General features: G+C 55.0%; 97 protein-coding genes, 2 tRNA genes and 1 other RNA gene (2 of these 100 running past the window's edge). 59 read left to right on the forward strand and 41 right to left on the reverse strand.

Going from position 1 to position 115,343, the window contains the following annotated elements; translation table 11 throughout:
* The 7 genes from TH2_RS15300 to TH2_RS15330 all read left to right on the forward strand — a co-directional run.
* Window positions 1-260: the 3' portion of a carboxylate-amine ligase gene (locus TH2_RS15300; RefSeq protein ID WP_008891343.1), read on the forward strand. 910 nt of this gene lie to the left of the window's left edge; the window shows 260 of its 1,170 coding nt (coding positions 911-1,170); the start codon falls outside the window, past its left edge; the stop codon is at window positions 258-260.
* Between the two features lie 378 nt (window positions 261-638).
* The gene (locus TH2_RS15305) at window positions 639-884 is read left to right on the forward strand and encodes a DUF2312 domain-containing protein (protein WP_007090950.1); all 246 of its coding nucleotides are present in this window, start codon (window positions 639-641) and stop codon (window positions 882-884) included.
* Window positions 885-962: 78 nt separating this feature from the next.
* The gene (locus tag TH2_RS15310) at window positions 963-1,340 is read left to right on the forward strand and encodes an MmcB family DNA repair protein (RefSeq protein WP_008891344.1); all 378 of its coding nucleotides are present in this window, start codon (window positions 963-965) and stop codon (window positions 1,338-1,340) included.
* A gap of 448 nt (window positions 1,341-1,788) precedes the next feature.
* A complete protein-coding gene (locus tag TH2_RS15315; protein ID WP_157194152.1) occupies window positions 1,789-2,142 on the forward strand; it encodes a hypothetical protein in 354 nt (117 codons plus the stop codon).
* Window positions 2,143-2,178: 36 nt separating this feature from the next.
* A complete protein-coding gene (locus tag TH2_RS15320; protein ID WP_008891346.1) occupies window positions 2,179-3,879 on the forward strand; it encodes a methyl-accepting chemotaxis protein in 1,701 nt (566 codons plus the stop codon).
* Window positions 3,880-3,958: 79 nt separating this feature from the next.
* A complete protein-coding gene (locus TH2_RS15325) occupies window positions 3,959-4,429 on the forward strand; it encodes a cache domain-containing protein (RefSeq protein WP_008891347.1) in 471 nt (156 codons plus the stop codon).
* 403 nt (window positions 4,430-4,832) lie between these two features.
* Window positions 4,833-6,011 (forward strand): patatin-like phospholipase family protein, encoded by a 1,179-nt coding sequence (locus tag TH2_RS15330; protein ID WP_040824236.1) that lies wholly within the window; start codon window positions 4,833-4,835, stop codon window positions 6,009-6,011.
* Window positions 6,012-6,056: 45 nt separating this feature from the next.
* Here TH2_RS15330 and TH2_RS15335 read toward each other — a convergent pair whose 3' ends face one another.
* Window positions 6,057-9,542: an indolepyruvate ferredoxin oxidoreductase family protein gene (locus TH2_RS15335; RefSeq protein ID WP_008891349.1), complete on the reverse strand. Its 3,486-nt coding sequence runs from the start codon at window positions 9,540-9,542 to the stop codon at window positions 6,057-6,059.
* A 392-nt stretch (window positions 9,543-9,934) separates the two neighbouring features.
* Between TH2_RS15335 and TH2_RS15340 the strand changes: the two genes are divergently transcribed.
* The 5 genes from TH2_RS15340 (at window position 9,935) to TH2_RS15360 (ending at window position 15,831) form a co-directional block, all read left to right on the forward strand.
* Window positions 9,935-10,381 carry a VOC family protein gene (locus TH2_RS15340; RefSeq protein WP_008891350.1) on the forward strand — a complete coding sequence of 149 codons (447 nt, stop codon included), beginning with the start codon at window positions 9,935-9,937 and terminating at the stop codon, window positions 10,379-10,381.
* A 159-nt stretch (window positions 10,382-10,540) separates the two neighbouring features.
* On the forward strand, window positions 10,541-11,194 hold the full coding sequence (locus TH2_RS15345; RefSeq protein ID WP_008891351.1) for a Crp/Fnr family transcriptional regulator: 654 nt from the start codon (window positions 10,541-10,543) through the stop codon (window positions 11,192-11,194).
* Between the two features lie 222 nt (window positions 11,195-11,416).
* Window positions 11,417-12,301 carry an MBL fold metallo-hydrolase gene (locus tag TH2_RS15350; protein ID WP_008891352.1) on the forward strand — a complete coding sequence of 295 codons (885 nt, stop codon included), beginning with the start codon at window positions 11,417-11,419 and terminating at the stop codon, window positions 12,299-12,301.
* Window positions 12,302-12,325: 24 nt separating this feature from the next.
* Window positions 12,326-13,999 carry a bifunctional protein tyrosine phosphatase family protein/NAD(P)/FAD-dependent oxidoreductase gene (locus TH2_RS15355; protein ID WP_008891353.1) on the forward strand — a complete coding sequence of 558 codons (1,674 nt, stop codon included), beginning with the start codon at window positions 12,326-12,328 and terminating at the stop codon, window positions 13,997-13,999.
* 65 nt (window positions 14,000-14,064) lie between these two features.
* Entirely contained in the window at window positions 14,065-15,831 is a 1,767-nt protein-coding gene (locus TH2_RS15360; protein WP_008891354.1) for a SulP family inorganic anion transporter, read from the forward strand.
* Window positions 15,832-15,859: 28 nt separating this feature from the next.
* On the opposite strand, the gene TH2_RS15365 is transcribed toward TH2_RS15360, so the two are convergent.
* Entirely contained in the window at window positions 15,860-17,050 is a 1,191-nt protein-coding gene (locus tag TH2_RS15365; RefSeq protein ID WP_008891355.1) for a benzoate/H(+) symporter BenE family transporter, read from the reverse strand.
* Window positions 17,051-17,365: 315 nt separating this feature from the next.
* Between TH2_RS15365 and TH2_RS15370 the strand changes: the two genes are divergently transcribed.
* Entirely contained in the window at window positions 17,366-18,019 is a 654-nt protein-coding gene (locus TH2_RS15370) for a peroxiredoxin (protein ID WP_008891356.1), read from the forward strand.
* Window positions 18,020-18,149: 130 nt separating this feature from the next.
* Here TH2_RS15370 and TH2_RS15375 read toward each other — a convergent pair whose 3' ends face one another.
* The 11 genes from TH2_RS15375 to tkt all read right to left on the reverse strand — a co-directional run bounded on the left by TH2_RS15375 (window position 18,150) and on the right by tkt (window position 29,422).
* The gene (locus tag TH2_RS15375; protein ID WP_008891357.1) at window positions 18,150-18,722 is read right to left on the reverse strand and encodes a hypothetical protein; all 573 of its coding nucleotides are present in this window, start codon (window positions 18,720-18,722) and stop codon (window positions 18,150-18,152) included.
* A 145-nt stretch (window positions 18,723-18,867) separates the two neighbouring features.
* Entirely contained in the window at window positions 18,868-20,031 is a 1,164-nt protein-coding gene (locus TH2_RS15380; protein ID WP_008891358.1) for a peptidoglycan -binding protein, read from the reverse strand.
* 4 nt (window positions 20,032-20,035) lie between these two features.
* On the reverse strand, window positions 20,036-21,220 hold the full coding sequence (locus tag TH2_RS15385) for a hypothetical protein (protein ID WP_008891359.1): 1,185 nt from the start codon (window positions 21,218-21,220) through the stop codon (window positions 20,036-20,038).
* A 12-nt stretch (window positions 21,221-21,232) separates the two neighbouring features.
* Window positions 21,233-22,447, reverse strand: coding sequence for an OmpA family protein (locus TH2_RS15390; protein WP_008891360.1), 1,215 nt, complete (start codon window positions 22,445-22,447; stop codon window positions 21,233-21,235).
* A 267-nt stretch (window positions 22,448-22,714) separates the two neighbouring features.
* Window positions 22,715-23,524 (reverse strand): inositol monophosphatase family protein, encoded by an 810-nt coding sequence (locus TH2_RS15395; protein ID WP_008891361.1) that lies wholly within the window; start codon window positions 23,522-23,524, stop codon window positions 22,715-22,717.
* A gap of 53 nt (window positions 23,525-23,577) precedes the next feature.
* Window positions 23,578-24,144 (reverse strand): elongation factor P, encoded by a 567-nt coding sequence (gene efp, locus TH2_RS15400; protein WP_008891362.1) that lies wholly within the window; start codon window positions 24,142-24,144, stop codon window positions 23,578-23,580.
* A gap of 166 nt (window positions 24,145-24,310) precedes the next feature.
* Window positions 24,311-24,952, reverse strand: coding sequence for a thiamine phosphate synthase (thiE, locus tag TH2_RS15405; RefSeq protein ID WP_008891363.1), 642 nt, complete (start codon window positions 24,950-24,952; stop codon window positions 24,311-24,313).
* Window positions 24,953-25,015: 63 nt separating this feature from the next.
* A complete protein-coding gene (locus TH2_RS15410; protein WP_008891364.1) occupies window positions 25,016-25,465 on the reverse strand; it encodes a hypothetical protein in 450 nt (149 codons plus the stop codon).
* Between the two features lie 11 nt (window positions 25,466-25,476).
* Window positions 25,477-26,199, reverse strand: coding sequence for a polyamine aminopropyltransferase (locus TH2_RS15415; RefSeq protein WP_008891365.1), 723 nt, complete (start codon window positions 26,197-26,199; stop codon window positions 25,477-25,479).
* A gap of 119 nt (window positions 26,200-26,318) precedes the next feature.
* Window positions 26,319-27,326 carry a type I glyceraldehyde-3-phosphate dehydrogenase gene (gene gap, locus TH2_RS15420; RefSeq protein WP_008891366.1) on the reverse strand — a complete coding sequence of 336 codons (1,008 nt, stop codon included), beginning with the start codon at window positions 27,324-27,326 and terminating at the stop codon, window positions 26,319-26,321.
* A gap of 113 nt (window positions 27,327-27,439) precedes the next feature.
* Complete coding sequence (tkt, locus tag TH2_RS15425; RefSeq protein ID WP_008891367.1) at window positions 27,440-29,422, reverse strand: transketolase; 1,983 nt, start codon at window positions 29,420-29,422, stop codon at window positions 27,440-27,442.
* 676 nt (window positions 29,423-30,098) lie between these two features.
* On the opposite strand from tkt, the gene TH2_RS15440 reads away from it, so the two are divergent.
* From TH2_RS15440 to TH2_RS15450, 4 genes are all read left to right on the forward strand, one after another.
* A complete protein-coding gene (locus tag TH2_RS15440; RefSeq protein ID WP_008891368.1) occupies window positions 30,099-30,365 on the forward strand; it encodes a hypothetical protein in 267 nt (88 codons plus the stop codon).
* Between the two features lie 3 nt (window positions 30,366-30,368).
* The gene (locus TH2_RS15445) at window positions 30,369-30,710 is read left to right on the forward strand and encodes a cell division protein ZapA (protein WP_008891369.1); all 342 of its coding nucleotides are present in this window, start codon (window positions 30,369-30,371) and stop codon (window positions 30,708-30,710) included.
* A gap of 144 nt (window positions 30,711-30,854) precedes the next feature.
* Window positions 30,855-31,015, forward strand: a non-coding RNA gene (gene ssrS / locus TH2_RS20795) — 6S RNA.
* A gap of 112 nt (window positions 31,016-31,127) precedes the next feature.
* Window positions 31,128-31,943: a TIGR00282 family metallophosphoesterase gene (locus TH2_RS15450; RefSeq protein WP_008891370.1), complete on the forward strand. Its 816-nt coding sequence runs from the start codon at window positions 31,128-31,130 to the stop codon at window positions 31,941-31,943.
* Window positions 31,944-32,024: 81 nt separating this feature from the next.
* On the opposite strand, the gene TH2_RS20600 is transcribed toward TH2_RS15450, so the two are convergent.
* Entirely contained in the window at window positions 32,025-34,262 is a 2,238-nt protein-coding gene (locus TH2_RS20600) for a methyl-accepting chemotaxis protein (RefSeq protein WP_008891371.1), read from the reverse strand.
* 371 nt (window positions 34,263-34,633) lie between these two features.
* Window positions 34,634-36,886, reverse strand: a complete 2,253-nt coding sequence (locus TH2_RS20605; RefSeq protein WP_338010119.1) for a HAMP domain-containing methyl-accepting chemotaxis protein — start codon at window positions 36,884-36,886, stop codon at window positions 34,634-34,636.
* Window positions 36,887-37,291: 405 nt separating this feature from the next.
* Between TH2_RS20605 and TH2_RS15465 the strand changes: the two genes are divergently transcribed.
* The 15 genes from TH2_RS15465 to TH2_RS15535 all read left to right on the forward strand — a co-directional run bounded on the left by TH2_RS15465 (window position 37,292) and on the right by TH2_RS15535 (window position 51,919).
* Window positions 37,292-38,038 carry a YebC/PmpR family DNA-binding transcriptional regulator gene (locus TH2_RS15465; RefSeq protein WP_008891373.1) on the forward strand — a complete coding sequence of 249 codons (747 nt, stop codon included), beginning with the start codon at window positions 37,292-37,294 and terminating at the stop codon, window positions 38,036-38,038.
* Between the two features lie 34 nt (window positions 38,039-38,072).
* Window positions 38,073-38,648, forward strand: coding sequence for a crossover junction endodeoxyribonuclease RuvC (gene ruvC, locus TH2_RS15470; RefSeq protein WP_051007649.1), 576 nt, complete (start codon window positions 38,073-38,075; stop codon window positions 38,646-38,648).
* On the forward strand, window positions 38,645-39,340 hold the full coding sequence (gene ruvA / locus TH2_RS15475; RefSeq protein ID WP_008891375.1) for a Holliday junction branch migration protein RuvA: 696 nt from the start codon (window positions 38,645-38,647) through the stop codon (window positions 39,338-39,340). Before ruvC ends, ruvA begins: the two co-directional genes overlap by 4 nt.
* Entirely contained in the window at window positions 39,337-40,398 is a 1,062-nt protein-coding gene (gene ruvB, locus TH2_RS15480) for a Holliday junction branch migration DNA helicase RuvB (RefSeq protein ID WP_008891376.1), read from the forward strand. Before ruvA ends, ruvB begins: the two co-directional genes overlap by 4 nt.
* On the forward strand, window positions 40,398-40,859 hold the full coding sequence (locus TH2_RS15485) for a YbgC/FadM family acyl-CoA thioesterase (protein ID WP_008891377.1): 462 nt from the start codon (window positions 40,398-40,400) through the stop codon (window positions 40,857-40,859). Before ruvB ends, TH2_RS15485 begins: the two co-directional genes overlap by 1 nt.
* Window positions 40,860-40,866: 7 nt before the next feature.
* The gene (tolQ, locus tag TH2_RS15490; RefSeq protein ID WP_008891378.1) at window positions 40,867-41,598 is read left to right on the forward strand and encodes a protein TolQ; all 732 of its coding nucleotides are present in this window, start codon (window positions 40,867-40,869) and stop codon (window positions 41,596-41,598) included.
* A 2-nt stretch (window positions 41,599-41,600) separates the two neighbouring features.
* The gene (tolR, locus tag TH2_RS15495; RefSeq protein ID WP_040824151.1) at window positions 41,601-42,053 is read left to right on the forward strand and encodes a protein TolR; all 453 of its coding nucleotides are present in this window, start codon (window positions 41,601-41,603) and stop codon (window positions 42,051-42,053) included.
* 7 nt (window positions 42,054-42,060) lie between these two features.
* Complete coding sequence (locus TH2_RS15500) at window positions 42,061-42,993, forward strand: energy transducer TonB (protein WP_008891380.1); 933 nt, start codon at window positions 42,061-42,063, stop codon at window positions 42,991-42,993.
* 41 nt (window positions 42,994-43,034) lie between these two features.
* Window positions 43,035-44,405, forward strand: a complete 1,371-nt coding sequence (tolB, locus tag TH2_RS15505) for a Tol-Pal system beta propeller repeat protein TolB (protein WP_008891381.1) — start codon at window positions 43,035-43,037, stop codon at window positions 44,403-44,405.
* A 129-nt stretch (window positions 44,406-44,534) separates the two neighbouring features.
* A complete protein-coding gene (gene pal / locus TH2_RS15510; RefSeq protein WP_008891382.1) occupies window positions 44,535-45,029 on the forward strand; it encodes a peptidoglycan-associated lipoprotein Pal in 495 nt (164 codons plus the stop codon).
* A 153-nt stretch (window positions 45,030-45,182) separates the two neighbouring features.
* Window positions 45,183-46,235 (forward strand): tol-pal system protein YbgF, encoded by a 1,053-nt coding sequence (ybgF, locus tag TH2_RS15515; RefSeq protein ID WP_008891383.1) that lies wholly within the window; start codon window positions 45,183-45,185, stop codon window positions 46,233-46,235.
* A 104-nt stretch (window positions 46,236-46,339) separates the two neighbouring features.
* On the forward strand, window positions 46,340-47,710 hold the full coding sequence (gene tilS, locus TH2_RS15520; protein ID WP_157194156.1) for a tRNA lysidine(34) synthetase TilS: 1,371 nt from the start codon (window positions 46,340-46,342) through the stop codon (window positions 47,708-47,710).
* Window positions 47,711-47,795: 85 nt separating this feature from the next.
* On the forward strand, window positions 47,796-49,739 hold the full coding sequence (gene ftsH / locus TH2_RS15525) for an ATP-dependent zinc metalloprotease FtsH (protein ID WP_040824154.1): 1,944 nt from the start codon (window positions 47,796-47,798) through the stop codon (window positions 49,737-49,739).
* A gap of 13 nt (window positions 49,740-49,752) precedes the next feature.
* On the forward strand, window positions 49,753-50,868 hold the full coding sequence (gene folP / locus TH2_RS15530; RefSeq protein ID WP_008891386.1) for a dihydropteroate synthase: 1,116 nt from the start codon (window positions 49,753-49,755) through the stop codon (window positions 50,866-50,868).
* A gap of 262 nt (window positions 50,869-51,130) precedes the next feature.
* Window positions 51,131-51,919, forward strand: a complete 789-nt coding sequence (locus TH2_RS15535; RefSeq protein ID WP_008891387.1) for a response regulator transcription factor — start codon at window positions 51,131-51,133, stop codon at window positions 51,917-51,919.
* 34 nt (window positions 51,920-51,953) lie between these two features.
* Here the strand turns inward: TH2_RS15535 and TH2_RS15540 are convergent, their stop codons facing one another.
* On the reverse strand, window positions 51,954-53,951 hold the full coding sequence (locus tag TH2_RS15540; RefSeq protein WP_008891388.1) for a sensor histidine kinase: 1,998 nt from the start codon (window positions 53,949-53,951) through the stop codon (window positions 51,954-51,956).
* Window positions 53,948-55,969 (reverse strand): sensor histidine kinase, encoded by a 2,022-nt coding sequence (locus TH2_RS15545; protein WP_008891389.1) that lies wholly within the window; start codon window positions 55,967-55,969, stop codon window positions 53,948-53,950. The genes TH2_RS15540 and TH2_RS15545 overlap by 4 nt, the downstream gene beginning before the upstream one ends.
* 257 nt (window positions 55,970-56,226) lie before the next feature.
* Between TH2_RS15545 and glmM the strand changes: the two genes are divergently transcribed.
* Genes glmM through TH2_RS15570 form a run of 4 tightly spaced genes read left to right on the forward strand, consistent with a single transcriptional unit; the run spans window position 56,227 to window position 59,376 of the window.
* Window positions 56,227-57,576 carry a phosphoglucosamine mutase gene (gene glmM, locus TH2_RS15555; protein ID WP_008891390.1) on the forward strand — a complete coding sequence of 450 codons (1,350 nt, stop codon included), beginning with the start codon at window positions 56,227-56,229 and terminating at the stop codon, window positions 57,574-57,576.
* Between the two features lie 49 nt (window positions 57,577-57,625).
* Entirely contained in the window at window positions 57,626-58,423 is a 798-nt protein-coding gene (gene thiD / locus TH2_RS15560; protein ID WP_008891391.1) for a bifunctional hydroxymethylpyrimidine kinase/phosphomethylpyrimidine kinase, read from the forward strand.
* Between the two features lie 50 nt (window positions 58,424-58,473).
* Complete coding sequence (locus TH2_RS15565; RefSeq protein WP_008891392.1) at window positions 58,474-59,016, forward strand: DinB family protein; 543 nt, start codon at window positions 58,474-58,476, stop codon at window positions 59,014-59,016.
* Between the two features lie 9 nt (window positions 59,017-59,025).
* Window positions 59,026-59,376, forward strand: coding sequence for a hypothetical protein (locus tag TH2_RS15570; RefSeq protein ID WP_040824161.1), 351 nt, complete (start codon window positions 59,026-59,028; stop codon window positions 59,374-59,376).
* A gap of 24 nt (window positions 59,377-59,400) precedes the next feature.
* Here TH2_RS15570 and TH2_RS15575 read toward each other — a convergent pair whose 3' ends face one another.
* On the reverse strand, window positions 59,401-60,276 hold the full coding sequence (locus TH2_RS15575; protein ID WP_008891394.1) for an AEC family transporter: 876 nt from the start codon (window positions 60,274-60,276) through the stop codon (window positions 59,401-59,403).
* A 204-nt stretch (window positions 60,277-60,480) separates the two neighbouring features.
* On the opposite strand from TH2_RS15575, the gene TH2_RS15580 reads away from it, so the two are divergent.
* A complete protein-coding gene (locus TH2_RS15580) occupies window positions 60,481-61,116 on the forward strand; it encodes a D-glycero-alpha-D-manno-heptose-1,7-bisphosphate 7-phosphatase (protein WP_008891395.1) in 636 nt (211 codons plus the stop codon).
* A gap of 23 nt (window positions 61,117-61,139) precedes the next feature.
* Here TH2_RS15580 and TH2_RS15585 read toward each other — a convergent pair whose 3' ends face one another.
* Complete coding sequence (locus TH2_RS15585) at window positions 61,140-63,212, reverse strand: tetratricopeptide repeat protein (RefSeq protein WP_008891396.1); 2,073 nt, start codon at window positions 63,210-63,212, stop codon at window positions 61,140-61,142.
* Window positions 63,213-63,801: 589 nt separating this feature from the next.
* Here TH2_RS15585 and ilvD point away from each other — a divergent pair.
* Entirely contained in the window at window positions 63,802-65,655 is a 1,854-nt protein-coding gene (gene ilvD, locus TH2_RS15590; RefSeq protein WP_008891397.1) for a dihydroxy-acid dehydratase, read from the forward strand.
* Window positions 65,656-65,732: 77 nt separating this feature from the next.
* Here the strand turns inward: ilvD and ald are convergent, their stop codons facing one another.
* A complete protein-coding gene (gene ald, locus TH2_RS15595) occupies window positions 65,733-66,848 on the reverse strand; it encodes an alanine dehydrogenase (RefSeq protein WP_008891398.1) in 1,116 nt (371 codons plus the stop codon).
* A 213-nt stretch (window positions 66,849-67,061) separates the two neighbouring features.
* Between ald and TH2_RS15600 the strand changes: the two genes are divergently transcribed.
* A complete protein-coding gene (locus TH2_RS15600) occupies window positions 67,062-67,520 on the forward strand; it encodes an Lrp/AsnC family transcriptional regulator (RefSeq protein WP_008891399.1) in 459 nt (152 codons plus the stop codon).
* A gap of 338 nt (window positions 67,521-67,858) precedes the next feature.
* Window positions 67,859-68,569, forward strand: coding sequence for a TetR/AcrR family transcriptional regulator (locus TH2_RS15605; RefSeq protein WP_008891400.1), 711 nt, complete (start codon window positions 67,859-67,861; stop codon window positions 68,567-68,569).
* A 101-nt stretch (window positions 68,570-68,670) separates the two neighbouring features.
* On the opposite strand, the gene TH2_RS15610 is transcribed toward TH2_RS15605, so the two are convergent.
* From TH2_RS15610 to TH2_RS15630, 6 genes are all read right to left on the reverse strand, one after another.
* On the reverse strand, window positions 68,671-69,510 hold the full coding sequence (locus TH2_RS15610; protein ID WP_008891401.1) for an ABC transporter permease subunit: 840 nt from the start codon (window positions 69,508-69,510) through the stop codon (window positions 68,671-68,673).
* Entirely contained in the window at window positions 69,507-70,448 is a 942-nt protein-coding gene (locus tag TH2_RS15615) for an ABC transporter permease subunit (RefSeq protein ID WP_008891402.1), read from the reverse strand. The genes TH2_RS15610 and TH2_RS15615 overlap by 4 nt, the downstream gene beginning before the upstream one ends.
* Window positions 70,445-71,611: an ABC transporter ATP-binding protein gene (locus TH2_RS15620; protein WP_008891403.1), complete on the reverse strand. Its 1,167-nt coding sequence runs from the start codon at window positions 71,609-71,611 to the stop codon at window positions 70,445-70,447. The genes TH2_RS15615 and TH2_RS15620 overlap by 4 nt, the downstream gene beginning before the upstream one ends.
* A 43-nt stretch (window positions 71,612-71,654) precedes the next feature.
* Window positions 71,655-72,023, reverse strand: a complete 369-nt coding sequence (locus TH2_RS21315; RefSeq protein ID WP_157194160.1) for a hypothetical protein — start codon at window positions 72,021-72,023, stop codon at window positions 71,655-71,657.
* Entirely contained in the window at window positions 72,024-73,130 is a 1,107-nt protein-coding gene (locus TH2_RS15625; RefSeq protein ID WP_008891404.1) for a polyamine ABC transporter substrate-binding protein, read from the reverse strand.
* Between the two features lie 223 nt (window positions 73,131-73,353).
* Window positions 73,354-74,703, reverse strand: coding sequence for a glutamine synthetase family protein (locus TH2_RS15630; protein ID WP_008891405.1), 1,350 nt, complete (start codon window positions 74,701-74,703; stop codon window positions 73,354-73,356).
* A gap of 272 nt (window positions 74,704-74,975) precedes the next feature.
* Between TH2_RS15630 and dgcN the strand changes: the two genes are divergently transcribed.
* The 3 genes from dgcN to TH2_RS15645 all read left to right on the forward strand — a co-directional run bounded on the left by dgcN (window position 74,976) and on the right by TH2_RS15645 (window position 78,527).
* A complete protein-coding gene (dgcN, locus tag TH2_RS15635; RefSeq protein ID WP_008891406.1) occupies window positions 74,976-75,980 on the forward strand; it encodes an N-acetyltransferase DgcN in 1,005 nt (334 codons plus the stop codon).
* Window position 75,981: 1 nt separating this feature from the next.
* Window positions 75,982-76,962: an N-acetyl-D-Glu racemase DgcA gene (gene dgcA, locus TH2_RS15640; protein ID WP_008891407.1), complete on the forward strand. Its 981-nt coding sequence runs from the start codon at window positions 75,982-75,984 to the stop codon at window positions 76,960-76,962.
* 365 nt (window positions 76,963-77,327) lie between these two features.
* Window positions 77,328-78,527: a GGDEF domain-containing protein gene (locus tag TH2_RS15645; protein WP_008891408.1), complete on the forward strand. Its 1,200-nt coding sequence runs from the start codon at window positions 77,328-77,330 to the stop codon at window positions 78,525-78,527.
* 701 nt (window positions 78,528-79,228) lie between these two features.
* Here TH2_RS15645 and TH2_RS15650 read toward each other — a convergent pair.
* Both TH2_RS15650 and TH2_RS15655 read right to left on the reverse strand, forming a co-directional pair.
* A complete protein-coding gene (locus TH2_RS15650; RefSeq protein ID WP_008891409.1) occupies window positions 79,229-79,807 on the reverse strand; it encodes a GNAT family N-acetyltransferase in 579 nt (192 codons plus the stop codon).
* Complete coding sequence (locus TH2_RS15655) at window positions 79,807-80,673, reverse strand: N-formylglutamate amidohydrolase (RefSeq protein WP_008891410.1); 867 nt, start codon at window positions 80,671-80,673, stop codon at window positions 79,807-79,809. The genes TH2_RS15650 and TH2_RS15655 overlap by 1 nt, the downstream gene beginning before the upstream one ends.
* Window positions 80,674-80,917: 244 nt before the next feature.
* On the opposite strand from TH2_RS15655, the gene TH2_RS15660 reads away from it, so the two are divergent.
* A tRNA-Val gene (locus TH2_RS15660) sits at window positions 80,918-80,994 on the forward strand.
* A 16-nt stretch (window positions 80,995-81,010) separates the two neighbouring features.
* A tRNA-Val gene (locus tag TH2_RS15665) sits at window positions 81,011-81,087 on the forward strand.
* A gap of 54 nt (window positions 81,088-81,141) precedes the next feature.
* Here the strand turns inward: TH2_RS15665 and TH2_RS15670 are convergent.
* From TH2_RS15670 to TH2_RS15680, 3 genes are read right to left on the reverse strand one after another with little or no spacing between them, the layout of a single operon-like run.
* The gene (locus tag TH2_RS15670) at window positions 81,142-82,284 is read right to left on the reverse strand and encodes an ABC transporter permease (protein WP_008891411.1); all 1,143 of its coding nucleotides are present in this window, start codon (window positions 82,282-82,284) and stop codon (window positions 81,142-81,144) included.
* 4 nt (window positions 82,285-82,288) lie between these two features.
* Entirely contained in the window at window positions 82,289-85,105 is a 2,817-nt protein-coding gene (gene rbbA, locus TH2_RS15675) for a ribosome-associated ATPase/putative transporter RbbA (RefSeq protein ID WP_008891412.1), read from the reverse strand.
* A gap of 11 nt (window positions 85,106-85,116) precedes the next feature.
* The gene (locus tag TH2_RS15680) at window positions 85,117-86,127 is read right to left on the reverse strand and encodes an HlyD family secretion protein (protein ID WP_008891413.1); all 1,011 of its coding nucleotides are present in this window, start codon (window positions 86,125-86,127) and stop codon (window positions 85,117-85,119) included.
* Window positions 86,128-86,671: 544 nt separating this feature from the next.
* Between TH2_RS15680 and TH2_RS15685 the strand changes: the two genes are divergently transcribed.
* Window positions 86,672-87,796, forward strand: coding sequence for a metallophosphoesterase (locus TH2_RS15685; RefSeq protein WP_008891414.1), 1,125 nt, complete (start codon window positions 86,672-86,674; stop codon window positions 87,794-87,796).
* Between the two features lie 89 nt (window positions 87,797-87,885).
* On the opposite strand, the gene TH2_RS15690 is transcribed toward TH2_RS15685, so the two are convergent.
* Window positions 87,886-89,193, reverse strand: coding sequence for an aspartate aminotransferase family protein (locus TH2_RS15690; protein WP_008891415.1), 1,308 nt, complete (start codon window positions 89,191-89,193; stop codon window positions 87,886-87,888).
* Between the two features lie 129 nt (window positions 89,194-89,322).
* Between TH2_RS15690 and TH2_RS15695 the strand changes: the two genes are divergently transcribed.
* The gene (locus TH2_RS15695) at window positions 89,323-90,198 is read left to right on the forward strand and encodes a LysR family transcriptional regulator (RefSeq protein ID WP_008891416.1); all 876 of its coding nucleotides are present in this window, start codon (window positions 89,323-89,325) and stop codon (window positions 90,196-90,198) included.
* An 18-nt stretch (window positions 90,199-90,216) separates the two neighbouring features.
* Here TH2_RS15695 and TH2_RS15700 read toward each other — a convergent pair whose 3' ends face one another.
* On the reverse strand, window positions 90,217-90,906 hold the full coding sequence (locus TH2_RS15700; RefSeq protein ID WP_008891417.1) for a FadR/GntR family transcriptional regulator: 690 nt from the start codon (window positions 90,904-90,906) through the stop codon (window positions 90,217-90,219).
* A gap of 176 nt (window positions 90,907-91,082) precedes the next feature.
* Between TH2_RS15700 and TH2_RS15705 the strand changes: the two genes are divergently transcribed.
* The 5 genes from TH2_RS15705 (at window position 91,083) to hydA (ending at window position 96,103) form a co-directional block, all read left to right on the forward strand.
* Complete coding sequence (locus TH2_RS15705; RefSeq protein WP_008891418.1) at window positions 91,083-91,880, forward strand: ABC transporter substrate-binding protein; 798 nt, start codon at window positions 91,083-91,085, stop codon at window positions 91,878-91,880.
* 83 nt (window positions 91,881-91,963) lie between these two features.
* Window positions 91,964-92,635: an amino acid ABC transporter permease gene (locus TH2_RS15710; protein WP_008891419.1), complete on the forward strand. Its 672-nt coding sequence runs from the start codon at window positions 91,964-91,966 to the stop codon at window positions 92,633-92,635.
* Complete coding sequence (locus tag TH2_RS15715) at window positions 92,635-93,375, forward strand: amino acid ABC transporter ATP-binding protein (RefSeq protein ID WP_008891420.1); 741 nt, start codon at window positions 92,635-92,637, stop codon at window positions 93,373-93,375. The genes TH2_RS15710 and TH2_RS15715 overlap by 1 nt, the downstream gene beginning before the upstream one ends.
* 33 nt (window positions 93,376-93,408) lie before the next feature.
* Window positions 93,409-94,671, forward strand: a complete 1,263-nt coding sequence (locus TH2_RS15720; RefSeq protein WP_008891421.1) for a cysteine desulfurase-like protein — start codon at window positions 93,409-93,411, stop codon at window positions 94,669-94,671.
* Between the two features lie 16 nt (window positions 94,672-94,687).
* Window positions 94,688-96,103 carry a dihydropyrimidinase gene (gene hydA, locus TH2_RS15725; RefSeq protein WP_008891422.1) on the forward strand — a complete coding sequence of 472 codons (1,416 nt, stop codon included), beginning with the start codon at window positions 94,688-94,690 and terminating at the stop codon, window positions 96,101-96,103.
* Between the two features lie 208 nt (window positions 96,104-96,311).
* Here the strand turns inward: hydA and TH2_RS15730 are convergent, their stop codons facing one another.
* From TH2_RS15730 to speB, 7 genes are all read right to left on the reverse strand, one after another.
* Complete coding sequence (locus TH2_RS15730; protein ID WP_008891423.1) at window positions 96,312-100,175, reverse strand: tetratricopeptide repeat protein; 3,864 nt, start codon at window positions 100,173-100,175, stop codon at window positions 96,312-96,314.
* A 274-nt stretch (window positions 100,176-100,449) separates the two neighbouring features.
* Window positions 100,450-100,770: a Dabb family protein gene (locus TH2_RS15735; RefSeq protein ID WP_008891424.1), complete on the reverse strand. Its 321-nt coding sequence runs from the start codon at window positions 100,768-100,770 to the stop codon at window positions 100,450-100,452.
* Between the two features lie 8 nt (window positions 100,771-100,778).
* Window positions 100,779-103,874 carry an FAD-binding and (Fe-S)-binding domain-containing protein gene (locus tag TH2_RS15740; RefSeq protein ID WP_008891425.1) on the reverse strand — a complete coding sequence of 1,032 codons (3,096 nt, stop codon included), beginning with the start codon at window positions 103,872-103,874 and terminating at the stop codon, window positions 100,779-100,781.
* 686 nt (window positions 103,875-104,560) lie between these two features.
* On the reverse strand, window positions 104,561-105,361 hold the full coding sequence (locus TH2_RS15745) for an ABC transporter ATP-binding protein (protein ID WP_008891426.1): 801 nt from the start codon (window positions 105,359-105,361) through the stop codon (window positions 104,561-104,563).
* A 14-nt stretch (window positions 105,362-105,375) separates the two neighbouring features.
* Window positions 105,376-106,170 (reverse strand): ABC transporter permease, encoded by a 795-nt coding sequence (locus tag TH2_RS15750; RefSeq protein ID WP_008891427.1) that lies wholly within the window; start codon window positions 106,168-106,170, stop codon window positions 105,376-105,378.
* Between the two features lie 35 nt (window positions 106,171-106,205).
* The gene (locus tag TH2_RS15755; protein WP_008891428.1) at window positions 106,206-107,183 is read right to left on the reverse strand and encodes an ABC transporter substrate-binding protein; all 978 of its coding nucleotides are present in this window, start codon (window positions 107,181-107,183) and stop codon (window positions 106,206-106,208) included.
* 59 nt (window positions 107,184-107,242) lie between these two features.
* Window positions 107,243-108,259 carry an agmatinase gene (gene speB / locus TH2_RS15760; RefSeq protein WP_008891429.1) on the reverse strand — a complete coding sequence of 339 codons (1,017 nt, stop codon included), beginning with the start codon at window positions 108,257-108,259 and terminating at the stop codon, window positions 107,243-107,245.
* Between the two features lie 191 nt (window positions 108,260-108,450).
* Between speB and TH2_RS15765 the strand changes: the two genes are divergently transcribed.
* The 6 genes from TH2_RS15765 to TH2_RS15785 all read left to right on the forward strand — a co-directional run bounded on the left by TH2_RS15765 (window position 108,451) and on the right by TH2_RS15785 (window position 114,091).
* Window positions 108,451-109,422: a LysR family transcriptional regulator gene (locus TH2_RS15765; RefSeq protein ID WP_008891430.1), complete on the forward strand. Its 972-nt coding sequence runs from the start codon at window positions 108,451-108,453 to the stop codon at window positions 109,420-109,422.
* Between the two features lie 76 nt (window positions 109,423-109,498).
* Entirely contained in the window at window positions 109,499-110,629 is a 1,131-nt protein-coding gene (locus TH2_RS15770; protein WP_008891431.1) for a LysR family transcriptional regulator, read from the forward strand.
* A gap of 116 nt (window positions 110,630-110,745) precedes the next feature.
* The gene (locus tag TH2_RS21320; RefSeq protein ID WP_157194162.1) at window positions 110,746-111,162 is read left to right on the forward strand and encodes a hypothetical protein; all 417 of its coding nucleotides are present in this window, start codon (window positions 110,746-110,748) and stop codon (window positions 111,160-111,162) included.
* The gene (locus TH2_RS15775) at window positions 111,140-112,093 is read left to right on the forward strand and encodes an MvdC/MvdD family ATP grasp protein (protein ID WP_008891432.1); all 954 of its coding nucleotides are present in this window, start codon (window positions 111,140-111,142) and stop codon (window positions 112,091-112,093) included. Before TH2_RS21320 ends, TH2_RS15775 begins: the two co-directional genes overlap by 23 nt.
* Window positions 112,086-112,880 (forward strand): hypothetical protein, encoded by a 795-nt coding sequence (locus TH2_RS15780; protein WP_008891433.1) that lies wholly within the window; start codon window positions 112,086-112,088, stop codon window positions 112,878-112,880. Before TH2_RS15775 ends, TH2_RS15780 begins: the two co-directional genes overlap by 8 nt.
* Before the next feature lie 164 nt (window positions 112,881-113,044).
* Window positions 113,045-114,091 carry a patatin-like phospholipase family protein gene (locus tag TH2_RS15785; RefSeq protein WP_008891434.1) on the forward strand — a complete coding sequence of 349 codons (1,047 nt, stop codon included), beginning with the start codon at window positions 113,045-113,047 and terminating at the stop codon, window positions 114,089-114,091.
* An 18-nt stretch (window positions 114,092-114,109) separates the two neighbouring features.
* Here the strand turns inward: TH2_RS15785 and TH2_RS15790 are convergent, their stop codons facing one another.
* Window positions 114,110-114,742, reverse strand: a complete 633-nt coding sequence (locus TH2_RS15790) for a TetR/AcrR family transcriptional regulator (protein WP_008891435.1) — start codon at window positions 114,740-114,742, stop codon at window positions 114,110-114,112.
* A 179-nt stretch (window positions 114,743-114,921) separates the two neighbouring features.
* Between TH2_RS15790 and TH2_RS15795 the strand changes: the two genes are divergently transcribed.
* Window positions 114,922-115,343, forward strand: the beginning of a protein-coding gene (locus tag TH2_RS15795) for an alpha/beta hydrolase family protein (RefSeq protein ID WP_008891436.1). It continues 547 nt past the right edge of the window; the window shows 422 of its 969 coding nt (coding positions 1-422); the start codon lies at window positions 114,922-114,924; the stop codon falls past the right edge of the window.

Consider the following 115,343-nt stretch of genomic DNA (forward strand, 5'->3'; position numbering starts at 1 on the left):
TTGGCCGGGGTGAAATTGTGCCCTATGCCGATCTGCTTGAGGAAATCTTGGAGCTGATCCGACCAGATGCCGAATTCTTTGGCTGTGTCGATGAAGTCGAACATGCACGCACCATCATAAAACGCGGCACCAGTGCGCGCAGACAGCGCGAAATCTATGACGCAGCAATCGAACTCGGCGCCTCGTCAAAGGACGCATTGATCGCGGTTGCCGATGTGCTGATTGAACGGACGGATCCCAACGCAAGATCGGACACCTAGAGTCTGCTCCGATTATCTTACATCGTTTTGCCGAGGACATTCTTCTGTCCGGCAAGGAATGGATCGCAGGGCGTAGCGGTGCTACGGTCAAGATCCGTGACGCTGCAGGGCGGATGAATGTCCCGGCCCGAAGGGTTCGGTTTGGCGATGTTTCGCTGCGTTACACCGCTTGAACGATGCTCCACATCGCCCTTCGCGCTGTGCCTTGCCAAACAGATTCGCCAAACACGAACAAAAGCGATGCAAGCTAATCGGAGCAGACTCTAACGGCTTGTCAGCGAACGGTGCATTGAGTATCGTCGCGCCGAAACGGGTTTGGGCCCTTTGAATTCCGCGCATCGGATATCCGCTGTGCAATCCATCATCGGAGAAGAATTGATGACCGAAGTCGGTGGTATCGCAGCCGATCAGCTTGCGAGTTATGTCGAGCGTATCGAACGCCTTGAAGAAGAAAAAGCCAACCTGATGGCTGACATCAAGGAAGTCTATGGCGAAGCCAAGGCGCTTGGCTATGACGTGAAAATCCTGCGCCAGATCATTCGTCTGCGCAAAATGGAAGACCACGAGCGCACCGAACAGGAAGAAATCCTGGAAGTGTACAAACGTGCGCTGGGTATGAGCTGACACCATCCTGTCAGCAGATCTGCCGAGAATACCAAAAGCCCGCTTTCAAGCGGGCTTTTGCTTTTGTAATCTTGGCGCATGACAACCGCATCCCGCCCCGAAATCACCGCTGAAGTCACCGAAGGTGTCTGTCGGCTGTTATATCATCATGAAATGGCCTGCCTGACGGAGCTGCGTCTGGGCAATGGGCGCAGGCTTGATGTGCTGGCGCTTGGCCCAAAAGGAGAACTGTGGGCGGTGGAGGTCAAATCATCGGTCGAGGATTTCCGGGTTGATCAGAAATGGCAAAGCTATCTGGATTACTGTGACCGGTTCTTCTTTGCCGTGCCGATGCTCTTCCCCAAGGACCTCATCCCCGAAGATGTCGGACTGATCGTTGCCGACCGGTTTGAAGCCGCGATCATCCGTGCAAGTGCGGAAAAAAGCTTTCCGCAGCGCGTCGAAAAAAGCTCCTGATCTCCTTCGGACAGACCGCAGCGGGGCGAGTAAACAAGTTTTCTTCAAAGGAATATGTATTGGGATAGGCTCTCGAAAGGATAGTTTCCTGTTATTATTTCATATTTATGGATGACAATAAGTTGTTGATATTGAATTTAAAACATAGATTTCAACCTGTGGTATACGCTTGAATAGCATCGGAACGTATAGGTTTAGGTGTGACGAAGCGCACTGGTCTAAGGGTTGCGTTTGTGCGATGCAATATAAGCATTGCGAGAACGTTTGGGCCAGACTGAGCAGTTTTCGATTTCTGTCTTTGACCTCTGTGTCGACTGGCCCGTGTTGGGTGTAATACCCGGTTCCTTCATCGGGGGACGACGACATGGCGGAAAAGAAACGTGCGATCGCTTTGGCTGGGCGTGGACCAGCAGTTGGTTTGAGCATCGGCGCCCTAAAAAGGGTGCGCTTGAACCCTGATCTCAACGAGGTGTGGGGCAGCCGTATCCTCGACATCAAACAGATCCGCCAACCCGAAAACCTTTATGACGCGCTGAACGATCAGGTGATGCTGTTTGCGGCAACCACCAGCGAAGATGACGTCAAGCTCTTCAATTACAAGGTCGCCGCAAGCGGGCGCGATATCCGGGGCATCGAAATCCCGGTTGAAGCCAATATCAGCTACCACTGGACGTGGGAAAACCTCGATCGAAGCATCGAGGACGGCTATCGCGCGACCAACGGTGTTCTTTCTGCATATCGAAATACCACCGGCGACGTGACTGTTGCCAAACTTCTGGCGGCAAGTAACGACGCCGCCTGATGTCATCTGTGAATGTCAATTTTGGATATCCAAAGAATGAAGACTTTTGCGAATCTGAATATCGGGACCAAACTTTCCATTTTGCCGGTAATTGCGGTTATTGCGATCATCGCTGTCAGCCTGATTGGCGGGCGGGCCATCATGTCACTTTCTGATGGTCTGGAATTCGCTGTCAGCAAGGCATATCCCGAGGTCAAGGATATTGGCGAGATTGATCGCAATGTGACCCGGGTGCATCAGACCCTTTATCGCATGCTTTCTTGGTCGGCCGCCGGTGTTGAAGGCGACCGGATGGAAGCCGTTTCCCAGGATCTTGAAACCCAGATCGAAGAAGCGCGTCAGTCCTTTGTAACGTTGCTTGAAAACGAAAGTCTCCCTGAATCCGGTCGCCAGATGTCGGTTGATGCGCAGGAACGCTTTGACGGCTACCTTGGCAAGGTCAATCAGGTCCTTGGCATGCTCGACATCGATTATACCGGGGCGCTCAGCTTTTCCTGGTCTGCACAGTCCGACTATGAAGCACTGATGGACATTCTTTCCAAGCTGCGCGGAACCGCAGAACTCAGAATGGACAGTGCAAGCGGTGCGGCCATGGCGGTTGGCAGTTCAGCACAGGATCAGACAATTATCGCGGCCGTGTCGGCATCTATCGCCATGGCGGTGATCAGTTTTGTCATCGCAAGCCTGATCGGGGCGCCGGTCAAAAAACTGACGCATGTCATGCGTGAAATTGCCGAAGGCAAAACCGATATCTCGGTTCCCTATACCGCGCGCAAGGATGAGATGGGCAAGATGGCCGATGCGGTTGAAGTGTTCCGCCAGAACGCCGAAAGCCTCGAAGCCGCCGAAGAACAGCGTCTGCAGGACGAAGCCCGCGCGGTCGAGGAAAAACGCCAGATCATGCAGGAACTGGCGCGCGATATTGAAACGTCGGTACAGGGCACAGCAACGGCGGTCAGCGCCGCGATCGAGGAGATCGGCGCATCCGCATCGGCGCTTCTCGACAATGCCGAACGCACCGACCATCAGAGCGAGAACGCCTTTGATGCATCCGGCAAGTCCAGCCACAACATGGGCGAGATCGCCCAGGCGGCATCCGGCCTGGCTTCGGCGATTGCCAATATCAGCGAGGAAATCCAGAAAAGTAGCCGTCAGGCACAGGAAGCCAGCGAACAGGCCCGTGACGCGGATGAGAAAATCCGCCGTCTTGAAGAAGCCAGCATTCGTATCGAGGATGTCGCTGCCCTGATCGGCAATATTGCCGAACAGACCAACCTTCTGGCCCTTAACGCGACGATTGAATCAGCCCGCGCCGGTGAGGCCGGCAAAGGGTTCGCCGTTGTTGCCAACGAGGTCAAAAACCTTGCCAGCCAGACGGCGAAATCGACCGAGGAAATTGCATCTGAAATTGCCAATGTCCGTGCTGAAACCGGACAGGCGGTCGAGGCGATCCGAACGATTGTCGAAAGCGTTCAAGGCATCAATGAAATTCTGAGACTGACGGCTGAATCTGTCATGGAGCAAGGCAATGCGACAGGCCAGATCAGCACCAGTATCACCGAAGCTGCCGGTTATGCGGAAACCGTGTCAGGCGGCATTGGTGATGTGCGCGACATTGCCCGTGCGACCCGTGATTCTGCGGGAAGTGTGGGCGAGGCAACCGCAGAGCTTAGCCGCGAAATGGCAGGGCTAAGCAGTTCGGTTGATGGTCTCGTTGCACGGCTGCGCGCCGTCTGACGGACCTTTGTGTTCATTTGTTTCAACCAACCAATCGTCAATCACGACATCTATCTATGATCAACAAGGGAAATTCAGGATGAATAAGGTTTTGCGTTCTTTCGGTGCGGCTCTGGCGTCGTTGCTGATGGTTTTGAGTGTATCGTCGGCCATGGCCCAGGATAAGGAAGCAACCGCCAAGGATCTGGTGGATAAGGCAATCGCCCTTTATGACGACGTCGGGCAGGAGAAATCCTTTGATATGTTCAACGACAAGTCCGGTGAATTCGTATTTGACGAGTTTTACGTCATTGTTGCTGATGGCGAAAAAGGCACGTTCCTGACACACGCGATCAACCCGAAGCTTGTTAACAACCCGGGCCTTTGGGACCTTCAAGATGTGAACAGCAAGTTCATCATTCGTGACATGGTCGAGACCGGAAAGGCATCGCCGGATGGTGGTTGGTCCAACTACACTTGGACTCATCCGCAGACCAAAAAACTTGCCGAAAAGAAAACCTGGGTGAAAGCCCATGACGGCAAGATTTTCATGGTGGGTTATTACGACTAAAAAGTAATCATATCCAAAAAGCAAAAACCGCCTTCGGGCGGTTTTTGTGTTTCAAGTAAAATGGATCGATTCGTAAAATATTTGTTAAGTTAAACGAGTGGGTTTTTGGATGCATATTTTAGAAAATACTTAACAAGACTCTGATCAAAAGCGCGATTTGGTATATGAGTCAACGGATTTAATATATCTAAGTATATGTAATCGCGTGTTTTGTCACATCACTATTGAAGAATTGTCTCAAATGTAGCGGCTTAAAATCATTATAATGATGGCTGTATCTACAGGTCCGCAAAGACGGACTGGTATCTCCTGGGGGTGAGCGGTGGTGCACGCGATGGCATTTTATCGTTTGCGCCATGTTGTTTGGACCGAACCATTCGGTTTTCAACAAGGAGATCGCGACGTGGAAAAGATCAAACGAGCTATCTTTCTGTCAGGCGGCGGGCCTGCTGTTGGCTTAAGCATCGGGGTGCTTAAGCGTCTGCAGCAGGAACCGGATATAAAATTTGATATCTGGTCGTCTGCCTGTATCGGCGCTTGGCTCTCGGTTGCCTGGCATCAGGCCGACGAGGGTCAGGAACTTGACCAGACCATCGCCTTCTTTCGTAAAATTTTCCGACCCGCAAGTGTCTATGAACGGTTCCCGATTGCATCGGCCTTTGCGCCGGACTTCTTTTCTGATTTCACCAACAAACTCAATTACTTCTTTAACCCTAACAGCTATCAGGGGCTGATCGTGCCGGACGCCATCGGCGAGGCCGTTGAACATGTGCAGCATTTCATGGGCAATCCGAAATACTGGACGCCGCACAATTTCAACGATGTTTTGTTAAACGGTTTTCTGGCGGCAAATCCCCTGTCACGTCTTCTGGTTGGATCGATCTATCAGACCCAGACCAAGGGACTGGCCAAGATCTATTCACCCGACAGCATGTTTTTGGACCGGCTGAACTTTGATCGGCTGTATCAGCCCGACAAGCCGGCCATGTTCCACAACGCCTATAACCTGTCCAAGCAGCGGCTTGAACTTTTCACCAACAAACCCGATCACTACGACCTGCCACAGATGAACGCGCAGACGCTGTGTGCCTGTTCTGCCTTGCCGTTTATCGAAGAGCCGGTCGAAATCAACGGCGATACCTATTGCGAGGGGGCGACTGTTGATACGGTCAACTTCTTTGACTTCCTGCGCCTGCACCCGGATGTCGATGAGGTCTGGGTCAGCCGTATTCTTGATCTTAAGCAGGTGCGTCAGCCTGAAAACCTGTATGACGCACTGAATAACCTGATCATGCTGTTTGCCGCATCGGCCAGCGAAGACGCTGTTGCAGCCTTCAAACGTGAAGTCGCCGAAAGTGGTCGCAAGATCGATATCGTTGAAATCCCGGTTTCCCCGCACATCAACTATGACTGGACGTGGGAAAACCTTGATCGCGGGATCGAGGACGGCTTTGAGTCAACCGATCACATGATTGCGGATTACCGCCAACGCAAACGTCAGGAAAAGTCTGTTAAAAGTTTGCGAGAGGGCGCGATGCGCATTCTGCCTGAATTCCAAAGCCGTTTTCCGCGCTTTGTGTGAGTAACAAAAAAAGGGCCGCATCATGCGGCCCTTTTGATTTTTGGCTTATTCCGCCGCCTTGAGATGTTCGGGCGGGTTGCGGAACTGTTCAAGCAGTTCGGCTTCGCGCACCTTGACCTTGGCGATGTGTTCTTCCTTGACGTGGCCGTAACCGCGAATGTGTTCGGGCAGGGCCAGCAACGCCTTGGCGATGCGGGCATTCTCAAAGCTAAGGCCGTCAATCACCTCGGTTACCAGTTTCTCGTAATCCGTGATCAACTGGCGTTCGATCTTGCGTTCCGGGTTGCGGCCAAACGGATCAAGTTTGGTGCCGCGCAGGAACTTCAGTTTCGCCAGCATGCGGAACGCCGACATCATCCACGGACCGTAAACCGACTTTTGTGGCTTGCCACTTTCGGGATCGGCATTGGCAAGTGACGGCGGCGCCAGATGGAAGTTGATCTTGTAGTCCCCGGTAAAGGTCTGGGTGACCTTCCTCATGAACGCCGGATCGGTGTAAAGACGGGCAACCTCATACTCGTCCTTATAGGCCAGCAGTTTGAAGTAGTATTTAGCTACTGTCCGGGCCAGATCATCCTCATCGCCAAGGCGTTTCTCGGCGTGTGAAACCTTATCAACAAGGTCGGCGAAACGATCGGCATAGGCCGCGTTCTGATAATCGGTCAGGAATGCACGGCGCTTGGCGACGATATCGGAAAGCTCGGTCGCAATCGGGTGGGCTTCGGCCTCGTTCGGGCCGACGATTCCGATCACGCGATCACGGTCATGGGCATACAGGCGGCCCCAATGGAAGGACTGCTTGTTCATGTCAATTGACACGCCATTAAGCTCAATCGCCTGCATAAGCGCCTCTTCACTGATCGGGATCAGGCCTCGCTGCCAGGCAACGCCCAGCATGAACAGGTTGGTTGCAATCGAGTTGCCCATCAGGCGGGTCGCTATGTCGCTGCCTTCAACGAAATGAACCGCATCAGCACCACAGGCATCACTGATGACCTTCATATGCTCGTTGGTTTTAAGCTCAAAGTCCGGATTGTGGGTAAAGGCGCCGGTAACGGTTTCATGGGTGTTGATCACCGCCTGGGTAAAGTTCCGACGCATTTTGGCAAGCCCCTCATAGCTTGCCGCAACCAGAAGGTCGCAACCCAGAACCACATTGGCTTCACCGGCCGGGATGCGCGCAGCATGCAGCTTGTTTTGGTCATTGGCAAAGCGGATATGGCTGACAACAGCCCCGCCTTTTTGTGCCAAGCCCGCCATATCAAGGCCGACAATGCCCTTGCCCTCAATGTGGGCCGCCATTCCAAGCAACGCACCGATGGTGACAACGCCGGTGCCACCAACACCCGTGACCAGAACCGACCAGGGTTCGTCGATTTCAGGCAGGGTCGGGCGCGGCAGGCTGGCAAAGACTGCGTCGGTACCGGTATCACCCTTGGCGGCGGCATCGGGTTTGCGAAGCTCGCCGCCTTCAATGGTGACAAAGCTCGGGCAGAAGCCCTTAAGGCAGGAGAAATCCTTGTTGCACGCCGACTGGTCAATCGCGCGTTTGCGGCCAAACTCGGTCTCGACCGGCACAACGGCAAGGCAGTTGGATTGTTCGCCACAATCACCGCAGCCTTCGCAGACCAGATCATTGATGAACACGCGCTTGGGCGGATCAACCATCAGCTTGCGTTTGCGACGACGGCGTTTTTCGGCTGCACAGGTCTGATCAAAGATCAGGATCGAAACGCCTTCGATTTCACGCAATTCTTTCTGGGTGTCGTCCAGCGTGTCGCGATGACGGATATCGACACCCGGCGCAAAGTCCGCACCCATCGGATATTTTTCGGGCTCGTCTGACAGAACGATGATGCGTTTGGCACCTTCGTCAAACATCTGGCGCGTGATCTGCGGCACGGTCAGTGGCCCGTCAACCGGCTGTCCGCCGGTCATGGCGACCGCGTCGTTAAACAGGATCTTATAGGTGATGTTCACACCCGATGCGACTGCGGCACGCACGGCAAGGGAGCCTGAATGGTAATAGGTGCCATCGCCCAGGTTCTGGAAAACGTGCTTTGTATGGGTGAATGGTGCCTGTCCGATCCATGTCGCACCTTCGCCGCCCATATGGGTAAAGGTTTCGGTGGATCGATCCATCCAGTTGACCATGTAATGGCACCCGATACCGGCCATCGCACGGCTGCCTTCGGGCACCTTGGTCGAACTGTTATGCGGGCAACCCGGGCAGAACCACGGAATGCGTGCAACATCCGGGCGCGGTTCGGCAATTTCCTTTTCTTTTTCGGCAAGCCAATCAATGCGTTCATGAATGGCCGGGCTGTCATAGAACCGCTTGATGCGTTCGGCCAGAACCACGGCAACACGGGCCGGGGTCAGTTCGTCCATCGATGGCAGGATCCATTCGCCCTTTTCATCGAACTTGCCGATCACGGTCGGACGAACGTCTTCGCGCCAGTTGTAAAGCTGCTCCTTGACCTGGTTTTCCATCACCGCGCGCTTTTCTTCGACGACGATGATTTCCTCAAGCCCAAGGGCGAACTCGCGGACATCCTCGCGGTTCAGTGGCCAGCTCATGCCGACCTTAAGCACGCGAATGCCGATCTTGGCGGCGTCTTCTTCGGAAATGCCAAGGTCATCAAATGCCTGCATGACATCAAGATAGGCCTTGCCGGTGGTAATGATGCCAAGCCGCGCATTCGGGCTATCGATCACGGTTTTATTCAGCTTGTTCGCCCGCGCATATGCCAGTGCGGCATAGAGCTTGTATTTCATCAGGCGATGTTCCTGCTCCTTGGGCGTGTCGGGCCAGCGGATATGCAGGCCGCCCTCGGGCATGGGGAAATCGGTCGGGATGACAGGGGTAATACGATCCGGGGCGACATCGGCTGCGGCCGAACTTTCCACCGTTTCAGCAATGGTTTTCATCGCCACCCAGCAACCGGAATAGCGGCTCATCGCCCAACCATGCAGACCGTAATCCAGAATGTCCTGAACACCGGACGGGTTCAGAACCGGGATCTGCGCATCGATAAAGGCGTATTCGGTCTGATGGGGCAGGGTAGATGATTTGCAACTGTGGTCATCACCGGCCAGAACCAGAACGCCGCCATGCTTGGACGTTCCGGCATGGTTGGCGTGTTTGAAAACGTCACCGGACCGGTCAACGCCCGGGCCCTTGCCGTACCACATGCCAAAGACGCCATCATATTTGGCATCCTTGTACATATTGACTTGCTGACTGCCCCAAACGACGGTGGCGGCAAGGTCTTCGTTCACACCCGACTGAAATTCGATCTGCTGTTTGGTCAGGAATTTTTGGGCGCGCCAAAGTTGCTGATCAAGTCCACCAAGCGGCGATCCGCGATAACCCGAAATGCAGCCGGCGGTATTAAGCCCCGCGCGCGCATCAAGCTGGCGCTGCATCAGGGGCAAACGGACCAGTGCCTGGATACCTGTAAGGTAAACCCGGCCTTCCTCAAGCGTGTATTTGTCGTCGAGTTGGACTGCCGCCAATTGTTGTGCCATGACCGGTCTCCCTGAAATCTCTCTGATATGCGGGGTCATTTCGGGCCCAATGCACTGCTTTTATTGATATGGGTGTTTGTGCAGTGTTTCGGTATGACCTTTAATTTATCTGTCAGGTCGGGTGTGCGGGACCTGTGCCTGACCTTGAAATGGTAATAAAGACTGACCTTTTTTCAAAGCGAAGTCGCATCGCACTATGCAAAACGCCTGATTGCATCTGTTGACGTAAGGTCAACTTATTATTTACTTATTCCGGTACCGATTTACGCGCAATAAAATTGCGGCCCTGTTGCGCTGCGAAATTGCAAATAGGGCCGAGTCTGTGCTCGGCGGTGAAAATTTGGCGTGTTAAGTTTAGTCGGGTTTCGGGTGCGCACAGTAAGGAGCGTGAAATGGAACAGCGTGTTTCGCTGATTACTCTGGGTGTTGCGGATCTGGATCGATCGCGGCGTTTTTACGAAGGTGGCCTTGGTTGGCAGATGACCGAAATGGTCGAAGGGCAGGTCGTGTTTTACCAGCTCTCAAACGGTTTGGCCCTTGGTCTGTTCGGGCGCGAAGCGCTTAAGGAAGACGGCAAGTTCGATGATGATACCGGCGCAAGCTTCGCCGGACTGACACTGGCTTATAACGCGCGCAGCGAAGAAGAAGTCGATCAGGTGATGGCGGAGGCGCAAAAAGCCAGGGCCAAGATCCAGAAGCCTGCCGAAAAGGTCTTTTGGGGTGGGTATTCCGGTTATTTTCGTGATCCGGATGGCCATGCGTGGGAAGTGGCGTTTAATCCGTTCTGGGAAATTGACGAGAAGGGCAATCTGCACATCCCGCCACAGAAAACTGAGTAAGGCGCATCCATCGCGCCATCACGGCATACGTTCACAGTACGGGCAGCAATTTGCTGCCCGTTTTCGTAGATATTCCAAAGTACAGTTGCATCGGGGATAATTTACTTTTACATCGAACGGGATGTAGTTTTAATCCACGCTTCCAAGGGGGATAAGGTTTTGAGTTGGATCGAGCAGTTTCCGGGTCTGTCACGTTTGCCCGATGCCATCCGATCCTACCTTGTCGAAGAAAGCAAGATTGTCACCGTGCCGGCCAATACGGTCATTTTCGGACCGGGCAAGTCGCCGGAACACCTGTTGCTGCTTCTCGATGGCACAGTGCGTGTGCAGCAAACATCCGATACCGGTCGTGAAATCGTTCTTTATCGCGTTCATGCGGGTGAAAGCTGCGTTCTGACCACGGCCTGCCTTCTGGCTTATGAGGATTACTCGGCCGAGGGGATTGCCGAAACCGAAACCCGCGCAGTGGCGATCCCGCGCAAGGTGTTTGACAAGCTTGTCTCGGACTCAATCGAGTTCCGTCAGTTTGTCTTTACTGCCTATTCCAAACGCATCACCGATCTGTTCATGGTGATCGAAGAAATCGCGTTCCAGAAGCTTGATATCCGTCTGGCCCACAAGCTGATCGAACTGGCCGGGGACAATGATACGGTGTCAGCAACCCATCAGAAACTGGCGGTCGAACTGGGTTCTGCCCGTGAAGTGATTTCGCGCCAGCTTCAGGAATTCCAGCGTCGCGGCTGGATCGAACAATCACGCGGCACCATCCGGCTGATTGATCGCGCGGCGTTGGCAAAACTGGCACAGAGCTAGATTTGCAGCCGCAAGCACGGCCGCCCTGCGACTTTAGAATTATTAGGTGTTAATGTTTCGATGTTTGGTGACTTCATCACTGAAGTGCCCATCGCGAACTCCTAAAATAAAGACCATAGCCAGATGTTTTGTCCGCAAACAAGGCGGGCAAGGGACATCGCAAATCCATCCGGTGCGCGCCAGTCATAAGGCGGCACGGAGGCAGTTGTTTAGGAGGAATCCATGTCTGCATACCCGGTCAATATGTCCGTAAAACCCGAAGTTACGGCCTTTTTCGACGAAGACACCAACACGATCAGCTATGTGGTCAAGGACCCGGAAAGCAACGCCTGTGCGGTTGTTGATTCCGTGATGGATATCGATTATGCGGCGGGTCGGATCACCTTTACCCACGCCGATAACATCATTGCCTTTATCAAGGATAACGGCTTGAAACTGGAATGGATCATCGAGACCCATGTCCATGCCGATCACCTGTCGGCAGCACCCTATATTCAGCAAAAGCTCGGCGGCAAGCTTGGCATCGGCAGCAAGATCACCGTTGTGCAGGACACGTTTGGCAAGGTGTTTAACGAAGGCACCGAATTCCAGCGCGATGGCAGCCAGTTTGATCGCCTGTTTGAAGATGGCGATACCTATCAGGTCGGCTCTATGACCTGCTTTGCCATCTATACGCCGGGTCATACCCCGGCCTGCATGGTGCATGTCATGGGCGATGCCGCCTTTGTTGGTGACACCTTGTTCATGCCCGATGGCGGTTCGGCCCGTGCCGACTTCCCGGGCGGTGACGCCGGGACGTTGTATGACAGCATCCAGAAGCTCCTCGCCCTGCCGGACGATATGCGTTTGTTCATGTGCCACGACTACGGCCCCAACGGCCGCGAGATCAAGTGGGAGACCACCGTCGGCGAAGAGAAAAAGCACAACATCCACGTTGGCGAAGGCAAGACCCGCGAAGACTTCATCAAGTTCCGCACCGAGCGTGATGCCCAGCTTGATATGCCGCGTCTAATCATCCCGTCGCTTCAGGTCAATATGCGCGCCGGTCAGGTGCCGACGGATAGCAGCGGCAAAAAAATGCTGAAAGTCCCGGTAAACGGGCTCTGATCAACACTCAGGTGAGGAAAAGCCATGGAAATCAAAACAATAAGCAACGGGTTCTCCGTCAGTCCGCAGATCGTTGCAGACGATATCAAGGAAATCGCCAAGCGCGGCTTCCGGTCCATCGTCTGTAACCGTCCGGACGGCGAGGGTGCCGATCAGCCAACCTTTGAAGAGATTTCAAACGCGGCAAAGGAAGCCGGGCTCGAGGTCCGCTATCAGCCGATTGTGTCGGGCAAGGTCAGCGACGATGACGCCCGTGATTTTGGTCGCCTTTATGATGAATTGCCCAAGCCGGTCTTTGCCTATTGTCGCACCGGCACGCGTTCAACGACGCTTTGGTCGCTAAGCCAGGCCGCGCATCTTGATACCAGCGAAATCCTTCGCGCCACCAAGGCGGCCGGTTATGACATGGGCGGGGTTGTCCGCCGGATTGTGAATGGCGGCAAAACGCCGACCGATCAGGGCGATGCAAAATATGACGTCGTGATCATCGGTGGCGGTGCTGCCGGTATTTCGGTGGCATCCAGCCTGATCGCGCGGCGTTCAGGGCTTGAGATTGCGGTCATCGATCCGGCCGACATCCACTATTACCAACCGGGCTGGACCATGGTTGGTGGTGGCGTGTTTGAAGCCAGCACCACGGCCCAGACCATGGGATCGCTTATCCCCAAGGGCGTGCACTGGATCAAGGCCGCCGTTGCCGCGTTTGAACCGCAAGACGATGCTGTCATCCTTGATGGGTGCCGGGTGGTCAAATATGACCGTCTGATCGTTTGCCCGGGGCTGAAGCTTGACTGGAACCGGGTTGAAGGTCTGGTCGAGACGCTCGGCCGTAATGGTGTGACGTCGAACTATCGTTATGACCTTGCCCCTTACACCTGGGAACTGGTTTCCTCAATGCGTGAAGGCAAGGCGATCTTTACCCAGCCACCCATGCCGATCAAATGCGCCGGTGCGCCGCAAAAGGCGATGTACCTTTCGGCCGATCACTGGCATCGCACCGGTGTTCTTAAGAACATTGATATCGATTTCTGCAATGCTGGTGGCGTGCTGTTCGGGGTTAAGGACTATGTCCCGGCGCTTGAAAGCTATGTGAAGAAATACGATGCACATCTCGATTTCTTCCACAATCTGGTGGCGATTGACGGGCAGGCGAAAAAGGCCTGGTTCGATGTCGCCAAGCCCGACACCAAGGTCGAACGCGTTGAGAAGTCGTTTGACATGATCCATGTCTGCCCGCCGCAGGTGGCACCGGACTTCATTCGTGTGTCCCCGCTGGCGGATTCCGCCGGATGGGTGGATGTCGATCAGGCAACCCTTCGCCACAAGTCATTTAGCAACATCTGGTCGTTGGGCGATGTGATGAATGCACCCAATGCCAAAACGGCTGCTGCGGCCCGCAAACAGGCCCCGGTTGTGGCTGAAAACGTGGTTGCCGACATCGATGGCAAATCCCCGGTTGCGCAATATGACGGTTATGGATCCTGCCCGCTCACCGTCGAACGTGGCCGCATTGTACTTGCCGAATTCGGTTATGGCGGAACGCTTTTGCCGTCCTTCCCGAAATGGCTGATCGATGGCACCAAACCTTCGCATCTTGCCTGGTTGCTTAAGGAAAAGTTGCTGCCGCCGATTTATTGGAAGGCCATGCTGCGCGGCAAGGAATGGCTGGCCAAGCCTGAAAAAGTCACGACCAACTAAAATACCCTTCGTCCAAGGCAGCGATATCGCTGCCTTGGACCAACTCTTATCCAAGAGATCGACGAATGCGCCTTAACATGCTCCGGAAATATGTCCCGATCTTTGACTGGGGACAGACCTATGACAGGACAGCCTTTGGCAATGACATGATTGCAGCTGTGATCGTGACGATCATGCTGATCCCGCAATCGCTTGCTTATGCGTTGCTGGCCGGTCTGCCACCCGAAGCGGGGCTTTATGCCTCCATCGCGCCGATCATTCTTTATGCCATCTTTGGCACCAGCCGCGCCCTTGCGGTTGGCCCGGTGGCGGTTGTGTCCCTGATGACGGCGGCGGCTGTGGGCAATATTGCCGAAACCGGCACCATGGGCTATGCGCTGGCCGCCCTGACGCTTGCCGCCCTGTCCGGGGCGATCCTGCTTGCGATGGGGGTGTTCAAGCTGGGCTTTCTGGCCAACTTCCTCTCTCACCCGGTGATTGCCGGTTTTATTACCGCATCGGGGATGATCATTGCCGCCAGTCAGCTCAAACACATCCTTGGTGTGGATGCCGGTGGCCATAATCTTTGGGAAATTGTTACCTCCCTGATTGCCCATATTCCCGAAACCAATCAGACGACCCTGATTATCGGCATTTGCGCCACGGGCTTTCTGTTCTGGGTGCGCAAGGGCCTTAAACCCGCCTTGCGCAAACTGGGCCTTGGCGTTCGTACCGCCGATGTCCTGACCAAGGCGGGCCCGGTCTTTGCTGTGTTCGCCACCACGGCAGCCACCTGGTATCTTGGTCTGGCTGATAAAGGGGTCAAAATCGTGGGCGAGGTTCCGCAAAGCCTGCCGCCGCTGACTATGCCGGACTTCAGCCCGGGGTTGATGACCGACCTTCTGGTGCCGGCAATCCTGATTTCTGTCATAGGATTTGTTGAATCGATCTCGGTCGCGCAGACGCTGGCCGCCAAACGCCGTCAACGCATCAACCCGGATCAGGAATTGATCGGGCTTGGGGCGGCCAATATCGGGGCGGCCTTTACGGGCGGTTATCCGGTGACGGGTGGTTTTGCCCGCTCGGTCGTGAACTTTGATGCCGGGGCGCAAACACCTGCGGCCGGGGCCTTTACCGCTGTTGGTCTGGCGATTGCTGCCGTGGCGCTGACCCCGCTTGTTTACTTCCTGCCAAAGGCAACCCTTGCTGCGACCATCATTGTTGCGGTGCTGTCACTGGTCGATTTCTCGATCCTGAAAACCAGCTGGCAATATTCCAAGGCGGATTTCATTGCGGTTCTGGCAACCATCCTTCTGACCCTTGGTCTTGGCGTCGAGGTCGGGGTGACCGCCGGTGTGGTTCTGTCGATCGGGCTGTTTTTGTATAAAACATCGCGCCCGCATATTGCCGAGGTCGGCCTTGTGCCCGACACCCAGCATTTCCGCAACATCCTGCGCCACAAGGTCATCACCCATCCGTCTGTCCTGACGATCCGGATTGATGAAAGCCTTTATTTCGCCAATGCGCGGTATCTGGAGGATTACCTCTATGACCGGGTGGTTGGGTGCAAGAACCTCAAACATGTGGTTCTGATGTGCTCGGCCGTGAACGAGATCGATCTAAGCGCGCTTGAATCGCTTGAGGCGATCAATCACCGGCTTGAGGAAATGGGTATTTCCCTTCACATGTCCGAGGTCAAAGGCCCGGTCATGGATCGTCTGAAAAAGACCCACTTCCTTGATGAACTGACCGGCGAGGTTTTCCTGTCCCAGTTCGAAGCTGTTTCGAAACTGACAGACGGGCAGGTGGCAGAAACACCACCAAGCACCGAACCCAAAGTCAAACTGGTCTAAGACCGAAGATCGAAACCGGATTGAGTTTTCAGTCCGGTTTCTTTTTGCCATTGCGCAGATGCATCAGGAAGTAAATCAGTCCACCAGCAAGCAAACCCCAGAACGCACCAGAAATCCCGTAGAATGTCAGACCTGCTGCGGTGACGATAAAGGTTACAGCCGCGGCTTCGCGCCCGTCTTCTTCCTTGAATGCGGCGACCGCTGATCCGGCAAAGGCGCCAATCAGGGCAAGGCCGGCAACCGCTTCGATCAAAACACCCGGTGCCAGACTGATAAAGGCTGTAACCAGCCCGGCGAGCAACCCAAACACGACATAAAAAACACCGCCTGATACCGCCGCCCAATAACGTTTGGACGGATCGGGATGCGCATCCTTGCCCGCACAAAGGGCTGCGGTGATGGCCGCAAGGTTAACCGCGTGACCACCAAACGGTGCAGAAAGTAACGAGAAGATGCCAGTCACCGTAAACAGCGGTCCCGGTGGGGTATCGTAATCATTGGCACGCAAAACGGCTGTGCCCGGAATGTTTTGGGATGCCATGGTGACGATGAAAAGCGGCAAGGCAATGCCGATCAATCCGGTCAGGGTAAATTCAGGCATGACAAATTCGACGGGGGGCGCAATTGCACTGCCCAGATCGGCGATGGCATTTTCAGGAAACTCGACGCCAAACACCATCACTGCAACGAATGCGAGAAGGGCGGCAGGGATGGCAAGCAACCGGTTAAACCGCCCCATCACGATCCACGCAATCACAATCGGAAGACCAAGCAACGGGTCAAAGGCAACCGCCTTGACCGGTGCCAGACACAGACCCAGCAAGACACCGGCCAGCATTGCATTGGCAAGTGGGGCCGGGATCCCTGCAACCGCACGGCCCAACGGTTTCCAGATGCCACTGATAATGATCAGGATGGCACAAACGATAAAGGCACCAACGGCAACGGCAAAGCCCCCCTCAACCGCACCGGATGTCGCCAGAAGCGCAGCTCCGGGTGTTGACCAGGCTATGCTGATCGGAAGTCGGGTTTTAAGCGACAGGACAATTGCGCAAAGCCCCATGGAAATGGACAACGCCATCAGCCCGGATGCAGCTTGTTCGGGGCTGGCACCGACCCCGGCAAGACCTTGCAAGACAACCGCAAACGAACTGGCCGTCCCGACAAAACCTGCCAGCAGGCCCATGAATATACTTTGGGGCGAAATATCACGCAGCATGGGGGCTCCGACGCAAGAAAGGTGTTTCAAAATCTGGTGGCGAGCGCAAAGACCCTAACCATAAGCCGCAAGTCAAGCCAGCGAAAACCACCATCTGCAATGCCGTAAACGTGTCAGAACAACCGCGACGGTGAGAGTCGATCAAATAACAATGCAACACTGACAAATAGGAAACACGGCACTGTTTTCACACGAATTTTTTTCGCACTGAGCGGATCCTACATTGACAAATATCATCGTACTCGTTTGATAAGTTAAATAATTATAATGTAATGAATTGGAGCGGATCCAAATTCCTGACGTAGGAGTCTGACTATGACTGAATCTCCGAAGATTAGTGTCGGTTTGCCGCGCATTAATGAACCGGCGCCGGATTTCACTGCGCCGACCACCGATGGTGTCAAATCCCTGTCCGACTATCGTGGTAAATGGCTTGTGCTGTTTTCCCATCCCGCTGATTTCACACCGGTCTGCACGACCGAGTTTATCGCCTTTGCCAAACACGCCGATGAATTTGCCAAACGCGATTGTGAATTGCTGGGCCTGTCGATTGACAGCACGCATTCGCACATTGCGTGGATGCGCAACATCGAACAGAACTTTGGTGTGGAAATCCCGTTCCCGATCATTGCCGACCTTAAAATGGAGGTCGCCCAAGCCTATGGCATGATCCATCCGGGTGCAGGTGATACGTCGGCCGTGCGCGCGACCTTTATCATCGATCCGGAAGGCGTACTGCGTGCCATGGTCTACTACCCGATGAGCAACGGGCGTTCGATCCCGGAATTCCTGCGCATGATTGATGCGATGCAGACCAGCGACAAGCACGGTGTGGCAACGCCAGAAGGCTGGCAGCCGGGTGACAAGGTCATTGTCCCACCGGCCCATACCGCCAAGGCCGCCGCAGAACGGGCATCCAATCCGGATTATGATTACGTGGACTTCTACTTCTGCACCAAGTCCCTCTGATCAAAACCCCGATGTGCGGTTCCCGGGGCAAGGGACCGCACAAAGGCAAAACCCCGCCAGAGCAATCTGGCGGGGTTTTGTTCCGTTTGTCAGGCATCACGCAATTCAAACTGTTGGTGGTAAATGCGTATCAGACCACGTCACGTTTGGTTGTGGCGTTTGATACGTCATGGGTTTCAATCAGGCGCGCGTCGTGACGACCAAGCACATCCTTGGCGCGTTCCTCGGTCTGCGGATCGGGTGTTCTGATCCAAAGCAACAAGCCGCCTTGATCAAGCTCTTCTTGCAGTCTGCTGGAGTACTTCTTGCCGATCATTGCGGCAATCACGCCGCCTGCGGCGGCACCAACACCGCCCGCACCGAGGATTGCCGAAATGGTCAGGGCAATGGGGCCACCAGCCGCGATTACTGCACCGGCTGCACCAAAGGCTGCCGCATACATCGGGGCACCGATCAGTGCGCCTTCGGCATTACCAATCGGTGTCGGTGTTGTGTAGGCCAGTGGTGGCATGTCAGGATCGCTGTCGACATCCTCGGCCTTGCGATAAATATGGCCAAGCTTGTCGTCGACGGTTTTCTCGCTCGCAAGAAGGCTAAGCTCCTTTTGCTGATCAAACCCGACTTGCGCCAGATCATCAGCCGCCTGTTGGAGTATTTTGATATCGTCAAAAACGCCAACGGTCTCGCGATGTGTTTTGGTCATTTGGGCCTCCTGTTTGTTGAAAGGCTCATCTGTATTGAACGTAACACAACGCGGATTGGTTCCATTTTTGTTGATTTTCAATGCGCCCAAACGAAAACGGCACCCATAAAGGGTGCCGTTAAAAGCTATGTTCTCCTAAATCCGATTACCGCTCGGTAATCTTGAACTCGATGCGGCGGTTGCGGCGATAGGCGATTTCGTCATCCCGGTTATCAAGCGGCTGATATTCGCCAAAGCCCGCAGCAACCAAGCGGTTGGGCGGTACCCCCTGATCAATCAGGAACTTGACCACCGAAATCGCACGCGCTGCCGAAAGCTCCCAGTTCGAGGCGAACTGAAGGTTTCGGATCGGCACCTTGTCAGTATGGCCATCAACGCGCATCACCCAGTCGATATCATCGGGAATGTCGGCGGCAATCGTGGTCAGCGTTTCGCCCAGTTTGGCCAACTGATCCTTGCCTTCTTCGCCAAGCTCTGCCTCACCCGATCCAAACAAAACTTCGGACTGGAAGACAAACCGGTCCCCGACAACGCGGATATCCTGACGATCGCCCAGAACTTCACGCAGGCGGCCAAAGAATTCAGAACGATACCGCTGCAACTCGGCAACCTTGGTGGCAAGGGCCGCATTCAGGCGATTGCCAAGATTGACAATCTGGGCGTCTTTTTCCTCGTTCTCGCGTTCGGACGTTTCAAGCGCGGCTTCGATCCGGGCCAGTTGTTGGCGGAGAGCCAACATCTGCTGATTAAGCGCCGCGACCTGTGCCTTGGCTTCGTCACTAAGGTTCTTTTGTTCTTCCAACTCGGCCGCGCGTGATGCCAGAAGGGCCGAAAGCTCGTCAATACGGGTTTCCTGATCAGTGATCTTTTCGCCCGTGGTTTCCCGAAGCTCGGTCAGTTCGGCTTCCTTGTCTTCAAGCGACGCAAGGGCGGCCAGAAGTTTCTGTTCGATTTCGTCCGTTGAAAGTTCGGCTGCCGCCAACTGATCGGCAAGGGTGGCAGCACGCGCACGCAGGTCATCACGCTGATCAGCGGTATTGGAAAGCTCGGTCGTCAGCTGGGTGAGTTCGAGTTCCATACGCTGGTTGTTGCCACGCTCAAGTGACAGCAGATTGGTCAGCTCGTTAACCTGGGCGGTCAGATCACTTAGCGCCTCGTCCCGCCCGGAAAGGGCCGCACCCAGATACACCTGTGCAATGACAAAGATCATCAGAAGAAAGATGATCACCATCAAAAGTGTTGCAAGCGCATCAACAAAGCCCGGCCAGGTATTTACATCGCGGTTACGACGGCGCGAAAGTCCGATCATTCGATCAGCCCTCCTCGGCGATGGCAGCGATGGTGCGGGCGAGGAGCTTGATCTCGCTTCTGATTTCCTGTGTGGATTGCTGGCGGCCCATGGTCAGTTCTTCGCCAATACGGCCAAGCGTATTATCAAGCGAACGGATGTGGGCGCGGGTATTATCATCAATGCCGAAGCTGCCCATTTTCATCGAGTCTGCCAGCTGATCGAGGACCGGTTTGAGGTGCATCTGGTTTTCCGCCAGCTTGACCATCAATTGCTGTTCGGCCTTCATCTGATCAGTCAGGGTGGATAGCTTGTCGGCCAGATCAATCAGCGTGTTGTGCGATTTGATCTGTGAACTTTCCGACCGTTGGATAGAGTTTTGCAACCCTTCCATATTATCGGCCATCTGTTCGATCAGGGCCGAAAGATACGCCGGAACAGACTGTTCACCATCGGAAATGCCGCCACCCGAACCAAGGCGGGTAAAGCTTGAAAGCCATTCTTCAAGATCATTGAAGAACCGGTTCTGTGCCTGACCGGCCTGCATGTCCAGAAGGCCAAGCGCCAGCGATCCTGCAAGACCAAACAGCGAGGACGAAAACGCCGTGCCCATGCCGCTTAGCGGTTCGGAAAGACCGTCTTTGAGTTCAGAGAACCAAAGGTCCATGTTGGACCCGCTGCCGACATTGACGTTGCTGATCACCCCAGCGACCGAGTTCACGGTCTGAAGCAGGCCCCAGAAGGTGCCGAGCAGACCCAGGAACACCAAAAGGCCAACGACATAGCGCGACAATTCGCGGCTTTCATCCAGACGGGAGCGGATCGAATCAAGGATGGTCCGGGTCGAGGTGGTTGAAAGCTGCGGGCGATCGCGGCGCTGTTCGGCCATCATGCTGGCCATCGGCGCCAGAAGTTTCGGCGGCACCTGCGACGTCAGACCCGGGCGGGACCGACGAAAATCCTCGATCCATGTCACTTCGGGTGAAAGGCTGGCCGCCATTCGGAAGGTGTAGATAACCCCAACCACAAACACGCCAAGGATCAGGCCATTAAGAACAGCATTGGCCATAAAGGCATCAGACAGCGCCGGGAACAGCAGGGCGCCAACCCCGGCGATGATGGCAACAAAGATTGCCATGCGTGTCAGATAACTACCGGGTTTGGTAATAGGCGGGAGGGATCCCGTACCACTGGCCGAATTGCTGCTCATAGCGGATTAATCCTAGCGTTGAACGGTTTTGATATCGACGCGATCTGCGGGGCCGGACGGAACATTCGCACCCAGGGCACGAACATCAATGCGCGTGGAGCGCACACCCCTGTCAATCAGATAGGAACGCACCTGAAGCGCGCGTGACAGCGACAGACGACGCGCCTTGGAGGCATTCGCCCCGTCACCCTGCGCATAGGCCTGCAACTGAATTCGAAGATCTTCATCCTGCCCCATCGTTGCGATCACGCTGTCGAGCTGGCTTCTGGCGGCCGCACTCAGCTCGAAGCTGTCTGCGGCGAAGCCAAGGCTGTATTCATCGCCACCGGTGGCCGGCATTGCAGCCGGTGCAGAGGTTTCTGGCGGGATGGATGCTTCTTCAGCCGGGGCAGGTGGCACCGTCGGCGCGGGGGCCGGTTCTGCCATCTCGGTCGCAGGCTGGGTGGTGTCTGGTGCAGGGGCTGCCGGGGGCGCAGGTGTGTCGGAAATCGGTGCGACTTCCGGTGCTGCCGGTGCGGGTGCTGCGTTGTTTTCCTCGACCGGGGCAGGCGGTGCTACAGGGGCATCAGATATTTCTGCTGTCTCGGTCGCCGGGGAAGTGGTCGGGGCCGGGGTTGGTTCCGGTGCCGCCGGTGCGACAGTCGGCGCAGGCTCCGGTGCCGGAGTAGGCTTGGTCAGCGGCGTCGGTGCGTTCGATGCGCTGCTTTCGGTCACAGGTGGTGCAACCGGTTTGCTGCGCGGTGCGGCGGTCGGTTCCGGCTGGGTCAGCGCAATGGTCTGGTTTGCGCCATCATCCATGTCCGCGACACGCTGGTTTGCATTTGGGACGACGCCAGGAACGCCATAAAATTCTGATTGGGTCGGGAAGGCATTGCCGCCGCCGCTTGATCCGTCGATGACAACGGTTTCAAACCCGCCGTCATAGCCAGCGTTGCCGGTTGCACTGGCAAATTGTTCAGCGGCGAGGAATGTCGATTTCGGTCGGGTTTCCGGGAAAATCAGATCACCGCCAGGCATGACGATATGATCGCGTGAAACGGTGGGAGACAGATATTGCGGAACGGTCGGCTGTCCGCCATAGCCATCTGCAACGTCCCAGTTTACCTGAACGCTGCTGTCATTCGAAACGGGGGAGTATTGTTGCGCCGATGCATCTGGCGCAAAGAACACGGTTGTGCCCAGTGCAGCCGTCATCGCAAGCACCGAAATCTTGGAATACCCCATCATCAAATCGCAGGCCCCTTAATACCCTGTGTTTGAAATCGTTTGGTAACGTTGTTCTATTTCACACAGTTTTGTGTCGATCATTAGGCACCCGCAAAACTTTCCGAATGCCCCCCCTTGGTGTCCGTGGGCCCGCAATCAGACCGCACAGTCCCAAGCACCATAGCTTAGAGACAGATGATGGACAACCGCTTTGACCGAAAACGCAAAAGGGGCGCTTCGGCAAATTGCGAAGCGCCCCTTTCAAAAAACAGTAACAAAAGCCGGGTGTTAGCCCGTGATTGCTTTTTTAAGCGTTTTGGCCAGCACCGGCTGGATATAGTCATTGGCTGCAACGACGCTGCCAGTACCAAGCATGTTGGTGCCGCCTTTGTCATCGCGGATATAACCACCAGCTTCGGAGATCAGGATGATCCCGGCTGCAATATCCCACGCATTGAGATGGGATTCCCAATAACCGTCATAACGACCGGCCGCGACATAGGCCATATCAAGGGCCGCGGCCCCCATACGACGTACACCGGCACAACGATCCATGACCGAGTGCAGCTGCTTTTCAAATGCCGCGTGATCACCATGACCAAGATGCGGAACACCGCATGCCAGAACGCATTCGTTCAGACGACGACGGCCCGAAACCCGCAGGCGGCGGTTATCAAGAAACGCACCAACGCCCTTTTCCGCCCAGAAGCATTCGTCCTTGGCGACGTCATAGATCATGCCGGCAATGATTTCGTCACCCTTCTGCAGGGCAACCGAAATCGCAAAATGCGGGATGCCATGCAGGAAGTTGGTGGTGCCATCAAGCGGATCAATGATCCAGCGGTGCTCAGGATCGGTGCCCTTGATCTCGCCACCTTCTTCCATAAGGAAGCCATAACCGGGGCGGGAACGCTCAAGCTCTTCACGCAGGCGTTTTTCGGCACGGTGATCAGCCGCAGATACGAAATCTGCCGGGCCTTTCATCGACACCTGAAGGTTTTCGACTTCACCGAAGTCGCGTTTCAGTCCGTAGGCTGCCTTTTCGACAGCCTTGTACATCACATTGATGTTCGCAGAACGACGGGCGGCGCCTCGCACGGCATATCTCCCGGTGTTTGAATTAAAATGAAAACCAGAGGGCGGGTTCGCCCTTAGTCCTTGGCACGCTCGATATAGGTGCCTTCAACAGTGTTCACGACAATGCGCGTACCCGATTCAATATGCGGGGGCACCATCACACGAACTCCGTTCTCAAGAACAGCCGGTTTGAAAGAAGAAGACTGGGTCTGACCTTTGACAACCGCATCGGCTTCGACAATCTGGAAGACGACATGCTCGGGAAGGGTCACACCAAGCGGCTCACCTTCGAAGGATTCGATGGTCACAACCATACCATCCTGAAGATAGACAGCCGCTTCGCCGACAAGGTCGGCATTTACTGTGATCTGTTCATAGGTTTCGCTGTCCATAAAGGTGATCATGTCACCATCGGCGAACAGATAGGTGTATTCTTTCTGCTCAAGACGAACCTTTTCGACGGTTTCCGAAGCACGGAAACGCTCGTTCAGCTTGGTGCCGGTACGAATGTCTTTGAGTTCAACCTGGTTAAAAGCACCGCCTTTACCCGGCTTCACAGCCTGGCATTTTACTGCACGCCACAGGGCACCTTTATGTTCGATAAGGTTACCCGGACGGATTTCGTTGCCGTTGATTTTCATGGCACAAACCGTTCTTTCAGATCACAGATTCACAATGCAATAAGGGGCAAGCGCCCCATTTCAGGCGCTCTACCTACCAGTTTGGCTGTTTTGCTGCAAGCAGATTGATCCGGGTTTGCGCGCATAACGCCCCATCATTCGCGCATGGCTGGACCAATGAACGAAATCAGATCTCGGTTGCTTCAATCGCCGCCTTGATGGCCTTCGCACCGGCTTCTGGCCCGTCCGGATGGTTCCAGACGCCACCGGTGACGGCAATGAAGTCGGCACCTGCCAAAACAAGCGGCGCAACATTATCAGCCGTGATGCCACCAATCGCCACACAGGGCACCGTGGTAAAGGTCGTCCAGATTTCAAGGATTTCCGGGGTGACGCTGGTTTTGGCTTCTTTGGTCTCGGTCGGATAGAACGCGCCGAATGCAACGTAATCGGCCCCTTTGTCACCAACGATCATTGCCTTGTGGCGACTGTCATAGCACGACACACCGACGATATGTTCTTCGCCCATGATGGCGCGTGCTTCGTCGTAACTTGCGTCTTCTTCGCCGACATGCACACCGTCACAGCCCGATTTCTTGGCAATGTCAGGACGGTCATTGAGGATCAGCGGAATGTCACGATCCGCACACATCGGAAGGATGGTATCAATCGCCTTGCGGATTTCATCATCGCTGACATCCTTCAGGCGCAATTGCAGGCAATCAACCGCACCGGTGTCCAGCACGGATTTCAGCTTCTCGCCAAAGGGTGCAAGGTCGATTTTCGGCGGGGTCAGAAGATAAAGACCGGCAAGTTCGTCTGAATTCACGATGATAATTCCTGATGATTTCCTGCGTGTTATGTAACCTTTGACGTAAGGTTTGGCAATTGCCTAGGGCATCTGCGACCTAAGGCCATCAATATGCGCGCGCAACCGCTTGTCCAACTCGTGATCGGGCAGCAGATCATCGCCCATCTGATAGATCGTACCGGTCGTCGGTAAATCGGTGATGACGCTGCACTTGGCCTGACGCGCCATATCCGCCAATTTTTCAGTCCGGTTATCTGATGTGGGCTCGACGATTACCGCATCCAGGCCCAGCTCAATCGCGGCCAACGCACCCGAAACCCGCCCACGGCAATCAAGGATCGCTGTGATGTCACATGCCTGGAATTCTTCACGCACCAGCGTGACCAGATTGGCAAACCACTGTGCCCCGTGCGTTTGCGCAGCATGCTCCGGCGACAGCAACCCAAAGGCACGATCCCCCATCACCCGGCAGGCCGATCTGGCGCCGGTAATGCCATGAATGCGAATGACGGGATCGGGCAGGGGGCTCATTTGCTTTGTTCTTATGCTTTGGTGCGCGCGACATAGACCGTGTTGATATCTTCACGGTCAATCAGCGGGTGTTTGAATTTAATGACATCAGCCCGGAGGGTCTCAAACGCGGATTTGAGGTTTTCTTCAAACCACGGTTCGGGCATCTCGGTCGACCACAGGGCGAAAATTCCGCCGGGTACCAGATGGGCGGCAAGCTTTGCCAGACCATCCTTGGTGTAAAGGCGCTTGTGGTCTTCATGCAGGACATTGCCCGGCGAATGATCAACATCCAACAGGATCGCATCATGCCGTTTCTCGGGCGCATCCGGGTTCATGCCCGGCGTATCGGAAAGCGACGCACCAAAGAAATCGCCATGCACCAGCGCGCAGCGTGGATCATTTGAAAGCTGCTCACCCAGCGGCAGCAACCCTTGCTGATGCCATTCGATCACCTCGGGCAGGGTATCAAGCACGGTTAGCTTGCCGGTCTTGGAATTATCAAGGGCGGCCTTCGCGGTATATCCAAGGCCAAGCCCGCCAACCACGACATCAAGATTATCGCGATCAAGTTCGGCCAACCCCAGATCGGCCAGCGCAATCTCGGCGTCGGTAAACAGGCTCGACATCAGATATTCTTCATCAAGCTTGATTTCGTAGACATCAATATCAAGGCTGAGCTCACGTCGGCGACGCAGGCTCAGCACCCCCATCGGTGTTGGGCGGTAATCAAGTTCCTTGAAAAGAAGGCTCACGGGCCGGGCTCCTGTTTGTCTTTTCTGTTCATTGGCTCAACAGTGACGGAAAGACGGGCAAAAGAAAAGTGCCCGAAGCGGAACTTCGGGCACTTTGAAAATCTGGACCTAAGCGATGCTTAGAGGAACTTCGACATGGCGACAGCGGTGTCGCTCATACGGTTGGAGAAGCCCCATTCGTTGTCATACCAGGACAGGATACGAACGAAGTTGCCGTCCATGACCTGGGTCTGGGTCGCATCAAAGGTCGAGCTGTTCGGGTTGTGGTTGAAGTCAACCGAAACCAGCGGTGCTTCGCAAACGCCAAGAACGCCTTTGAGCGGGCCGTTTGCTGCTTCTTTGATGGCCGCGTTGACTTCGTCAACCGTGGTGTCACGGCCTGCAACGAAGGTCAGGTCAACCATGGAAACGTTCGGGGTCGGGACGCGGATCGCGGTACCGTCCAGCTTGCCTTTAAGTTCCGGAAGAACAAGGCCAACAGCCTTTGCAGCACCGGTCGAGGTCGGGATCATCGAAAGCGATGCCGCACGCGCACGACGCAGGTCTTTGTGCAGGCTGTCCACGGTGTTCTGGTCGCCGGTGAAGGCGTGAACGGTGGTCATGAAGCCCTTGGTGATGCCAACGGTCTTGTTCAGAACATCTGCAACCGGTGCAAGGCAGTTGGTGGTGCAGGATGCATTCGAAACGATGACGTCATCAGCGGTCAGGGTGTCGGAGTTAACACCGTAAACAACGGTCTTGATGTCGCCCTTTGCCGGGGCGGAAATCAGAACGCGCTTGGCGCCTGCGGTCAGGTGTTTGCCTGCACCAGCTTCGTCAAGGAAGATACCGGTGCACTCAAACGCGATGTCGACTTTAAGGTCAGCCCACGGCAGGTTCGCCGGGTCACGTTCAGAGCAAACCTTGATCGTCTTGCCGTCGATGACGAGGTTTTCGCCTTCGGCTTTGACGTCATTGGCCAGAACGCCATGAACGGAATCATATTTCAGAAGATGTGCGTTGGTGTTGACGTCACCCAGGTCGTTGATGGCAACAACTTCAACGTCGGTGCGGCCGCTTTCAACGATAGAACGCAGAACCAGACGGCCGATACGGCCAAAACCATTAATCGCTACGCGAATAGCCATTCATCCCTCCAAAATTATAATGATTGGTACCTGGGGAGTATCAATCACGGCTTAGGGTAAAGAACCCATAGAAAAAAGGCCGGATCGGCATGTTACCGATCCGGCCCTGTAAATTAAACCAGTTCCTTGGCCGCTTTGACCAGCGCGTCGGCGGTGATGCCGAAATGCTCGTAAAGGACCGGGGCCGGTGCCGAGGCACCAAAACCGTGCATGCCGATAACCTTGCCGTTATCGCCAACATATTTTTCCCAGCCAAAGACCGAAAGCGCTTCGATGGCAACGCGCGGTGCGCTGCCCAGAACGTCCTTGCGGTATTCCGGCGACTGGGCGTCAAACAGTTCCCAGCTCGGCAGTGAAACAACAGCGGCATTGATGCCGTCTGCTTTGAGTTTCGCCTGCGCGTCCATTGCGATCTCGACTTCCGAACCTGTCGCGATCAGGGTGACCTGACGGTCGCCATCGCAATCGGAAATCACATAACCGCCGCGTGCGACAAGGTTGTCTTCGCGGTATTCGGTGCGCAGAACCGGAAGGTTCTGACGGGTCAGTGCCAGAACGGTCGGGCCGGTTTCATTGGTGATCGACATTGCCCATGCTTCGGCGGTTTCAACCGCATCGGCCGGGCGGATCACGGTCACGTTCGGCATGGCGCGAAGCGACGCAACATGTTCGACCGGCTGGTGGGTCGGACCGTCTTCGCCAAGACCGATGGAGTCATGGGTCATGACGTAAACAACGCGCTGGTTCATCAGTGCCGAAAGACGGATCGCCGGGCGGCAATAGTCGGTGAACACCAGGAAGGTGCCACCATAAGGCAGAACGCCGCCATGCAGTGCCAGACCGTTCATGGCTGCTGCCATGCCGTGTTCACGGATACCGTAATAGATATAACCACCTTCATAACCGCCATCGGCGGTGATCGGTGCCTGAACACTGGTCTTGGTGTTGTTCGACCCGGTCAGGTCGGCAGAGCCGCCGATCATTTCCGGGATTGCCTTGGTCAGCACTTCGAGAACATTCTCGGATGCCTTACGGGTTGCGACCTTCGGCTTGTCTTCGGTGATCTGCTTTTTGTAGTCGTTGAAGGCTTCGATCCAGTTTTCCGGAAGCTTGCCTTCGATGCGGCGCTCGAACTCGTCTTTCAGGGCTGCTTCCAGACCTTCGAAACGCGAACCCCAAGCATTGAAGTCCTCGGCACCGCGTGCGCCCGCAGAAAGCCATGCGTCACGGACATCTGCCGGGATTTCAAACGGCTCGGAATCCCAGCCGAGTTTCTTGCGTGCACCAGCAAGTTCTTCGGCGCCAAGCGGGGAGCCATGCGTTGCCGACGTACCACCCTTGGTCGGTGCGCCAAAACCGATTTCGGTTTTGCAGGCAATCATCGACGGCGTGTTGGTGGTTTTGGCTTTGGCAATCGCGGCTTCGATCGCGGCCGGATCGTGGCCGTCGATCTGCTGAACGTCCCAGCCAGCAGCTTCAAAGCGCTTCTTGTGATCTTCGGAAGTCGAAAGCGAAGTCGGGCCATCAATCGAAATGCCGTTGTCATCGAACAGAACGATGAGTTTCGACAGTTTCATGTGACCGGCCATCGAAATGGCTTCCTGCGAAATACCTTCCATCAGGCAACCGTCACCGGCAATCACATAGGTGTAGTGGTCAACAACGCTGTCACCGAAGCGGGCATTCATGATGCGCTCGCCAAGGGCGAAACCGACCGAAGTCGCAATACCCTGACCCAGCGGGCCGGTGGTGGTTTCAATGCCTTCGCCGTGGCCGTATTCCGGGTGGCCCGCGGTGCGGTAGCCCATCTGACGGAAATTCTTGATCTGATCAAGATCGAAGTCTTCGTACCCGGTCAGGTGCAGAAGCGAATAAAGAAGCATCGAACCGTGACCTGCGGACAGGATGAAACGGTCGCGGTCCGGCCAGTTCGGGTGCTTCGGATCGAATTTCAAGAATTTGGTATAAAGAACAGTCGCAACGTCTGCCATGCCCATCGGCATGCCCGGGTGACCGGATTTGGCCTTCTCAACAGCGTCTGCCGAGAGGAAGCGGATGGCATTGGCCATGCGGTTGTGTTCTACTTGCGTCGTCATGTGATGCGGTTCCTGGGGGTTTCGCGGTCGGGCGATGAAAACACTTTTCCATTTATTAACGGAATTCGCGCGGAAGATGCCCTTACAGGGGGCATACGTCAACCGCTTCTATCGAAAATCTGCCATGTTATCTTGATTCAGATTAACCACGCCGCCCTTCGCCATCGCAGATTGACCGTACTGTTGACCAGTTTAGCGCGCCAGTTCTATGTTTTGAACACGGGCAGGGTATCGGGCATCGTTGATGCGGTTTGACTTCGCCGGGGCAAAACGGTTGTTGATCGGAATCTGTGATGTTAGGTTCAGGATCCATTAATTTGATTTGAATGGTTCACCGGATTTGTGCGGATACGCGAAGTAAAACCGCAGGAAGATATGCATCTTTCGAGGCTTTGCGACAAAGTAGCCCGTGCAAATCCGGTGAATCCAGAGGACAGACGTTATATTTGCAAACTCCTGCGTCAAAGCCCTTGGCCGGGATACCAGCCCGCCCGGCGGACTTTTCCTTGAATTTCACAAATATAACGTCTGCCATTCAAACCAAATTAATGGGTCCTGAACCTAAAATCAGCCATGATCATGACATCTTCGACAGGTCAGATCGGTTTTCGATGAGTCGCCGCAGACAATCGACGTCTGCGTTCTTTGGGTAAACAGCAAACATTCGGGTAGGGTTATGTCGCGGTTGCAACAGGCAAGTGATCGGCTGAAAGCAGCATTGGAACGTCTGGAAACGGCTGCGGAGTCGGCAATCGAAGCCAAAAGCCAGGCTACAGACGCTGACACGGCAGAGGTCGAAAACCTGCGCGGTCAACTTTCGGCACTCCGCGAAGATTATGATCGGCTTTGCCGCACCACCGAAACGGTTTCAAACCGCCTTGATGGCGCTGTTGATCAGCTCAAACTCGTCCTTGATGAAGAACCCGCAAAGAAACAGGCATAATTCATGGCACAGGTTTCCATTCGTATTAACGGTCGCAGCTACGACATCGCATGTGACGACGGCCAGGAAGAACGCATTCACGCGCTTGCCAGCTATGTCGACGAGCGGGTCAAGGAAATCTCCGATGCGGTGGGCCAGATCGGTGAACAGCGTCTGCTGGTCATGACAAGCCTTCTCATTGCTGATGAGCTCAGCATGGCACAGGAAAAACTCAATACCGGCCAAAGCCCGGCGGTTGCAGAGGTCGGCAGCCTGTCCGCCGCCGAAGGTGACGCGCTGGCAGAAAATATCGAAAGCATGGCCGAACGGGTCGAGGTGCTTGCCGATCGTCTTGGCAAAGGCTGATCAGGCGACTGTTTTCTGCTGCATGGCTGGTGTGATCACGGGCTGAATTCATGCAATCTACTTGAAATTCAGCTGGTCGAGGACTAAGTTCCGGTCGCTGACAGTTTGCGATGCGTCGTTCGCGGCGATCAAGAACCCAGCACAAGGGAGCTGCCCTGTTCGTCAGGTTCGCTAATTCCCGGGGCCGATGCTCATTTCTCTAGGGAGCTGTCCCTGTCGAGGCCGTGGTCTCGTTATACGGCGCCCACCTGCACTCGCAGGTCACGAGGAATTACCAAATGGCCAACGGCAGTGGTGGCTCCCGCTTATTCTGCTAAAACTCCCTTTTCCATTTCGTGATGCCGGTCATGCGTCCCGGGGCAGGGTGCATTAAACGAAACATGTCTGCCTGCTGGCTGACGCAATACAGGAAGCACAATGCGTTTACTTCATCTTGGCGACGTTCTGGGGCAGTCCGGTCGCAAGGCAGCGCTTGAAGCGCTCCCGATGCTACGTGATCGGTTGTCGGTTGATATCGCGGTGGTGAATGTCGAAAACGCAGCGCACGGCTTTGGCGTCACGGCAAAAATCTGCAAGGAATTCTATGATGCCGGTGCCGATGTCCTGACCACGGGCAATCATGTCTGGGATCAGCGCGAAATCATCGCCTATATCGACGAAGATGAAAAACTGCTGCGTCCCTGGAACTTCCCCGATGGGACACCGGGCAACGGCGATTATGTCTTCAAGACCAAGTCGGGCAAGAAGGTTTGCGTGATTAACATGATGGGCCGTCTGTTCATGGATCCGTTATCCTGCCCGTTCCAAGGCGCGGACAAGCTGTTTAACAAGCATAAGCTTGGCAAGAATGTCGATGCCGTGATCGTCGATTTCCACGCCGAAACCACGTCAGAAAAAATGGCGTTTGGCCATCATTGTGATGGGCGGGCGTCGCTTGTGCTGGGCACGCACACCCACGTGCCAACGGCCGATGCCCAGATCCTGCCAAATGGTACCGGCTATCAGACCGATGTTGGCATGTGCGGCGATTTTGATTCCGTCATTGGCATGAAAAAAGAAAACTCGGTTCGCAAATTCATCACCAAGATGCCGTCCGGCCGGTTCGAACCGGCAGAGGGCCCGGCAACGGTGTGCGGCGTCTATGTTGAAACCGATGACAAGACCGGCCTGGCAAAGCGGATTGAAGCGGTGCGTATCGGTGGCCGCCTTAAAGGCAGCTGGCCCAGCGCCTGACGCCCAAGGCAACAGTCAAAAGATCAAAGAAAAAGGCCCGCCAGATGACGGGCCTTTGTCGTTTCAGATATTGGCTGCAAATTACGCGGCGCGATCACGTGCCTGCTGACGCAGATCATCAAGGATGACAGTAATGCGCGTGCGCAGTTCACTGACTTTCTCGGATGCCGAACGCGACGTGTTCAGGACTTCGCCAGACAGCTGGCCGGTACGACCGGTTTCGTTGGCAACCTCGGCAATCGATGCCGACACCGCACGCGTACGGTCTGCCGCCCCACGCACGTTGCGCGTGATTTCGTCAGTTGCGGCCCCTTGCTGTTCAACTGCGGCCGAAATCGTCGTTGCAATCTCATTGAGGCTGTCAATGATCGAGCCGATCTCGCCAATGGCGGTGACAGACTCTCCGGTCGCTTTCTGAATGCCGGAAATCTGGCCCGAGATTTCCTCGGTCGCCTTTTCGGTCTGGTTGGCAAGATTTTTGACCTCTGCCGCGACAACCGCAAAGCCCTTGCCCGCATCGCCGGCACGTGCCGCCTCGATGGTGGCATTCAGTGCCAGAAGGTTGGTCTGCTCGGCAATGTCGGTGATCAGTGCGATCACCTCGCCAATGCGGCTTGCCGATTGCGACAGGCTGTTGACCAGTTCGTTGGTATGCTGGGCGCGTTGCGCGGCTTCGTTCGAAATACGCGTCGTTTCCGCCATCTGACGGTTAATCTCCGCGTTCGAACTTGAAAGCTGCTCGGTGGCGGAGGCAACAGTTTCAACATTGCCGGTGGCTTCATCGGCCGATTTCGACACCTCGTCACTCTGACCTGACACCAGTTCGGCACTGTCGGTCATCTGACCGGATACGCCTTGAAGCTGTTCGGCAAGGGTGGCGATTTCAGTCACCGCACTTTCGACCTCACCCTGCAGGGTATCAGCAAGTGACAGCAATTCATCGCGCAGTGCCTCGTTGCGTTCACGGTTCAGGCGTTCTTCCTCGGCCTGCATGTCGCGGACCTTGATCGCGTTTGCCTTGAACACATCAACCGCCCGGCCCATGGCAGAAATCTCGTCACTGCCACCTGATGGAACGGCCGCATCAAGGTCGCCATCAGCCAGCGAAATCATCGATTTCTGAAGACCGGCAAGGCGACGCAACAGGTTGCCACGCACATAAACCAGATAGATCAGAAGCGGAATAATGATCGCCGCGGCACCAACGCCGTACATCACCAGCGAGCTTTGCTGGGTCAGGGTGCTTGCGGTGTCGGCTGATTTGTCGACGCCGGATTGAAGATCGGCGACAAGCGCGTTCACACCATCTTCCATAGCAGCGGCAAATTCCGCACTGTCTTCAACGATGTCGATCTGGTCGTCGGCCAGTTTAAGTTCTTCGCTGCGAAGCGAAGAAATGCTTTTGCGGCCCATCGACAGCTTTTTGATGTCGCCAAGCAGGCCTTCATAGAATTTCTTGAGCTTCTCGTTCTCAAGTTCATTGATGGTATTGGCAACGACACCAACCGCCCCACGGACCTGAACACCCATAATGCGAAGTTGCATCCGATCATTCGATGATGCAGCGGACAGAACGGTATTGCTGATTTCAGCACCACTGTTGGCAAGCTGCAGGATCGGGGCCTGGGCTGCCATCAATTCATCGAGTTTGAACAGAAGTCCCTTGGTTGAGGCTTCCTGTTCATCGGTCAAGAAGGCGCCGGCCTGACGCAGGTCATGAACCTGACTGGTAACTTCGGTGATTTTGGTTTGGGATGCCGACAGGATCGGCTGGATCATCGAGTTGTATTTGCCGGTCAGTTGCTGGAACTTCGCAAGGGAATCCGAAAGTTGGCCTGCGACCTCGAAACGTTCAATCGTCGTGTCATGAAGTTCCTGAAGCGACTCAGCAAGGCTTTGGCCATTGGTCTCGATCACCGACAGCGTTTCTTCCGGAAGGCCCGACTGGCTCAGCACCGCAAGATTTTCCTGCAAGTTTGCAAGCATCACATCAAGGTCAGCCTTGACCGCCTGTTCTTCTTCAACGGTGGATGCCGCGATAATGCGTGGTGCGGAGGCCACAATTTTCGCACTGGTTGTTGCAAGCTGCTGGGCAGCAAACATTGGCGGAAGTTGCTCGTAGGCAATCGTGTCAAGCTGGTTGCCGAATTTGGTAAAAGAGAAGACCGATACGGCCGCAGCCAGGATTGCAATCAGACCGACAAGAAAGAAGGCACCCGCCAACTTTTCACGTACGCCAAGCCCTGCTTTGTTCGTCTTTGTTGAGTTTTTCTTTTTTGACGATGACGGCTTTGCGCCGCGCTTGAAACTTAAACCCATAATTAAACCTACCCCGTAGACCAAAGAGACAAGCGTCGCCACATGTGGTGCCGACGCATGTATGTACGTCGTCTGAACGTTTGTTCCCAGCCAAGCCACTTTGGGGAATACCCGATATCCGACCCTGAAAGGATCTCGGGAAATTTGGGGCCTGATCTATTATTATTGTTGTCCGATATAGCACAGGAATCGCATCGGGATCATGAATTTTCGGCCAAACCTGTACGGCTGTATAAAATTCAGGATTGCGCAAAGTGGCTTTTCGCAGTGCCTTGGCTTTATTTCGGATCGAAAGAGGCTGCTTTCAATGTGACCGTCAAACAAAAAGGCCCGCCATTGGCGGGCCTTTTGTCATCAAGTTTTGCCTGTGATCAGGACGCTGCGCGATCATGTGCCTGTTTGCGCAGATCATCCAGAATACCGTTGATCCGCGAACGCAGGTTTTCGACCTTCTGCGATGCATCCTGTGCAGTTGCCAGAACCTGACTGGACAGTTCGCCTGTCTTGCTGGTTTCATTGGCAACCTCGTTGATCGAGGCCGAAACAGAACGCGTGCGATCCGCAGCCCCGCGCACGTTACGCGTGATCTCGTCAGTGGCGGCACCCTGTTCCTCGACCGCAGCCGAGATGGTGGTCGCGATCTCATTGATGTTTTCAATGATACGGCCGATATCGCCGATGGCATTGACGGACTCACCGGTGGCTTTCTGAATACCCGAAATCTGGCCAGAAATTTCCTCGGTGGCTTTTTCCGTCTGGTTGGCAAGGTTCTTGACCTCGGCAGCAACAACCGCAAAGCCCTTGCCCGCATCCCCGGCACGTGCCGCCTCGATGGTGGCGTTCAGGGCCAGAAGGTTGGTCTGCTCGGCAATGTCGGTGATCAGTGCGATCACTTCGCCAATGCGGTCTGCAGACTGCGACAGGCTGACCACCAGTTCGTTGGTTTCCTGTGCACGGTTGGATGCTTCGTTCGAGATACGGGTCGATTCCGCCATCTGACGGTTGATTTCCGCATTCGATGCCGACAGCTGTTCGGTCGCAGCAGCAACAGTTTCAACGTTGCCGGTCGCTTCCTGTGCAGAGCTTGCAACTTCTTCGGTCTGGCCCGAAACCAGTTCCGCACTTGACGTCATCTGGCCGGAAACGCCCTGAAGCTGATCACCAAGTGCCGCGATTTCGTTCACGGCACTTTCAACTTCGTTCTGCAGGGTGTCGGCCAGTGCCAGCAACTCGTCACGAAGTGCTTCGTTGCGTTCATGGTTAAGGCGTTCTTCCTCGGCCTGCATGGCCTGGACCTTAAGGGCGTTGTCCTTAAAGACGTCAACCGCACGGCCCATGGCGCTGATTTCGTCATTGCCCTTGGACGGCACGACGACATCAAGATTGCCATCAGCAAGCTGAACCATGGTTTTCTGCAAACCACCAAGGCGGCGCAGAACGTTGCCACGGACATACAGCACATAAATCGCAAGCGAGATAATGATGGCTGCGACGGCGACAACAAACAGGGCGGTCAGGCTCTGTTTCTCGACAACCTTCGCCTGGGCGGCGGCATCATTGACTTCTGCATTCAGACCGGCAACCAGTTCGGCAACGCTGTTACGCATTGCGTTGGCATATTCGCCACTCTGCACGACAAGCGCCTGGCTTTGTTCGGTGGCCTCAAGTTCACGTTTGCGAAGATCTGGCAGGCTGCCTTCACCAACCGACAGTTTCTGCATCTTGTCGATCAGATCGACATAGAATGCCTTGAGGCGATCGTTATCAAGCTCATCAAGCTTGCTAAGCGCATCGGTGTACGTTCCGCGAATACGCACCGGAATGATCGACAGGCGAACCGCCTGGGTTTCCGTGGTGCTGGAAATGATCATGTTTGATGCGGCAGAACCGAGACGCTCGATATCAAGGATCGGCGTGCGCGTCTCGATCGCTGATGCGAACTTCTGGAAGGACGCAAGAATTTCTTCTTTGTCCGCGCTGTATTTCTTTGATGGATCTTCTTCAAAGGACGCGGCGAATTCGCTGCCTTGGGCGATGTCGTTTTGGGTATAGGACAGCACCGGCTTTAAGGTGTCACCATACCGTTTCGCCAGATTCTGGAACTCTTCGAGTTTCGCGGCTTTTTCGTCGCTGATCTGGAAACGTTCCTGGGTCACGTCGTGCAGCTGTTTGAGGTTGTCCTCAAGCAGGGCGCGATTGTCGTTGATGCTTGCAATTACCGCGGGCATAAAGCCGGTCGCCTCAATTTCGGCGATGCGGACACTAAGCTCTTCAAGACGAACCGCAAGCTCATCGTTAATCGCGGTTTCTTCTTCCGGATTGGCGGCGGCCACGATGCGCGGCGCAATGGCGACAATTTCTGCACTTCCTGTTGCCAGTGACTGAGCCGCGGCAATCGGCGGAAGCTTTTCTTCGGTAATGGTATTAAGCGCACTACCGAACTGATTGAAGGAAATAGCACCGACAATGGCAGAAATCACTGCCATCAATCCGACCACAGCAAACGATATCAAAAGTTTGCTTTGGACCCCGAATTTAGTTCCCATTCTATCTAACCTTTTTTCCTGGCTGTTTCCGTATGGCTTCTTTGTCCATTCCGGTTGTTTCTGGCACCGCAGGATCATATGCAGTCCTGCGTTAGGCGACAGCTTGGCCCTAGAGAGTATTCTGCTTTAGTTTAATATCTACACCAGAGAACATTAATGAAAGAATATCAAGACGTCTGCAACATCTATCCGCGTATAGTGCACGACTATCCCCGGATAGGTTGATCATAATTTCGATGCATTAATCTCCAAAAACCTGACCCTTACGCCCGATATTTGGCGATCTCGCCAAGCATGGCTGGACCTTGCTGGGTAAACAGGATATAGGAGCGGTCGAAATTTTCGTTCGCGTATGTCGCAGATATGAATGTGTCATCCTGCACATGCCCGGACGGGCTGGTCTGTCAGGGAACGCCCGTATGACCGGCGTGGTATCACCCGATACCGTTCCACTTCGAATTCATTGACGACAGGTTACAGGTTATGGCCGGCCATTCCCAATTTAAGAACATCATGCACCGCAAAGGTGCGCAGGATAAAAAGCGCGCCAAGATCTTCACCAAACTCGCGCGTGAAATCACTGTTGCCGCGAAAATCAGCGAAGACATCGACAGCAACCCGCGTCTGCGTGCCGCGATTTCTGCGGCTCGTGCCCAGAATATGCCCAAGGACAACATCGATCGTGCCATCAAAAAGGCGACCGGTGCAGGCGAAGGTGATAACTACGAAGAAGTCCGCTACGAGGGTTATGGCACCGCTGGCGTTGCCGTCATCGTCGAAGCACTGACCGACAACCGTAACCGTACCGCATCCGAAGTACGTGCTGCCTTTACCAAGCATGGCGGCAACCTGGGTGAAACCGGTTCGGTCGGTTTCATGTTCAACCGTGTCGGCGAAATCGTCTATCCGATCGACAAGGCCGATGCTGACGAAATCTTCGAAGCAGCCCTTGAAGCCGGTGCTGCGAATGCAGAGTCCGATGATCAGAACCACATCATCGACACCGAGATCGAAGACCTCAACGCTGTGCGCGAAGCCCTGACCGAAAAATTCGGCGATCCGGAAAGCGCAAAGCTGGTCTTCCGCGCCACCACCGAAGCCGACATTTCAGTCGAACAGGCGCAAAGCATCATGAAACTTGTCGATGTGCTTGAAGATAACGACGACGTCCAGAATGTCTGGACCAACGTTAACTGGACCGACGAAATCGTCGCTGGTCTCGATAACTAATTAATATTTGCCAACACCCGCCTTTCGCTTTTGAATGGCGGGTGTTTTGTATCTGGAACCCGCTTTTTTGGGGGATGTAGTGGTCAGAGTGCTCGGGATTGATCCCGGTCTGCAACGAACCGGTTGGGGCGTCATTGACCTCGATAACAATCGTATGCGCCATGTCGCCAATGGCGTGGTGACGTCCACCCAGTCATTGACCCTTGCCGAACGCCTTGATCAACTACACACCGGCCTGATCGAAGTGATCCGGATCTGGACACCCGACGAGGCGGCGGTCGAAGAAACGTTCGTCAATAAAAACCCGGTTTCGACCCTGAAACTGGGGCAGGCGCGTGGTGTTGCACTGCTTGCGCCTGCACGTAGCGGCATTCCGGTAACGGAATATACACCCAATGCCGTCAAAAAGACTGTGGTTGGTGCTGGTCATGCTGCCAAACAGCAGGTCGAAATGATGGTTTCAACCCTGCTGCCGGGATGTGACATTGCCGGGCCGGATGCCGCAGATGCCCTTGCGGTTGCCATATGCCACGCGCAACATGCCGGGAACCGGTCGCTTGCCAATTCGATGGCAGCACACCCAACACGAAACGGGAGAAAATACAGGTGATCGCCAAACTGCGCGGAATTGTGGATTTCATCGGCGAAGACAGCGTCATTATCGATGTCAACGGCGTGGGCTATCTTGTTTTTGCCTCCCGCCGCACGCTTTCGATGTTGCCGCCAAAGGGCGGGGATGCCGGCCTGATGATCGAAACCCACGTTCGCGAAGATCACATTCATCTCTATGGCTTTGCCGATAACGCCGAAAAGCAATGGTTTGCCTTGCTTACCACCGTGCAGGGTGTCGGTGCCAAGGTTGCACTCGCCCTGTTGTCGGTTCTGACGCCCACCGATCTTTTGCGCGCACTGGCCGCCCAGGATACCACGGCCCTTTGCCGCGCACCGGGAATCGGCCCCAAGGTCGCAACCCGTATTGTTGGCGAACTTAAAGACAAGGCCGCAAAACTGAACCTTGGCCCGGTTGCGGCCCCGGCGGCCCCCGCCGTCGAAGACGCAAAGCCAGCCGCAAAATCCAAGAAATCAGCCAAGGCCACCACAGATGTGAGCATCGACACAGCGCCAGCCGAACCGGTTGTAGATGATAGTGTCGTTTTGGCGGACGCGGTTTCGGCACTGGTCAATCTTGGCTATGGCCGGTCCGAGGCATTTGGTGCGGTGGGCAAGGCCGCCCAGCAGGCGGGCGACGACAAGTCGATCGATACCCTGATTCGTCTGGGACTAAAGGAGCTTAGCGCGTGAGCGAAGAAGAAGACCGTCTGCTCAGTGGTGAGCGCCGCGAAGAAGATCATCAGGATGGATCGCTGCGTCCCCGTCGGCTTGACGATTTTACCGGCCAGAAAGAAGTCCGTGAAAACCTTGATGTCTTCATCAAGGCTGCCAGTGCGCGCGAAGAAGCCATGGACCATGTCCTGTTCTTTGGCCCGCCGGGGCTTGGCAAAACCACGCTTTCGCAAATTGTTGCCAGTGAACTCGGTGTCGGCTTTCGCGCAACATCCGGCCCGGTAATTGCCAAGGCCGGTGATCTCGCCGCCCTTCTGACCAACCTGCAGCCGCGCGATGTTTTGTTCATTGATGAAATTCACCGTCTGAACCCGGCGGTGGAGGAAATCCTTTATCCAGCAATGGAAGACTTCCAGCTTGATCTGATCATCGGCGAAGGGCCGGCTGCGCGCTCTGTGCGGATTGATTTGCCGCCCTTTACCCTGGTGGGTGCCACCACGCGTTCGGGTCTTCTGACCACGCCGCTCAGGGATCGTTTTGGTATTCCGCTGCGCCTTCGGTTCTACGAGCCCGAAGAACTGGTCAGCATCGTTGCCCGTGGTGCACGGCTTTTGAATTTCGACATGACCGAAGAAGGTGCGATGGAAATCGCCCGTCGGTCACGCGGCACGCCGCGTATTGCCGGTCGCTTGTTGCGTCGCGTACGTGATTTCGCGGCCGTGGCGGAAAAATCGCCGGTCGACAAATTCATTGCCGATGCGGCCCTGACCCGGCTTGAGGTCGATAACCTTGGTCTTGATAGCCAGGACAGACGATACCTTAATTGTATCGCCAGCAACTATGGCGGTGGTCCGGTTGGGGTCGATACATTGGCCGCCGCCCTGTCCGAAGAACGCGATACCATCGAAGACGTGATCGAACCTTATCTGCTGCAACAGGGCCTGATCCAGCGTACCCCGCGCGGGCGCATGCTGGGTGTTAAGGGCTTCAAGCATCTTGGGCTGACCCCGCCACGCCAAGCAGGCGGGATGCCGCTTTCCGATCTGTTTGACGGGCAGGCGGGGGAAGAATCCTGATGGCCCAACAAGATCACGACGCCATTCTTGGCCGCTTCGAAGGCAAGCGGCATATCTATCCGCTGATTGTCTATTACGAGAACACAGATGCCGGTGGCGTTGTCTATCACGCCAACTATTTAGCGTTCGCCGAACGGGCACGTTCAGCGATGCTTAACCTGTTGGGCTTTACCAATCGAAATATTGCAGAACGCCACAAAGTTGCCATAGCCGTTCGACAGTGTACGCTCGACTTTAAACGCCCTGCGCTTTTGGAAGACCGTATTTCGGTCGAAAGCCGGGTGATCAAGGTTGGGGGCGCATCGCTTGGTTTTGAACAAAAGATTATGCGGGGCGACGACGAACTGGTGGTGATCGAGATTTATCTCGCCTGCATGTCGTTGGAAGAACTTCGGGCACAACGTCTGCCCGACGAACTAAGAACAGTATTTAATAGTTGTCTTGATGTGACAAAGGACTGACGGGAATATGGAAAATCAAGTGGTCGACGCGGTAACGCTGGGGCAGTCGGTCATGGCACATGATATGTCTCTTTGGGGACTTTTCATGCAGGCTGGGCTGGTCGTCAAAACAGTGATGATCGGTCTTTTGCTGGCTTCTGTCTGGGTTTGGGCGATTGTCTTCGAGAAAATCCTGCGATTGCGCAAATTGCGCGCCCAGGCAAACACCTTCGAAGAAGCCTTCTGGTCGGGTGGATCACTTGAAGATCTGTATGACCGTATCGCCGACAAGCCGCGCGATCCGATGTCAGCCATCTTTGTTTCGGCCATGCGCGAATGGCGCCGTTCGAACGCAAAGGGTGTCCATGGCGACACCATGCGTGCCCGCCTTCAGCAGCGCCTTGAAAAATCCATGGAAATTACTCTTGGTCGTGAAATGGACCGGGTGGAACGGTATATGACCTTCCTGGCATCCGTTGGTTCGACCGCACCGTTTGTTGGTCTGTTCGGCACGGTCTGGGGCATCATGGTTTCGTTCCAGTCGATCGCCGCATCAAAGAACACCTCGCTTGCGGTTGTCGCACCGGGTATTGCCGAGGCCCTTTTTGCAACGGCCATGGGCCTTGTTGCTGCGATCCCTGCTGTGGTTGCCTATAACAAGATTTCCAGCGACTTGAACCGTTACAGCAACCGCCTCGAAGCTTTCGTGGACGAGTTCTCCTCGATCCTTTCGCGCCAACTTGACGACACGAGAGACTGATTATGGGCGCACAGCTTGCCAAATCAGGCGGAGGACGCCGTCGCGGTCGCCGGAGTAACCGGCGGGCAGCGATGAGTGACATCAACGTCACCCCGATGGTCGACGTCATGCTGGTGTTGCTGGTGATCTTCATGGTCGCAGCCCCGCTGATGACGGTCGGGGTCGAGGTTGATCTGCCGGAAACCAGTGCCGCACCGATGACCGGTCAGGACGAGCCGCTGGTGGTGTCGGTCTCTGCCGAAGGCACGATCTACATCATGGATAGCGAAATCGCGCAGGACACCCTGACCGAAAAGCTTGCCGCCATTACTGACAACAAGGCCGATACCCGCATCTTTGTCCGCGGGGACAAGACGATTGATTATGGCCGTGTGATGGAAGTCATGGGCCTGATCAAGGATGCCGGTTTCACCAAAGTCGCCCTGATCGCCGAATTGCCGGCAAAGGGTTCGTAAACGAATCATGCTGCGTTACGCTCTCATATCGTTTGGTCTGCACGCTGTCCTGTTTCTGGTGGCGTGGCTTGGGCTGCCTGATCTGTTTGATGAAACACCGTTGGAATTGCAGTCCATTTCGGTTGAAGTCGTGACAGTTGACGAATTTTCCGCGGCCCCGACCAAGGCTTTGCCAAAACCGGAACCGAAAGAGGAACCGAAACCAAAGCCGACCCCGAAGCCGGAACCCAAGCCAGAGCCGAAACCGGAACCAAAGCCGGAACCCAAGCCTGAGCCGAAGCCCGAACCAAAACCGGAGCCCAAGCCAGAGCCGAAGCCTGAGCCAAAACCGACACCAAAGCCGGAACCGGTTCCGACGCCAGACGTTAAAAAAGAGCCGGAGCCAAAACCGGAGCCGACTGAGCTTGCCGCTGTAAAGCCGGAATCCAAGCCGACGCCGCCGAAACCGGAACCGGTCAAAAAGCCGGAGCCGAAAAAGGAAGAGCCGAAGAAACGCGATCTCATGAGCGTTCTTAAGGATGTCAGCAAGCTTAAGGAAACGGCAGAAGCCACACCGGAGCAGCAGCCAGACGAAACGCCGGAAGAAAATGCCAGCGAGGTTGTCGCGACCAGGCTTGATGCCAATCTGACCATGAGCGAGCTTGATGCCGTAAAACGTCAGATCGAAAAATGCTGGAGCCCCCCGGCCGGGGCCAAGGAGGCGGGCAACTTTGCGGTTGAAATTCATGTCAGCGCAAACCCGGACGGAACCGTCCGTTTGGCGCGGATTAGCAATCTGAACGAAATCCAGGGCGACACTTCCCGCCGTACGATTGCAGAAAGCGCGCTTCGAGCAGTGCTAAATCCGCAATGCAGTCCTCTAAAACTGCCGCTGGATAAATACGAAATGTGGCGCACATTCACGTTCAATTTTGACATGCGTGAAATGCTGGGCCTTTAACGACCAAGTTCTTGAACACGCGTGGAAAATAGCGAGGCAGGATGACGATCAAGACCAACGCAATAAAACGATTTTGGGCTAAAGGCAGTGTCGCGGCACTGTGCGCCCTTGCCGTTGTCGCTGGCCTGAATGTCGGGTTCATGTCGCCGGCAAAGGCGGAACTCCGGATTGATATTACCCGGGGCGAATTGAAGCCGATGCCAATTGCCGTCACCCGCTTCCCGGGCGAAGGCGTTGCCGAAACCGAGATCGGTCAGAACATGACCCAGGTGATTGCCGCAGATCTCGAACGTTCGGGCCTGTTTTCACCGATTGATGAAAAGGCATTCATTCAGAGTGCTGCATCATTGGCGGTAAACCCGAACTTCGCCGAATGGCGGGCCATCAATGCGCAGGCCCTGGTGAACGGTCGTGTTGTGACCGAACCAAATGGTCTTCTGCGTGTCGAATTCCGCCTGTGGGATGTTTTGGCTGAAACCCAGATGTCTGGCGTTGCGTATCGTACGCAGCCAAACAACTGGCGTCGGATTGCTCACAAGATTGCGGACGAGATTTACAAACGTATCACCGGTGAAACCGGCTATTTCGATACGCGCGTTGTCTACGTCTCTGAATCCGGTCCGGCCGATAACCGGACCAAACGACTGGCCATCATGGATCAGGACGGTGCAAACCACCGGTTCCTGTCTGATGGACGGTTCCTCGTGCTGAACCCGCGCTTCTCGCCGACGGCACAGGAAGTGGTTTATATGTCGTACTTTAACGACAAGCCGCGCGTTTATGTTTTGGATATAGATACCGGCGAGTTGGAATTGCTGGGTGATTTTCCGGGGATGACCTTTGCGCCCCGATTCGCGCCAGACGGGAACTCGGTTGTGATGTCACAAGCGCTTGACGGGAACAGTGAAATTTATGGACTGGACCTGCGCACGCGTGAAAAGCGTCAATTGACGCGCCATCCGGCCGTGGATACCTCGCCTTCCTATTCTCCGGACGGGTCTCGCATTGCGTTCAACTCCGACCGCAGTGGGGCACAACAACTTTATGTGATGAATGCCGATGGTGGGGGCGTACAGCGCATCAGCTTCGGTGGTGGACGTTATGCCACCCCGGTCTGGTCGCCGCGCGGAGACCTGATCGCATTCACCAAATCCGAAGGAGGTCGTTATTATATCGGCGTCATGCGGCCAGACGGCAGTGGAGAAAGGCTGCTGGCCGAGGGTTACCTCGTTGAGGGACCAACATGGGCACCGAACGGTCGAGTTTTGATGTACTACCGCCAGCACCCGTCCAGGGACGGGACCAAGGATCGCTATCGTTTGTATTCGATTGATCTTACCGGTTATAACGAGCGAGAGATCGTTACACCGGCGGATGGGTCGGATCCTGCATGGTCGCCCTTGATTCCCTGATATCTCAAGAGTATAGTCATCGCGAAGCACTGAATGCGATTCGCTTTAATCGCGGGCATTTTCGGTGTCGCGAGACATGGAAAACACCAACCTCGGGCGAATGCGTCCGGTGTTAAGGGGAAAACTTAAATGAAACTTCGTATTCTGAGCGTTTTTGCTGCTGCCGCTCTTCTGGCTGCTTGTGAAACTGCACCTGATAGCACGGCAACCACTGGTGGCGACGGTGCAAGCACTTCTTCCAGCGCATCGACTTCGACTTCTTTGGCTGAAAGCAGCCCTGAGTGGTTCGCTGTCAACGTTGGTGACCGCGTCTTCTTTGGTTTCGACAAATACGATCTTGCCGGTGAAGCACGTCGCACCCTCGAACTGCAGGCTGCTTGGCTGAAGAAATATCCGCAGTACAAAGTTGTTGTTGAAGGTCATGCCGACGAGCGCGGCACCCGTGAATACAACCTTGCACTCGGCGAACGCCGCGCGAACTCGGTCAAAGATTACCTGATCGCTCTGGGCATCGACCCGTCGCGCATCGAGACCATTTCTTATGGTAAAGAGCGCCCGGTTGCTCTTGGCCATGACGAAGAAAGCTGGGCTAAAAACCGCCGCTCTGTATCGGTTATCCGTTAAGCGCGTGCAGGTGAAAGCCTGACTTGAAGATCAAGGCGCCTGTCCCGTTTGGGGCAGGCGCCTTATTTTTGCCGCCTGAAAATGTTTGAAAGTCACGACAGGTATTTCCATAGTGAACCTTCAAAGACTGAATTGACGAAAAAGGACCCGAAAATGATCCGCGTTCGATCCGCCATTTCGCCAAAGAACCGCAACGTCCTGATGGCTCTTGCCGTCGGAGCTGTGTTTGGCATGACATCACTCGGGTCCCAGCCGGTTCACGCGCAAGACGCCAACATGTCGCGTCAGGTAGAACAATTGCGCAAGGACCTCGATCTTTTGCAGCGTTATGTCTATCGCGAAGGCACCGGTGATGCCGCACAGGCCGCTGTCTCGGGTGGTGATGGCGGCGGGGCTGCAACCCCGGCTGCAGCGCGCCAACAGGTCCAGATCAGTGCACTGGAACGCACGACCACCCAACTGACCGGTCAGCTTGAAGAATTCGACTACCGCATTCGCAAGATGGAAGACCGCCTGGAACGTCTGGTGGCCGATATTGATTTCCGCCTTAACCAGCTTGAAAGTGGCGGCGTTGCGACCAGTGGCGCAAACGCCGGTGGGGCAACTGCACCACTTGCTGGGGGCACGGCTGTACAAGGTGCCAATAACTCTGCCGCCAACAGCGCACCGGGGGCTGCCGGTTCGGGTGAGTCTCTGAATGAACGCGGCACCCAGCTGTTTGGCGTGATTGAAAGCGAAGGCCAGCCGCCGCAAATTCCAAGCGGGGCTGCCGCATCCAACGCATCCGCACCAACTCAGAGTGCTGCGGCAACCACCGGCACGCCTGAAGAACAGTATCGCGAAGCCTTTGGCCTTCTGCGCAAACAGGATTTCCAGGCCGCCGAACAGGCGCTGGGCAATTTCGTCAGCAACCATCCCAACGATCCGCTGGCGGGCAATGCGCAATACTGGTTGGGTGAAACCTATTATGTGCGTGGCCAGTATGAAAATGCTGCCATCGCCTTTACCGAAGGTTTCCAGACCTACCCCGACAGCACCAAGGCACCCGATAACCTTCTGAAGCTTGGCATGTCGCTGGCTAATCTTGGCAAGAACGAAGATGCCTGCACGGCCTTTGGTCACCTGATCGACAATTTCCCGAACGCCTCGAACGTCGTTCTGGACCGCGCCCGTCAGGAACGCCAGAACCGTGGATGTCCGCAGTAAACCCTGCGTATGACAGACCGATGATCGGCAACCTTACGACATCAGAAAATCAAAATACGGCGTCCGGTGGATCTCCACTGGACGCCGTTGTCTTTGATAGACTGATGATGGCGTTCGCCCCGTTTGAAACCGCCCCTGAAATCCTTGTTGGTGTCTCGGGCGGGGCCGACAGCATGGCGCTTGCACTGCTGGCCCATGACTGGTGTCAGGCACAAGGCGGGCGCCTGGTCGCCGTCACGGTTGACCATGGTCTGCGCAAGGCCGCCTCTGACGAGGCCCGCTGGGTCGCAGCCGAACTTGCTCGCCATAACATCGAACACATCACCAAACACTGGCAGGGCGAAAAGCCAAAAGGTGCCGTGCAGGAAAAGGCGCGCCAGGCCCGCTATCAGATTTTTGATGACCTGATGCGTGATACCGGCATTTTCCATCTATTGGTTGCCCATCATGCAGGCGACCAACGCGAAACCATTGCCATGCGCCGCGATCGCGGCACGACACCGATTGGGCAGGCCGGAATGTCTGCGCGCCGCTATCTGCGATATGGCCGGGTGCTGCGCCCGCTTTTGGGTGTTGCCAAGACTGACTTGGTGGCGACCCTTACGGCACGCGGACAGGCGTGGATCGAAGATCCTTCCAACATCGACGACAAGTTCGAGCGTGTGCGCGTGCGCAGGGCGTTTGCGGCGGGGGCATCGCACCCGCCCGATATAAACGCCGACGCATCGGCGCGCCGTGATATTGAAACGGGCATTGGACGATTGCTGGCCGCGGCAGTGACCTTGCATGCGAACGGTGTTGCGATCCTTAATCCAGATGTGCTGCTTGACCCGGAGGCTGATCGCAACGCCGCGATCCATGCACTGGGGCAGGTGGTGCGTACGGTTGGGGGCGCAGGATATATGCCTGCGCTTGATAAACTGCGCGGTGCGCTGGATCGCCTTGGTGCGGATAAAACAGCCCGCATCAGTCTGGGCGGCTGCGTCTTGCATGGTCGGAAAGGCGGGATCTGCGTTTATCGCGAATTTGGCCGAATGGCGCAGGATCCGATTGCGTTGGATACCGAATCACTCACACGATCTTTGGTTGTGCGGTTTGATAACCGCTTTGAATGGCAGGCAGATGACGCTGATCTGTCGGGGCAAACTGGACGTTGGATCGCCCCGCTTGGCCTTTGTGATGTGTTTCACACGAAGTCTTTTCGCGCCTCATTGGGCGAAATTGCACCATTTATTGGTAATTTACCGCGCGCGGCCCTTGCATCCATGCCTGCACTCTACGATAAAGAAGGCTTGTTATCTGTTGGCGGGCTTGAGGTTTCGGAGCTTTCCGACGTACTATCCGCCGCCGGTTGCGGACGGCCTCTGGGCAGGGGCCTGATCGCGTCTGGTGGCAGTTGGCAGTTTGCGCCGCAAGTACCTTTGTGGGAAAGTGGTTTCAAATCGTCACCGAAACCCGACAACCTACTTGCGTAAGCGGGGCTTATGACTATTTGATTGTCAGACCCTGCGCAGGAAGTTTTGCGTCACGGCACACACAAATTGCGACCAGTAGCTTGGAATGAATATGGGAAAAAATCTCGCACTGTGGGTTATTATCGCCATCCTTTTGGTGGCGCTGTTTAACCTGTTTCAGTCGCCCTCCGGACGGTCCGGTCAGTCGTCGCTGGCATTTTCGGACTTCCTGGCCGAAGTGGATTCAGGTCAGATTTCCGAAGTCACCATCCAGGGCAACAACCTGACTGCAGAAACGCGCGACGGTCGCTCTGTTAATGTTTACACCCCGGATTATCCGAACCTCGTTGAAAAGCTGAACGACAAGGGCGTGCGCATCATCGCACAGCCTGAAGAAAGCCTGTCTCCGTTGATGAGCGCTTTGATCAGCTGGTTCCCGATGCTTCTGATCATCGGTGTCTGGATCTTCTTCATGCGCCAGATGCAGGGCGGCGGCGGTAAGGCCATGGGCTTTGGCAAGTCCAAGGCCAAGATGCTGACCGAGAAGTCCGGCCGCGTGACCTTCGAAGATGTCGCCGGGATTGAAGAAGCCAAAAGCGAACTTGAAGAAGTCGTCGACTTCCTGCGCGATCCGCAGAAGTTCCAGCGCCTTGGCGGTAAAATCCCCAAAGGCATGCTGCTTGTCGGTCCTCCGGGTACCGGTAAAACGCTGCTGGCACGTGCGATTGCCGGCGAAGCAAACGTTCCGTTCTTCACCATCTCGGGTTCTGACTTCGTTGAAATGTTCGTTGGTGTCGGTGCATCGCGTGTGCGTGACATGTTCGAACAGGGCAAGAAAAACGCACCTTGCATCATCTTCATCGATGAAATCGACGCTGTAGGCCGCCATCGTGGTGCCGGTCTTGGCGGCGGTAACGATGAACGCGAACAGACGCTCAACCAGCTCCTCGTCGAGATGGATGGTTTCGAAGCCAACGAAGGTGTGATCCTTGTGGCTGCAACCAACCGTCCGGACGTTCTGGACCCTGCATTGCTGCGTCCGGGTCGTTTCGACCGTCAGGTCGTTGTGCCGAACCCGGATCTGGAAGGCCGTGAACGCATTCTCGGTGTTCATGCGCGTAAAGTTCCGCTGGGTCCGGATGTCGATCTGCGCACGGTTGCACGTGGTACCCCGGGCTTCTCGGGTGCGGATCTGGCAAACCTTGTCAACGAGGCGGCTTTGCTTGCCGCCCGTCTTGGCAAGCGCGTTGTCACCATGGCTGATTTCGAAAACGCCAAGGATAAAGTCATGATGGGGGCTGAACGTCGCTCCATGATCATGACCGATGACGAGAAAAAGCTGACCGCCTATCACGAAGGTGGCCACGCACTGGTCGCGCTCCATACGCCTGCGTCTGATCCGATCCACAAGGCCACCATCATCCCGCGCGGCCGCGCACTGGGTATGGTGATGCGTCTGCCGGAACGTGATCAGGTGTCCAAGTCCTACGAACAGCTGATTTCCGACCTTGCGGTTGCCATGGGTGGCCGCGTTGCCGAGGAAATCATCTTTGGCAAGGACAAGGTCACCACGGGGGCATCTTCGGACATCAACATGGTGACGCAATATGCGCGCAAGATGGTGACCGAGTGGGGCTTCTCCGACAAGCTTGGGAATGTCAAATACGTTGATAACCAGGAAGAAGTGTTCCTTGGTCACAGCGTTGCCCAGCACAAAAACGTTTCGGAAAAAACAGCACAGCTGATTGACGAAGAAGTCCGTCGTTATTCCGACGAGGCGTATGAATTCGCCAAGCGCGTTCTGACCGAACATCTTGATGACCTGCACAAGCTTGCAAAAGGTCTTCTGGAATATGAAACCCTGTCGGGCAAGGAAATCGACGCGCTGCTGCGTGGCGAGGAAATTAACCGTCCGGGCCATTCTTCGGGTGGCGGCAAGGATGCAGGTGGCGGACGTCGCTCCACGGTGCCAAGCACCGGCGGTGCCCGCAAGGATAACCCTGGTGACGGCGGCGGGGACCTCTCCCCGGAACCGCAACCGGGAAGCTAACAGAAAGAGACTGATGGACGAGATCAAACGATCGGTCCTGCGAAGCCCCGCCGATGTGCGGGGCTTTGCCGATTTTGAAGGACCGCTTTACTACGCACCGACCGGTTTCATCGACCATGCCGATGATCCCAATACCTTGCCACTTGCCGGATCACGCCGGGGTTTTTCGGCACTTGAAATCATCCGTCGCCGCGAAGGTGGCGGTGCCGAAAGCATGATCTTGCCGCTCCTTGCCCTTGAAGGCTGGGTGCAAAACAGTGGCCGGGTTGATGAAATCAATGCCGTGCTGGACCGCCTGATGGCCAAACGCCCGGATTATGCCGGGCTTGATATGGCGTCCTGCCATGTGATGGGCATCATCAATGTCACACCTGACAGCTTTTCCGATGGCGGCGATTACAACACCACCGAACAGTCTGTGGCACGCGCCATGGCGATGATAGAGCAGGGCGCATCAATCATTGATGTCGGCGGCGAATCAACCCGTCCGGGGGCAGATACCGTTTCCGAGGACGAGGAAATCAATCGTGTGGTCCCGGTGATCCGCGAACTGGCATCCAAGGGGCACGTCGTTTCGATCGACACCCGCCACGCGGGCGTGATGGAAGCCGCGATTGAGGCCGGTGCAGCGATCATTAATGACGTGACGGGCCTTGAGGGCGATGAACGCTCGATGGAGGTAGCAGCTGCATCTGGCAAACCTGTGATGCTGATGCATATGCAGGGTGAACCGGGCACCATGCAGGCCGACCCGAAATATGATTGCGCGGTGCTTGATATCTATGACTATCTGCTCGATCGCATCGAAAGCTGCGAGCGGGCGGGTATTTCACGCGATCGCATCTGCATCGATCCGGGCATCGGCTTTGGCAAGACGTTGTCGCACAATCTTGAACTGCTGTCGCGCTTGGCCATTTTCCATGGATTGGGCTGCCCGATCCTGCTGGGAACCTCGCGCAAGTCATTCATCGGCAAGATTGATCCCAAGGCCGACCCGAAGCAGCGCCTGGGTGGTTCAATCGCGTCTGCGGTCAATGGATGGCGTCACGGGGTTCAGATGATCCGCGTGCATGATGTGCCCGAAACCGTGCAGGCGATTTCTGTGGCCAGTTCCACATCTATTGTATGATGGTGTGTTCGGCGCATCCTTTGCACGTATAACTTGTCATTTTATCGGCATCGTTTAAAACATGGCTCGCAATCGCAAGGAGGCTTGGCTTCTGATCGATTGCGAGCTTTTTTGCGGCAAGTTCGATTCTGGCATTTTCTGACCATTTAAGGTTGATACTTGCAGAATCGGTCCTTTGACCACATACCAATAGGTATCAAACAAAAGTGACATCAAAGTCACAGTTGATGGTTGGACAACAAGCGAACGCGAAGGTCTTTAGATGAACGAGATTGGCGGTCTGACGCAGCCGTTCCCTGCTGATGTCAGGTCTGGCTGGAATGCTATGACGCACTGTGTATATGTCGTGGAAGATAACACCGATCTGAACAAGGATCTGTGTGAGTATCTTGAGATGTGCGGTTTCGATGTGGTCGGTTGTGAAACCGGTGCTGCATTTTACCGCGCACTTGCTGCGCGTAAACCTGATGCGGTCATTCTTGATATTATGCTGCCCGACGCGGATGGCTATGAGCTGGCTCAGCATGTCCGCAAAACCGTTGACTGCGGCATCATGATGCTGACCTCGCTTTCGGGAATGGACAATCATCTGACCGGCTATAAATCCGGTGCCGATGTCTATTTGACGAAGGACAGTCCGCTATCGGTGATCGAAGCCGCCCTCAAACCGCTTCTGCGCCGCGCGTCACGCTCAGATAACGAAGCGGCGGCTGAAACGGCAATTCCCGAGGATAGCTGGGTTCTTGATATGCTTAACTGGACCCTGTGCAATCCCCAAGGCAATGAAGCCAAATTGACGGCAACGGAACGCACCATCGTCAAGATCCTGATTGATGCCAATGGGGCGTGGCTGACGCGCCCTGAAATCGTCGAAGCCTTGGGTAAGGCCGACACGGCCGAAAACTGTCGTAATCTGGATACGGCAATCCGTCGCGTGCGTCAGAAAATCATCAAGGAAATCGGTGAAGAACTGCCTGTGCGAACGGCTTACGGTCGTGGCTATGCCTTTACGTCACCCGCTGCCATTGCTGGCGAGGCCGAGGCTTCCTGATCCGTTTGCTTCCCACCTGAATCAATACTTCCAGCTACTCGCACGGTAAAAGCAGACAAAGCTCGATGCTACGTGTGCTATTCCGGCGCAGGGTGAGCGATCCTCCATGGGCAACGACAATACGTTGAGAAATATGCAGCCCGAGTGCGCGCTGCAATGACTGGGATTCCATATCGCGCCTGAAAAGGGCATCGGAAATCATGACGATCTCCTCTTCATCAAGTTCTTCGCCGCGGCAGGGGATGTTGATTTCGACCCGCATCTCGGAATGCCGGTGTGCATTTATGTGAATTGGTGCCCCGTGTGCAAAGCGGCGTGATGTTTCGACCAGATTCGTGATCGCAAGTCCCATCAAGGTTTCGTCGATAAAGATCTCGAGACCTGCGGTCCTGTTCAATACGGCCTGAACTTCAGCACCTTCGCGTGTGGTCTGGGCAACAAATTCCTGAAGAAAACGGTTGATCGGAACCGTCTTGCGCGCAAGTGACAGTTCCTGGGTATCAATACCGTCCTTGGTCAGGAAAATATCGACAAGACGCGCCAATTTCTGAGCCTGAAGTTGGATGCGGCGCAAGCGTTCAAGAACGTCATCCTTGTGGCTTGTAAGACGCAGCATCAGCATTTCCGATGATCGCTGGATAACCGCAAGCGGCGTTCGGAATTCGTGCGACAGCATCGAAATCAGTTTGCGTTGTTCCTCGACCAGCGAGGTGGTTTCTTCTGCCTTGCGCACGACAGTGACGCGTTCCTTGTCCATGCGGGACAACCGCACCGTCATGATGATGCCCATCCCGACAAGGTGGAACATCAAGGTGTAGCTGTGCAGCTCCAGACGCAATCTGGTCGCTTCGATCACCCCAGAAAGGGCAAGCTGGATCATGATTGCCGCCCCGGTCGGGAGCGCCAGAACCACAAGGAGCGCCAAGTAGCGCGGGTTGTGGGCATCCTCAAACGCACGTTTGATCAGAATTGCACACATGATGGCCATAAAGACTGAATGGCTTGGTATGATATAGGTGCCAAAGATGGTGTACAGATCGGTCGTGGCCCCGGCCGCAAAGGCCAGAACGAAAAACCCGTACGCGCAACATATCTTGTAGGCCAAAGGATACTTCTTTTTGGCATCGATGATGTAGAGCCACAGGAACACCGCCACGCCATAGGTAATGATGTTGGATGTTCCCAATAAAAAGTCATTAAGCCACGGTATTTCCGGTCTTAGCTCGCTTAAGACCACGCCATTGACGACGGCCGCTGTGATACCGATTGCCACGACCCAGATGCTGTACAGAACGACCATCTGATCCCGCGCAATCAGACCAAGCGCCAGATAGGCCAACCCCAATGCTAGAACGAAGCCAAAGAAAACATTCGATGCCAGATCACGAAAGGACAGCGAGGAAACAAGGTCGGTTGCCGGCCAAAGTGTCACCCAGATCAGATTGGCGCTATTGCTTTGCGACCGGACATAAAGGCGATAATTACCCGGCTTCATCAGGGGCAGGGCGGCAATATGTGTTCGTCCGCCATATTGGCGCGCGCTGGCAGGTACATGATCGCCAAGACGGGTATGCCAGACCGGATCACCCAGTCCATCGGGAGTCAAAAATACATCAATAAAATTCAGATAGTTCGGGCCGATTTCAAGCAGGGCACGTTTCGTCATGTCATTGGTGATGTTGAAGTCAAGCTGATGCCAGATCACATCGCGGGTATAGCCAAAGGACGGTATGGCACTTGACCGCTGAAAGGCCGTATCTGGCAGAGCCTGGATTTCTTTAAGGCCAAGCTTGCGTGTGGTGTCGGCAAAGGACGCAACAAACCGGGTGATCTCAATCGGTTCTGTGACATTGCCCGGCAGAATCAAATGATCCTGATCACCCTCCGGCGTCACCGAAGGTTGCGCGTTTGCAATGTGCCATGGCATCAAAACCATGGTTGCTATGAAGAGCAACGCCAATGCCGACGCTGCAGCCGTGGCAGACGTAGAATGTGCCTTTGACGCAATGAAAAGATGCGATCTGAGCGTCATGGCCGCTCCCCGTCATGTAACGTCTCGGTATAACCAAGTGGGAAGCCCGCCCTGCTTTCACTGTTCCTAAGCACCGTCATGTCGCGGTCATAAGGAAGTTTGATCAGGATTGTTGTCCCGCCTTCTTCACCGACGCTGATCGACAGGGACCCGTCATGGGCCTCGATAATGCGTTTGGTCAGATGCAAACCAAGCCCGACACCTTGGATTTTGACCGAATCCCGTCCGCGGTAAAAGGCGTTCAAAACATTCTGCAAATCGTCGGAGGCGATGCCCGGGCCCTCGTCGACAACCCGGATATAGACATAACCATTGGCCGCCCGTTCGGCTGAAATCCAGACGGCGGCACCCGGCGCATATTTTCGGGCATTCTCGATCAGGTTGATTAGCGCACGTTCCATCAGGATCCGGTCAATTTCGACGATCACCACGTCGCTTTGGATCAGGCTGATATTCTGACCGGGGACCTCACGTTGGCGCTGTGCAATCAAATCGCGCAGAAACGCATCGAAGGCAACCGCTTCCCGCGTGGTGGTGAATGTCGCGCTATCAAGGGTTTCCTTGGTCAGGAACGCATCGACAAGGCCCGAAAGCTGCCGGGCATTGGACTGGATCGTCGACAGCCGATTCAGAACGCTTTCAGGTTCCTTTTGCAAATGTAGTCCGAGGATTTCAGCAGAGCGCTGAATAATCGCAAGCGGGGTGCGGAATTCATGTGACAGCATGGTGATAAAGGTGCGCTGTTCACTGGCAAGCTGGTCGGCCCGCTGGGCGGATGCAAGGGCATCAACACGTCGGTTGATCACACCATAGGTGCGATAGGCCATGGCGATGGCCACCAGTACAAGCTGAATAAACGAACTGAGGGCAAAGATGCTTGTGGTAAATCCGTTGACCGGCAACCAACCGATCAGCAACAGCAAATGCGCCATCGCCCCGATGGTCGGAACACCAAGCGCGACCATCAAATAACTCATCTGGAATGTGTGCTTCTGGCGATATCCGCGATACATCAGATTGATCAGCAAAACCGCAAGCAAGAATATCTGAGGCCCGAAAAACACTTTGGCATACAGGATATACCAGTCCGATGTGGCGGTCAGAAAACCTGCCATCGCCAGAACCGAATACCCGACCATGATCCGAAACAGCGGTCGGTTCTCGCGATCAAGACGGGTCATATAGCTCCACATCATGATGCTTGTGCCAAGCGCAAACGCCGTTCCGGTTCCCGTCACGAAGTCCGAGGCCAGCGACCAGAACGGTTTGAAAATCAGTTGGGCGTAGCCCGTCACCCCGAACGAAATCAGAAACAGCGCGAAGATATAGCCCGAATACCAAAGAACGGAACGATCCCCCGACATCACGCCGAACGCGAAATAAATCCCGAATGCAAGAAGCAGAACACCAAGGGTTGCTCCCTTGATGAAGCTGTTGCTGCCCGATTTGGTGATCAGCGCAGTATCGGGCAGGAGTTCGGCCTCAAAGACATGCGCGCTGTTGGTATTGACCTCGATTACCAGCCAATATTCGCCAAGTGACAGTTTCGGCCATTCTGCAACGTGCGAAAGATTATGCTGGCCGCCCTTGGCTCTTGGAATTCGGTCGCCGAGGTGCTCCTGCCAGATGATCTGACGCGCGTCATTCGACAGGATGCTGATCTCGATATCATTCAGATACACCTGTCCGATATCGATAAAGGCGCTTCTTCCCGTTCGTCCGGGTTGATCAACGATTTTGACCAGCGCGCGATACCAGATGGTGCGGTCTGTATAGCCCGGACCGCGTGCCTCAAGGACAGAGGCGAATTCAGATTCGGCAATCGACGGGATTTTAAATGCGCTTTCCACTTTGCGGTCTGTCACCAAACGCGTCAGATAGCGGTTCAGATTGATAACTTCCGCAGGTCCGCTGGGTGGCAGGACGAGTGTTTTGGCAACCTCATGCGCAGCGATTTTGGGTCCGTAAACGGCAAAAATGCCGGACGCGGTCACAATCAACATCGCAAAAAGAAACATATTCAAGCGGATGCTGCGCAAAATTCCCCCGGTTTAAGCCCCTTCATCTTGTGATAGCGGGTTTTTGACCGAAGGTCATCGCTTTTATCCGAATATCGCCGTGTTTGCCTGTTAACGGATTGATTGCCAGTTTGGCACTAGAATAGGCGCTGAAATATGCCGATTGCCGGTGGCATTGCGCCGCCACTTTGATATAACCGGCAGTCAGAATGAATTGACCGGGCATAATGCCCGCAAAGCAAGCAGAGACACAGAATATGAGCCGCAAGTATTTTGGCACCGATGGCATTCGCGGAACTGCCAATACAGCGCCGATGACCGCAGAAGTCGCCCTGAAAGTCGGGATGGCTGCCGGCCATTATTTCACCCGTGGTGATCACCGCCACAAGGTCGTTATTGGCAAGGATACCCGACTGTCGGGCTACATGCTTGAACCGGCCCTTGTTGCCGGTTTCACCTCGATGGGGATGGATGTGATGCTGGTCGGCCCGATGCCGACCCCGGCGGTCGCCATGCTGACCAAATCGATGCGTGCTGATATCGGTGTGATGATCTCTGCCTCCCATAACCCGTTCCAGGATAACGGCATCAAGCTGTTTGGCCCGGATGGCTTCAAGCTGTCAGACGAGGTCGAACTTGAAATCGAAGCCCTGATGGAAAGCGACCTTTCGGGCAAACTGGTACCTGCCAACGCGCTGGGCCGTGCCAAACGCATCGATGATGCGCCGGGCCGCTATATCGAAGCCGTCAAATCATCCCTGCCGGGCTCCGTCACGCTTGAAGGTCTGCGCATTGTGCTTGATTGCGCCCACGGGGCCGGCTATTCCGTCGCGCCCAAGGTTCTGCGTGAACTTGGGGCCGACGTCATTGAAATCGGCACTAGCCCGAATGGTCTGAACATCAATGATCAGTGTGGTTCAACCTACACCAAAACCATGTGTGACCGGGTTCTGGCCGAAAAGGCCGATGTCGGGATCGCCCTTGATGGCGATGCTGACCGCGTTCAGATGTGTGATGAAAAAGGCCATCTGATCGATGGTGATCAGTTGATGGGCCTTGTCGTAACCCACTGGAAACGCACCGGTCAGCTGCGCGGCAACGCGCTGGTAGCGACTGTGATGTCGAACCTTGGTCTTGAACGTTATCTTGAAAGCAATGATGTCCGTCTGATCCGCACCAAGGTCGGGGACCGCTATGTTGTCGAACAGATGCGCGCCCTTGATTGCAATGTCGGCGGTGAACAGTCCGGCCATATCGTGCTGTCGGACTTCGCATCGACCGGCGATGGCCTGTTGGCAGCCCTTCAGGTGCTGGCCGTTCTTGCCAGCCGCGAGGGCCCGGTATCCGAACTGAGCCGTGTGTTTGAACCGCTGCCACAGATCCTTAAAAACGTTCGTTACAGTGCGGGTTCCGATCCGCTGGCACAAAGCAGCGTGATTGAAGCCATTTCCTCGGCCGAGCGCGCCTTTAACGGTGATGGTCGTATCCTGATCCGTAAATCTGGCACCGAGCCGCTGATCCGTGTCATGGCCGAAGGTGATGACGCGATTAAGGTCGAACAGATCGTTGATGGCATCGTTGCCGAAATCACCGCCGTTGCCGGTTAACCGGTCATTTTGACGAAAACCTGATATCTGCAGGATAAGGAAGGGTCGTATGAAGGGTCGTGTCTTGATTATTGCCGGGTCGGATTGTTCCGGTGGGGCCGGAATTCAGGCCGATATCAAATCGGTGACGGCTCTTGGTGGCTATGCTGCAACTGCGATAACGGCCCTTACGGTGCAAAACACCACCGGAGTCTTCGATGTTCTTGGCATTGATCCGGACATGATCGTCCATCAGGCCACCGTGACGATTGATGATATTGGCGCGGATGCGCTTAAAACCGGGATGCTGCATTCGGTACCGGTGATTACGGCCGTGGCGGAATTTATCAAATCAAAGTCTGTTGGTATTCCGGTCGTTGTAGACCCGGTGATGGTATCGCAAAGCGGTTCGCGCCTGCTTCAGGAAGACGCGGTCGAGGCCCTTATAACCCATATGGTCCCGCTTGCCACCGTGCTGACACCAAATATTCCAGAGGCCGAAGTATTATCGGGTATGAAAATCACCAGCGAAGCTGATATGATTGCTGCAGCGCACAAAATTGGTGATCTCGGTTGCGAGGCCGTCCTGATAAAAGGTGGTCACGCCGACGGGGACAAAATCGTCGATATCTTATGGTGCCGGGATGGCGATATCGAAGGTTTCGAAGATACGCGCATTCCGTCCGAGAATAATCATGGTACGGGCTGCTCGCTTGCAAGCGCCATTGCAACCGGGCTGGCTCAGGGCATGGGATTAAGTGATTCCGTTGCCCGTGCGCGGGCATATGTCCGTGAAGCCATCCGAACCGCACCGGACTTTGGCAAAGGAAACGGTCCGCTAAACCATGCGCATCCTGTGACCGGTTGAATAATTCAACACGAATGTGACAGGGCGCTGAAAGTTGGGACACTTAAGCTATGCCGGGCACATCGTTTTTCCATCAGGCGCGTAACAACGCCTGGTCAAATCACCGTTTGTATGGAGTCTGTCAGAAATTGACAGATGGCGAGCTCGCCTCCAAACGAACGCCTTTTTCCGCCTCTATTCTTGAAACGCTGAACCATATCCTGACCAATGACTTGTATTATCTTGATGCGCTGGTCGATGGCAGGCGGGGTCGGGCATGCCTTGATACTGAAATGCCGTTCGCTGCCATCGATAAACTGGCCTCTGCCCAGCGTGATGCGGATATGCGCTTGATGGCGTATTGTGAACAGCTCAATGACAAGGATGCCATCCGGGCGGTCGAACTGGTCCGCGAAGACGGCAGCAAGACGCTTGAAACCGTGGCTGATATCCTGTCACATCTGTTTGTCTATCAAACCCATCAACGCGGGCAGGTGCATGCGCTTCTGGCCGTCACCGGTCAGGCACCACCAATCCTTGATGACTACCATCTTGAATATGATGCACCGATGCCAAGTTTCGATTTTTCGGCCCTTGGCCGCAAAGGCGCATAAAGGATACCGATGAATACAAGAATGCTGCGCCGTGCGATTCTGGCTGGCGGGATCGCCGTTCTGGCCGTCGTCAGTTTCGGCAACCCGCACCGTCATGTTGCCGATCTTTTCTGGCCCGATGATGCCGCACCCTGGGAACATGTGACTGCGGTCTATGTCCCCGATATCAGTCAACCGACCCGGGTCAAGATATCCGAGGCCACCTATGACGATCTCACGGCCTGCCGCGATCACGTCATGGAACAGGCGGCAGCGCAAGGCGACCCCAACCTTGAAAAGGGTCGCTTTGAATGCGCCATCGGATTTTATGCAGACAAGGATGATGGCACCGGCGGTGAATACCGCCTGATCGTCAAGTAATCAGTTGTTCTGTGCGCTCAAAGGCTACAGCACGTACCAAAGCAATGCGGGCAGGGCGATGGCGGCAAGGAAGCTTGAACTGATGACCACACCGGCTACTTCTTCCGGCTCGCGATTATAAAGCTGCGCAAACAGATAGCAGAATACCGCCACCGGCATCGAACATTGCAGGATCACCACCCCGCGTTCCATGCCGGTCAGTCCCATGACTTCCGACAGGCCCAGACCAACCCCGAAGCCCATGCCCAGACGCAGCACACTCAGTGCCGTGCTGCGTGCAAGGCTGACCGGGCGCAGCTTCGCCAGCGACACACCAAGGGTAAACAGCATCAACGGAATGGTCAGTTGCCCGATCAGGTTGGTAGTGTTGTAAAGCCATTCGGGCACCGGCGTTTCAGTGGCAAGAAAGCCCGTGGCAATCAGGGTTGCCGGAATGATCGGCATCTTGGCCAGCGACTTGATCGAAAAGCTGCCCGATACGAACGCAACCCCGATGGTCAGCTGGATCACGACATAGGCGGCAAAGAACGCCACCGAAAGCGCCAAGCCTTCCTGCCCGTAAGCCAGCATACACAGCGGCAAGCCAACGTTGCCGACATTTGGCCATGTCAGTGATTGCAGATAAGTGCGCGGCGACAGGTTAAAGACCTTAAGCACCGGCCAGCCGATCAGGGTAAAGATCACATTGGCCGCAAGGGCGGCCGTTCCCATCAGAACCAGCGTATCACCGCCAAGCTCCACCGTCGCAAGGGCGGCAAAGGTCAGACAGGGGGTTGCGAAATAGGTGACAATGGATGTGACAAGGTTGGTGTCAAAATGTTTGCCAGCACGGGCCCAGAAATATCCCAGTCCGGTGGTGATGAAAACCGGGGCCAAAATCGCAAAAATATCGGCAAACATCAGACGCTTTTCCTTGATAGGTTCTTTTATGGGGCGTGAACTTGAACCGAAATTGCACGTCCCCCGGTTGCTCTGCAAGTGAATAATGGTAATACCAATTTCTTTTCCGCACTGTGCAAAAGTCGGTTGTGGCTTGCGAAGACTTGCTTTTGCAAAGGCCTTTACGCCATTGTTGGCCAAACTTGACCATGCAAAAGGCCTGTGATGAACGGCTCCATCCACGACACTGTCAAACGTCACCTGATTGATCCGGCGCCGCGCTTTCGTGATCAACGCAACCCGGTTCCGGCTGTCTTTCTGGATCGGGACGGTGTGATTAACGAGGAAGTCCACTACCTGTCAGACGTTGCCGATCTTAAACTGATCAACGGCACGGCAGAGGCAATCAAACGCCTCAATGATGCAGGCATCCCGGTAATTGTTGTCACCAACCAGTCCGGTGTCGCGCGGGGCTATCTCACCGAAGACCAGCTTTTTGAAATCCACAAGGCACTGGTTTCCATGCTGTCTGATCACAAGGCATCGGTGCAGGGCATCTATTATTCGCCCTATCATCCAAGCGGGCAGGGCGATTACCGCCGCGAAAGTACGTGCCGCAAACCAGAACCCGGCATGCTTCTGGCTGCAAGTGACGAGTTCGCCATCAACCTCTCGGAAAGCGTCCTGATCGGTGATCGCATCAACGATATCCGTGCCGGGCACGCGGCGGGCACAAAGGCCATCATGGTCAGAACCGGCCACGGCGCAAAGGAAGCCATCCTGCCCGAAGCCCAAGAAGCCGATTTTATTGCCGATGATCTGGCAATGGCGGTTGATCACATCCTGAAAACGCGGCAATAGGGCGCGTTTCACGCCGTACGTGTCTAACCGTTGCCAAGACAAAAGTTCTGCCACATCTCCCGACAGGCTTCTTCGAACTCGGCTGCGACAGCAGGTGCATGGAAGGCACGGCTGCCCCGAATGCGCTCACGCATGTTTTCGCGGATACTGGCCAGCGCCTTAAGGTCGGATGCCAGCATGATGCATTTATCGACATAGCCTTTTTCGGTCTCGGCACTCAGCGCGCCAAGCCCGATATCGCTCAAGACCGCAAGGCCAAGCCGAGACCCCGGTCGATCATCGGCAAGTGTTACGAACGGAATGCCAAACCACAGCATTTCGTAATAGTTCTCAAGGCTGATGGCCGGAAAAGGTGCCAGCCCGATATCAATCTGGGCATAAAGCGCAGCCCGGTCTGCCGGTTTAACTTTCCCCGCAAGATCCAGCCGGTCGCGCTTGATCCCGGCTTGGCGGGCGCGATCCAGAAACGTCTTGGCGGCATAGGAATCTTCAAGGACTTCATCCTGAATGACGATGCGGCTGTTGCTGACCTTGTTTAATATCCTCGCAAAGCAGTTCAGTGTTTCGTTGCTGATATTGGCCAACCGATCAATGCAGCCAAACCGGATGATCTCTTCGCCGACGGCTGCTGGCAGTGGTGCCAATGGCAAGGCATCATCAAGCTCCGCCGGAAGGTAGGGGCCAAGTGCTAGCGGATAGGGACGCTCGGCAAACATCTTGTTGTCAGACAGGCTGCCGCCAAACACATCCTTGTGCCGGATCAGGTAATCCATCTCGGCCATGCCGGTGGTGATCGCAGACAGGCTGGCTTGCACCGGGGCGGCCTTAAGGGCAAAGACCTCAATCGGTTGCGTTGGATGAACGCCACAGACATCAATCAGGATATCGACCTTGTCCTTGCGAATGCGATCGGCAATCTGCATCGGGTCCTGGCCGCACACTTCGCGCCAGCCATCGGCCATCACCTGCCATTGCCGTGTGACGTCATCCGGGCGCGGGGTCGCGGAATACAGGAACAGCTCGATCTCATGCCGGTTCAGGTGGCGGGCAAGTGCACTCAAAAGGCTGGATGATGCATGCTTGCAAAAGAAGGGCGAGAGCCATCCGATGCGCAGCCGCTTGTCCGACTGCCGGGTGTTGGCAAAGGCCGGCTTGGCAGCAATCGGCATATGATGCTTTGCCCATGCCTTGGCGGCCTTGCTATGGGTGGCCCCATCGGTTGTGCCAAGCTTTGCATGCGCCCGGATCAAAAGCGCATCAGCCGTGGCGTTATCTGGCGATGTCTCTATCAGGGTATCAAGTGTCTTTATTGTGCTATCAAGGTCGCCACAGCGCAGCGTGATGTCGGCCAGAACCAGATCAATCTCAACGGTGTCCTTGGTCAGGCGGCGCGCGGTCTTTAAAATCGCAATCGCCTTGGCATATTGCCCCTGATGGGCCAGTGACTGACCCAGCCCGCGCAAGCCCGGAACGTATTTGGCATCGATGCTCAGCGCCCGTTGATAAAGGTTTTGTGCCAGTTCCGGATAACCAAGCCGCAGGAAGGCCGACCCCACCCGGCAAATCATCTCGGGGGAAATGCCTGCGGCCTCGGCGGCATGTTCAAGTGATTTAAGGGCGGCTTCTTCCTGTCCCAGATCATGCAAGGTCTGCCCGAAAAGCAGCAATCCTTCATAATGATTGGGCTTCAGGCCCAGCAACCGGCCCAAAAGATCCATCGCCTGACCCAAATGGCCGCGCGGAATTTCAAGCCGTGCCAGATGATAAAGGGCGGTGGGGAAATCCCCGTGGTAACTCAATGCCTGCTTGAACTGATCAATCGCCTTGTCAATCTGACCCGAACTTTCCAGCGCAATAGCATAGTTGCACCGGGCCGCCGGGTTGGCGGCAAAGCTCGTCAGGCAGTTTTCAAAAAGCTCAATGGCCTCGCCATGGCGGCCAAGGCCGGTCAGAAGGGTGGCAAGAAGATGCTCCGCCTCCGCATTGCCCGGTGACATGGCCAATGCCGCGCGATAGATTTTCTCGGCTTCTTCGGGGCGATTGCCCTCATGCGCAGTCAGTCCGCGACGCAACAGTGTCTTGAGTTGGTCGGACATGGGGTTGCGGATCTCCACCTGATGGTCTGGGTAAGGGCCTCGGCCCAAGCAGTCTTGCCTGACATTAAAGGGTTCAGCCCGTCCTTTAAAGCATGCAGTTACCAGATCGCGGATTACCGCCTGAAATGCAGGTAAAAAAGAACCCCGAACCTGTATGAGGGTCCGGGGTCAGAATGGGAGTGGGAGAATCGCCTGGCGGCGATAATCCCCCATACGATATGTGTTGTTTGGTTAGAGGTCGCCTATTCAATGGAATAGTTTTCCGGGTATTTGGGATAGGTTGCATGGTCAATCGTCGCAAAACCTGTGAACTGGCTCACAAAATTGCACGCTCACACTGGTGAAAGGGCGTTTTCAGGCAAACTCTGAGGATAGAACGTGCTGCCAAAAACGCGTTCGCAGTTCGCGGGCAAAGTGATGTGCGTGTAGCAATCGTACCGAATGACGGATTTTGGCGAAATTTTCGGGCAAAAAACTGTCAAAGCGCGCGAATACTGTGCTAGAACGCACCTATATACAAAGGGCATCGGGGATGCTGACCCCGTACCCGAAAGAAACGCCACCAGTGATTTAAAGAGAGGTTCCTTCCATGCCGGAATATCGGTCCCGTACAACAACACATGGCCGCAACATGGCTGGTGCGCGCGGCCTTTGGCGCGCCACTGGCATGAAAGACGAAGACTTCGACAAGCCGATCATTGCGGTCGTCAACAGCTTCACCCAGTTCGTGCCCGGTCACGTGCATCTCAAAGACCTCGGTCAGATGGTCGCACGCGAGATCGAGGCATCCGGCGGTGTCGCCAAGGAATTCAACACCATTGCCGTTGATGATGGCATCGCGATGGGCCATGACGGCATGCTCTATAGCCTGCCATCACGTGAAATCATTGCTGATTCCGTCGAATATATGGTCAATGCCCATTGCGCCGATGCGATGGTCTGCATTTCCAACTGCGATAAAATTACCCCGGGCATGTTGATGGCGGCGATGCGCCTTAACGTCCCGTGCGTGTTCGTCTCCGGTGGCCCGATGGAGGCCGGCAAGGTCACCATCGAAGGCAAGGAACATCACCTTGATCTGGTTGATGCCATGGTGCAGGCCGCCGACCCGAACATCTCCGACGAACAGGTAAAAGTTGTTGAGCGTTCGGCATGCCCGACCTGCGGCTCGTGCTCTGGCATGTTTACCGCCAACTCGATGAACTGCCTGGCCGAGGCGCTTGGTCTCGCACTTCCGGGTAACGGTTCTGTGCTGGCAACGCACGCAGCACGTCAGGAACTGTTCCTCGAAGCGGCCCGTACCTCGGTCAAGCTGGCCCGTCGTTACTACGAAGAAGAAGACGAGGGCGCGACCCCGCGCGGTATCGCAACCTTCAAGGCATTTGAAAATGCCATGGCGCTTGATATCGCCATGGGTGGGTCGACCAACACGGTTCTGCACCTGCTGGCGATCGCCAAGGAAGCCGAAGTCGACTTCACCATGACCGATATGGACCGCCTGTCGCGCAAGATCCCGTATCTGTCCAAGGTCGCGCCGAACCATCCGATGTTCCACATGGAAGACGTCCATCGTGCCGGTGGCATCATGCGAATTCTCGGCGAACTCGATCGTGCAGGTCTGCTGCATACCGATGTCTCGACCGTGCATTCCAAGACCATGGCCGACGCCCTTGAGAAGTGGGACATCAAACGCACCACCAACGAGGCCGTGCACAAGTTCTTCCGCGCCATGCCGGGCGGGATTCCGACCCAAACCGCGTTCAGTCAGGAACGTTATTGGGACGATCTGGATCTTGATGAAAAAGAAGGCTGCATCCGTGATGTCGCCCATGCCTATAGTCAGGATGGCGGTCTTGCCGTTCTGTTTGGCAACCTGGCCGCCAATGGCTGTGTGGTCAAAACCGGCGGTGTTGATGAAAGCATTCTGAAATTCACCGGCCCGGCCGTGATCTGCGAAAGCCAGGACGAAGCCGTTGCTAAGGTTCTCGGTGGCGAGGTCAAGGAAGGCGACGTTGTCGTCATCCGCTACGAAGGCCCCAAAGGTGGTCCGGGCATGCAGGAAATGCTGTATCCGACCAGCTATCTGAAATCGATGGGGCTGGGCAAGGCCTGTGCGCTGGTTACCGATGGTCGCTTCTCTGGCGGGACTTCGGGCCTGTCGATTGGTCACGTATCCCCCGAAGCAGCCGCTGGCGGTGACATCGCGCTGGTCGAACCGGGTGACATGATCGAAATCGACATCCCGAACCGTTCGATCCGCATTGCGGTCGATGATGCGGTTCTGGCTGCCCGCCGTCAGGCGATGGAAGCCAAAGGGCCCGAAGCATGGCGTCCGGCCAAGCCGCGCAAGCGCAAGGTCTCAACCGCCCTTCGTGCCTATGCCGCCATGGCAACCAGTGCCGATCAGGGTGCGGTCCGTGACGTCACGCAGGTCGAATTCTGATCTGCGGATAGTCGCAAGATAACCAAATAAAAAGGGCGCCAAACGGCGCCCTTTTTTCATGATCGGGTTTTGGTGGCTCAGGCCAATGCACTTTCAATCGGCAGGTACTCATAGCCAAGCGCATCTGCCACGGCCTTATAGGTGATCTTGCCCGCATGGACGTTAAGCCCGGCCACCAGATGCGGATCATCCTGACAGGCTTTCTTCCATCCCTTGTCGGCAAGTGCCAGGGCAAAGGGCAGGGTGGCGTTATTGAGCGCAAAGGTCGATGTGCGTGCGACCGCACCGGGCATATTGGCCACGCAATAATGCACCACATCATCAACGATATAGGTCGGATCGGCATGGGTGGTTGCCTTGGATGTTTCAAAACATCCGCCCTGATCAATCGCCACATCAACAATCACCGATCCCGGCTTCATCCGTGACAGCTGTTCTTTCTTGATCAGTTTTGGTGCGGCCGCACCGGGTACAAGAACCGCACCCACCACCATGTCAGCCTCAAGCACAAGCGCCTCGGTATCGTCGATGGTGGCGTATTGGGTTTTGATGCGCGGGCCATACAGATCATCAAGATAGGTCAGGCGTTTGACGTTTTTATCAAGGATGATCACATCCGCCCCCATGCCCGCCGCAATGCGCGCGGCATTGGTGCCAACCACACCGCCGCCGATGACAACCACCTTGGCCGGTGCCACACCCGGCACACCGCCAAGCAACATGCCCCGTCCGCCATTGGCCTTTTGCAGGGCAGCTGCCCCGACCTGCGGGGCCATACGCCCAGCGACTTCTGACATCGGTGCCAGCAATGGCAAGCCACCTGCGCGGTCGGTGACGGTTTCATAGGCAATCGCGGTGACACCCGATTTGACCAGACCGGCGGTCTGATCCGGGTCCGGCGCCAGATGCAGATAGGTAAACAGCAACTGGCCTTCGCGGAGTTGCTCATACTCGACCTTCTGCGGTTCCTTGACCTTTATGATCATCTCCGCACTGGCAAAGATATCGGATGCACTGGCCGCAATCGTCGCACCGGCGGCGACATAATCATTATCGGCAAAGCCGATGCCAGCACCGGCCATGGTTTCGACCTGTACCTTATGGCCGTGTGCGACCAGTTCACGGACCGAACTTGGCGTCAGTCCGACACGGTATTCGTGGTTTTTGATTTCCTTTGGAACACCAATCAGCATGTCGTTTCCTCCCGACAAAATCGTGGTAATCGGGGGAACTCCCCGGCGTTTCCGGAGTTTCCCGGGCGGTTGGAATACGATGCCGCCTCTTTTGTTATTATTCTTGAATGATACCCTAAAAATTGGGCAATTAATCTTCATTTCAAGGGGCTTTTGATGATATCATTGCTATATAATTCAACAGAAACACCATGACGTCGGAGGATTATGCGAATGGAGATGGACGAACGGGATCGGATGATTCTGCGTTTGCTGCAGAAAGACGGTCGCATCAGCAATGCTGAACTTGCCGAAAAGGTGAACCTGTCGGCCTCTGCCTGCCTGCGCCGTGTACGGCTTCTTGAAGAGGCGGGCTTCATTGATCACTACACCATGCTTCTTAATCCCGCGCGGATCGGCAAGCCGGGCAATGCCTTTGTCAATATCGCGATCACCCGCCAAACCCGCGAGGCGCTTGAAACCTTCGAGCTCGAAATTCAAAAGGTCCCCGAAGTTGTCGAATGTTATTTGCTGGCCGGGCAAAGCGACTATCTTGTGCATGTCGTCTATAGCGACACCGCCGACTATGAACGCATCCACAGTGAAGTCCTGACCCAGCTGCCCGGTGTCGAACGTGTGCAGACCGTCATCACGCTCCGCGAGGTCAAACGCACGACCGAACTGCCTGTCTGAGCTGTGATCTGCCGTCGGATCCCGGTTATTTCACGATATGGAATGTCATGAAGTGATGCCGGGCCAGTGGCGTCTGGTCATCATCCCGGCTGGTTGGGCGGAATGCGACTCGAACAAAAAACTGTACGATATTTGTGGTTTTGTTCAGAATGCGTTATGGTGATTGATTGTATGTGACCGGAATTCATCTAAATTGGTCTATATTTGGTCAGAAAAATGTATGCGTTTTCAATGCTTCATGAATTTTGTCCAGTTATTCCAATCCTGCAGTTTGACTTTTAGGTGAATTAAAATGCAATAATATGCCCGGGGAAAATACGTTGGGGGAAATTAATCAAATGGAACAAGACAATCTTGTTCGCGCTCGTAGTCATGAGCAGAAACTAAAACGCCGTGCTGATATTCTCGAAGCTGCCCGCAAGCTCTATCTCGAAGGTGATGGAACCCTGCCGTCGGCAGCCGAGGTCGCACGCAAGGCGAACTTGGCCAAGGGCACGCTTTACCTTTATTTTTCAAGCAAGGAAGCATTGTTTCTTGAAGTGTTGCGTCACTTCCAGAAAGAGTGGTTTGAAAACAATCTTGATGTGATTGATCAGGAAGCGCTGCGCCGGCCCGAAGAACGGGATTCGACCCGTGTGGCCCGCCAGTTCGTGCAATATCTGGTCAAGAACGACAAGTTCCTGCATCTCGCATCACTGTCGCAAGGTGTTCTGGAATCCGGCTCGGACGATGAAATGGTCGTCAACCAGCGCCGCTTCCTGGCATCCATGGTCAAACGTACCGCCGATGCCCTGGCAGAGCTCTATGAAATCACACCTGATGCCGCCAGCAAGCTGATGCGTTCTTCCTATGCGCTGGTTCTGGGCCTGTGGCAGATGTCGCAGTTGCCGGATCGTGTCATCAAGCTGATGGAACAGAACGCGCTCAATAACCTGATCATTGATTTCGAAGAAGCCGCCGAAGAGGCTGTTGTCTCTTACTGGCAGGTTTCAGCACCCGGCATGAAGTGCCGTGAAATGATGCGTAAGGCGGCCGAAAGCAACTGCTGAGTCGACGCCACGACAAGCCCAATACAAAACAGCGCCGGATGATTTTCCGGCGCTGTTTTTTTGTTGTCTGCGTAAGGGTATCAGGCAGCCAAAGTAGCGCCTTAGTGCTGCGCGTCCGCCCCGGCAGAGGCGCGGCTGCGCATCCGCTCGGACCGCAGGATCATCAGGCTGGCAATCACGATCATCACCGACACCGCCAGAATGATCAGGGTTGCCAGTGCGTTGATTTCCGGCGAGACCCCCAGACGCACCGACGAAAACACCTTCATCGGAAGCGTGGTCGATCCTGGCCCTGCAACAAAGCTTGCAATCACCAGATCATCAAGCGACAGGGTGAAGGATAGCAGCCAGCCGGCCAGCAACGCTGGCAGGATCATCGGAAGCGTGATGACAAAGAAGATCTTGGCAGGCTTAGCACCCAGATCCATGGCCGCTTCCTCGACCGAGGTATCCATCCCCGACAGGCGCGATTGCACGACAACCGCGACATAGGCCGCACAGAAGGTCGTATGCGCAATCGTGATCGTTGAAAGTCCACGCCCGGCTGGCCAGCCAATCATTTGCTCAAGCGTTACAAACAACAGCAAAAGCGACAGACCGGTAATAACCTCTGGCATGACAAGCGGGGCGGCGATCATGCCTGAAAAAAGCGTGCGTCCCTTGAACCGGCCAAAGCGTGACATCACAAGTCCCGCCGGCGTACCAAGTGCCAGGGCGAGGGTCGCTGACATCACCCCGATACGCAGGCTGTTCCAGGCGGCATCAATCATGCCGTCATTGGAAAACAGCGACACATACCACTTGGTCGAAAAGCCCGCCCAGACGGTCACAAGCTTCCCTTCGTTAAAGGAATAGATCATGACAAGCAGGATCGGCACATACAGAAAGGCAAAGCCAAACACCAATGCCGAGATCAGGAAGGTTGAACGTTTGCTGCTCATTGCTGGCCTTCCTCCTGCTTGGTCTGAATATGCTGGAACCACATGATCGGCACGACAAGGAACAGCAGCATCGCAATCGCAACGCTTGATGCAATCGGCCAGTCACGGTTGGCAAAGAACTCGTTCCAAAGGGTTCGACCAATCATCAAGGTGTTCGGGCCCCCCAGAAGTTCCGGAATAACGAATTCACCCACAGCCGGAATGAACACCAGAAGTGAGCCTGCCAAAATCCCCGGCATCGAAAGCGGCAGCGTGATCTTGGCAAAGGCCTGCCAGGGCTTGCAGCCCAGATCAAGGGCGGCTTCGACCAGGCTGACATCCATTTTTTCAAGTGTGGAATATAGCGGCAGGATCATGAAGGGCAGGTAGGTATAGACAATCCCGACATAGACCGCGAATTCCGTCTGACGCATGATCAGCGGTTCGGAAATGATGCCCGTCCACATAAGGAACGCGTTAATCAAGCCTTCGCGGTCAAGGATCCCGATCCAGGCATATACACGGATCAGGAAACTGGTCCAGAACGGCAGGATCACCAGCATCAGCAACACACTGCGCATCGATCCTTGCGCGCGCGCAATGCCGTACGCCATCGGATAGCCGATCAGAAGGGTGATAACCGTTGATATCGCCGCAATTCGGATCGAGTTGAGATATGCCGTGACATAAAGGCTGTCAGATAGAAGGAACAGGTAGTTCCCGAAATTGAGCGTGACCGTGATGCCTTCATCGATCCATTCAAACAGCGGCGTATAGGGCGGCTGCGCGTATTCGGCGACGGAAAAGCTGATCTTGAGAACGATCAGGAACGGCACAAGGAAGAACAAAAACAGCCAGAAATACGGGATACCAACCACCAGTACCCGGCCATGTTTGATCATCCAGCGATCAAAACGTTGTTTGAGGGTCAAGCTGCCCTCTTGCTTGTCACTGCTCATTTGTTCAGTACCGAAGCAGCCCCGGCCTCCCACGATACCCAGACAGTGTCTTCCCACGTATAGCGCGGCTCGATCTGGCGGGTGGAGTTTGGCTCGGTCACCTTGATGCGTTTGCCGCTTTCAAGGCGCACGTGGTAGGTCGAAATACCACCAAGATAGCCGATCTCTTCAACCTTGCCCGATACGCAATTGTATTTGGTTTCTTTGGGCGCTTCCTTGGTGATGCGAAGCCGCTCGGGGCGCAACGCCACCCAGAAGGTCATGCCTTCATGGCCCTGAACAGCATGATCGATATAAATCTCGCAACCGGCCTCATCCGACTTGATGACGGCATATTTTTCATCGTCATCGACCAGTACACCTTCGATCAGGTTGACCTGACCGAGGAAGTTCGCGGTATAGCGGCTGTTGGGATATTCATAAAGTTCGAACGGAGTACCGGTCTGGTTGATGACCCCTTCATTCATCACGGCAATGCGCGATGCCATGGTCATGGCTTCTTCCTGGTCATGGGTCACCATGACAAAGGTGGTGCCGACCTTTTCCTGAATGTTGACCAGCTCGAACTGGGTCTGTTCGCGCAGTTTCTTGTCAAGCGCGCCCAGCGGTTCGTCCAGCAGCAGCACCTTTGGCCGTTTAATCAGCGACCGCGCCAGTGCAACGCGCTGGCGCTGACCACCCGAAAGCTGATGGGGTTTGCGCTTGGCAAATTTGCTCATCTGCACAAGGCCCAGCATTTCGGCGACCAGTTCCTTGATCTCGCTGCGCGAAACGCCATCCTGCACAAGCCCGAACGCGACATTCTGTTCCACACTCATGTGCGGGAACAGGGCATAAGACTGGAACATCATGTTGGTCGGGCGCTCATAGGCCGGGACCCCGGCCATATCGACACCATCAATGTAAATCTTGCCTGATGTGGGTTCCTCGAACCCGGCCAGCATGCGCAACAGCGTCGTTTTCCCGCAACCTGACCCGCCCAGAAGGGCGAAAAGCTCGTGGCGATAGATATCCAGGGAAACATCATCGACGGCATAGAAGTCGCCGAATTTCTTGGTCACATTCTCAAAGCGGATATAGGGAACCGCGTCCGGATTGTTCCAAGGTTGCGTCTTGTGCACATCCTCGTGCACGCGCTCCAAAACCGCCTCTGACACCAGCATTCTCCCCTGTTTCAATGTCAAGATGAACCGCTTCAATCAGACGTCAGTCCCTGATGATCTGGTGCGCAATCGTTTCATGTTGCTGCACTGCCAATTGGTCGGTTCTTCCTGATAACAGGATGAAGCAATTCTGCAATCTGTAAAGAGGGGTGTGCGATATTTTGAACAACAATCGCCATTTGATGCCTAAATTGGCAGAGAATCGGCGTGTGGTGTTCAGAAAATGTGCATTTCTGCGAAAGGGTCCGGTTGTCAGAAACAGGCTGACTGCAACCAATAAAGCGCCGTGATCACGAGTCACAGGCTGCCTGGCCGCATCGTTTCGCACGACTGAAAAGCAAAAGGGCGCAACCAAAGTCGCGCCCTTCGCAAGGATCAGCGATCGCAATCCGTCAGGATCGCTTTCGATCACTTACTGACCGGTTTTAAGCTTCGTCCACAGGCGGGTACGGGTACGCAGCAGGCGTGAACCCGGCTCGACTTTCGAACGCAGGCGTTCTTTTACTTCCTGCGGCGGATAGATGCCCGGATCTTCGAGAAGGGACGGGTCAACCAGTTCCATCGCGGCAAGGTTCGGGGTTGCATAGGCAACATAGTTCGCGATTTCAGCTTCGACATCGGCACGCAGCACGTAGTCGATGAACTTGTGCGCCAGGTCCGGGTTCGGTGCATCTTCCGGGATCATCATCGCATCGAACCAGATCAGGGTGCCTTCCTTTGGAATGACATACTTGATCTCATTGCCGTTGCCGGCTTCTTCTGCGCGAAGGGCGGCCATGCCGACATCGCCCGACCAGCCAACAGAAATACAAACGTTACCGTTTGCAAGGTCGTTGATGTACTGGGAGCTATGGAAATAGGTCACATGCGGACGGATTTTCTCAAGCTGCTCAAAGGCGCTTTCGATCGATTCCGTGGTCGGTTCGCCTTCCGGCACATTGCCAAGATAGAAGTTCACCAGCGGTACGATCTCGCCCGGATCATCCAGAAGCGACAGGCCGCATGACGACAGCTTTTCGGCATATTTCGGATCAAAGATCATCGCCCAGCTATCAAGCGGGGCGTCGTCACCCAGAACTTCCTGAACTTTGGCAACGTTATAGCCAAAGCCGTTGGTGCCCCAGAAATACGGCACGGCAAAGGTGTTGTCAGGGTCGTATTTTGCCTGCTGCTCAAGGATCACCGGATCGAGGTTGCCATAGTTCGACAGTTTGGATTTGTCGATTGGCTGGAACAGCTTGGCTTTGATCAGGCGTTCGGCATCGGCAAGGGTCGGAACCACGATGTCATAGCCGGAATTACCCGCCAGCAGCTTGGCTTCAACCAGCTGGTTGCTGTCGTAAACGTCATAGTTGACCTTGACGCCGTATTCCTTTTCGAAATTCGCAACGGTTTCCTCGCCGATATAATCCGACCAGTTATAAACGTTGAGAACTTCCTGTGCCGATGCACCAGTGGCAAAGCCAGATACGGCAGCCGCAAGCACAACCAGGCTTGATGTTTTAAGAAGAGATTTCATTTCGCTGAGCCTCCCATGTGGCAGCGTTTGAAAGTTTACCGGTTCTGTTGTTGGTCCCCCAGAACCCGGGGCTTATCGTAATATCCTTCGAATGCTTCAGGATATTGTCAAATACAAGATGGAAAAATGTGCATATTTCGCATCATGTAAAAAATTGTGCATTTAACATGCAACAATCTTGCGCCGGGCAGCAAGTCCCGGCGCAAAATTCGACAGGCGTCTTTTAAACGTTCAGCAACAGGTGCTCACGCTCCCAGGCGCTGATCACGGTCTGATAGGCATCCCATTCCGCTTCCTTGACCGCAATAACGGCGGCAGCGAACTCTTCGCCCAGCAGTTCCTTAAGCGGCTTGCAACGATGGAACTTCGCAAGTGCTTCGTGGATGTGACGCGGCAGGGAATGCGCACGGTCATAGCCCGAACCTTCGATCGGGGCCGTCGCATCGACTTCCTCGATAATACCAAGCAGGCCACAGGCAAGCGACGCCGCAACCGCCAGATACGGGTTGGCATCTGCCCCCGGTAGACGGTTTTCAATACGACGTGCCGCGGGCGGGCCATTCGGCTGGCGCAGGCCGACCGTACGGTTATCAAGTGACCAGTGCATGTTGATCGGGGCATCCGACCAGGGCTGCAAACGGCGATAACTGTTCATGTTCGGCGCCAGAAGCGGCATGGCTGCTGGCAGGTAACGCTGCAGGCCGCCAATATAGTTGAGGAACAGTTTCGAGTTTTCCCCGTCATCATCGGCAAACAGGTTCTTGCCGGTGTTGATATCAAGAAGACTTTGGTGAATATGCATCGAGCTTCCCGGCAGGTTGCCCATCGGCTTGGCCATGAACGTGCCATAGACACCGTGTTTCAGTGCCGTTTCACGCAGCGTACGTTTGAACAAAAAGGCCTGATCGGCTAGTTCAAGCGGATCACCATGGTTAAAGTTCATTTCAAGCTGGGCCGGACCCGACTCGTGGCTCATGGTATCGGCGTCGATATTCATGGCCTCGCAATAGTCATACAGGTCTTCAATCAGCGGATCGAACTCGTTGATGGCATCAATACCAAACGCGTTTGATGCGCGTTCCGGGCGACCGGAACGGCCAATCGGCGGCTCCAGCGGGTTGTCCGGATCGGTGTTCTTTGCCACCAGATAAAATTCAAGTTCTGGCGCGATGATCGGGCGCATGCCGCGTTCTTCAAATGCCTTGAGAACCCGTTTAAGTACGCCGCGCGGCGACGTCGAAACTTCTTCGCCGGAAAAATGGAAACAGTCGCAGATGATCTGGGCCGTCGGCTCCTCGTACCACGGCACAACGCGCACGGTTTCCGGGTCGGGAACCATCGCCACGTCCTTTTCGGCCGGGTCAAGGAAGGCATCGGTTTCCTCCGGATAGCCGCCGGTTACCGTCAGGCAGAAAATTGCTTCGGGGATGGCAAGGCTTTTGGCCTCCAGCCCCTTAAGAAACTTCTGTGTCGGAAGAACCTTGCCCCGCGCAACGCCGGACATGTCCGGAACAATGCATTCGACTTCTTCGATTTTTCGCTCGGATAGCCACGTCTTGAGATCGGTGCTCATGTGTAGTCGGGCGCTTTCACGCCAGTCCTTCAAAATTGCATTTTCTTGCGTTTTTCGGGCCATTCCCGAACAAATTCACAAGAAAGGATGTTTGTCTTCGAAGACTATTGTATTTAATTTCGTTATTGTCGTGTTTATTAGAATTATAGACGAATTTTCGGTTGGATCGTCGAAGATATCGTTTCATATCTCTGGAACGATCCTACCAGATTGCGCTATAGTCGCGCCACAATATTTAAGAGCAGCGTTTGGATGCTGGTCAAGGAGGTATTATGAAAATCGCACATCCGTATCTTATGTTTCTTGGTGACGCGCCGGACGAACTGGCTGCAAAAACCGCAATCGGCATCAAGCAGTGGCGCCCGGAATGGTGCGTCGGTCAGATGAGCCTGCCGGGCTGTCAGGCGGATCTTGGTCTGCCGGAAATGTCGATCGCCGAAGCAAAGGCAGCCGGCGTTAAAACCCTGGTGCTGGGCGTTGCCAACCGTGGCGGGATCATTGGTCCGGCATGGATGGAAACCCTGCTGGCGGCAATCGACGCTGGCATGGACATCGCCAACGGTCTGCACACCCGTCTTTCGTCGATTCCCGAACTGGTCGATGCCGCCAAGGCCAAGGGTGTTAGCCTGTTTGATGTGCGCCACTTCGACGGTAAAGTCCCGGTCGGCAACGGTGAAAAGCGTTCCGGCAAGCGCGTTCTGGCTGTCGGTACCGACTGTTCGGTCGGTAAGATGTACACCGCCCTTGCAATTGACGCCGAATTCAAAAAACGCGGCATCAAGTCCGACTTCCGTGCAACCGGCCAGACCGGTATCTTCATCGCCGGCGAAGGCATATCGGTTGATGCAGTTATTTCCGACTTTATCTCGGGCGCTGTTGAAACCATTGCACCGGCCAATGACCCGGATCACTGGGACGTCATGGAAGGGCAGGGCAGCCTGTTCCACGCATCGTTCGCCGGTGTTTCCATGGGCCTGATCCACGGTTCACAGCCGGACGCCCTTGTGGTCTGCCACGAGCCGACCCGTGCCCACATGCGTGGTCTTCCGGGGTATAAGCTTCCGGATCTCAAAACCTGCCTCGACGTCAACCTGTTGCACGCCAAACTGACCAACCCGGATTGCAAGGTTGTCGGTTTTGCCATCAACACCAAGGCGCTTGACGACGCAGCGGCCAAGAAACTTCTGGCTGACATCGAAGCCGAATTCGGTCTTCCGGCAGTTGACCCGGTCCGTACCGGCGTTGCGTCGCTGGTCGACAAGCTGCAGGAGATCTAAGTTGCCAAAGCTCACTGTGATTTCCGAAGTCTTCCCCCTCGCACAGGTCTTCAAGATCTCGCGCGGGGCCCGGACCGAGGCACATGTGGTCAAGGTGACGCTCAGCGACGGCACCCATACCGGGCAGGGGGAATGCGTTCCCTATGCCCGGTATAATGAAACGGTCGAAGGTGTCATTGCCGACATCGAAGCACAGGCAGACGCCCTTGACCGCGGCATGACCCGCAAGGAACTTCAGGACGCCATGAAGGCCGGTGCTGCGCGTAACGCAGTCGACTGTGCCTATTGGGATCTCGAAGCCAAGCGTATGGGCCGTCGCGTATGGGAATTGATCGGGCACAAGGCGCCCGAAGGATTGATCACAGCCGAAACGCTGTCGATCGATACCCCGGACAATATGCGCGAAGCCGCCCGCAAGATCGCCCATGCCCCGTTGCTTAAGGTCAAGCTCAATGGCGAAAACGTCCTTGAGTCGGTCCGCGCTGTGCGTGAAGGTTCGCCCAAGGCCCGCATCATTGTTGATGCCAACGAAGCCTGGTCTCTTGATCTGCTCGAAGATATCGGTGCCGAACTTGATGGTCTGGGTGTCGAGATGATCGAACAGCCACTGCCTGCCGGGCAGGATGATGGTCTGATCGATATCGATTGCCCGGTGCTTCTGTGTGCCGACGAGTCTGTTCATACGATGGCTGACATTCCGCGTCTGGCCAATCTCTATGACATGATCAACATCAAGCTCGACAAGACCGGTGGTCTTACCGGCGCGCTTGAGCTGGCCGAGGCCGCATCCAAGGCCGGCATGCAACTGATGACCGGCTGCATGGTCGGAACATCGCTTGCCATGGCGCCTGCCATGATCACCGGTGCCATGTCGCGCATTGTCGATCTGGATGGCCCGATCTGGATGGCCAAGGATCGCGATCATGCCCTGACGTTTAAAAACGGTGTGATGGGGCTGCCCGATCGCGAACTCTGGGGTTGATTCGGCTAAACGCTATACAACGGCATAATCGCCCTGTAATCCGGGCGATATCAGACGGCGCATCGGCAAACCGGTGCGCCGTTTTTATTTCCAATGTAAAAAACCGGCACCCGAATTTTCGACCCAAGGTAGAAAAGCCAAGGGAAATTTTTTTTACAGCCAGATATGGTGGGTTACGGGTTAACTTTTTGTTTACGAATCAACATCTTGCGGTCGGTCTTGACCGTTTTAAAGCTCCATTTCGGCCCATCTGCTGCATGACGCCACCCTAATGTATAGTTGTGTCTTGGACCAAATAAAGGAACGATGAGACATCTATATAAAGGGCCTGTGTGGCCCGCTTAAATCTGGTTGGAGCGGTTCGCGTGGATTCAGGCCCTCAGGAAAATAGCAGTCCGTCAAAAAAGACGTTTCGATGCTGCTATCGGGATTTTCTCTACACGCCACGGCATGCAGAGCTCCTGCATCTGCGCCGCAAGGAATCGATCCAGCTTACCGCCCGTTTCGCAGCCCTTTTCGTTCTTGTCCTCATGCTTGCCGTTCCGTTCTGGGACGGGGCCTTTGCCGCTGAAATGTGGTCTTCGCAGACCTTTATTCTGCGGCTTCTGGTGGCGGGGGTCGCGCTTGTGGTGCTTACCAATCGCGCGGTCAGCGCGCGGTTGCGCCGACGTTTTCCGTACCTGCCGATGCTGATGCTGATTGTCGCGGCAAGTTTGCTATGTGTCTTTGCCGGCAATGACCCGCTTGCAACCGATTACATGCACAGTTCGCACAGCTTCCTTCTGATCGGTCTGGTGATGATGATTGCCATCATGCCCGTCACTCTGGTCGAGGCCGCCGTTCTTTCAGTGCCATTTGCCGTGTTGCTTGTCATCGGCGCACAAAGCGGGCTTGCGACCGGCTTTGTGCCGTTTGAAATGCTGCTGGCATTCCTGTTGCCGCTGGCACTCGTGTCAGCCCTTGTGCAGCTTTACCGCACCGTCACCGCGGCCCATGAAATCGCCATTGATCCACTGACCAACTGTTATACCCGTGCCTTTGGCATGGAAATGATCCGGGTCAGCTTCGAAGGCGCACTGCGCAAAAAAGTGCCCTATACCGTTGCCTTCATCGACCTTGATGATTTCAAGCAGATCAATGATCGCTATGGCCATGATTACGGTGACCGCATTCTGGGCGAGGTCGGCAATAACCTGATCCATCGTTTCCGCCGTTCTGACATGGTTGTGCGGTGGGGCGGGGAAGAATTCCTGGTGCTGTTGCCCGAACTGGGCCGTGCCCGCGCTGTCGAGGTACTTGAACGTGTCATGGCGCCAGGGTTGGCAAAGCTTGAAAACGGGCAGGTGCAGCGTGCCAGTGTCGGTCTTTCCGAACGCATCGAAGATGCCATTGCCTTGCCGCAAAACCTGATCGACCTTGCTGATCAGCGCATGTATGAGGCCAAAAAACGCCAGGACCGCGATGACCTCGTCGCACAAGGCTATTCCGGGCGGCGCAATACGGTAAGCGCCCTGGCGTCCCCGTCGACCACCAATGCCCCCTCGGTTGATCGCAGCGTAAACTAGCTGCCTGTTGTGAGCCCTGACTGGGCTCTGCTGTCCAATGCAATGCGTCCGGTCGCGACGCGACCTCTCCTGCTCCATAAAACCCTGTCTGACGGACATCGTGGCGGCGCATGCCAGCGTCGATCACTGTTGAGGCTTGTCCTGTGCAGGCAGAATCGGGCTAGGGAAAGGCGTGGAATCGGCATGAGCGCGCGCACGGCTGGTTCGGATTCGCGTCGATTCTCTCACCTTTTTCGAAAATTCCATTTTCTTCGGTGATCAAAAAATAGCCGCGAGATGTGAAATTTGCGGGCGTTTGGGGTGCAATGCCTCAAAATAATGCACAAAAAAGAAGCAGTAATATTTCTGACAAAAAAATAGTCAAAAAGCTGTTGCGTCCTGTCCGGTGAATGGGTAATGTTCATTTGTGCGCTGCGGTAGGACGCAGTGCATTCCGGCGAGCGACTTGTCGCTCGTTTCTTGGACGTTTCCTCCCTAGACTTGGGCCGCTGTCACAGGCGGCCTTCTTTTTTTGCCTAAATTCAGCCCTTTAGCCCAACTCAAAGCATCTGCTCAGCGCCTGAACATCTCATGTGTTTTGGAATTGTTAGAATGGTGCGGTGCAAATCAACTTGGGGTAATCGCGGCGCGCAGATACGCCAAGGGCGCTGCCCGGCAAAATCAGGAAGCGCCCTTTAAAATCCCTCTGGACCTTTTTTCGGCTATTTTTCGCGCGTTGGATTGCCATCGGGGATATTGCCATCCCCGTCGCCCAGGCCGCGCTGCATGATCACGCTATCGACCCAGCGGCCCATTTTAAAGCCGGCCGACTGAAGCGTGCCCGCCACCCGGAAGCCCAACCGCGCATGCAGCCCGATCGACGCGACATTGGCGCTATCGCCGATCACGGCAATCATCTGGCGATAACCAAGGGCGGTGACCCGTTTGATCAGCTCCGCAAGCAACGCACTGCCAGCCCCCTTGCCGACGACTTCGGGTGCTATGTAAATCGTGTCCTCGACCGTGAAACGATAGGCCGGACGCGTCCGGTACGCCCCGGCATAGGCAAATCCCTCAACCCGGCCATCCACATCCGCCACCAGATAGGGCAGGCCGCGTTCACGCACATGTTGCCAGCGCGATGTCAGCTCGGCGATTTCAGGGGCGCGTTCCTCAAACGATGCCAGCCCATGCAGCACATGATGGCCATAAATCTCGGTGATCCGTTCAAAATCTTCGGGTTCTGCATCGCGGATGACCAGATCGCTTAAAACGTCACTGGTATCTATGGTATTGCTCATTAGAACGGGTTCCCGTCGAGATCATGAAAGCGCGATATCAGATCGGTCATCTGGTCGCGCAGGGTGTCAAATCCGCGATGCGGGCTGATTGTTGTTTCATCCATATAAAGCGCACGAGAAAGCTCGATCTGAAGGCTGTGCACATGTTCTTGCGGGCGACCGTAATGGCGTGTGCAATAACCCCCGGCATATGGATCATTGTGCGCGGGCGCAAAGCCCATATCGCGAAAACAATCGTCCACAAACCGCGTCAATGACGGGTGGCAGGAACTTCCATAGCAATCGCCAAGCACCAGATCAACGCGGTTTTTTGCGCTGTCGCACGAATCCCCGGGCATCGAATGGCAATCAATCAGGATGCAATAGCCAAACGTGGCCCGCGTCAGATCAATCAGCTTCTGCAACGCCGTGTGATAGGGCCGGTAATAGGTATCAATACGCGAAAGCGCTTCTTCGGCGGGCAGGCGGGTCTTGTAAATCTCGACCCCGCCGCTGACGACGCGCGGGATGGAACCCAATCCCGAAAGGGCGCGCATCGAATTGATCTCGTTATCATCGGGCAGATCGCCATCAAACATCCGCGGATCAAGTTCCATGGCCGCCCGGTTCACATCGACATAGGCGCGCGGAAATGTCGCGCACAGCAACGGTGCGCCCAGTTTCGGGGCGGCCGTGAACAACTGATCGACAAAGGCATCTTCGGATGCGCGCAGCTCAAACGCGCCAATACGTGCGCGTTCAATCAGATCCTGCGGGTAATGGCGGCCTGAATGCGGGGATGCAAACACCACCGGCAGGGTTTGCCGTGGTGGCAGGATAACGGTGGCGGGGCCAGTTGAGGCGAGTTCCGAAGGCAACTGGTTCATTGTCTTTCGTAATGTCCATCCCTTATGACACGGATTTGGGCTTCGTCGTGCGTCTTGCGATCCATTATCATACTATCTTCTAGCATATGGGAATTGCCACGGATTTGATGAACATTTTTTGTCAAAAAACCATTTCTGGGGTTGCGCCAAGGTCCGCCTTGGGCTAAATACCGCCTCGCCGACGCAAACGGCACAGACCGGTGTTTTGGTTACAAAGCCTCGGTCTTTCGAAAGATGGATTTGCGGGCCTATAGCTCAGTTGGTTAGAGCGTTCGCTTGACATGCGAGAGGTCACAAGTTCGAGTCTTGTTAGGCCCACCATCTTTCAAACCCATAGGGGCCTATAGCTCAGTTGGTTAGAGCGTTCGCTTGACATGCGAGAGGTCACAAGTTCGAGTCTTGTTAGGCCCACCATTCCCACCCCGCAGCGGTTCGCGCGCGGGGTTTTGTATGTCCGGGCTGAACCACTTATCGCATCTGCGCGATGCTCTTTCTGAAGCGCATGGCGCTAAAGGCAAAGAAACCGCTGGCAATGACAAACACCAGCAGGAATTCCGGCCAGACCACGTCAATGCCGGCCCCACGGAAAAGGATCGCTTGGGCGTATTTGACGAAATGCGTCGCCGGTGAGAACTGCATGATGTTCTGAAGCGTTTCGGGCATGCTTTCAAGCGGCGTGCTGCCCCCCGAAAGCAGGCGCAACGGCAACACCACCAGAATAAACAGCAACCCGAATTGCGGCATTGATCGTGTCATGGTCGCAAGGAAGATGCCAAGGGCTGTGGCAAAGAACAGATACAGCACCACACCCCCCATGAATAAAAGCGCTGATCCGGCAATCGGCACACCGAGCACAAGCTGCACGACAAAAACAAGAGACATCATGCAGGCAATCAGAATGACAAGCCCGTTGGCCCAGACTTTCGCCAGCATGATCTCGATCGGGCTGAGCGGCATGACCAGCAGATGCTCGATCGTGCCATGTTCGCGTTCCCGAATAAGCGCTGCCCCCGAAAGAATGATCGACAGCATCGTCACCGCATTGATGATCTCCATCGTGCTGGTAAACCATTCGCTTTGGACATTCTGGTTATAGGCATAACGTGTCACAATGCTGGCGGCATCAGACCGGTTCTGTCCGGCCCAGGCCGATTTTCCGCCCAGCCAGGTGGTGACTTCCTGGGTGATGATGTTGCTGATATAGCCTTCGCCGATCCCGGCCTGCATCATTGCGGTGGCATCAATGTTAAGCTGCACTTCCGGGTTGCGCCCGGCAACGATATCGGCCTCGAAACGCGGCGGGATCACCAGTACAAAGGTAAACGCGCCGCTATCCATCGCGGTATCGATATCGCGTTCGGCGATGGATTTCGGGGGCTGGAAATAGGGATCAAGCAGCGCATCGGCAATCCGCAACGAAAGCGCAGAGCCATCCTGATCGGCAATCGCGATCGAGGCGTTTCGCAAATCATGGGAAAAACCGGTCGCGGCGTTATAGATCGCAAAGGAAAACGCCCAGACGATCAGGGCCATTAATACGACATCGCGCCGCAGGCTGAACAGTTCCTTGACGCCAAGGCGATAGATATTGCTGATTTCGCGCATGCCCATGGCTTTATACCTCCTGCTTTTTCAAAAGCAGTATCGACAGGATCGTCAATGCCGGGAAAAAGACCAAAAGCGTGATCAGTTCGGGATAAAGCTCGGCAAAGCCCAGCGCCTTGGTAAAAGTGCCCAGACTGATCGACATGAAATGTGATGTAGGAATGATGTTTGACAGCACCACCGGCACGCCTTCAAGGGTTGAAACCGGCTGCATCATCCCCGAAAACATCACCGACGGAACCATGGTTGCGATTGCCGTGCCGAAAAGGGCGGCGATCTGGGTGTTGGTAAAGGACGAAATCAAAAGCCCAAGCCCGGTCGTGGCAATGACAAACAAGGTCGCCCCGATCAAAAGCGTCAGGCCATTGCCCCGGATCGGGACATCAAACCAGAACAGCGCCATTGCGCTCATCAGGATAAAATTCACCAAGCCCAAACCGACATAGGGCAGTTGCTTGCCCCACAGGAATTCAAGCCGTGAAACCGGGGTGACATAAAGGTTGGTGATTGATCCCAATTCTTTTTCGCGGACCACGCCAACCGCCATCAAAACCGCCGGGATAAACATCAAAAGCAGGGCAATCACCGATGGCACCATGGCATAGATGCTTTTGAAATCCTGATTATAGCGATAGCGCGTTTCAATCTGCATGGTCTGGTTAAGCTCCGAACTGCCAATATCGCGTTTGGTCTTTTCGCTCAGATATTGCTGATGGATGCCTTCGACATAGCCATGAATGGTTTCGGCGCGAAACGGCATGCTGCCATCGATAAAGGCCCCGATTTCCGGGTTTGCCCCGCGGCCGACATCGCGGCCAAAGCCCGGCGGGATTTCAATGGCAAGCGTCACATCCCCCGAAAGCAACCGCGCCTCAAGATCCGCATTGCTGATCAGTGGTGCCTGTTGCTCGAAATAGCGCGAACTTGAAAGATTTTCGATATAGGTGCGGCTTTCGGGGGTCTGGTCGTGATCAAGCACCGCATAGGTCAGGTTTTCGACATCAAAGGTAATGCCAAAGCCGAAAACCGGCATCAGGATCGCCGTCCCGATCAGGGCAAACATCAAGCGGATCGGATCGCGCACCAGTTCCATGGTTTCGCGCAGGGAATAGGCCCATAATCGCCGGAAACTGAAAAGCGATGCGCGCGCCGGTTTCCAGTGCGCCGCGTTGCCCTTTGTCGCGCCAAGCGCATCCTGCGGGGCTACTGCCGTTGCTGGTTCCGGTGCGGTTTGCGTATCTGCGCCACCTGCGTCACCCGCGCCACCCGCGCCATCGGCTTCTTCCAGATAGCTGATAAATGCTTCTTCCAGTGTGTCGCTGCCGCGTCCCTTGGTGATGGCATCTGGCGTATCACTGATCAGAACCTTTCCCGCATGCATCAGCGATATGCGATCGCAGCGTTCTGCTTCATTCATGAAGTGGGTGGAAATGAAAATCGTCACCCCCTGATCGCGTGAAAGTTCGACCAGCAATTCCCAGAACCCGTCGCGCGCCACCGGATCAACGCCGGATGTCGGTTCATCCAGAATAAGGATCTCCGGGCTGTGAATGATCGCAACCGCCAGTGACAATCGCTGACGCACGCCAAGCGGTAAACGCGCGCTCAGATCATCATGATAGGGGCCAAGCCCGAACCGCTTGGAAAGCTCGTTGATGCGGTTTTTGATCTGATCCTTGGGCAAATGAAACAGATGGGCATGCAGTTCAAGGTTCTGCATGACGGTCAATTCGGAATAAAGCGAAAAGGCCTGGCTCATATAGCCCACCCGGTTGCGAAGCGCGATATCCTGCCCGTCGACCGGCTTGCCAAACAGCTCGGCTGTCCCCTCGGACGCATCCAAAAGCCCGGTCAGCATCTTCATGGTCGTGGTCTTGCCACAACCGTTGGAGCCGAGAAATCCGAAAATCTCGCCTTTTTCAATCCGGAAACTGACATCATCCACGGCGGTAAAATCGCCAAACTTCTTGGTCAGATGTTCGGCGACAATCGCCGGGGTTTCGCCGTGAACCGTGCGGGGCGGGATGCTCAGGGTATGGTGGCCCTTGCGTTCTTCTTCGGGCAAAAGCGCGATAAAGGCCGCCTCAAGCGTATCCGTCCCGGTGCGGGCCAAAATCTCGTCTGCGGTGCCGGTCGCAAGGACCTTGCCGTCATTCATCGCAATCAACCGGTCAAAGCGCGCGGCCTCATCCATATAGGCCGTCGCGACCAGAACGGTCATATCGCGCTGGGTTTGGCGGATGGCATCAATCAGTTGCCAGAATTGCTGGCGCGACAGGGGATCAACACCGGTGGTCGGTTCGTCCAGTATCAGGATATCGGGATCATGGATCAGCGCACAACAAAGCCCAAGTTTCTGTTTCATGCCCCCCGAAAGCTTACCCGCCGGACGTTCGGTAAAGGGATCAAGCCCGGTCGCCTCGACCAGGCGTGCAATGCGGTCATCGCGCTCGTGCTTGCCCTGACCAAACAGGCGACCGAAAAACGCAAGGTTCTCACGCACTGTCAGGTCCATATAAAGGTTCTTGCCAAGCCCTTGCGGCATATAGGCAATGCGCGGCAGGATCGCGTTGCGGTGCTTGGCATCGCTCATGGATCCGCCAAGGGTTTCAACGGTCCCGTGCTGGACCTTGCGCGCCCCCGATATCAGGGCAAGGGCGCTTGATTTTCCCACACCGTCAGGCCCGATAAAGCCGACGGTTTGCCCGACCGGAATTTCAAGACTGATCGCGTCAAGGGCCATGACCTTGCCATAGCGGTGCGACACCGCATCAAGGCGTATGGCGATCCGGTCCGTGCGAACTGTGTCTTCGGTGCTTTCCGCCATTTTGGCGCGCTCTATTGGGCGTTTTGACGCAGGGTCGCGTCATCGGGGATATTCGGGGCAAAGGCATCGGGCCAGTTTTGATGGTCCGCCAGCATGATAAAGGCCTCACCCGGAAGGCCGGTTTTCACCCGTTTGATATGTTCTGCCAGCAAATCCCGATCAATCCGCACCTTGACGCGAAACATCAGTTTGTCGCGCTCGGCCCGTGTTTCGACCTCACGCGGGGTGAATTGCGCATCATCGGCGACAAACGATACCTTGGCCGGAATGACAAAGCTGGGGGCGGCATCCAGAACAATTCGCGCTTCATTGCCAACAAAGGCTAATCCCGCCTGACGGGTCGGCAGGAACACATTCATATAGACATCGGTCAGATCAATCAGGGTGATGACCGGACCGCCACCGGCCAAAACCTCGCCCGGTTCGGCAAGGCGATATTGCACGCGTCCATCGCGCGGGGCCTTAAGGACCGAATCATCAATCTGCACCTGAATGCCCTCAAGGGCGGCGGATGCCGCCGAGACATTCATGCGTGCACTGATAAGGCGCGCCTGGGCCGCGGTAAGGGCTGCTTTTGCGACATTGCGATCCGCACGTCTCTGATCAAGTTGTTCGCGTGAAATGTTGTTGTTCTTGACCAGTTCCTCGGCACGCGAAAGCTGCTGCTCGGCAAAGGAAAGCTCGCTTTCGCGCTGAACAATCAGGGCCTCTGCCTCGGCAATGCCTTGTTCGGCACTGGCAAGTTCGGCACGGGCGCGCGCACGGTTGGCAACCAGTTCGGCGGTGTCCATCCGCGCCATGACCTGACCTGCGGTGACCTGATCACCTTCTTCGACCAGAACTTCCTCAACCCGGCCGGCATATTTGGTTGCCACCCGGATTTCCTCGGCCTCGATCCGGCCATTGCCCGATGCGATATAGTCAGGCAGGTCTGATTGCTGTGACTGCCAATAGGCATATCCACCCCCGGCGGCAGCGGCAAGCCCCACAAGAACGATCAACACGGCACGCAAGCTTTTCATTCCATTCTCCGACAACGGGGCGGACCAAGGCAGGGCGCAGGGACAGGGCACGGCGCGACTTGGTCAACAATTTCAACGAGTATTGCTCTTGCAATTGTGTAACGCAATACTCTCTGGAATGATCCTAGGGTCAGGACCCATTAATTTGATTTGAATGGCAGACGTTATATTTGCAAAACCCAAGGAAAACCCCGCCGGGCGGGTTGGTATCCCGCACAAGGGATTTGACGCTGGAGTTTGCAAATATAACGTCTGTCCTTCGGATTAATCGGATTTGCACGGGCTACTTTGTCGTAAAGCTTTGAAAGATAAATATCTTCCTGCACCTTTACTCCGCATATCCGCACAAATCTGTTTAACCATTCAAACCAAATTAATGGGTCCTGACCCTAAATGATCGAGATTGGCCGGGCTTTGATGTTGCGCAATCTTTTTTGAAAACCAATCACCTGTTTCAGACGTTTAAGTGAATGGTTGCGATTGTTTCGCTCGTTTCGGCGATATTGCGCAACGCCTCATTTGTTTTCAAAGGATTGTCTGTCCGGTGCTGTTTTTTCACATCAATGTCGCTCTTGCCTGTTTGTATGTTCTTGTGCGTCACGTGCGCTATCTGGCATGGCCGCGCTGGGCGAAGATCACCTTTGGCGTACTTTTGCTGATCGGATCCCAGCATCATCTCTATTCCCGCATCGCCTTTGGCAGCATGTTCTTGCCGGAATTCCCGCAGCCGATTGTTGTCGCGATCAACGTGGCATTCGGCGTGATTTTCTTCCTGGTGTGGTTCCAGCTGGCCTATGACCTGATCGGTCTTTTGCTGCGCTGGTTGATCCTGCGCCGCAAGCAGCACCCGCCCAAAATCCTGCGGACCGTCATGTCCTTTGCGGCCATCGCACTGGCCTGCTTTGGCGTGGCAGAGGGCATGCGCGTGCCCGACGTCAAGGAAATGGATGTCACCATCCGCGACCTTCCCGATGCATTTGATGGCTATCGCATTGTCCAGCTCACTGACCTTCACATCAGCAAGCTCTATGAACGCCCGTGGGTGGCAGAGGTGGTTGAAAAAACCAACGCGCTTGAGCCGGATCTGATCGTGATCACCGGCGATCTGATTGATGGTGAATTGCCGCTGCGCTACGATGATGTGCAGCCGCTTGTTGATCTGAGCGCGCGCGACGGGATCATCACCATTCCGGGCAACCATGAATATTATTTCGGCTATGAAAACTGGATGCGCCATTATGGCGGGCTCAATATGCTGACCCTTGAAAACGACCATATCGTGCTCGACCGCGATGGCGATCAACTGACCATCGCCGGCGTCACCGACCTTCGTGCCGGCAATACGGACCGCCCCGAACCCGATGTTGCCAAGGCACTGGAAGGCAGCCCGGAAAACGCGCCGGTGATCCTGCTTGATCACCAACCGAAAATGGCCCGCGACGCAGCACCATTGGGTGTCGATCTGCAACTTTCCGGCCATACCCATGGCGGCATGGTATGGGGCTTTGACAATATCGTTGCCATGCTCAATGGCGGCTTTGTATCGGGCATGTATGACATCGAGGACATGCAGCTTTACGTCAATAACGGCACCGCCCAATGGCCAGGCTTCGCGATCCGGGTTGGCGTGCCCGGCGAACTCACCGTGATCACGCTCCGTAAGGGCTAAGCCCACCCAGAACAAAACGGCGTCCCGAGAAATCAGGACGCCGTTTTCCGTGCGGTGGCACAAGGGGAGGGGCGAGAAGCTGTCAGGTTCTAGCGCGCAACGCACGCCTTCACGGCATCGCCAATGATCGAAATGCCCTGATCGAGTTCCTCGGAACTGATGGTCAGTGGCGGGGCAATGCGGAACACACCGCCCATGCCGGGCATCTTGACGATATTCATGCTCAGTCCGCGCTTGAACGCCTCGGCCATGATCGCGGCCCCCATGTCGTGATCGGGTTCGCGATTACCGGTCTCCTTGATGATCTCCATCCCCAAAAGCAACCCGCGCCCGCGCACATCCCCGACGCAAGGGTACTGATCCTTGATCGCGCATAACCCCTCAAAAAGCTGCGCGCCCATCTGGCTTGCGCGCGCGACCAGCTTCTCGTCACGCACGACATCAAGCACCGTCAAACCAACCGCGGCGGGCAGGGGGTCTGACACGTGGGTGGTGTAAAACAGGAACCCTTTTTCATAGGCGACCTGCTCAATTTCAGGCGTGGTCATTACCGCCGATAAGGGCAATCCCGCCCCGATGGTTTTGGACAATGTCAGGATATCGGGTGTAACCCCGTCACGCTGAAAGGCAAACATGTCGCCGGTGCGGCCGATGCCGGTTTGTGCCTCGTCGAGGATCAGTAGCATGCCGCGCTCTTCGCATTTCTTCTTAAGCGCGGCGAGGTAACCTTTCGGCAGTTCAAGGATCCCGCCGCTCGATAAGATCGGCTCGGCGACAAATGCCGCCAGATTGCCGGTCGATTGCGCATCCAGAAGCTCGAACGCATCATCAAGCTCCGTCTGCCAGTCAAGCGACCCGTCGGGATGTTTGAAGCGCGGGCGAAACGCATTGGGGGCTGGAATGGCAAACGATCCGACAGCGGCCGGGCCATATCCCTTGCGCCCGGCACTATAGGTCGCCGATGCCGCGACCCCGGTCATGCCGTGCCAGCTTTTGGAAAACGCCACGATCTCATGCTTGCCGGTGACAAGCTTGGCCATGCGAATGGCCGCCTCGTTGCTTTCGGCCCCGGTCGACAGGAACAAAACCTTTTCCAGCCCCGGGGCAAGGGCTGCCAGCCGCTCGGCCAGCTCCACCACCGGCCGGGTCAGCATGCTGCTAAACAAATGTGCGACGGTTTCGACCTGTCGCTGTACGGTCTCGACAATGCGCGGGTGGCCATGGCCGAGAACCGCTGACATTTGCCCCGATGTAAAATCAAGGATCGCCCGCCCGTCGGCGTCATAAACATATGATCCCTTGGCGCGTTCAATGATCGCAGGATCAAACGGGCTGCCATACCGGATCAGGTGGTTATTTGCGCTTTGCCAAAAGGCGGCATCGTCGTTGCGTGACATGATCTTATCCCTGTGCTGGTCCATTCATTTGATGGGAAAAGCCTATCTTGTGGCGCGAAAGCGGTAAAATTGATAATGCTTGCACTCCGATATCAAAAATATTGATGGCTGTGATGGACGGAGCCCCGCATGCAGGCGCTGCTTGATCTCAAACTGCTGACAACCTTTGTCCGTGCCGCCCATGCAGGCACACTGAGTGCCGCCGCCATTCAGGTCGGGCGTACCCAATCAACCGTCACCATGCAGATCCAGCGACTTGAAGATGCGCTGGGTCAAAGCCTGTTTCATCGCTCGGGCAGTGGAGTGCGGCTGACCGGGGCGGGGGAGCGGTTTCTCGGTTACGCCGAACGCATCTTGCGCCTGCATGATGATGCGGTCTCAAGCTTCTCCGATCAGGGATTGCGCGGTGCCATCACCTTTGGTTGCCCCGAAGATTACCTGATCGCCTTTTTCCCGGCCTTGCTCAAAAGCTTCGGCGCGATCCACCGCGATATCGAAATCCGGGTGGTGTCGGCCCCGACGCCGGAATTGCAAAAGCTCCTGCATGCCCGCCAGATCGACATGGCGCTGGTCTCGACCCCGGATATCACGACCGGTGGCGACTTCATCCGCACCGAACAACTCGCCTGGGTCGGCAGCAAACCGACATTGGAACTGCATGATTTCAACCAGAATACCGATCCGCAAAGCCCGATCCCGCTGGCACTTGCCGCCGCCAACGCCCTTGATCACCGATCCGCCCGTGATGCGATGGACGCGGCCAAACTGCCCTATCAAATCGCCTATGCCAGCAACAGTCTGGCGGGCCTGATTGCGGTGACCCGGTCGGGCTTGGCGATCAGTGTGATGATGCAAAAGGCAGTGCCGAGCGATCTTTTCATCCTGAAGTCGCCGCTGCCACCCTTGCCGAAACTGGGCCTTCGCGTCCTGAAGTCCGAGATTAATCCAAGCCCGGCCACACACGCATTCGCCGATCACATCACCAAGATGCTGCCGTTTCTTTAATGGAGGCGGTGGGGCGGGTCAGGTTTGCAAACCGGCACATCGGGCGGTGTTGCGGACGTGGGCCTGCATTTCGCGCCGCGAACGTTCGGCGTCATTGTCGCGCAGGGCGGCGATGATTTTGCGATGTTCGCCGATGGAGGCACGCATGCGTTCCGGATCGGTGATCGGGATCGGCTGGCGCTGGGTTTCGGTGATCTTGTCGCGCACCGCCTGATAAAGTTCGCGCATCATGCTGTTGGAGCACGCCTCAACAATCGTTGCGTGGAATTCCAGATCGGCCTCGACATTGGCGATCAGGTCTTGCTCGGCCCAGCATTTTTCCATGCGGTTGGTGGCGTCTTCCATCGCCTCAAGCTGGGTCGCCGTCAGGCGGCCACAGGCCAGCGCGGCGATTTCGCTTTCAAGGATCATGCGTGTCTGGAACACGTCAAAAACACTGTAGCTTTCCGAATAGCGCCATGGTGCCATGTCGGCTTTGGCGCGGCTGGCAGGGTCGGTGACAAAGGTGCCGCGCCCGGCTTCGGTCTTGATCAGGCCAAGCGTTTCAAGGGTCAGAAGCGCTTCGCGCAAGGAAGCCCGGGAAATGCCGAATTTCTGCGCGAATTCGCGCTGGGATGGGATCTTGTCGCCCGGCGTCAGCTCCCCGTTCTGGATCATGTCCTGAATTTGGCGTGCGACCGTTTGCGGCAGCGGCGTGCGGTTGAACATTCCCTCGTGTCCTTCTTGCGTATTTTTTGCTCAGTTGTCGGTATCAAAGCAAATCTGACTCATTTTTGCACAAACAATCTTGCACGTATCATCCAAATATGTTTGTCTGGCCTGACTGGTCTGACCAGTTAGACCAGAAGTATCTCAGGGTAGGCTAAAAACACAAGGAAATCATAATGAAGTTTCTCAACTTTCTGACGTCCAGCGTCGTTGGCGGCGTTCTTGCTGTGTCCTCACTGGCATCCGCAAACGCAGCAGACCTGACCGTTGGCGCCAATATCGGCAACGTGCCGTGGGAATTCGAAGAAGCTGGCGGCACCGTGGTCGGTTTCGAAGTCGATCTCGTCAATGAAATCGCAAGCCGCCTTGGCAAATCGGTCGAGTTCGTCAACATCCCGTTCAACGGCCTGTTCCCGGCGGTCCAGTCGGGCCGCATCGACATGGCGGTTTCGTCGATCACCATCACCGACAAGCGCCTTGAGTCTGTCACCTTCGCGCAGCCTTATTACGACAGTGACCAGTCCCTGACCGCCACCGCAGAAGGCGGCGTCACCGGCCTTGAAGCCATGGATGGCAAGGTCGTTGGTGTCGATACCGGATCCACCGGTGACATGTGGGTCACCGCAAATGGCGGCGAATACGGCATTGCCGATGTCCGCCGTTACGAAGGCCTGTCACCAGCCATGCTTGATCTGCAGGCGGGCCGTATTGACGGTTACGTAAGCGACATCCCGGCACTGCTCTATTACGTCAAGGACAAGCCGGCCCTTAAAGTGGTCGAGCGCATCACGACCGGTGAAAAATACTCGATCATGTTCAACAAGGATGCAGCCCTCGCAACCGAAGTGAATGACGTTATCACCGAACTGAAAAAAGAAGGCTTCATCGCCGGTCTGCATGAAACCTGGTTCGGTGCAACGCCGGAAGACACCACCTCGACCGTTCAGGTCCTTGATATGCCGACCCTTAAATAATCGCGCATATCGCTGATCATCCCTGCCGACGATGCCAATCCTTTTTCGGTGTCGTCGGCGGGGCAACCTGACCTGGTGGTAAAATGGATTTATTTTCGACTTTCTTTAACATTCCCGTCCTGATGCAAAGCCTGCCGCAGCTTATGAACGGCTTGCTTGTCACCATCGGGATCGGCGCAACCAGCATCATTGCCGGTCTGATCGGTGGCCTGTTTCTGGCCGTGCTGCGGCTCTATGCCGGGCCGGTGGTGACCGGGCTCGTGCGGGCCTATATCGATGTGTTCCGCTCGATCCCGCTTCTGGTGTTGCTGATTATTGTCTATTACGCGCTGCCCTTTGTCGGCATCAGGCTTTCGCCCTTCTTCTCGGCCGTAACGGCCCTGACACTGGTGTCCGCGGCCTATACGGCGGAAATTTTCCGTGCCGGGATCGAAGCCATCCCCAAGGGCCAGTTTGAAGCATCCGCAGCCCTCGGTCTGTCCAACCGCTATATCATGACCGATGTCATCCTGCCGCAGGCCATCCGCATCGTCATTCCGCCGCTGACCAATAACTGCATCAATGTGCTGAAGGACACCGCCCTGGCATCGGTTGTCGCCATGCCCGACCTGCTCAAACAGGCGACCCAGGCACAGGCCCTTTCCGCCAACCCGACGCCGCTGATTGGTGCTGCCGTGATCTATCTGATCCTGCTTCTGCCGATGGTGCGCTATGTCGCGCATCTTGAAAAACGTTTTAGCCGCGGGAGAAGCTGATGAAAGCGCCACTGATCAAAATTTCCAACCTGCGCAAGACCTATGGCCAGTTCGTGGCCCTGCACGGCATCGATCTTGAAATCGCCCAAGGCGAAGTGCTGTGCGTTGTCGGCCCGTCGGGCTCTGGCAAATCGACGCTCATCCGCTGCATCAACCATCTCGAACCGTTCGAGGCTGGCAGCGAAATCACCGTTGATGGCATTCCGGTGCGCCCGGGGCCTGACCTTGATCAGGTCCGGGCCGAAGTCGGCATGGTGTTTCAGTCGTTTAACCTGTTCCCGCACATGACCGTGCTGCGCAATGTCATGCTGGCCCCGATCCGGGTCCGCAAAATGTCCGAGGCCGATGCCGAAAAACGCGCGCGTGATCTGCTGGAACGTGTCGGCATTTCGGTTCAGGCCGACAAATACCCGGCCCAGCTTTCAGGCGGGCAGCAACAGCGTGTGGCGATTGCCCGTGCCCTTGCCATGGAACCGCGTGTGCTTCTGTTTGATGAACCGACATCTGCCCTTGATCCCGAAATGGTCGGTGAGGTTCTGGACGTCATGAAAAAGCTCGCCGGGACCGGCGTTACCATGGTCGTGGTCACCCATGAAATGGGCTTTGCCCGTCAGGTTGCGGACCGTGTCCTGTTCATGGATGGCGGCGCGATTATCGAGGCCGGAACGCCCAGCGAAATTTTCGATGCGCCGAAAGAAGAACGCACAAGGAACTTCCTCCACGCCGTTCTCGATCATTAAAATAAAAGACAAATCAACCGGAGGATGCCTTCAATGGCAGATCAACGTACCCTTGATATGGACTATGTCCACAGCCAGTTTCCCGCCCTCGCCAATGGCTGGACCTTTTTTGACAATGCCGGCGGATCGCAAATCCTGTCCAAGGCACTGGACCGCATCAATGCCTTTCTGATCGAGCGCAATGTGCAGATCGGCGGCTCCTACGAAGTCTCGCAAAAGGCCGCCGAAGCCCTTCTGGATGCACGAAAATCCGCCGCCCAGCTGGTCAACGCCAACCGCCCCGAAGAAATCATTTTCGGCGCCTCGACCACGGTATTGCTGCAAAATCTCGCACGCGCCATGCGCAGCCAGTTCAAACCGGGTGACGAGATTGTCGTTACCATCGGCGATCATGAAAGCAATATCGGCCCTTGGGTCGCACTTGAGGAATTCGGGGTTAATCTGCGCTTCTGGGAACCCGATGTCAAAACCGGCCGTCTCAGCCTTGATGGCCTCAAGGCCGCAATGAGCGACCGCACTAAACTGGTCTGCGTCACGCATGTGTCCAACATCATTGGCGAAATCAATCCGATCCGCGAATTTGCCGATTACGCCCATAAAAACGGTGCGAAAATCTGTATCGATGCCGTGGCCTATGCCCCGCACCGAGCAGTCGACGTACAGGCCTTTGACGCCGACTATTATGTCTTTAGCCTCTATAAAACATACGGCCCGCACGGGGCCATGATGTATGGCAAGTATGACCTGCTGCTCGAGCTTGATACGCTCTACCACTACTTCTACGGCAAGGACAAAGTCCCCGGAAAGCTCGAGGCCGGCAACCCCAGCTATGAAATGGCCTATTCGGTCTGCGGCATTGTCGATTACCTGACGGAGTTGGGTGGGCGGGCCATGGGAGACAAGTCCGGGACGGGCACCGTGCGCGATAAAATCGTCGCCGCCTATGACGCCATTGCGGCACAGGAAAACGCCCTGACTGAACGTCTTCTGACCTATCTGCGGGGGCGCAATGATTGCGTGATTGTCGGGCAGGATGACAACCGCGAAGGCACCCGCATCCCGACCATTGCGTTCCGCTTTGATGGCCGCAATGCAGAGGACGTCTGCAAGATCATTGACCGTGAAAAGATCGCCATTCGCTTTGGTGATTTCCATTCACGCCGACTGGTCGAATATATGGGCCTGTCTGATAATGCTGGCGTTTTGCGTGTGTCGATGGTGCACTACAACACGATTGAACAGGTAGACCGTCTGACGGCGGCGTTTGACCGCCTGCTTGACGCGACCGATCAATAAGGGGGCAGGCCACATCATGCAGTTTGACCGCATCATCAAAAACGGCACCATCGTCACCGCCAGCGACACCTATATTGCCGATCTTGGCATCAAGGATGGCAAGATTGCCGCCATCGCCGATGCCCTGACCGGCGCGGACGACATCGTTGATGCCACCGGGCTTTATGTCATGCCCGGCGGGATCGACAGCCACGTGCATATTGATCAGCCATCTGGCGATGGCATCGTCATGGCCGATGATTTCGAAAGCGGCACCCGATCAGCGGCCATCGGCGGCAATACCTCGATACTCGCATTCTGCATGCAGGAAAAGGGCGACAGCCTGCGTCATTCGCTCGATGTCTATCACGCCAAGGCGGATGGCAATTGCCATATTGATGTGGCCTTCCACCTGATCGTCACCGATCCGACACCCTCGGTTCTGGGGCAGGAACTCCCGGCCCTGGTCGAGGACGGCTATACCTCGTTCAAGGTTTTCATGACCTATGAAAACCTGCGTCTGCGCGATGATGAAATCCTCGATACCCTTGATGCCGCGCGCAATACCGGCGCACTCGTTCTGGTCCATTGCGAGAACGAGGACGCCATTCGCTTCCTGATCGGCCAGCACGAGGCCGCCGGCGAATTCTCCGCCAAATCCCACGCCACGACGCGCCCGATTGCCGCAGAGCGCGAAGCCACCCATCGCGCGCTGTCACTGGCCGAAATCGTCGATACCCCGATTGTGATTGTCCATGTGTCTAACCAGCAGGCGATGGAAGAAATCGAACGCGCCCGGGTACGCGGCTCCAAGGTCGTTGGCGAAACCTGCCCGCAATATCTGATGCTGACCGCTGATGACCTTGATCAGGATGAACTCGAAGGGGCGAAATTCGTCTGCTCCCCGCCGCCGCGTGACAAGGAAAGCCAGGACGCCTGTTGGGATGGACTGGAACGCGGTGTGTTTGACCTGTTCTCGTCCGATCATTGCCCGTTCCGCTTCAACGACCCGGAAGGCAAGCTGAATGAAAAGGGCAAGAAAAGCTTCCGCTGGATCCCAAATGGCATCCCCGGTGTAGCGACGCGTTTGCCGATCCTGTTTTCCGAAGGCGTGCAAAAGGGCCGCATCGACCTCAACCGCTTTGTCGCACTCACCGCCACCAATCACGCCAAACTTTACGGCATGTACCCGCAAAAGGGCACGATTGCGATTGGCTCGGACGCCGACCTGGCCCTTTGGGACCCCAATAAAAACGTCACCATCACCAACGACATCCTGCAACAGGGCTGCGACTACAGCCCCTATGAAGGCCTCGAGGTCAAAGGCTGGCCCGTCCACACCATCGTGCGCGGTAAAACCGTGGTCAAGGACGGCAAAGTCACCGGTCAAAAGGGCGACGGCAAATACCTGCCACGGCAGAAATCGAATTTGGTGACGTCCAAGCCGGTCTGATCAGACCGGCGCAAACGTCCACCACCCCACAGCGTCATTCCCGCGCAGAGCCTGTGCCCGCGAAAGCGGGTACGGGAATCGCGAGATGCAACTTTAAAAAAACAAAAGTCGCGCAGGTTGCGGGTGCTGCTGTTTAGTTTTCCCGCTGGGAAAAACTGCAAATTTGCCTTCGGTGTATTGATGCAGCTAAGGGGGGCTTGGACGTATTTTATGTGGGTTTCGATAGTTCTTTATAAGCCATTTCCACAGGTTCTTTGGGGAGGAAGTGTCCCGGAATCCAGTGTAGCGCAATGAATTCAGCAAAAGAACTTGCTGTCATGTGGATTACTGCAGCTATAACTATAGGCCAGTTGGTTTCATAGCCTTTTATTAAGTTTTCAAGTAAGAGACTGACGGCTTTTTTCTCTTTGTAATTTGGAACTGAGAAGTCGTTCCACAAAAGATTGACGAACTCGATCACTACATTTAGGTGACTTCTCAGGTCCGTGTTCCGACCCCCAATATTCCTCGCCAGCACCCTGAAACTCTCAAAGTCGTCATTGGTCGAGTTGTTAAAAACAGTGAAATAATCAATTGCGGTTGAAGACAGGAAGCGATGGTTGTGCTTTGCTAGCTGAACGATAAGTTCTGCGTAGCGGTCTTGGTTAATTATCTTCTGCGCTTTTGCGCACATGAAAATTGCTTGTATCCAAGTGGTCGCTAAGTTTTGGTAAGCGCTCTGCGCAATCGACCTTAATCCCAAATCTTCTGATATCAGAACAGACTGTGTTTCAATGGCAAGGTTAATTGCGTCGGCTGAGGTGCTCTCACCGTTTTCAAGTAACCAAGAGATTTCCTGTGGTGGATGGTCGGGGGAAAAAACTGACCTTAGGTGACATTCTTCGGAGATATGGTTAGCCATATTCTCTATTGTCAGTCGATCGTTCTGTCTGTCTTCCGTTGAGTATTCAGTTTTAAAGAACTCGCCATCTTTCCACGTAATGTGCATTGATTTCAGAGGTGACATTCTAGGTTCATTTAACAGCCCATAGATTTCATCCATGCTGCTATTTGAAAGGTAAATTTTGTTAAACATTTGATCTAAAATATCAAAAGAATCTAGTTCTTCGAAAATCCATGCAGAATAAGCATCAAGAACTGCGCTTTTGTGCGTAAGTATGCTGTCGAGGGCTGTTTTTCTTTCAGCGTGAGTCCCCAAGCATGCTCTAACCGTTTTTCCTCTCGATTTTATTAGAGACGGCACTTCTATTGTGCTTAGTCCCAGAAGTTTTGACATAACGGTGAGAGGGACTGCCTTCTCAGAATGAAGGTCTATTACTTCTTCTTGACGCTGTGATGTTTCACGAATGTTGTCCAAAATCGGAGTAATATCATCTCCTTCAGTTTCAAGAAGATGAATGCCTTCGTGGTTTGGAAAACGTACCTCATACGTTCTCAGCGTATCATTATAGGCATGCACATATTTGTGTTGAACATCAGTAACTGTCCATTCCGTGTTTGTGCCGGTTCCAACACTAAAGGTGACAGTTTCACCGGCTGACAAGCCGCTTAAATTGATTGCAAGGTCGTCCTTTTGCGAAATTGTGTCATTACCTTGAAGGTCTGGATTGTCTTCTATGGTGCGCTCGATAACTCTCCCACGACCATTGTCTATTCTAAACCAAGCGTCTGGGCCAATTTTGCTAACAACGGGAAGTGGTTCGCGACAAACTAGGGGAGACAGCAAGCCTGCATATTTTAGGGCTACCTCTGCATTTGTGGGATTGAGCCTGAGGAGCATATACCCCATTTCCAAAGCCCGCTCAGTAAAGCCGTGATGCATTAGGTATTGAGCAAAAACGGACTTTTGAACAGGAGACCCGGCAACGTCATCAGGAATACTTTCGACCAACTCTCGGCCTTCGCTGTTCCTGCTGTCTCGCTTCAATATGTGTAAGAGAGGGAGGTAATTGTTCAAGGTTGGAGACGCATGAATTACTTCTCGGAAGATGCTTTCAGCCGTCGCGAGATCGCGGTTGTTATAGAGCATAAGGCCTTTGCATTCTTTAAAGTATGGGAGTTCTCTGATTTCCTCAGGAAGCGCCGTAAAGAATTTTTGAGCTGCTTGTGTGATGGGAAGCTCAACGGCGAATGAAAAGGCTAATAACCGCAGTTCCCTGCTGTCCATTTCAGTGCTAATACGTCCGTTTAATAGCAAGATGACTTTTTTATAATCTTTGCGTTGGAACGCATAACTAGCAGTCATGGATATTGCAGGTAGCTGATTGTCATTTTTGCATATGCCTAATGCACTTTCGTATGCTCGTTTTTCTTGGCTTTCGTATCCTAGCTTCGACGCTATTTGTGCTATCGTAATTAATGCTCGAGCATCATCATTGAATTGATCTAATATCTTTTCATAAGCTTCGATACTTCTTTTTTTGGCGCTCAGCAGCTGGAATTTACCGACCGCTAGTAGTGCTTCAGTGAGCCGATTATCTATCTCGGGAATATTCGACTTCTGTAGCTCGGCAAAACCTATCAAGCCCTTCCAATCATCTGTCTCAGCATAAAAGCGAATAAGAGAGCTTGCTAACTCGTCAATCTTCTCGGCTTTTGGAAGTAACTCGGACATAAGGGCTTTGTCATGCTCGTCGAGAGCTACAGCGACAGCCCTCATTATTAAGTCCTTCTCGTCTCCAAATCTTTCCAAACCTTGTTTCACAACTACCAGAGAGGCCTCAGTTTGCCCCAGTACATGCAGTGTGAGTGAGGTGTTAAAACACAAAGAGATAGCTGTTCGATCACCAACAACTTCTGTTTTGTTAAATTCGTCCCACATTTCTTTGAGGGTCTTTGCTGCCTTCCTCATAGCAGCTAGTGAGGAAGGAGGCGGAGCTTGGTAGTACTTGAAGTCTTCACTGGTGACAACTTGGTCGCAGACGGATTCCGCATACATCCGCTGAACAAATTGATTGTTTGGGAAGTCTGATGCTAGCTTCTCTATGTATTGATGCGCCTCCGGTTTATCCGTCTGTGCCCGCAGGTAGATTCCGTATGAAATGCGTACTTCCTCAGACTCCAGTAGTTCGTTTGGGACGTTCTCAAACGGGTCTCTATCAGAGTTTACGAATAAGTAGGTTTGAACTAGAAGGCTAGCCACCGTCGCATTTTCAGGGTCTTGTTTTAACGTATCGGAAGCAAAACCGGCAGCTTCATCCCATTTTTCTTGGTCAGCTAATAGTTTAAGCTTCACTATGACTGCGCGCGGGTCCGTGGGAGCTAGAGAGATTGCCTCCTCAATTAATTTTATACCTTCGTTTTTATCGCCCAAACTAATAGTGCAGTAGCCGATATTGGCTTTGATTCTGAATAAGATTCGGGCGCTGGCGGAACTTTTAACCCTGTCCCACATTTCGCGGAACAGTTCTATTGCGACTGAGAGTTTGCCATCGGCCATGAACTTTTTGTGTCGCTCAATCTCAGCATCATAATCGGAATCTGAAGGAGGTGATGGCGGCGAGTTTACCTGAAGGTTTGCCATCAACTGGTCGAAACCCTCTTTTATCTCAAGTGAGACTTCAAGATTTTGAGATGCGAGATCTACTGTTCTTTCCGCTTGCGGCGTATATGACGGGTCGAAAGCTTTCATTGCTTTCGGGTATTCAGAAATCTTTTCTTCGAGTTGATCCCATCCCCAAACTATTATTGGCAGTTTTATGCCTTTTTTTGACAAGGTGTCGCCCATAATCCTGGCGAATTTTTGCAAGTTTGCGTCAGTGGGGGCTGTTGTAAAAAGATGAAACTCTTTAAGTCTAGGTTGGAATGTGAGTGCTTTGTTTATCTCTATTTCTAATTCGGGAATTGTTACCTGTTTACCTAAGCTCTTGCATTTACATTGCACGCCAACATGGTGACTAGGGTCTCCGTTCCTTATACCAGTTATATCGACGCCAGACTGATTTTGTCCTCTGCGTCCGTGTAGCTGGACGTTTGGATCATCAAGCATACAACTTAGTAAAACGGCCGAAGCCCTTTCAAACGCCTGTTCATCTTTAGGTGGATGAATGCTCGTTGATGTCAGCGCTGTCATGCAAACTCATGTAAAAAATTATTTCTTAGTTTCATGAGTTTACTATGAATTATTACTTGAGACTAGATAAGCGGTTTCTCATGTGAATTTTAGAGGTCGTATTAGTAGTACTACCTCTAGGATTTGAGGGGGCAGGGGTATCCCCAACCACTCCACCGGATGTCGCGGCTTTAGCCCTTCATAGAGATCCACCTGACAGCGACACGACTAGCCGGTCATCAGCATGTCTTGAGGACAATAGGCAAGTAGATCTGTTGTTTTCTAAACTCAGCGACTAAGCAGACGCGCCGACAACCAGATCAAACACCACCAACCCGGCGACACCACCCTCAAGCAGCCCAACCAACTGCCCACCCAAGGCCTTGTGCTCTGGGTGTTCCAGATAGGCATCGCGTGCTGCCGCATCGTCAAAATCAATTGAAAATCCGTGCCGGAAACCTTGTTCAAGCCCCTCCGGGCTGACCGAAACGCCGCCATCAAAGCCGCGCATGCCGGGGATGAGCGGTTTCAGGTCTGCCAGCTTGGCAAACAGGCTGTCGATTTCGGCCTTGGTGACCTCGGCCTTGAATTTGGTCAGAACAATGTGACGGATCATGGGGGTTCCTATGCAATAAGTTTGGCAAGGTATTCGACCGGATGCTGCGGCTTGACCCCTTCATAACGGTCCACCTGACAGCGGCAGGAATAGCCGGTCACCAGCATGTTTTGGGGGCCGGTGGCATCGACCTTCTTTTTCCAGCTGAGCTCATAGAGCTCGCGCGAGGTTTCCTGATGGCGGGTTTCGTGGCCATAGACGCCAGCCATGCCGCAGCAGCCGGTTTTTTCCGTGGTGAGCTTTAGGCCGAACGCGTCAAAAATCTTCTGCCATTTGACACCAACATCTGGGATGGAGGTCTTTTCCGTGCAATGGGGGAACAGGCGTGCCGGGGCATCGGGCGCGCTCATGTTAACGCCGTTATCAATTTTCGGCGGGGTCAGGCGGCCGTGCTCGATCTCGCCCGCCAGCCATTCATGGAACAGATGCACGCGATAATCCGGGCGGTTGCTCAGGCGCTGTTCGTATTCCTGCCGGTAGGTCAGGGTCACACTGGCCTCGATCCCGATCATCGGCACGCCGGATTTGGCGATTTTGCCCAGCACGATGTCATTTTGCTTGGCCTGATAATCAAAGCGTTTGAGGAACCCCTTCACATGCATCGCCTTGCCATTGGGGCGGTAGGGCGGCACGAAAACGCGATATCCAAGGCGCTGCAAAAGATCGACATGCGCCAGCACCACATGGGTATCGTAATGCGTGGTAAAGCAATCCTGCACAAGGATCACCGACTTGGCCTTTTCATCACCACTTAGGCTATCCAACTCCGCCTGCCTGAACTTGCCAATGCCGCGGGCGCGCAAGCCAGATTTAAGGCTCTGGCCGTGCAGTTTTGGCAAATCGGTCAGGCCGATGAAGCGTTTGAAGATCCAGGGCGTCGGCGGGATGGACTGCAGCGCGTTAAACAGCCCCGGTGCCTTTGCCAGAAGGGGTGCCATGCTTTCAAGCGACGCAATCACATGGTCCTTGATGGGGCGTTTGTAGCGCGTGTGATAGGTCTCAAGAAACCGGGATTTCATTTCCGGGATATCGACCTTGACCGGGCATTGCCCCGCGCACGCCTTGCAGGACAGGCAACCGGCCATCGCCTCATAGACGTCATGGGAAAAATCCCGGCCATTGATGACGGCCAGATCCTTGTTCATCGGATCGGTGCCGACAGAAAGCTGGCGGATCCATTCGCGGATCATTCCGGCCCGGCCCTTGGGCGAATGCACGCGCGATCGCGTGACCTTATAGGACGGGCACATGGCATCCATCAGATCCCAGTTAAAGCACGCCCCGTTGCCGTTACACCGCGTCGCGTTGAGGTATTCATCACGCAACGCATCCTCGATCTGGCGGTCAAACTGGCCGCGCATCGGGGCTTCGTCAATTGCGGTGATCGGTGTGTTTTTGCTGTACGGCGAGGCGATCTTGCCGGGGTTAAGCTGCCCTTCGGGATCGAACGCCTCCTTGATGCGGCGCAGAACGTCATAAAGCTCCGGCCCGAAATAGACGGGCGAGTATTCACCGCGGAACCCCTTGCCATGCTCGCCCCAGATCAGGCCGTTATAGCGTTTGGTAAGCGCGGCCACCGCGTCGGAAACGCGGCGGATGCGGGCTTCATCTTCCTCATCCATCATGTCAAGCAGCGGACGGACATGCAGGCAGCCGACATCGACATGGCCAAACATGCCGTAATCAAGTCCCTCGGCATCCAGCAATGCCCGGAATTCTGCAATGAAATCGGCCAGATTTTCTGGCGGCACGGCGGTATCTTCGACAAACGGTGTGGCGCGGCGTTTGCCCTCAAGGTTGCCGAGCAAGCCCACCGATTTCGCGCGGATCGACCAGATGGCGGCGATCTGCGCAGGGTCAGTCGCCTGCACAAAGCCGATGGGGGAAAAGTCTTCAGTCGGGTTGGCCTCAAGGTAGGATTTGAGCTCGGTTTGTTTGGCCGCGACCTCGGCCTCCGTCTCGCCGACGAACTCGACCACGTTAAAGCCGCGTGTCGGCGTCGTGCTGTTTTCCGTGCCAAGAAGCTTGCCCAGCATGTGCCAGCTTTCATCCTGCTCGGCCAGTTTCATGACCTTGTCATCGATGCTTTCAATCGCCACCGGGTCAAACTGCACCAGCGTTTTGACGTGACGCAGCGCACTATCAAAGCTGTCATAGCGCACCACCGTGACGGCCTTGAATTTCGGCATCGGAATGACGCGGAAGGTAATTTCCTTGACCATGCCAAGGCTGCCCTCGGCCCCGGCAATCAGAAACGACAGGTTCATGTCCCCGGTGTCAGATACCGCTTCCTTCAGATTATAGCCGGTAAGCCCGCGGTTCATTTCCGGGAAGGTTGATTTGATCTGATCCCGACGCGGGGCGATTTCGTCATGGACCTTTTTGTAAAGCTGCCCCACACGATCCGCGCGGTCCATGGTGTCTTTGGCTTCCGTTGCGTTCATGGCGCGGGTATTGAAATCCGTGCCATCGATCAGCACCGTGGTCATGTCATGGATGTAATGGCTGGTTTTGCCATAAATCCGCGATCCCTTGCCGGAGCTATCTGATCCGATCATGCCGCCCACCGTGGCCCGGCTTGCGGTCGATACCGCCGGCGGGAAGAAATAGCCATGTGGCTTCAGCCAGGCATTAAGCTGATCAAGCACCACACCGGGCTCGACATGCACAAGACCACGTTCGGCATCAAAGCCGAGGATATTGTTGAGATGTTTGGAGGTATCAAGAATGATCGTGTTATTAAGCGACTGGCCATTGGTGCCGGTGCCACCCCCACGCGGAGTGATTTTGACCTCGGAAAATTTCTCGCGCCCCGCCAGTTCCATCACGACATTGATGTCACCCCGCGTTTTGGGCTGCAGCACGGCGGTCGGCATCACCTGATAGACGCTGTTATCAGTGGCATTGATCAGGCGGGTCGGGAAATCGGCATGGATTTCACCGGCAAACTTGCCTTCGGCCTCCAGCGTTTTCAGAAAGCCCAGCGTCAGACTGTCCAGCGACCGATCCGGGGTGAGGGCTGGCAGCTTTTTGATCACGCTTTTGTTCGAAGCGTTGGTAACCGGATTGGTAACCGGGGTGGCAGCCGGGGCAGGGACGGACATCAGGCTCTCTCAATACTCGTATGATAATATCATATGCGTTTATCGGGTTTTTCCCGGTGCGGGCCGGGTCCCCGATCTGGCATGCCAACCCATTTGACCTGATCGCGATTGAATAGACAAATCGAAAATTCCGAAAGATTATTCAAAATAAGTGAATAATCAAAGCGCCGGGCAAGGTGCTCAGAACCGGCCACCCAAAAGCGCGGAAATAGCCGATTTCAAATCCTCATACAATTGGTCCCGCACTGTAATTCGCAGCCCAATTTCCTTGCAAGAGCCACGGTGGTTTCTGGCTCGCCGAAACACGTGCGGACGTGATGATGGCAGGCCAGCTAAAGCAAGGCTGAGCCGGGATGCTTGAGGCACGGTATTGTGGTGGTGGAGGGTAGTGCGGCTGCCGTCCTGGGGGAGTTGCGCAGGACCGCGGGATGAGGCTGTGCATGGGGGGCAGCGGTGCAGAGGGAGTGCTGCTCACGGGCGATGTGCGGGACGGCTGTCGGCCTGGACCGGGGGCCCTTGGGTGGGGTCGTGTCGCCCGGAATACCTGGACTTTTCACGCTTTTCCGTGCCTGAGAAAAATCGGGAATGTGCGGGATTTGCTGTGAGCCGCACATTCCCTGTGCCTGAGCCTGTCGGGTGGTGGCAAGTCAGGCAGGTGTTTGTTTTGCCGTGATTTTTTGACGGCTTTAGGCTGATTTGCGCTGGTTGGCGGCGTCTTCGGCCTTGATCGCCTCGTCATGCATCAGCGACAGGATGGTGCGTTTGTAATCCATGAATTGCGGGCTGGTGAGCGCATCGATGTGGCGCGGGCGTTCGATGTTGATATCAAGCGATTGCTTAATCAGGCCGGGGCGGGCGGACATCACGTGCACCTCGTCGCCCAGGAAGATTGCCTCGTCAATGTCGTGGGTGATGAAAAGCACCGTCTTGCGGCGGCTTTGCCAGACATCAAGCAGCAGTTCCTGCATCATCTGGCGGGTCTGGCTATCGAGCGCGCCAAACGGTTCATCCATCAGCAAAATGCGTGGATCATTGGCAAGGGCGCGGGCCAGCGCCACGCGCTGGCGCATGCCGCCCGAGAGTTCCTTGGGATAGGATTTTTCAAATCCGTCAAGGTGAACGGCCTTGATCAGATCATCGGCGATGTCTTCGCATTCGGATTTCGGCAATCCTTTGAGTTTCGGGCCAAACATGACGTTTTCACGCACGGTCAGCCAGGGAAACAGGGTGTAGCTTTGAAACACCATGCCGCGATCGGCCGACGGGCCATTGATCGGCTCGCCATCGAGTTCCAGCCGCCCCGATGTCGGGGTTTCAAGCCCGGCAACAAGGCGGAGCAAGGTGGATTTGCCACAGCCCGACGGGCCGACAATGACGGAAAAGGTATCGTTGGCAACATCAAGCGAGACGTCATCAAGGGCCAGAACCGGCGGTTTGCCCTTGGGTTCGAACCGTACCGTGATGTCACGAAGGGAAAGCATGCTCATGACTGTATCGCCCCTTAAAAATCGGCAGACCAGGGCAGCAAACGCCGGCGTGCCCATTTAAAGAAGAAATCGGTGATCAGGCCCAGAATGCCAATGGTAAAGACACCAAGCAAAATCACGTCGGTAAACAGCCCGCGCATGGCATTGAGGATCATATAGCCAAGGCCGGTATCAGCCGCGACCAGTTCGGCCACCACCAGATAGGTCCAGGCCCAGCCCATGGTAACGCGCAGGTTATCCATCACACCGGGCATGCAGGCCGGCACCAGAACGCGCGTGACAACGCGTCTGCGATCCGCGCCCAGCGTATAGGCGCAATCAATCAGATCCTTGGAAATCCGGGCCGACACATCGGAAATCAGAATAAGCTGCTGGAAGAAGGTGCCGAGGAAAATCACCATGATTTTCTGTTCGATCCCGATGCCGATCCACAGGATCAGAAGTGGGATCAGGGCCGAAACCGGGATGTAGCGCATGAAACCGGTGATCGGTTCAATCAGCGCCTGCACCGCCCGAAAACTGCCCATCAGGATACCGATCGGCACGGCAAAGATGGAAGCGAGGATAAAGCCCGACAGGATGACAACAAGGCTTGCCCACATATGTTCAAACAAAGACATATTGGCTATGCGCTTGATGCCAGCTTGAACCACCTCATGCGGGGCGGCAAGGAAGTCGCGGGGCGTGATCCCGCCATAGGTGAGCAAGCACCACAGGGCCAGGATAACAGCAACCGAAATCAGCGACAGGGTGACATAGGTTCCCTTGTCGATATCGGTCTTGGGCGAGAAAAGGGATCTGGTCCACATGATGCTTGCTCTTTTAAGTCTTTGTATTTTGCGTGTTACTTGACGATGTCAGCAGCCAGCAGGCTTTTGGGATCGGCTTCGAGCGTGATCAGGCCGCTTTCCTTGCCAAGGGTCATGGCATTGGCAATGGTGCCGACAATGCCATCTTCGTTGGCCGGATCCATGAAGGTCTTGTTCATTGCATCATCATAAAACGCAATGCCCGCACGGGTTTCAGCAAAGACCGCCGGATCTTCAAGCCAGCCGCCAACACCCTTTGCCATGATCACGTCGGCGGCTTCCTCGTTGGCTTTCTGCCAGGCGATTGCCTTGGCCCATGCACGATAAAGCGCTTCCATTTCCGGACGACGGGCTTCCAGGGTTTCCTCGGTCGTCACCGCGATATCGGTGATCAGGCCCGGTGCCTTGGAACTATCGATCAGAAGGTGACCATGTTCGGTGTCCTTGCCACGCGTCAGCCACGGCTCCCACGTTACAGCCGCATCAACGCGCTTGGCGACAAAGGCCGCACCGGCATCACCAGCCGACATGTTCATCGAATTGACGTCAGAAAGGCTCATGCCGGCTTCCTTGAGAAGGACGCTCAGGAAGAACTGCGAGACAGAACCCTCGGTATAGGCGACGTTTTTGCCCTTGAGATCCTCGATGGTTTTGATGTCGGCATTGGCAACAATGCCGTCGCCGCCACGTGAATCATCCAGCGCAAACAGATAGGTCAGCGGATGGTCGTCAGTGTAAAAGCCAAGCACGGTGTCAATCGTGGTAACCGCAACATCAATCCGCCCAGCCGCCAAGGCCGGCATGCGGGTTTTGACGTCTTCCATCACGACAAGTTTGACATCAAGGCCTTCTTCTTCAAAGAAGCCCTCGTCCTGGGCGATATAAAGCGGGCCATAGCCAACCCAGGTCGAATGCGCGATGGTCAGTTCCTCGGCCGAGGCGGCGGTGGAAAGCGAGAAGGCGGTTGCGAGGGCCGCACCCGACAGGCAGATTTTCGAAAGAATGCGTTTCATGGATGGTGTCTCCGGTGTGAGATGCTCTCTGATTTAGGTTTGGTTTCTTTGATTTGGCCTTAGCCCGATTTTCGGTTCGGGTTTCTGGTGGCGTTTGACCCGGCCAGCACGCACAGCAATTCATACATGAGCGAAATGCCAAGCCAGGCTGTTCCTCCCGAAGGATCGAAGGGGGGCGAGACCTCGACAAGGTCTGCGCCCACAAGGTTTAGACCGGCGAGAAGCCGGATCATTTTTTGCGCCTCGCGGCTGGTGAAACCGCCGATTTCCGGCGTGCCGGTGCCCGGTGCAAAGGCCGGGTCGACAGAATCAATGTCAAAGCTGACATAGGTTTTATCGTGGCCGACAATGTCACGCGCCTCGGCCATGACATCGTCGATGCCGCGATCAATCACTTCTTCCATGCGGATGATGCGAACGCCTTGGGCCAGGCCCCATTCAACATCCTCGCCGTCATACATCGTGCCGCGAATGCCGATCTGAACCACGCGCCTGGGATCAAGGTAACCGTCCTCGATCGCGCGGCGGAACGGCGTGCCGTGGGTATATTTGAAGCCGTTGAAATAGCTGTCAAAAAGATCGGTATGGGCATCGAAATGCACCATGCCAAGCGGGCCATCGGATGCCAGTGCCTTCAGGATCGGATAGGACAGCAGATGATCACCACCGGCACTGAGTGGCGTGATGCCCTTTGATTTCAGCTTGGCGATAAAGCCCGTCACACTTTCCAGCGTATCCATGATGTCGGCCGGATTGACCGGCGCGTCACCCAGATCGGCGATATTGCGGTCTTCAAACGGGTTCTGGCTGGTGACCGGGTGTTTCGGCCGGATCATGGTCGACAGATCGCGCAACTGACGCGGGCCGTGCCGCGCACCCGGACGGTTGGTGGTGCCGCCATCCCATGGTACGCCGAGCATGGCGATATCGACCTCGCTTAAGACCGGGTTATCCAGCGACAAATGCGGCGCGCGCATGAAGCTTGCCACCCCGGCATAACGCGGCAGGGTCATCGCCGAGGGCGGAACAAAGGAAATAGCGGACCCAGTATCAGGTTTGTCAGCAGTATTGGGCATGAAGGCAGGTCCTAGCGCGGTGGCGATGGTGGTGGCATGCCGTCGCGGTCGGGTGGGGTGAGCGCGGACACGGCAATTATCTCAAAAGCTTGGACGAAGATTGCCACGCGGGGACGTGTTCAATAATATGAAACTTTCAAACTAAACGTCTGATTTTTTCAACGTAATGCTTTCACGAAGGTCAAGCGCCGATGTCAGTAACACTTCCGCCGCTCAGTGATGTCGATTTCCGCCAGTTGCGGATTTTCAGGACCATCGTCGAAAGCAACGGTTTCACCGCCGCCCAGGACGAGCTTGGCATTTCAAGATCGACCATCAGCACCCAGATGTCCGCGCTTGAAACCCGGTTGGGGGTGAAGCTTTGTCGCCGCGGCCGGTCGGGCTTTTCGCTGACCGAACATGGGCAAAAGATCTATAGCGAGGTGATCAAACTGTTTGCCGCGGCCGACTCTTTCCGGGCCGAGGTCGGGGCTATTCGCGGCAATATGGTGGGGGAACTTCGCATTGGTGTTGTCGATGCCATGGTCGAAAATCCCAATTGCAAGCTGGATCGGGCGATTGCGCTGTTTCATGAACGCGCGCCGGGTGTACATCCGACCTTTGTTGTCGTATCCCCCAACCAGATTGAAAACGCGTTGCTCAGTCGGCAGATGGAAATCGCCGTCATGCCCAACCAGCCGATGAATGCAGCCGTGCAGATGCAGCAGCTTTTTCACGAAGAACAGACGATGTATTGCGGCAAGGAGCATCCGCTGTTTGAAAAAGCGCATGAAAAGATGCCAATCGAACAACTGGCCGAACAGAAATACGCAAGGCGCGGTTACTCGGTAGCGCTTGCGTTCCAGTCCCTGTTCAAACATCCGCCAAGTGCCACGGCCTATGACATGGAAGGGCTGGCCTATCTGATCCGAAGCGGCAAGTTCGTCAGTTTCCTGCCAACCCACTTTGCGCGGCAATGGGTGGAGCGCGGCGAAATGCGCGCCCTTCGTCCCGATCTGCTCAGCTTCAAGATCGCCATGTGTGTCGCCAACTTCCCGCAATCGGTGATGTCACGCATGGCGCGTGTGTTTCGCGAATGCCTGATCGAGGTGCACCCGACTGTGACCGCAATCAAAACCGTGCCGCCGACGCTTGAAAAGACTGCTGCGTCGTCATCCCAATAACTGTTTTCCCAAATCCGGTTCGGGCGCTATGCTCTTGATCGGGCAGGGGAGTTAAACGGAGTGGATCATCAAGACCATGCTGTCATCGCTTAATATCCGTCATATGCGTGTGTTTGTCGCAGTTGCCGATCAGGGGAATTTTACCGCTGCGGCCGGGGTTTTGGGCCTTGGTGTGCCTGCGGTTACCGCGACCATTCGCCAGTTTGAGGATGTGACGGGGGCCGCCCTTTTTGATCGGACGACACGGCAGGTGGCGCTGACGCAGACCGGGGAGCGGTTCTTGCCGATTGCACGTCGGTTGCTGGCCGATTTTGAGGAGGCGCTTGGCGATCTGGATGCGCTGTCCAAAGGTGTTGGCGGCAAGATTACGATTGCAGCCGCGCCATCTGTTTTGACGCGTATTTTGCCTGCCGTGATTTCTGAATTTGTCGCCGCCCATCCCGATGCGCGCATTCGCCTTGACGAACGCAATGCCGGTGAGGTGCATGAGGCGGTGGCGAGTAATGCCGCCGATTTCGGCATTGCCGGGGAGTGGCAGGCGCTTCCCGATATTGCCTTTCGCCCGCTGTTTTCTGATCGGTTTGGCGTGCTGTGCCGGGCCGATCATGCCTTTGCCAAGAAATCTGTTTTGCGCTGGTCGGATTTGACCGGGCAAAAACTTGTCGGGTTGGGGCCGGAATCCGGGACCGGTGCGCTGATGGCGCAGCCCGGTGTCACCAGCGATCTTTCATCAGATACCATGCCGGTCCTGAGCCCTGCTGTGCGTGATGCGGTGGCGGCGGGCATTCCGGCGGCAAAAACGGTTCTGGCGCGGGCGCAAAAGGCGATGCGGGCCGAGGAAAAGGTGCTGCGGTCACTTGATCCGAACGCCAGCAACTCACAGGAAGGCAGCGATATCGCCTTGGGCGCAACTGGCCCGATCCTGCCGCGTCCGATTGTTGAAACATCCAACACCATCACGCTGGCCGCCATGGTCGCCGAAGGGGTGGGGATCACGGTTTTGCCGGAACTGGCAGCAAAGGTTTCGGATATGGCGGCACCCGAAAAGCTGGTGTTTGTGCCACTCACCACCCCGGAACGTCATCGCCATATCGGCGTGATTACGCGCAAAAGCAAAAGCCTGTCACCGATTGCGCGATTGTTCCTTGATCAGGTGATTGCGCTTGCCCCCAAGCAGGACCTTCCGGCCAGTTTGACGTGGTATTAAAATGCAAAACTATTTGTTTTTGAAATGAATTGTATTTTAAGGCGAAAATTCTGTGTTTTGTGCTATTTTTATGAGTACTTAGGGTTGTTCTCATATTGCTAATCGGGGAGGAAGGTTTGACTGCATTCGTCTTGATGGGGTGTGTCCCTTTAAAGGACTTTTTTTCTGATGAAACAGAAATTGAGTACGACGAAATCAGACAGATTTCGGTTCGGCGTGGTACCTCTATTCCTTTAGTGCAACCGGATGAGATAGAAGGTTGTGCTAGCCGCTATGGTGAGAGCCCAGTAACGGCAACTCCGCGCGAGAGAACTGAGCCTGTGAAATGTGAACAAATACAAATGTCGCGCTATGGAGAAACCTTTGTAACGGATTCAAAAGAGGGTACGGATTTATCCTGCTTTCCAGGGGTATCCATTTCGAGGTATGGCGAAGGACCAACCACAAGGTCGCCAAACCCGGAAGAAGTGGAGTGTAATGAGTTTGGATCTGACGGTTTGGTTGGCGTAAATGTTGCTTATTCTCACTTCTAGGAATGACCTCGCAGTTGATTACTTGATTTTATCTTTGATCGAAAAAAAACTTCCTTATTTCAGGATTAACACGGAAGACCTGTGTCGCGCAGAAGGGGGGTTTTCTGTGGGGGATTTTGGTGTTTATCGGGAAATAAGTATTGGAAGTAGGAAGTTGGATTTATCCAAGGTGATTTCGGTTATTTACCGAAGGGCCCTGCATCCAAATCCATCCACCGATCTTTCTATAAGCGAGAGACGGTTTGTTGCCGGAGAGATTCGGCATTTTATGATGGGATTAATTCTTGACCCGAATGTTAAGTGGGTCAATTCAATTGATAAAGTTTCTGTTGCTGAAAATAAAATTTATCAACTAAGGGTTGCAAGTTCATTAGGCATTCCTGTTCCCAGAACAATTGTTTCAAATAAGTTCGAAGAGTTAACTAGTTTTATTAATACCAACCCCTCGGGTACGGTTTGTAAGCCAATATATCATGGGTTTTATCAAGATGAGTCCGGCGACAATTCGATTTATACCCGTGCAGTGTCTGAAAAAGATCTTTTAAGGGCGAACTTAGAAGTTTGCCCGGTGTTATTGCAGGAAAATTTAGCGGGTAACGAAGAATTACGAGTAACTGTTGTGGGAGACAAGATTTTCACAGCGAGAGTTTTGACTGAGGACTCTTTGGTGGATTGGCGTAGGCCTGAGGCAAATTCAAGATTCGAGCGAGCCTCTTTAACTAAAAAGGAAGAGCAGCTTTGTATCGATTTTCTAGGATATATGGGATTGTCGTATGGCGCATTTGATTTCATCCGTACGCGTGATGGGCGGCTCTGCTTTCTAGAGGTTAACCCCGCAGGCGAGTGGGCATGGCTTGAGGATCAACTGGGATTTGAAATTCGTGATGCCTTGATTGAATTGTGCTATGGGGCGGGGGCGTGTCATGCTTGAAGTTTCTGAGATCAAGGCGCTTACTGGTGGTAGGCGCTGGTTTTGTTGGCTTTTCTCCTTTTGGAGAGACTTGCTTTATTTGTTTGCTCATACAGTTAAGCCTTACGAAAAACTTCCGAATGTTGTCGGTGATTTGCCCATGACACATAAGGTTCCTTCGGATGAGCAGTTGCAACACTGTAGAGAGATGTTTAACGAAGAGGAACGGCGCAGAGAGTTTTTGGAAGAAAAAGCTCAGAAATCATTTAATGTATCAATATTTATATTGACGATATTATCATCCGTTTTTGTTTTGTTTGCAAAAGAATACAGTGGCCCGGTTTGGATAAAGAATATTAGCTTTTCCGTGTATTCTGTTTGTTTCATTTGTATTGTTTTTTCATTTTTATCCTCAATGAGGGCGGTTTCAGTTAAAGCCAGTCTCTGTTTAGGGAAAGATGCAGTTCTTGATAAGAGTACTCATGAGTTCTTGACGTATAATAAACTGATGTATGGACAAGGTTTGATTTATTGCGCCAGTGTAAATCAAAAAATCAATAACCATTTGACCGATTTTGTTCGCGCAACTCAGATTTTCTCTGCAATCGCAATGGTTTTTACATTTATTGCTTCATCGCCTTACGCATATTCTTTGGTTTTCCAAAATGGCGGTTTTGATAACGCTGTTGAGGCAGAGACTAAATTCGAAGTTATTTCGAAAGGTGGCGATTGCTTCGAAGTGATATTGGATGGCAGTTCATTTCGTCTAAAGCAAAAGCCTGTCACCGATTGCGCGATTGTTCCTTGATCAGGTGATCGCACTCGCCCCCAAGCAGGACCTTCCGGCCAGTTTGACGTGGTATTGAGCCGGGGTCGTTTTCGGCCATTTGATATCATTGCTGGCAGATGATGCGGTTTGCGACATATCATGACCAGTGAGCCGAACATTATGACCCAGGTGCAGGAGATGGCATGAGCGAGCGTGCGAAGCAATCGACGGCGACCAACCGCAAACAGATTAACCTTGCCCTTCAGGGCGGGGGATCGCACGGGGCGTTTACCTGGGGCGTTCTGGACCGGTTGCTTGAGGATGAAGAGATCGAGCTTGAGGCGATTTCGGGCACATCGGCCGGGGCGATGAATGCGGCCGTGGTGACTTCGGGCTTTTGCAAGGGCGGTCATGACGGCGCGCGTGAGGATCTTGAGCGGTTCTGGTCGGCGGTTTCCGAGGCCGCACGGTTCAGCCCGCTGCAACGTTCCCCGATTGATGTTTTGTTTGGCAACTGGTCGCTTGGCAATTCGCCGATGTATCAGTGGCTTGATATGAGCGCGAAACTGTTTTCGCCCTATGACCTTAATCCGGCGGGGGATAATCCGCTGGCGGCGCTTTTGGCCGATGTCGTCGATTTTGATTTATTGAACAAAAGCCCGACCAAGCTTTTCATCACCGCGACCAATGTCGAAACCGGGCAGGCACGGGTGTTTCGCAACCCCGATATCAGCCTTGATGTTTTGCTGGCCTCGGCCTGTTTGCCCAATATTTACAAGACCGTCGAGATTGATGGCGTGCCCTATTGGGACGGGGGATATTCCGGTAATCCCAGCCTTGGCCCGCTGGTGCGGGAATGTTCGGCCAATGACACGGTGCTCGTACAGATCAATCCGGTCAAACGGCCGGGAATCCCGAAAACCTCGCACGAGATTTCAAGCCGTTTGAACGAGATTTCGTTTAACAGCAGCCTCGTCAAGGAACTGCGCATGATGTCGGTGATCCGCAAGGACATGCCGCCCCATCAATGCGAAGCCAGCAGTTGGGGCACCATGCGCATGCATCTGATTGCCAGTGACGTGATGCTTGAGCTTGATCATACTTCCAAGATGAATGCGGAATGGGATTTCATGACCATGCTGCGCGACAAGGGGCGTGAGGCAGCTGGCGTGTTTCTTGAAAAACATCGCGGCGATATCGGCAAGAGCCCGACGCTTGATCTTGAGCAGTTTGCGCCGGATTACGTTTAAATCGCCGCCTTTGGGCTGTTAGCCCGATTTGCCGTAGCGCAGGCCATCAATCATCAGATCCAGCATGCGATAGGTATGCTGCATGCCTTCGTGATGGTCGGGATCGTCGCCCGCATTGCCGCCTGCTTTGCCCCCAGATGTGCTTCCGGCACTGGCAAGGTTGCCAATGGCGCGCAGCAGATCATAAGCATCAATGTCTGATCGGGCTTCGCCCGCCTCGGCGGCGGCAGCCAGCAGGTTTTGCAGGGCCGGTTCAAAGTTGCTGCGGAAGTAATCGGGCAGGGCATCAAAGGCCGGGTCGCCCGAATGAAGGGCTGATGCCAATCCCTTTTTCGTGACGATAAACCGGCAATAGCGCCTGAGCCAGCGCGACAGGGCCTCGCCCGGCGGGTGGTCAGTTGCCAGCGTTTTGGCATCGGCCGCACAGGCATCAACTTCGCGCTTGAACACGGCAACGACCAGATCGCTTCGTTTGGGAAAACGGCGATAGAGCGTGCCGACCCCGACCCCTGCGGTTTTGGCAATTTCACGCACCGGCGCATCAACGCCCGAGGTGGCAAAAACCGTCTTGGCGGCTTCAAGCACCGCGTCTTCATTGCGGGCGGCATCAGCACGGATGCGTTTTTTTGTGCCGGTGTTTTCTTCCTGCATCGCTTTGTTTTTCCACAATAAGCCAGCGTGATCGAGCGCGGACGGAGTCCGGGTGTTGAAATTCACACTTGATAAACGGAACATTGTTCCGTATTTGAATCGACAACAGGAACGTCGTTCCGTTTGTTGGTTTATAGGCGAAATCGACGGTTTCGCCAAGCAAAACAAGGATGCTTTTCATGAACAATCTGATCACCAGTGCCCGTCATCTTCCGGTTCGGGATGCGGTGCCGACCCTTTCGATTTGCCCGGTGATTTTGCCGGTTGCTGATCGGCCGCAGCCGATTGAAATGCGGATTACCCTGCCTGCGGTGGGGGATCATTTTCCGATTATCCTGTTGTCGCACGGGCATGGGCCGTCGCTTTATATTCCGTCGATGAATGGCTATGGCCCGCTGGCGCAGTTTTATGCAGAGCAGGGCTTTGCCGTGATCCAGCCGACCCATGGCAATTCCAAAGTTGCCGGGTTTGGGCCGGACGCACCGGGGGCACCGTTTTTCTGGCGGTCGCGGGTCGAGGACTTTAAACATATCATTGACCATCTGTCCGACATCGAAGCCACCCACCCGATCCTTGACGGGCGTTTGGACCCTGAGCGGAT

It is taken from the genome of Thalassospira profundimaris WP0211 (assembly GCF_000300275.1).
GTDB classification, from domain to species: domain Bacteria; phylum Pseudomonadota; class Alphaproteobacteria; order Rhodospirillales; family Thalassospiraceae; genus Thalassospira; species Thalassospira profundimaris.

Coding starts and splice junctions, on each gene's coding strand:
- TH2_RS15305 (WP_007090950.1), top strand. CDS start 639: ATGACCGAAGTCGGTGGTATCGCAGCCGATCAGCTTGCGAGTTATGTC.
- TH2_RS15310 (WP_008891344.1), top strand. CDS start 963: ATGACAACCGCATCCCGCCCCGAAATCACCGCTGAAGTCACCGAAGGT.
- TH2_RS15320 (WP_008891346.1), top strand. CDS start 2,179: ATGAAGACTTTTGCGAATCTGAATATCGGGACCAAACTTTCCATTTTG.
- TH2_RS15325 (WP_008891347.1), top strand. CDS start 3,959: ATGAATAAGGTTTTGCGTTCTTTCGGTGCGGCTCTGGCGTCGTTGCTG.
- TH2_RS15335 (WP_008891349.1), bottom strand. CDS start 9,542: ATGGCACAACAATTGGCGGCAGTCCAACTCGACGACAAATACACGCTT.
- TH2_RS15340 (WP_008891350.1), top strand. CDS start 9,935: ATGGAACAGCGTGTTTCGCTGATTACTCTGGGTGTTGCGGATCTGGAT.
- TH2_RS15350 (WP_008891352.1), top strand. CDS start 11,417: ATGTCTGCATACCCGGTCAATATGTCCGTAAAACCCGAAGTTACGGCC.
- TH2_RS15355 (WP_008891353.1), top strand. CDS start 12,326: ATGGAAATCAAAACAATAAGCAACGGGTTCTCCGTCAGTCCGCAGATC.
- TH2_RS15360 (WP_008891354.1), top strand. CDS start 14,065: ATGCGCCTTAACATGCTCCGGAAATATGTCCCGATCTTTGACTGGGGA.
- TH2_RS15365 (WP_008891355.1), bottom strand. CDS start 17,050: ATGCTGCGTGATATTTCGCCCCAAAGTATATTCATGGGCCTGCTGGCA.
- TH2_RS15370 (WP_008891356.1), top strand. CDS start 17,366: ATGACTGAATCTCCGAAGATTAGTGTCGGTTTGCCGCGCATTAATGAA.
- TH2_RS15375 (WP_008891357.1), bottom strand. CDS start 18,722: ATGACCAAAACACATCGCGAGACCGTTGGCGTTTTTGACGATATCAAA.
- TH2_RS15380 (WP_008891358.1), bottom strand. CDS start 20,031: ATGATCGGACTTTCGCGCCGTCGTAACCGCGATGTAAATACCTGGCCG.
- TH2_RS15385 (WP_008891359.1), bottom strand. CDS start 21,220: ATGAGCAGCAATTCGGCCAGTGGTACGGGATCCCTCCCGCCTATTACC.
- TH2_RS15390 (WP_008891360.1), bottom strand. CDS start 22,447: ATGATGGGGTATTCCAAGATTTCGGTGCTTGCGATGACGGCTGCACTG.
- efp (WP_008891362.1), bottom strand. CDS start 24,144: ATGAAAATCAACGGCAACGAAATCCGTCCGGGTAACCTTATCGAACAT.
- TH2_RS15410 (WP_008891364.1), bottom strand. CDS start 25,465: ATGAGCCCCCTGCCCGATCCCGTCATTCGCATTCATGGCATTACCGGC.
- gap (WP_008891366.1), bottom strand. CDS start 27,326: ATGGCTATTCGCGTAGCGATTAATGGTTTTGGCCGTATCGGCCGTCTG.
- tkt (WP_008891367.1), bottom strand. CDS start 29,422: ATGACGACGCAAGTAGAACACAACCGCATGGCCAATGCCATCCGCTTC.
- TH2_RS15440 (WP_008891368.1), top strand. CDS start 30,099: ATGTCGCGGTTGCAACAGGCAAGTGATCGGCTGAAAGCAGCATTGGAA.
- TH2_RS15445 (WP_008891369.1), top strand. CDS start 30,369: ATGGCACAGGTTTCCATTCGTATTAACGGTCGCAGCTACGACATCGCA.
- TH2_RS15450 (WP_008891370.1), top strand. CDS start 31,128: ATGCGTTTACTTCATCTTGGCGACGTTCTGGGGCAGTCCGGTCGCAAG.
- TH2_RS20600 (WP_008891371.1), bottom strand. CDS start 34,262: ATGGGTTTAAGTTTCAAGCGCGGCGCAAAGCCGTCATCGTCAAAAAAG.
- TH2_RS20605 (WP_338010119.1), bottom strand. CDS start 36,886: ATGATCCTGCGGTGCCAGAAACAACCGGAATGGACAAAGAAGCCATAC.
- TH2_RS15465 (WP_008891373.1), top strand. CDS start 37,292: ATGGCCGGCCATTCCCAATTTAAGAACATCATGCACCGCAAAGGTGCG.
- ruvC (WP_051007649.1), top strand. CDS start 38,073: ATGGCGGGTGTTTTGTATCTGGAACCCGCTTTTTTGGGGGATGTAGTG.
- TH2_RS15485 (WP_008891377.1), top strand. CDS start 40,398: ATGGCCCAACAAGATCACGACGCCATTCTTGGCCGCTTCGAAGGCAAG.
- tolQ (WP_008891378.1), top strand. CDS start 40,867: ATGGAAAATCAAGTGGTCGACGCGGTAACGCTGGGGCAGTCGGTCATG.
- tolR (WP_040824151.1), top strand. CDS start 41,601: ATGGGCGCACAGCTTGCCAAATCAGGCGGAGGACGCCGTCGCGGTCGC.
- TH2_RS15500 (WP_008891380.1), top strand. CDS start 42,061: ATGCTGCGTTACGCTCTCATATCGTTTGGTCTGCACGCTGTCCTGTTT.
- tolB (WP_008891381.1), top strand. CDS start 43,035: ATGACGATCAAGACCAACGCAATAAAACGATTTTGGGCTAAAGGCAGT.
- pal (WP_008891382.1), top strand. CDS start 44,535: ATGAAACTTCGTATTCTGAGCGTTTTTGCTGCTGCCGCTCTTCTGGCT.
- ybgF (WP_008891383.1), top strand. CDS start 45,183: ATGATCCGCGTTCGATCCGCCATTTCGCCAAAGAACCGCAACGTCCTG.
- tilS (WP_157194156.1), top strand. CDS start 46,340: ATGATGGCGTTCGCCCCGTTTGAAACCGCCCCTGAAATCCTTGTTGGT.
- ftsH (WP_040824154.1), top strand. CDS start 47,796: ATGAATATGGGAAAAAATCTCGCACTGTGGGTTATTATCGCCATCCTT.
- folP (WP_008891386.1), top strand. CDS start 49,753: ATGGACGAGATCAAACGATCGGTCCTGCGAAGCCCCGCCGATGTGCGG.
- TH2_RS15535 (WP_008891387.1), top strand. CDS start 51,131: ATGAACGAGATTGGCGGTCTGACGCAGCCGTTCCCTGCTGATGTCAGG.
- TH2_RS15540 (WP_008891388.1), bottom strand. CDS start 53,951: ATGACGCTCAGATCGCATCTTTTCATTGCGTCAAAGGCACATTCTACG.
- TH2_RS15545 (WP_008891389.1), bottom strand. CDS start 55,969: ATGTTTCTTTTTGCGATGTTGATTGTGACCGCGTCCGGCATTTTTGCC.
- glmM (WP_008891390.1), top strand. CDS start 56,227: ATGAGCCGCAAGTATTTTGGCACCGATGGCATTCGCGGAACTGCCAAT.
- thiD (WP_008891391.1), top strand. CDS start 57,626: ATGAAGGGTCGTGTCTTGATTATTGCCGGGTCGGATTGTTCCGGTGGG.
- TH2_RS15565 (WP_008891392.1), top strand. CDS start 58,474: ATGCCGGGCACATCGTTTTTCCATCAGGCGCGTAACAACGCCTGGTCA.
- TH2_RS15570 (WP_040824161.1), top strand. CDS start 59,026: ATGAATACAAGAATGCTGCGCCGTGCGATTCTGGCTGGCGGGATCGCC.
- TH2_RS15575 (WP_008891394.1), bottom strand. CDS start 60,276: ATGTTTGCCGATATTTTTGCGATTTTGGCCCCGGTTTTCATCACCACC.
- TH2_RS15580 (WP_008891395.1), top strand. CDS start 60,481: ATGAACGGCTCCATCCACGACACTGTCAAACGTCACCTGATTGATCCG.
- TH2_RS15585 (WP_008891396.1), bottom strand. CDS start 63,212: ATGTCCGACCAACTCAAGACACTGTTGCGTCGCGGACTGACTGCGCAT.
- ilvD (WP_008891397.1), top strand. CDS start 63,802: ATGCCGGAATATCGGTCCCGTACAACAACACATGGCCGCAACATGGCT.
- ald (WP_008891398.1), bottom strand. CDS start 66,848: ATGCTGATTGGTGTTCCAAAGGAAATCAAAAACCACGAATACCGTGTC.
- TH2_RS15600 (WP_008891399.1), top strand. CDS start 67,062: ATGGAGATGGACGAACGGGATCGGATGATTCTGCGTTTGCTGCAGAAA.
- TH2_RS15605 (WP_008891400.1), top strand. CDS start 67,859: ATGGAACAAGACAATCTTGTTCGCGCTCGTAGTCATGAGCAGAAACTA.
- TH2_RS15610 (WP_008891401.1), bottom strand. CDS start 69,510: ATGAGCAGCAAACGTTCAACCTTCCTGATCTCGGCATTGGTGTTTGGC.
- TH2_RS15615 (WP_008891402.1), bottom strand. CDS start 70,448: ATGAGCAGTGACAAGCAAGAGGGCAGCTTGACCCTCAAACAACGTTTT.
- TH2_RS15620 (WP_008891403.1), bottom strand. CDS start 71,611: ATGCTGGTGTCAGAGGCGGTTTTGGAGCGCGTGCACGAGGATGTGCAC.
- TH2_RS15625 (WP_008891404.1), bottom strand. CDS start 73,130: ATGAAATCTCTTCTTAAAACATCAAGCCTGGTTGTGCTTGCGGCTGCC.
- TH2_RS15630 (WP_008891405.1), bottom strand. CDS start 74,703: ATGAGCACCGATCTCAAGACGTGGCTATCCGAGCGAAAAATCGAAGAA.
- dgcN (WP_008891406.1), top strand. CDS start 74,976: ATGAAAATCGCACATCCGTATCTTATGTTTCTTGGTGACGCGCCGGAC.
- TH2_RS15650 (WP_008891409.1), bottom strand. CDS start 79,807: ATGAGCAATACCATAGATACCAGTGACGTTTTAAGCGATCTGGTCATC.
- TH2_RS15655 (WP_008891410.1), bottom strand. CDS start 80,673: ATGAACCAGTTGCCTTCGGAACTCGCCTCAACTGGCCCCGCCACCGTT.
- TH2_RS15670 (WP_008891411.1), bottom strand. CDS start 82,284: ATGGGCATGCGCGAAATCAGCAATATCTATCGCCTTGGCGTCAAGGAA.
- rbbA (WP_008891412.1), bottom strand. CDS start 85,105: ATGGCGGAAAGCACCGAAGACACAGTTCGCACGGACCGGATCGCCATA.
- TH2_RS15680 (WP_008891413.1), bottom strand. CDS start 86,127: ATGAAAAGCTTGCGTGCCGTGTTGATCGTTCTTGTGGGGCTTGCCGCT.
- TH2_RS15690 (WP_008891415.1), bottom strand. CDS start 89,193: ATGTCACGCAACGACGATGCCGCCTTTTGGCAAAGCGCAAATAACCAC.
- TH2_RS15695 (WP_008891416.1), top strand. CDS start 89,323: ATGCAGGCGCTGCTTGATCTCAAACTGCTGACAACCTTTGTCCGTGCC.
- TH2_RS15700 (WP_008891417.1), bottom strand. CDS start 90,906: ATGTTCAACCGCACGCCGCTGCCGCAAACGGTCGCACGCCAAATTCAG.
- TH2_RS15705 (WP_008891418.1), top strand. CDS start 91,083: ATGAAGTTTCTCAACTTTCTGACGTCCAGCGTCGTTGGCGGCGTTCTT.
- TH2_RS15710 (WP_008891419.1), top strand. CDS start 91,964: ATGGATTTATTTTCGACTTTCTTTAACATTCCCGTCCTGATGCAAAGC.
- TH2_RS15715 (WP_008891420.1), top strand. CDS start 92,635: ATGAAAGCGCCACTGATCAAAATTTCCAACCTGCGCAAGACCTATGGC.
- TH2_RS15720 (WP_008891421.1), top strand. CDS start 93,409: ATGGCAGATCAACGTACCCTTGATATGGACTATGTCCACAGCCAGTTT.
- hydA (WP_008891422.1), top strand. CDS start 94,688: ATGCAGTTTGACCGCATCATCAAAAACGGCACCATCGTCACCGCCAGC.
- TH2_RS15730 (WP_008891423.1), bottom strand. CDS start 100,175: ATGACAGCGCTGACATCAACGAGCATTCATCCACCTAAAGATGAACAG.
- TH2_RS15735 (WP_008891424.1), bottom strand. CDS start 100,770: ATGATCCGTCACATTGTTCTGACCAAATTCAAGGCCGAGGTCACCAAG.
- TH2_RS15740 (WP_008891425.1), bottom strand. CDS start 103,874: ATGTCCGTCCCTGCCCCGGCTGCCACCCCGGTTACCAATCCGGTTACC.
- TH2_RS15745 (WP_008891426.1), bottom strand. CDS start 105,361: ATGAGCATGCTTTCCCTTCGTGACATCACGGTACGGTTCGAACCCAAG.
- TH2_RS15750 (WP_008891427.1), bottom strand. CDS start 106,170: ATGTGGACCAGATCCCTTTTCTCGCCCAAGACCGATATCGACAAGGGA.
- TH2_RS15755 (WP_008891428.1), bottom strand. CDS start 107,183: ATGAAACGCATTCTTTCGAAAATCTGCCTGTCGGGTGCGGCCCTCGCA.
- speB (WP_008891429.1), bottom strand. CDS start 108,259: ATGCCCAATACTGCTGACAAACCTGATACTGGGTCCGCTATTTCCTTT.
- TH2_RS15765 (WP_008891430.1), top strand. CDS start 108,451: ATGTCAGTAACACTTCCGCCGCTCAGTGATGTCGATTTCCGCCAGTTG.
- TH2_RS15770 (WP_008891431.1), top strand. CDS start 109,499: ATGCTGTCATCGCTTAATATCCGTCATATGCGTGTGTTTGTCGCAGTT.
- TH2_RS15775 (WP_008891432.1), top strand. CDS start 111,140: ATGTTGCTTATTCTCACTTCTAGGAATGACCTCGCAGTTGATTACTTG.
- TH2_RS15780 (WP_008891433.1), top strand. CDS start 112,086: ATGCTTGAAGTTTCTGAGATCAAGGCGCTTACTGGTGGTAGGCGCTGG.
- TH2_RS15785 (WP_008891434.1), top strand. CDS start 113,045: ATGAGCGAGCGTGCGAAGCAATCGACGGCGACCAACCGCAAACAGATT.
- TH2_RS15790 (WP_008891435.1), bottom strand. CDS start 114,742: ATGCAGGAAGAAAACACCGGCACAAAAAAACGCATCCGTGCTGATGCC.